The sequence below is a fragment of the Psychroserpens sp. genome, from assembly GCF_034670085.1.
In the GTDB taxonomy this organism is placed as follows: domain Bacteria; phylum Bacteroidota; class Bacteroidia; order Flavobacteriales; family Flavobacteriaceae; genus Psychroserpens.
In genome coordinates this window covers 403,700-485,138 of the sequence record NZ_JAXMOD010000002.1, presented here as the reverse complement: position 1 = coordinate 485,138, position 81,439 = coordinate 403,700, and the positions used below count along the sequence as shown (strand labels likewise).

Here is an 81,439-nt window from a genome sequence, read left to right as displayed (position 1 = left end):
AAGTAATACAGTCTTAGCTGATGGAGATAGTCCAGCAGGTACAAATGTAGATGATGATAGTGATGATCCAAATGATACTGATGATGTAGATCCAGATGGCGATGGCGATCCAGATGATCCAACAGATACAGTTATACCAGAATTACCAATATTAGATGTTGTTAAAATAGCAGATGTTATAGATAATGGAGATAATGTCATTGGTGTAGGAGATGTTATTAATTATACAATCACTGTTACAAATGTTGGTAATGTGACACTTGATAATGTTATGATTGTAAACGATATTTTAACTGACTTAAATGGTTTCACACTAGTTCTTGATTCAGGTCCAACATATGTAGGACCATCAAGTTTAGGCAGTCTTGAAGGGGATTTATTGGTAGGAGAAGTTGCAACTTATACAGCAACTTATACGATCACACAGGATGATGTTGATTCAGGTGGTGTTTCTAACAGTGTTGAAGTTAGTGGAGAAAGTCCAAACGATACTGTTACAAATGATGTTAGTGATGATGGAGATGATACAGACGGAAATGATATAGATGATCCAACAGTTACTCTTACCGATTCGGATTTTGAATTATCGGTAATCAAAGAAGTTGATGTTTTAGAGCCATTAATTGGTGATAATGTAACATTTACAATTACCGTTTCCAATGAAGGGTTTGTAACAGCAACAGGAGTAATTGTGGAAGATGTATTGCCAAGTGGGTATTCCTTTGTTGAAGCAATTACAACGTCAGGAACGTATTCTGATGTTACTGGTGAGTGGATTGTTGGACAGTTAAATCCTGGTCAAGTTGAAATTCTTCAAATTACTGTTGAAGTTCTTGGATTTGGTGATTATCTAAACACTGCTTTAATTTCAGATTTTAATGGTGGAACTGATCAAAATCAAAATAATAATGCAGATACGGCTGAAGTTGATCCAATATGTTTAACCATATACAATGAGTTCTCTCCTAATGGAGATGGCGTAAACGAAGCGTTTGTAATTGATTGTATAGAAACATTCCCTAATAATAAATTAGAAGTCTATAACCGTTGGGGAAATATCGTGTATTCAAAACAAGGATATAGAAACGACTGGAATGGAACTTCTAACGGAAGAGCTGTTATCAATGGATCAGATCAATTACCAGTTGGTACATATTATTATGTTATCGACTTAGGTGATGGTTCAGAACCAAGAGTTGGTTGGTTATACATTAATAGATAAAATTAGGCAAGATTAAAAACAATATTAAAATGATACAAAAATCATCATTAGTAAAAGGATTAATACTGTTAGTGTTTTGTACACTAACGATTAATACTAGTTTTGCACAGCAAGACCCTCAGTATACACAGTATATGTATAACACTATGAGTGTTAATCCTGCATACGCTGGCCAAAGAGAAGTATTGAGTGTAACAGGATTACATCGCACGCAATGGGTTGGAATTGATGGTGCACCAAAAACACAAACTTTAGGCGTTCATGCACCACTTAGAAATGATAAGATTGGTTTAGGACTTTCTATTGTGAATGACGCTTTGGGTCCATCAAACGAAACTTATATAGATGCTAACTTTTCATATACGATTCAGCTTAATGAATCTTTAACAAAGTTATCCTTTGGCGCAAAAGCAGGAGCTCATTTGTTAGATACTGACTGGAGTAAAGGTCGTTTTCAAAATCAAAGTGATATCGCTTTTAGAGATAATATTAGTCTATTTTCACCAACAGTTGGTGCAGGTTTGTATCTACACAACAGAAAATGGTATGTAGGTCTATCGGTTCCTAATTTTCTAACAACGCAACATTACGATGATTTTCAAGAATCTGTAGCCAAGGAAAGAATGCATTATTATTTGATTGCAGGATATGTATTCGATTTAAGCGAAAACACTCAGTTTAAACCAGCTGCTTTAGTAAAAGCAGTTTCAGGTGCACCTTTAATAGCAGATGTGTCTGCAAACTTTCTATTGAATAAGAAGTTTACTTTAGGTGTCGCTTGGCGATGGGACGATTCGTTTAGTGGATTAGCTGGATTTCAGATAACTGATGGTTTATATGTTGGTTATTCTTATGATGCAACAACAACTAATTTGAATAATTATAATAGTGGTTCACATGAAATCATGTTACGTTTTGAAATGCAAAAATTAGGTAGAATATTATCACCTAGATTCTTCTAAAAAAATGATTATGAAAACAAAAAGAATACTCTCTATATTCGCATTTAGTCTTATTGTCACAATAGGATATGCACAAAAAGGAAAAGTAAGACAGGCTAAAAAGGAATACGATAATTTAGCCTACGTTAAGACTAGTGAGATTTTACTAGAAGTCGCTAATAATGGTTTTAAAACTGTTGATTTACTCCAAAAACTAGCCAATTCATTTTATTTCAATAATCAAATGAAAGAAGCAGCTCAATGGTATGGCGAATTAATGGCGATGAATGAAGATGTAGATCCAGAATATTATTTTAGATATGCACAAGCTTTAAAGTCTGTTGAAAATTATACCGAATCTGATAAATGGATGAAAAAATTCCACGAAGCAGATCGTAGTGATCTTAGAGGAAGAGCTTTTGCGTCAACTGTTGATTATTTGTCAATGATTGATGAAGCAAGTCGTGAATTTGAGGTTTACAATATGGACATCAATACCGAGGTTTCAGATTTCGGAACAACGCAGTATCAAAACCAATTAGTTTTCGCTTCAGCTAGAGGAGGTGGAAAAAAATACAAGTGGAATGAACAACCATTCCTAGATTTATTTTCAGCAGATAAACAAGAAGATGGCTCTTATAGTAATGTAACAGCATTTAATGATCAAGTGAATAGTAAATTTCATGAATCAACAGTATCCTTTACGCCAGATGATCAAGTAATGTATTTCACTCGAAATAATTATTACAATAAAAAGTATAAGAATAGTGAAGATGGAACAAATAGACTAAAAATATTTAAAGCAACTTTAGTGGATGATAAATGGACAAATATCGAATCTGTTCATTTTAATAGCGACGAATATAGCGTTGCGCATCCAACAGTAAACCTCACTGGAACTAAAATGTATTTTGCTTCTGACATGACAGGTACTTTAGGTAAATCTGATATTTTTGAAGTTGATATAAATGCCGATGGAACCTTAGGAGAACCTGTTAATTTAGGAGCTTCGATAAATACTGAAGGTCACGAAACCTTTCCTTTCGTAAATTCTGATGGCGATTTATTCTTCTCTTCAAACGGGTTTAGTGGCTTAGGTGGATTAGACGTTTTTGTAATCAGAGAATTTGAAAAACGTAAAGCCTCAAATCAACAATTGATTTTAGAAAATATTGGCCGACCAATAAACAGTCCTATGGACGATTTTGGTTATTACGAAAATGTTGCGACCAAAGAAGCGTTTTTCACATCTAATAGAGAAGGTGGAAAAGGTGATGATGACATCTACAGTTTTACAATTCCAGATTGCGAGCAAATCGTTGAAGGCGTTGTTAAAGATGGTGAAACAGATGCCATAATTGTAGGCGCAAAGGTGACTTTATTAGACGGAGAAGGCGAAGCACTTAGTGCTCAAACAGTAGGAACAGATGGAGCTTATAAATTCGAAAAATTAGAATGTGAAAAGGAATATTTAATCCGAATTGAAGCTGAAGATTACGAAACCGTAGAAGAACGCTTTACCACACCAGATAAAAAACAAGATTTGGTAATCAATCCTAAATTAGAAAAAGACGTTAAAGAAATTGAAGAAGGAACCGATTTAGCTCAAACACTAGGAATTCCTATTATTTACTTCGATTATGATAAGTATAACATTCGTTATGATGCTGAAGTTGAATTGCAAAAAGTATTAGCTGTGATGAAACAATATCCAGAGATGGTTGTTGATATTCGTAGCCATACCGATTGTAGAGCAAAGGCTGATTACAACGAAAAATTATCAGAAAATAGAGCCCAGTCTACTCGTGATTATTTAATTTCAAAAGGAATTGAAGGCTCAAGACTAACGGCAAAAGGATATGGCGAATCTCAATTAGTAAATGATTGTGGTTGTGAACCAACTAACGAATCAGATTGTACAGAAGCGCAACATCAACTCAACAGACGTAGTGAGTTTATTATTGTAAAGATGTAATATCTATTAAATAAAAGTTAAAAGCTGCCTTTTTTAAGGCAGCTTTTTTGTTTCTAGCACATTATTAGAAATTTAGTTGTTATTTTTGTTAGCTATGATAGAAGAACACGTAATTCTTGTCAACGAAAATGATGAGCAAATTGGTACGATGCCTAAAATGGAAGCGCATGAAAAAGCGGTGTTACATCGTGCTTTTTCAGTTTTTGTTTTTAATGATCATAATGAGTTAATGCTGCAACAACGCGCTAAGCATAAATATCATTCACCTCTATTATGGACAAATACGTGTTGTAGTCATCAACGTGATGGCGAAACTAATTTAGAAGCTGGTAAACGTCGTTTGCAAGAAGAAATGGGGTTTGTAACCGAATTAAAAGAAACCATTTCATTTATCTATAAAGCACCTTTTGATAACGGTTTAACTGAACATGAATTTGATCATGTGATGGTTGGTGAATATAATGATGAACCTCAGATAAATTCTGAAGAAGTTGAAAGTTGGAAATGGATGTCTTTAGAAGCCGTAAAGGTAGATATTGAATTGCATCCCGAATTATATACAGCATGGTTCAAAATCATTTTTGATAAGTTTTACGAACACATAAATATCGCTAAATAATGAGAGTAACAGTACATAGAAAAGCTCATTTTAACGCTGCACATCGTTTATATCGTAAAGATTGGAGCTTTGAAAAGAATGATGATATCTTCGGAAAATGCAACAATCCAAATTTTCATGGTCATAACTATGAGCTTGTTGTTAGCGTTACAGGAGATATCGATAAAGAAACGGGCTATGTAATCGACATGAAGGTTTTAAAAGAGATTATTAAATCTGAAGTAGAAGATGCTTTTGATCATAAAAATCTAAATGTAGAAGTTCCCGAATTTAAAGACCTAAATCCTACAGCTGAGAATATTGTCGTTGTGATTTATAATAAAATAAAACCAAAGTTGAATTCAGATTTTGACTTAGAAATCACACTTTATGAAACACCTCGAAATTTTGTAACCTATTCAGGATCATGAACCAAGACTTATACCCAATTAAATTTAAACCCATTTTAAAAGATAAAATTTGGGGAGGCGAAAAGCTAAACAAATTGCTAAATAAAGAAAGCAACCATCCTAATGTTGGTGAAAGTTGGGAAATTAGTGATGTTGAAGGAGACACGTCCATAATTACTAATGGCCATCTAAAAGGACAATCGCTTAAAGATATTTTAGAAACGTATAAAGCCGAATTACTTGGGCATAAGAACTATAAAGCCTTCGGAAATAAATTCCCATTATTGATTAAATTCATTGACGCTAAAGAAGATTTATCTATTCAATTGCATCCAAATGATGAACTCGCAGCTAAACGTCACAACTCCTTTGGTAAAACTGAAATGTGGTATGTCATGCAAGCTGATAAAGATGCTAACTTAATTGTTGGTTTTAATCAAGAGATGACACCTGAAACTTATTTGAAGCATTTAGAAGATAAGACATTGACCCAAATTCTAAATTTTGATAAAGTAAAAACGGGTGATACTTATTTTATAGAAGTCGGTCGAGTTCATGCTATTGGAGCAGGAGTATTGTTGGCTGAAATCCAGCAGACAAGTGATATAACGTATCGAGTTTACGATTGGGATCGTGTAGATGATGAAGGAAATGAACGTGAATTGCATAATGATCTGGCCATTGATGCCTTTAATTTTGAAATGGAAGACAATTTTAGGGTTGATTATGATACGCTTGAAAATACATCTAATAAAATGGTGTCTTGTCCTTATTTCACAACGAGTTTCATGCATGTAACCGACTCAATTTTAAAACTTAATACAAAGGATTCCTTCTTTATTTACATGTGTGTGGAAGGTGAAGCAATGATTGAAACTGAATTTGCTTCAGAATTTATAAAACAAGGTGAAACTATTTTAATTCCAGCAGGAATAGAAACCTATAAAATAACGTCTACGAATGCAAAACTATTAGAAGTTTATGTTTAATTTTGTGGCAAAATAAATTTAAGTATTATGGCAAATGTTAGAGACCTAAAAAAAGACATCAATTTTGTTTTAGGAGATATTATAGAAGCAGTTTATGTTTGGGAATATACAAACACAGATAAAGACACAAAAAAGAGTGAAGCTATCATTGATGAAGCTATTTCTACTTTTGATGAGTTGATTGCTAAAGTTAACGACAGAAGTGTTGAGAACAAAAAAGCACACTTTAAAGCGATTAATAATGAGCTTGAAGCTAAAGGATTAGCGCTAATCGAAAAAGTAAATAAATTATAAACTTTTTTATTGAGCTATTTGCAAATATCATTTTCAAGTTTATATTTGCAGGCTGAAAAGCCGATGTAGCTCAGCTGGCTAGAGCAGCTGATTTGTAATCAGCAGGTCGTGGGTTCGAGTCCCTCCATCGGCTCTAAAAGATACTAAAAACTCCAATCAAATGATTGGAGTTTTTTTATGTTGTTCTAATTCTTGATTTAATTACTTTCTTCTAAAGTTCTTAACTCAATGGTTTCTTTGAGTAGTTTACCATACTTAGACACTTTTATCTTTGGAGTTAATGTTTTGTATATAGTATCTAAATATTGAATTGTAGTATTTGGTATTTCGTAAACAGCTAAATAAGGTGCAACTTCGCTGTTGCTATTGCCTAACGCAAAATTGATTGTATATCTATACTTTTGCTTCAAGAAACTTTCCTGTTGCTCATTAAAAGTGGTGCTGCTATTTGATTCAAAATTAGTTTTTAACTTATCTAAATTTCTATTGTTTAGTTTATTTATAGTAGCTAAATAACCTTCCAGTACTTCTTGTTGCTTAGATCCATTAATCTTGGCATTAAAATTAAATAGTTTTCTTGTTGACCTTATTTCGGTAACACCAGTATCTGCAAAAAACACAACCATTTCTTCTTCTGAAGCATTTTTATCAAGCTTTAGGAAAAGTACTTCAGGTTCATTTAAATCGGTATGTAATTCAAAAGTTGGTTCGCCTTTTATTTCAAGAGAATCTAGGGTTACTAAGACAGAATCATTTTGTTTTTGTAAATAAACGGTTCCTTTTTTTAAACCTTTTACATAGCCTTTAAGCTTGAAGTTGTGCTGTTCTTCTTTTACACAAGAAACCATTAAAATGCTAAGCAATAAGATGCCTAAAATATACTTCATGAATCTTTAAATTTAGTGCACAAATATATCAATCTTTTATTGTTTTGATACTAACTAACAGCTGCTAATTCCATCAAAATTGTACATCCAATTGCAGCTATGGTTCCTATAGCATAACCAAAAACAGCAAGTAAAACACCAACGGTTGCCAATGACGGATGAAAAGCTGAAGCTACTATGGGAGCAGAAGCAGCGCCTCCAACATTTGCTTGACTTCCAACAGCTAAAAAGAAATATGGTGCTCTTATAAGTTTAGCCATTCCTATGAGTAGAAATGCATGAATGGTCATCCAAACCACACCAATTGCGATAAGCCCTAAGTTATCAAAAATGAGCATTAAGTCCATTTTCATACCAATACTTGCAACCAGAATGTAGATAAAAACACTCCCGAATTTACTTGCACCTGCACCTTCATAATTTTTAGCTTTAGTAAATGATAATAAAATTGCGATAAGCGTAGCAATACTAATCATCCAAAAGAATTTAGATCCTATGAATGTAAATATATTTCTTGTAGTTTGAGATTCGATACCAGCTACTAATCCTTCAAAGTAAGGTGCTAGAAAGTTAGAACATAAATGTGCAATACTAACCGCTCCAAAGGCAATGGCTCCAATAATCATGATATCAGTCAATGATGGATTTCGTTTTACACTTTCAGAAAACTCAGACACTTTCTCTTTTAATTCTTCAATTGAAGACGTATCTGCTTTTAGCCATTTATTAATTCGGTCGCGTTTGCCAATTCCTATTAATAAAAGAGCCATCCAAATATTTGCAACGACAATATCAACGAAAACCATTCCGCCATAAAGTTTTTGATTATAACCATAAATTTCGAGCATAGCTGTTTGGTTAGCTCCACCACCAATCCAACTTCCTGCAAGTGTTGAAAGTCCTCTCCAAACGGCATCTGCACCTGCGCCACCAACAGTTTCAGGGGAAACCATCGCAATTAATAATATGGCAATCGGACCTCCAATTACAATACCTACTGTTCCAGTAAAAAACATAACTAGTGCTTTCCAACCTAAATTAAAAACCGCTTTTAAATCGATGCTCAAGGTCATTAAAACTAATGCAGCTGGCAATAAATAGCGACTCGAGACATAATATAAACTTGAGCTATGTTCGGTAATGTCTCCGTTTTCTTCAACGACTTGCCATTCTGGTGAAATCAATCCAACAGTTGTCAAAATTGCTGGAATCATATAAGCCATAAATAAGCCAGGCACAATTTTATAAAACTTTTCCCAGAATCCTCCTTTGAGTGATTCTGTTAGAAATACAAAACCTAATGCAAGCATTAGGAGTCCAAAAACAATAGTGTCATCTGTAAAAAGAGGTGTGGTATCCATAGTTTAAAATTTCTTTAGTGTCTGCAAAATACCAAAATAAAAGCGCATAAAAAAAGCGACTTGTTACGAGTCGCTTTCTTTGTTCTTTTTTGGCTTGGGTTCTCTGTTTTTTTCTTTAAGGTATTGCATAAGCATCCACTCAATTTGACCATTGGTACTTCTGAATTCATCAGCAGCCCATTTCTCAATAGTCTTGAGCATATCTTCATTAATTCTTAATGCAAATGCTTTCTTTTTAGACATTTTATTTTTTTATAAATGTTTCAATTACTTCTACTAATTCTTGAGATAATTTAAAATCTGGAGACATATAAGACGCCATATTATCTTCATCTTTTTCTATGGTCTTCAAAACATGATTCATATTATCTATAATCACCAATTCTGATTTAGGATTTGCTTGATGCAAATTTTCAGCTTCAGTAGTAGCAACTTGAATATCTTTAGAGCCATTTAAAATTAAAATAGGAAGTTTCAATTTCTTAATTTCTTCAGCAGGATTATAAGCCATCCATGACAACATAAAAGGTTGAGTAGGTTTATTAAAAAGCGAAATCAACATAGGATTTACGTTTTCGATACTGCCTTTTTCTGCTAACTCTTTAAAATGTGAATCGACTTTACTAGCTAAGGAGTCTCCATTTTGAAATCTGACTTGCTCGACCATAATCTTATCTATTGAGTTACTAGGTCCAGCAATAGAAATGTATTTATCAATATGAGTATGATCAACTAACATGGCAACCAATGAACCTTGGCTATGACCAATGAGTGAAATGGAAGAGAACCTCTTATCATCTTTAAATCTATTAATGATGTGATTGATGTCTTCTACGAATCGATCAAATATCATATCAGTCATAATGAACTTGATATTAGATTGTGTTGCTGTTCGTTTATCAAATCTATAGAATGCGATGCCTTTTGAGACCAAACTATCATTAAGCATTTTTATATAATTAGCATTTGCATTCATCATGGCTTGATTGCCATTTCGATCAACATTGCCAGAGCCATGAACAAAAATCACAAGTGGCTGCGATTTCAGTTTTGGATTGAACGTCAATGTTCCAGGTAATTGAATACTGTCGTTCATGACTAATAGGTCTTCAGAAGTAAAAGCGTCCTGAGCGAAAGCATTATGTGTAAAGACAATAAATGCTAATATTAATTTGAGTTTTATCATTTGTTTATTCTTTTTTGGTAAATTAAAATTAATACTGGTAAGATGAGACTCGTTCCTATTATAAAAGGTAAAACCCAACTGTCCATTTTACTATTGTTTCCGCTGGCAGAATCAACAATGCTATATGTAATTATTCCGAAGGTAAGCATTAAAAATAGATTTGTAAACCGAACAATTCTTGTACTAAACCTATAATTTTTTAGTGCATTTTCTTCCGTAATATTTACCATATAATTATGCATATGTGGAAACTTGTTTAAAATATATAAACCGACAAATAGAACAAAACCTATAGCAGGAATTAACCATAGCATCGATTTGCCACTGTAGCCATCAACTTCGCCTTTAGCATTAAAATGTGAAGGAATAGTATCTGGTAATTCTGAATAAGATATGACTGTATAAGCAATTAATAAAATTAATAGTGTTGCAGACAACATATCTAAAATAATATCTAAGCCTTCTAAGGGTACATTTATTTTTGGTCTACCGGTTTTCATTATTATCTGTTTTTATCACGCTCTAAAATAATTCTTGTGGTGTTTTCAGCAACCTCAATTACTCTCCAACCTGCTTTGGCATGAAGATTTAATAGGTCTTCTAATCGCTCATTATTATTAGTCAATCCCATTTTCCAATTTACCACTTTATACTCTTTCATAGTTTTTGATTGTTTTCACCATTATCATCTTTAAAAATCACTAACGCAAGTATAACACCAATTATAGTTCCTATTAATGAACCATACACAACTCCCATAGCAACATTTCCTATCACAGCACCAATCGTTGTTCCGAAGCTACTACCTAATGCTACGCCAAGTGCGATGCTATATGTTTGCTTATTATTCATTTTAATGATTTAGAGTACCAGTATTAAGTACAGGAGATGCATCTTTATCACCACATAATACGACCATTAAATTACTGACCATAGCAGCTTTTCGTTCTTCATCTAAATGAACTACTTCCTTTTTGCTTAATTGTTCTATAGCCATTTCTACCATGCTCACGGCACCTTCAACAATTTTATGTCGTGCAGCAACAATGGCAGTAGCCTGCTGACGTTTAAGCATTGCATTTGCGATTTCCTGGGCATAAGCCAAATAGCCAATACGTGCTTCAAGAACTTCAATTCCTGCAATTGATAAACGTTCATCAATTTCTTTTTCAAGTGCAGTACTAACTTCATTTACACTAGAACGCAACGTGATATCTTCATCTACACCTTCATCTGCGAAATTATCATAAGGATACATACTTGCTAATTTTCTAACAGCTGCATCAGTTTGCACACGAACAAAATTTTCATAATTGTCTACATCAAAAGCGGCTTTGTATGTGTTTTCAACTCGCCAAACTAAAATGGTACTAATCATTATAGGATTACCCATTTTGTCATTTACTTTTAAACGCTCACTGTCAAAATTACTTGCTCTTAACGATATTTTCTTTTTAGTATAAAAAGGGTTTACCCAATAGAAACCATTCTTTTTTACAGTACCAACATACTTTCCAAAAAGTAATAGAACTCTTGATCCATTTGGTTGTACCATTATAAATCCTGGCGCAATAAAAATCGCAATAGGTAGTATAAGTAAAAACTCGGGGTTTTGAGTTACAATAGCTGTAGCTATTGATCCAAAGAATAAGATAAGAAACACAAAGAGCATTAGGTAACCATTTGCTGGGACTATTATTTTTTCTTCTTTCATTGTAATAAGTTTAAATTAAATAATTCAATATGATATTATTTTGATATCAAATATACATCAAAAATTTTATATAACCAAATTGAGTTTGGCACACCCTTTGCTATATACCTATTGTAAATGTTTATGTTGATATTAAACGAGGAGTGATTACCTCAAATAAAGGAGTAAATATTTCATTTGGTTGGTTAGTTAGTAAAAAAGCATCTCAAACTTGAGATGCTTTTTTAATGTATACTATGAAGTGCATACATATTAACCCTTCAGAAAAGTCACTACTTCAGTAATGAGTTCACTGGATATTGATCTAAAAGATTCGTTGTATGACTTTGAATTTTCTAATTCTTTTCCTTCTATAATGAATAACACATGATTCATATCTTCAATTATTTTAAAGGTCGCCTCTGGAGAAGCACTTTTTAATAGTTCAGCTTCTGAAACCGGTACTTGTAAATCTTTGCTACCACTAATAATAAGTGTTGGGACTTCTAAATTTTTAATAAGTTCTTGAGGATCGTATTGCATCCAACTCATCATAAAAGCTTGAACATCTAGACTGAAAATTCCACTTAAGGCTTGAGGATAATCTTTTATTATTTTTCCTGCTTTGAGCGATTCAAAGGCACGTTTGGTTTCTTTTACTAGTGCTGGATCCATTTGTGTAATTTGATCGATTATGACATTATCAATAGATTTACCAGAACCAGCCAATGAAATAAATTGGTCAGCCTTATGTTTTGAAACTGCCAAACCAACTAAGCTACCTTGACCATGACCTATGATAACGATTTTAGAATAGCTATTTTGAGTTTTAAAATAATCGATAACCGTCTTAGCATCTTTTATAAAGTCATCAAAAGAAATATTTGGATCTACTAATCCTTTTCTAATTTGTTTAACAATGCGTTTATCATATCTAAATGTTGCGATGTTTTGATTTGCTAAACCTTCAGCAAGTTTTTTCAAGACATTGTTTTTCTGAAAATTTTGATTGCCATTCCGGTCTGTCGGACCAGCATCAGCAATTATAATAGCTAGAGTAGGATTATTAATCTCATTCGGCAATAAAAGTGTGCCATCAATATGTTTGTTAATTGATAAATCCTGGGTCGTGAAATTTAAAGTAGCATCTTGACCAAAACTTAATACAGTAAAAAGTAATAGTATATAATTTAGTAATGACTTCATTTAATTTTTTTGGATTGATATTATTAGAGATATCAAAAATACGTAAACGGATTTTGTAATTAGGTAACGCTTTTTTTTCTAAATTATTTAATATTTGGAAGTAAAAAAGGTCATTATTATGTTTTTTTCAAATTGTATTTCATCGATGAAATGCATGTTTTCATCTTTAAATGTTAAAATTAAGTGTATTTCATCGATTAATTATGTATTTTAACTTGTAAATTGAAATAGAGTTCTATATTTGAAGTGTACTAAAATTTAGTTTTTAGTTCAATGGATTAATTAATTAATATTTGCTTATGTATTGAGTTAGTAACCCTAAATCGACCACATAAATAAACGCAAATTAGAAAAACCGAGATTGAGGGATCTCGGTTTTTTATTTTATACAGGTTGTATACTTCTAAAAGTTAAATTAATTCGTTCTCCAATATCCTTTTTAGTCTTCGCAATTTGATGTAACCAATGATGTTGCATTTGATTTTTCATGATTAATAGGCTTCCATGCTCTAAGAGTATTTTATGACGTTCTTCTTTTATATGTCTATGTTTAAAATGAAATGGTCTAGTTGCTCCTAAACTTAATGATGCTATTGTTGGATTTACACCTAATTCCTTTTCATTATCAGCATGCCAACCATTGCTATCATTTCCGTGTCTATACAAATTAAGTAATGCAGTTGTGAATTTATGTTCTGCTTCTGCTTCAATATTTTGTTTTATAGCTAGTAATTCGGATGTAAATGGTGTTGGATGCATGGTGATATTGGAGTAGGAGTACGAGGCTTTGTTTTCTGCGTAGAGAGCGGTTAGCCTAGGTTGTTTATAGGTTTTTCCGAAAATGGCAATGTCATCGTGTTGCCAGTCAACATTTGATTTTAAATGCTCAAATAAATAATCAGCTTTTTGTCTATTTAAAAAATTAGGAATGTAAATTAACTCTGCATCTGGCAGTTTAAATATCGTTTTTTCTTCAGAAAATAAGTCCATCACTTAATTTTTATCTAAATTAGCTTATATCCTATGAAACTCAAAATTACAATCATATCATTAGTTTTGCTTTTATTTGCTTTCGGTTCTCAAGAATCAAAAGAGCTTCCAAAGGGATTTGTCTATGCGAAAAGTATAATTCCTGACTTAAATGTGGAGTTGAGATATTATACATCAAATAATTTTGTAGGCGATACTATTGAAGGTTATAAGGCAAATAAGCTTATCCTTACTTCAGAAACTGTTCAGGCGCTTAAAAAAGTTCAACACGATTTGCAACAGCAAAATTTATGTTTGAAAGTTTATGATGGTTACAGACCACAACGTGCTGTGAATCATTTTATGCGTTGGGCAAAAGATTTGAATGACACGATAAATAAACAGCAGTTTTACCCAGATGTTGAGAAACGCTATTTATTTAGGGAGGAATATATAGCCACACGTTCAGGTCATAGTAGAGGGAGTACGTTAGATTTGACGATTATTGACGGCATTACGAGTGAACCTTTAGATATGGGAAGTCCTTATGATTTCTTCGGAAAAGAATCTTGGGTCAATCATGCAGATTTAACAGAAGTACAAAGGGCCAACCGAGAACTGTTACAGCAGGTCATGTTGAAACACAACTTTAGGAATTATGCTAAAGAGTGGTGGCATTTTACCTTGCGATGGGAACCATTTCCAAACACTTATTTTGATTTTGAAGTTGAATAGTTGAAGTTTTAATTATCAACACTATTGCTATTTTTCTAACTGTTTATGAGAACCGTCACAATTTGGCATTCGCTTCGATAAGCCACATACACAATCATTTAAACCAAATCCATTGAAAATTCGATCTGTGCAGTTTTCAATTCTAGAAGTTCTGGTTTTGGCTTGTTTAGGCTTCGCAAAAAACAACAAATACCCTCTTTGTCTTCCTTCTGTAAGACGTTTAAAAGCCTTTTTAAAGTCTGGGTTTTCTTTGAATTTTAACTCGAGTTCGGCAGGAACTTCAAAGTCAGAAGTGGTTTTCGTTTTTACATTTAAACCTGCTTTTTCTACTTCAATAGCTTCATAAACATAAGTCTTGATAGTCGATTTGAGTTCTTCAATTTCAGAACTATTCCTAAATCGAATTTGACGCGCAGATTGGGTATGCTCTGTTTGTTGAACTAGTATTTTTTTTGAGTCATTTAGCAATGCGCCTTTATGGAAAAGAATTGCACAATACGCTTTAAATCCATGAATAAGCACAATATTCTTGCCTTTATACGTATAACAAGGATGCATCCATTTAAAGTCTTCAGTTAATCCACAATTTGTGAGAATTTCACGAAGAATTTTTGATTCCTTTTTCCAGGTGGTAAGGTTTTCAAGATAGGTATCAACTTTTGGATTCATTTTTTAATAGCTTCAAATGTTTTCTATACTATAACGTTATAAGGTGTTTCGATATCTCATCATTATTTTATGTGAATTGATAGTTTTTTGATGATAGTACATGATGTTTTTATCCACAGTAAGCGTTGGAGCTTCTATTAAATTTGAAATAGTTTCAGAAAACAAAACTTTTGGTAACGAAAAATTAGAATTAGAATCAGGTCTAACTGCAACACACATTTCAAAAACGGTACCTGTAGTGATTTGACCTTTTAAATATCTTGTGTAATACAATTCAAGATTATCACTACTTATACATGGTGCATAATAAATATAATTTGCATCATTAATGCTTTCTAGTAATGTAGCAGAATTTGAAAGTCTATTAAAAGCTGAAACATTGTCTTTTTGAGCGACTCCTAAATTAGTTTCACAAGGGCCTTGACAATTTGCCTCATCAAATCTTGCATTATTGAAGTATAAATATTGTCCGTCTAAGCTTATGCCATGATCCATGGTTAACCAGCCAGGCGTGTTCATATTAAAGTCTCCTTGAACTCTTTCAATACTGCTCACAATTCCATTATTAAAAGTGCCGTGAAAGAGATTGTTCAATTCTGTTGGATAGTCTCTTGTTGAAGTCCAATAAAAGTTCCCTTCAATATCCATGTCAGCAACAGCATCAAGATGAGGTGTTATGGTTTGATTTGTTCCTGTTAATTCTCCTACATATTCAAAGGTTGCATCATTAACTCTAGTTGCATAATATAGTTTTGTATTTATACCATCATTTAAATTATTGAAGAACAAATAATTCGCATCTGGCGATATAAAAGGTTCCATAGCATCAAAGGATAAACCATTAATGCTGACTTCAAGTTCTGAACCAAATGAAGGATATTCTATCTGTGTATCACCAATATCGTTATTATCATTTGATGAGCAAGAAATCATTATTAGTGATAAACAAGTGATTTTATATAGGGCTTTCATAAATTAAGGATTTGATTTTTCAGCAAATGCTTTAAACTGATTCATCCACTTTTGACTTTGGGCTTTAAATTTACTTGGAAATAGTTTAGCCATCAATTTAATCATAAATCCGTTGAATTTGGTATACTCAACTTCAGATATGTATTGCGTTTTGTTCTGGCCTAATACTTTAAAACGTGTGGTTTGTGTATTGGTCATATGAATATGCTCATACAAGGCAACCTTTTTATTAGGTAAATCAGATAGAATGATGGTTTCCAATAATTCAATCTTTATATTATCTTCAAGACTAATTTTTGATTTTGCACCTTCCGAGTTTGGTACACCACTTATAGGTTCAATACTTTTAAATCCGTCTTGCCATTCTTTGAAATTTGATTCATCTTCCCAAAGCGCAACAGTTTTGTCGATAGGTAAATTTATGTCAACTGTACAAGAGTATTTCATAATCCTAGTTAATTTTAATTAGCTATTTAACACTGTTAGATTGAGTACTGAAATTGTTATCCTAGCTTTAATAATTTTCATTTGAATCACTAATTTTTTTAGCGATTAAATACGAATTTTTGGTTGTAGACTGGAATATGAGATTGTCTTTTTTTAATAAAAGGTACCAAAAGGTATCTCCATTTTCTCCAGGACCATCTATAAATAATTCTTTTTTAGTAGGTTGATAGGTCCACTTTCCAGTTTCAGTTTTATTAATAGTTCCGTTATAACTTTCGAATGTACCATCATCTTTTAGATGCATCCAATTGTCTTTTAAATCGGTTGTTTTATTGTTCTCAACAATACTTAATATTTGCCATTTTCCAATAAAAAATTCTGGTGATTTTGAACAGGAATAAAGTCCAATAAAAAGAACTACTAATAGTTTACTAACGTTTGATTTCATATCATTAAAAGCGAGTTAGTGTTTGCCTTTTTTTTATGTTTATGTGTCGTGTTATCTCGAACTAAATTAATAAAAAAATAGGCTAGAAGGAAATCTCTTGGTTTTTCCGAATGGGAATATTAGAATTATGACTTCTAAAAGTAACTAGTTAATTCTTTTATCTATTAAGTAACTTATCTGAAACTTTATAAGTAGCTGAATATTGAAGGCCTGTTTGATCCTTTTTGAATTCAAAAAATGCTCTTTTATACCATTTTGGATCAGTCGCTTTTTTTCTGTAGTCTTCATTGAGTTTAACACCAAAAACATCGCCTTTCAATCGAGGTTCAATGCCATAGATTCCAATTCCAAATTTTTCGATGCGCTCTAAGACGATTTCAAAATCAGATTCAGAAAAATAGGATATTGAATCTGAGTCAAATCCATCATTAATGTTTTCTAAGTCTAGAAAAATATTCTTTTCAAGAAATTCTGTTTTTTCCATAGTATTGGTAACTGATTTTGTGTGTTCAAATGTAATGCTTTTTGGATGTAGTATTAAGATTTGATATAACTATAGTTAGAATTTACAAATACCACCAAGCCCAGTACATCAATCCAAATTGCAGCGGAATGCGGATAATCAAAATCCATTTTGGTATGCCTGCACTTGCCTTTTCACCTGATAACATATAAAAATGCACTAATAAAAATACAAGTAACATGGCTATTATCCCGTAAACGGCATATACTTCTAATGCAGGAATGCAAAGAGCGATACCTAATACAATTTCTGCGATACCACTTAAGTAGACCAATAATTTAGGATTTGGTAAATAACGTGGCATAATTCGCATGTATGCTTTAGGTTTGATAAAATGCATCGTACCAGCTACAACATACATTAAAGGCATTACATATAACAGCCAAGAACTATTCATCTTTGTAGATATTAAAGGAAATTCCAATACCATAGTTGTTAAGATCAGTTCTAAGTAATCCCGATTCTATCCCATTTCCTTTTTTAAATTGAACCCAATTATTGCCTTGAATAAACACACGTTTAATATAAGTTCGATAATCGGTTATCTCATCTGTAAAAGGAAGTAAAGGTCTAAAATTAGTAGGTATTTTAACACTGCCAGTTTTCGTCTTTATTTCTTTGTATTTTTTATTAGGTAAGAGTTTACCTTTAGCATCAGTATAACCTAATACTTGAAGCGACACAAAAAAGCCTTCTTCTGGTATAATTAAATCATGTTCTGAAACATCAAGTTTAAACTCATCTCCATTTTTTTCAGTTGCTCTAAATACGATATTAGAATAGGTGAGCGCATCTCCAGGAACGCCTTTATTGTTTTTATAAAACTTAACCTTAAACAAGGTCGAAAAAGATCTTTTGTCAGCATTACTGCGATTGCGCTTTTTCCAATCACGAGATTCTAAAGTAATAGGAAATAAAACTGAGGTTATTTTTTTTAATTTATCATCTTCGTTAGGGAAAAACACAGCGATTTCACTTTCTATTGTTGGAAGCCAACATTTGTAGTAATCGTCATCTAAATAGGGTTTTAGAGTTTCGGTTTTAAACTTTCTGTTTACAGTTGTTCGTATTACAACTTCGTCTAAAGTGTTGGTTTCAGTTTCTAAAAAAATGGATTTTGGAAGATTAACTGTAGCAATCACTTTGTCTTTAAAACCTAATGCCGAAACGTATAGCGAATCAACATCAGGATATAATTTTTTTGTAAAATAAAAATAGCCTTCATCGTCGGCAAAAATACCTTGACCATCACCAAAAGAAATGGTAGCGTACGATACAGGATAATCGGTTTCGGTGCTAATTACTTTGGTTTGTGCAAAACCATTAGCAACAATACATAAAATTAGTATTGAGATATATTTAGTTAAAAGTTGCAATCCAATTATCGATTTTAGTTTCTAATAAGGCTAAAGGGATACATCCAGATTCTAACACCTGATTGTGAAATTGTGCAATTTCAAATTTATCGCCTAACTCTTTTTCAGCTTTAGCGCGTAATTCTAATATTTTAAGTTGACCAATTTTATAGGATAACGCTTGTCCAGGCATTGCCATATAACGTTCAATTTCTGAGGTGATGCTAGCTTCACTTTCTGCTTCATTTTTGAGCGAATATTTTATAGCTTTTTCTCTAGACCATCCTTTAGTATGAATTCCTGTATCGACAACCAAACGAATGGCACGATGCATTTCCATACTTAGCATTCCGAAATACTGATAAGGATCTGTGTATAAACCTAGCTCTTTTCCTAGTGATTCACAATACAAAGCCCAGCCTTCACCATAAGAACTATACCACAGTGTTTTTCTGAAGTTTGGTAAGTCTTTATTTTCTTGTTGTAATGATATTTGATAGTGATGTCCTGGAATAGCTTCATGTAAGAATAAGGCTTCATCAGTAAACACATTGTATGTTGTTGCATCAGGAATTGGTGTATAAAAAATACCTGGTCGTGAACCATCTACTGCTCCTGGATTGTATTCTGCACTTGCCGAAGCTTCACGAAATGCTTCTGTACGACGTACCTCAAAAGCTGTTTTGGGTTTTAAATCAAAAAGCTTTGCAATTTGAGGTTTCATGGTGTCATGAATTTCATTGAAATTATGTACAACACTCATTGGGTCGTCAAAAGGCATTAACTCTTTATTATTTCGAACATAATCGAAAAACGCTATTATATCACCTTCAAAACCAACTTGCTTTTTAACGACTTCCATTTCAGAAAGAATACGTGCAACTTCTTTTAAGCCTAACTCATGAATTTCGTCAGCAGTCATGGTAGTTGTAGTGAAAAACTTTATTTGGTGATTGTAATACGCCTCACCATTAGGTATATCTGAAACTCCACTAGTGGTTCGTCCTGCTTCTAAATACGTCGTGCTCATAAACGCATGTAATTTTTTATAAGCTGGAGCAATTTTATTTTTGATTAATGATTTGTAAGCTCTTGTAACTTTTGCTTTATTTTCTTCAGAAAAGCTATCTGGAATATTTTTAATTGGATTGTAAAATAAGTGCTCATCAACATTAGTTGTTGTGAGTGCTTCTAACTGCGGAAGTACTTTTACAATCAACGACTTTGGTAACACATAACCAAGTTCAATACCTTTTTTCATTTTTTCTTCAGCAGAATTCATCCACTCTAAATATCCATCCATTCGCTTTAACCAATTGTTATAGTCTTCCATTGTTTTGAATGGTTGCGAACTTGTTCCACCAGCTAACTGTCCAATATTTAATTGAAGTGACCACATTTGGTTAATTGGCATCAAGTCTTCATTGAAAGCGAAACTTGCAAGGGACATCTCACATTCCCAATTTAAAACTTGCTTACTTAATTGCTGATTTTTGGTAAGTTCGGTATCATCAAAAGAATTAAGTTTAGTTTTATAATTTTGATAATAATCTTTTATTTGTTGCACATATTCATCAGATAAAACATTAGGTAATTGATCATTATATCTATGATCACCTGCTGAAGTAGCATTTAAAGGGTTAAGTTTTAAACCATCTTGATAGTAATTTTCTAATACATCTTCAAAGGCTTTGTTCGTAACAACAGTCATTTCAGTCACAGGAATTTTTTTATCGTCTTTACATGCAGAAAAGCAAATTGTAATTAATATTAGGGCAAATATTTTTTTCATTTTGATACTTTATTTTTCATTTTTAAAGGCTAAAGGTACATAATATTGAAGTTAAAAAAAGCATAAAAAAAACTGCTATCGATTGCATAGCAGTTTTTAAAAATTAGTTGGTTGAAGTCTTTTTACTCCTTGTCTAAATTTTTAGTCATTGTAAAACCAGCGAATAATCCTAATCCAGACATTAAAAATATAGTGCCAGGGAAAGCAACATCTTCTTCTACACCTAAGTTGTAATGTAGTATTGATGCTATAAAGATGCCAATTCCAATACCCATTAATAATAGGGCAAAATTTAGAATTAGCACTTTCCAGATTGGAGCAGTGTGACCTTTTCCTTTCATGAAAATTGTGGCATCTGCGCCCTTTTCAATGAGTGCTAAACGCTCTTTGTTTCTTGTAGATAAGTATAGGTAGATTACTCCAAACAGTGCAAGAAACATGCTAATTGGTATGAGAATTTCTCCGTTCATAATGTTGTTTTTTAATTGATTAAATTTATATGTTCTGAGCTTATGACGACAAATGTTTCTTTTAGGTTACATAATTTTTGAAAAAAGTTTTTTTAATATGTTGTAACCATACAAATATTTGTGTCGTCTTATTATAAAAATGACCACCAACGACCAAACACTCATCAATCAAATTGTTGAAGGCGATACCAATGCATTTGCTGTTTTGGTAGATCGTCATAAAGACTTGGTTTTTACTTTAGCCTTACGCATGCTAAAGAATAGAGAAGAGGCAGAAGAAGTTGCTCAAGACACATTTATAAAAACATATAAATCTCTTGACAAGTTTAAAGGGGATTCAAAACTTTCAACATGGATTTATAGAGTTGCATATAACAGTTGCTTGGATAGAATAAAAAAGAATAAAAAGCATTTGAATACTATTGAAATAAATGAATTTAATACACATCAAGTACTTACAATTGACAATGCATTAGATAAGATGGAAACTAAAGAGCGAAATGTGGCCATACAGAAGTGTATTGATATTTTGCCTAGTGAAGAAAGTTTTCTGTTGACCTTATATTATTTTGATGACTTATCTTTAGATGAAATTTCAAAGATTGTTGGCATTACAGCAAACTCAATAAAAGTGAAATTATTTAGAAGCCGAAAAAAGTTGGCAACCATTTTAAAGTCGCAATTAGAACCAGATATAATTGATTATTATGAAAGAGAACGCAGATAAACATTTAGACGATTTGTCACGAAAAGTAATTGGTAAATCAGCAGTTGAAAGTCCTTCGTTTGATTTTACACAAAGGATAATGACTCAAATAAAAGCTTTAAATACTGCTAAGGCTACAACGTATGTGCCATTAATTTCTAAACGCATTTGGTTGCTTATTGCTCTTGGAGTTGTTGCTATAGTTGGGTATTCTATAGTTAAAGCACCTGATAGTAAGAGTAGTTGGTTAAAAGATCTGAGTTTAAATCAGATGCAATTTCCAAGTATTGAATTCCCAAACCCTTTTGCAGGTCAGGATTTTTCTCAAATAACGGTTTATGCAACTTTATTTATGTTACTCATGCTTTGCATTCAAATTCCTCTATTAAAACAATATTTTAATAAGCGACTTGAATAAAGCTAGTCTTTAAAATACCAAAAAGGGATTTTGCATACAGAATGTCGTACAGTATCTCCATCTTTTATTCGTTTTCTAATAACTTTTAAAAGGTGTTTGCCTTCCTCTAAATCATTAATACCAACAAAGGTTTCAAAGCCTATATCTTTTTGTTTAATTTCAGATAAGATGAATTCTGAGTCGTAATAGGTACTGTCTATTCTTACTTTGTAGATTTGGTTTATGGTATTTAAATAGTCTTTCTGTCGTTTTCTAATTGTAGACCAGTTGATATCACCTGTAACAATCATATTACTTCTCAACCCTCTTTTGTCATTTTCAGGTCTTAAATCTGGATTGTAATTAAATACATTGTTTTCTACATTATCAGTAAGTTCCATAAATATATTTAAGTATGGTGTTGTGACTACCTTTGATGATATAGCAAATTCGTCTACATGCTCGTTCTCATTCAGGACATCAAGATAGTTAATTCGTCTCGCTGTCGTTTCAGAAGAAAAATCGACATTATCAAAATAATTTGAAGATCTATAATGAAAAGACGATAAGACTAAGATGGCTAAGTACACTGGTAATAAGACAAAACTCAGTCGTTTTCCAAATTTATTATCCAAGAAATTATAAACCAAAGGTCGATATAAAAAGGATAAGGTTATAAAGCTAAATACCCAATACACAGGGAAATAAAACTTAGAGATCCATTTTTTCTTTTTGAGCCAACCTTGGGTAATGAAATCTATAAATGTGAGAACCATTCCGAAGATGAAAAAGAGAATAAATACAACACCTACAATTGTTCTTAGTGTTTCTGGTAGAGCATCATTATCAATAATTTGTGTGGCAACCAGAACTATTGAAAGAATGGTAAATGTTAATGCTAAAACATAAAAAATCAAAAGGAATGAAACAGCAAAAATTATACTACAATAATTCTCTAAAGTAGCTACATATTTATCAAAAGAGCCTACTTTTTTCTTGAGATATTTAGTGAATTTTTCACTATAATTTAGGGAGTCATAATCAATATCTCCTGAGACATATCGTAACCCTAAAGTACCAATCCAAAGTCCACGCAATACAACATGGAGTAATAAATTAAAAATGAGAATTGCACAAGAAACAACTGCAATGCCAAGTACGATTGTCAACACTAACTGTTGCTTTGATTGGGCAATATTAGCAGCTTCACTTATTGGTCCAATAGCAGTTATAAGTCCAAAAATGGCAAAACCAGATATAATTAATTCAAGTTGCCAACTTTCCTCTTGAAGTCGCTTTAGTAACTTTTTAAACGCTGGATTATTATAATCTGAACTCATAAAGGTTGGATTTGAGATTAAAGATAATCACTTTTATTGATTAACAGATTAAAAATTTTTCAATTAAAAAACACCTCATGCAAATAACGACCTGGTGTAAATGTAAAAGCACCAGCGATAATAATAGCACCAAAATAAAGTAAAATCATTTTTCGCTTATGAGATTTTACGTCACCTTTTTTAATGGCTAAGTAGGCTGTAGGAACAGTCCAAAGCGTTAAAAAACTGAACAAATGAATCCATCCAAAATGATTTAGAATTCGACCACCAACTGCAGCCGGCATAAAGAGTGTAACAATTGCTGTAAAAAGCATAAGAACCATATACATTCTTCCTAATCGTTTATGAACTAATGTTCCTTTTTTAATTATTAAAAGAAAACCACCAATAAACACACAAGGAATTACTGTATATAAATGCAAAAACATTAAAGTGTCGTAAGTCATATTTTTTTAAATTGCTTACAGTTAATTAGTACCAACGTTTTTTTTTCTTTTTAGAACCTTCTCCCTTCCGACCTTTTTTATATTTGCTTCCTTGTTTTTTATGAACGATGGGTTTCGCTTTTGGATCTAAAGGATAAGGATGATTGTCATCAACCGGAATTTGAACATTTATCAATTGCTGAATGCTCTTAACATAACTTTTTTCATCTGCAGAGCACAGAGAATACGATTTTCCAAAATTACCAGCTCGACCAGTTCTCCCAATTCGATGCACATAGGTTTCAGGAATATTAGGTAAATCAAAATTTATCACTGCATCTAATTCATTAATATCAATACCACGAGCTGCGACATCTGTGGCAATTAAAATATTAACTTCGGCATGCTTAAACTTATTTAATGCCGTTTGTCTTTCGCTTTGAGTTCGGTCACCATGAAGACGCTCTACACTATAACCATTATTACTTAATGTGTTTTCTAGTTTATCCACACCAAATTTTGTGCGTCTAAAAATAAGAATGCGCTTGCCTTTGATGGTATTGCGTAATAAATGTAGACAGAGTTCAACTTTATTTCGCTTCGGAACATAGTATAAAATCTGGCTCACATTATTTGCAGCTGAAGATGTAGGAGTGACTTCAATACGTTCGGGTGCATTTAAAATGGTGTTAGCCAATTGCTCTACTTTAAAGGGCATTGTTGCAGAAAATAAAAGATTTTGTTTGGTTTCAGGACATAAACGTTCGATTTTCTTAACGTCATCAATGAATCCCATATCTAACATTAAATCGGCTTCATCTAAAACTAAAATCTCTATATAATCTAGATTTATTATATCTTGTTTATGTAAATCCAATAAACGTCCAGGAGTCGCTACAACAATGTCGACGCCTTTTTTTAGAACATCAATTTGAGGTTCAATGCTAGTTCCTCCAAAAACTACTGTAGTCCTTAAATTGGTATATTTAGAATAGGTATTAAAGTTTTTGCCAATTTGAGCCGCAAGTTCTCGTGTTGGACTTACGATTAAAGCTCTTATTTTTTTTCCTTTTTTTGGCGCATCTTGTTTGTCGAATAACAATTGCAAAATAGGTAATGCAAAGGCAGCTGTCTTTCCTGTTCCAGTTTGTGCTGAAGCAATGACATCTTTTTTGTCTAATACTAATGGGATAGTTTGCTCTTGAATTAAAGTAGGTTCTGTATAACCTGCTTCATCAATAGCTTTGACAATCGTTTTATTTAGATTAAGTGCTTTGAAAGACATGAATTTACATTTCTCGCAAAGATAGTTGTTTTGTTGAGCTTTAACCTAATTAATACTTAGTACATGCTCTTCACTTTTCTAAGCTTATCTTTCCAAGTTTGAAGATTGTCTTTGTGATTATTTATATTCTTAATCACATCTCTTACCAAAGGATTTGATTCGTCAACATTTGAAAAGAACTGCATGTTGTTTTCGAGCTGATTAATTTCACCTTTAATTTCACCAATTTTCTTTCTGATATAGTTTTGTTCGTTGTCCAATAAACGTGTGTCATTTGGCTTAGACAAGGTTTCCAGTTTGTTTTCAAACTTAATCATCTCAAGCTTCGCCTTATCCATATCTAACTTTCCAAAAAGTGCATCAATTGCTTTATTGAATTTACCATCGATGTAACGTTTGTTTGATGGTATATGTCCTATGGCTTTCCAAGCATGGATTTGCTCTTTTATAGTTTCGATATCTTTCTCTGGCTTTCCAACAAGTTCGATAGCTTTTACAGTCTCTAATAAAGCTGATTTCTGTTCAAAGGCAGCCATTTCTTCTTTACTAGCTGCATTTTTCTCTTCATGCATTCTATCAAAATAATGATTACAAGCTTTTTTAAATTGCTTCCATATTTTATCACTATCCTTTCTTGGTACATGTCCAATGTTTTTCCAATCCGATTGGATTTTCTTCATTAGAGATGTTGTGGTTTCAAAATCGTCACTGTCTTTATTGTCTTCAGCAATTTTGATCAATTCTTGCTTTTTATGAAGATTGTCGTATTGATCTTTTTTAAGCGACTTATAAAAGTTGTTTTTACTTCTATTAAAATTTCTTACAGCTGTTTTAAATTTTGTCCAAGTAGCATCATTTACTTTAATTGGCACTTTACCAGCATTGAAAAAATCTTGACGTAGCGCTTCTATTGCTTTGATTTTATTTTGCCAAGCTTGATGACTTTTAGGCTGATCTTTAGCGATGTCATCAATTTTAGCAATAATTGCTTCTTTTCTAGCCAAATTGCCTTCATGAGCTTTATCTAAATCGGCATAGTAAGCCTGACGCTTATCATGAATTGTTTTAGTAGCATTACTAAATCGTTGCCAAATGTCTTCTCTATGTTCTCTGTCTACAGGACCTAATTCTTCTTTCCATAATTTATGTAAAACTTGCAATTCTCTAAATGACCTGTTAATGTTGTCATCTGCTGCAAGTTCTTCAGCACGTTCAATAATCTTTGTTTTTTGGTCAAGATTATGCTTGAAATCCATATCGCGTAAATCACGATTTAAATGTAAAAAGTCATAGAAAACTTCAACATGATGATGATAAGAATTCCATGCATTATTATAACGATCTCTAGGAATTGGACCAGCATTTCTCCACTGTTCTTGTAAATCTTTAAAATGCTTATACGTTGTATTAATGTTTTCTTCAACATTAATGAGACCTTTGATTTCTTCAATAATAGCAAGCCTGTTTTCTAAGTTTTGCTTTAAATTAGTCTCTAGGTTTTTGTAATAAGCATTTAGTGTATTTCGGTAGGATTTGTAAGCGTCATTAAAACGCTTTTTTACTGGAGTCGTAAAGTAAAAATCAATTTCGTTTCCGCCTTCACTTAAAAATTCTTCTTTCTTTTCATCTAGAAGTTCTCCAAATTTTGAATGAAACTCAGATTTAATCTCATCTACTTGAGATTTAATAGTTTGTATTTTCTTGTCTTGTATAAGTGTCTCAAGTTCAATGGCTAATTGCTCCATTGACATGGCATGGTAGTCTTTTGTCTCGAGCTCATGACGTTCAGCATTGGTTTCATCTTCAGCATCTTCAGCATTTGCTTCTTCAATCTCTTCAACATGTGCATCGGCTTTTTTAGACGTTTCAGAATCAGCACCAGCTTTAGTTTCTGAAACCTCTTCTTCAACTGCAGTATTCTCTACAACCTCTTCTATTGCATCTTCGGAAACAGCTTCAGTTTCAACAGTAGTCTCTTCTGTGGTTTCTGTAATTTCCTCTTTTATGATTTCGGAAGTTGTTTCGACTTCATTCGATGCTTCTTTTTCCGAAGTCTCTTCAGTTGAAGTTTCGACAGTTTCGCTAGCATCTTTTGCTTCTTCTGAAGTTGATTCGTCAGCAGCTTTTGTTTCCTCGTTTTTTTGAGGTGCTTCTGAAGTATTTAATTCAATCTTTCCATCTGCATTAAGCAGGTTATCGTTCTCAGACATTTTTCAATGTTTTTATATTAGAAGGCTAAGATACTAATCGATGACTGATTTACAAAAAAGTAACTCTATTTAGAAGGTTTATACGTTTAAATTCCAAATGCGCCATGACTTTTCAGCCTGAAACTCTAGCATTTTAAGTCCGTTACATATTTGAGCACCTTTGATCTTTCCAGATTTTAGAAACGTTGTTTCTTCAGGATTGTAAATCAAATCGTACAGTAAATGTTTATCGGTGATCCCATCATAAGGGATTTTCGGACAATTAGTTACATCTGGAAACGTTCCAACAGGAGTGCAATTGATGATGATTTTGTAGTTTTTTATATCGTCTATTGTCAAATTATCATAGGTAAACTTGGCGTTTGATTTCGTAGTTCTAGATACATAATCAAAGGTGATGTTTAGTTTTTTAAATGTATATGCTATGGCTTTTGAAGCTCCACCAGTACCTAATATTAATGCTTTTTTATGGTGTTTTTTTAGAAAAGGCTTTATAGATTTTTTAAAACCATAGTAGTCTGTATTATAGCCTTTTAAACGCCCTTGTGAATCAATAGTAATTGTATTTACAGCACCAATTTTTTTAGCTTTTTTATCTAATTTATCCAGATAAGGAATGACCTGCTCTTTATAGGGAATGGTTACATTGAAACCAGAGATATTGGGATTGTCTCGTAAAAGTTTTGGAAACATAGAAATGTCATCAAGATCAAAATTCTCATATGTAAACGGCAAATTCTCTGTTTCAAATTTGATTTTGAAATAGCCTCTAGAGAATGAATATGCAATGTCTTTTCCTAATAATCCTAATCTAGACATGAGTTCGTTTTGTGCGTTGGCCATACCACTCAAGCGCAAGTACGACTAAAATTCCTAATACAATATAACCAAAAGCAAAATAGGTTTCACTATGCAATTCGGGTAAAAAGCGTTCGTAATTGGCTATAATTTTTTCACCTCTAGAGTCGAGGAGAAAACCACCATCATCCTGGGCTTTGAAAATAGTTTTTTTCCAAGGCCAAACGACACCTAAAGAGCCAATAATAAAACCAATTATGGATGCTGTGGTGATGCTTTTGTAGTGTTTAAGCACATAACTTAATACGTGAGAAAATGTGACTAATCCAGCTGCAGAACCTAGTGTGAATACAATTAATACTTTTAGAAGTCGGACTCTAATTTCATTTTGAAGAAAACTAAAATCACCAGTTATGATTTCTGAAAATGTATCAAAAAGAGCATTTACTGAATCTACTAATAAGAGTACATAATTACCAAGAAGAATCAAAATGAAAGACCCAGAAAATCCAGGTAAGGTCATACCGGAAACACTAATTATTCCGCAGAAAAATACAAATATTAAATTATCATTTTCTGTGGCTGGATCTAAAAAACTTATACCTACACCTAGAATAATTCCAATAGTTAAAGCGGTAAGGCTTTTGTAATTCCAATCCTTAAAATCTTTATTGATGTAATAAATAGATCCGATAATCATTCCAAAGAAAAGACTCCAAACATAGAGCTCATAATTTTGAAGGAAGTAGTCTAGAATTTTAGAAACACTAAAATAACTAATGATCATTCCAGAAAACAAAAGGGCTAAAAATCTTCCGTTTATATATTGGTAAAAACTTTTGAATCGTCCATTAAACAATAATTTGAATGCTGTTTTATTGACGCGTTGTAAAGAAAATATAAACTCTTCGTAAAATCCAGCAACAAATGCTACTACGCCTCCAGAAACACCAGGAACCTTGTTAGCCGCTCCCATACCAAGTCCTTTAATGACCAAGAATAGACGATCTTTAAAGGTTCTTGTGTTTTCCATTACGCTTTAGATTTTTTATGACCTAAATTTTCTAGAATTAGGATGGTAGCAAATCCGATAACAACAAAAATCACAGCAAATAAGATTTGTGGATCACCAGTATATGATGAAGGTAGAATACTTTCATCTAAAACAGTAACCTCTATGCCTTCAGAATTGATACGTGTTTTTAATACGTTTTTCCATGGCCAAATCTTATTTAAAGATCCAATCATAAATCCTGTTAGAATGGCTAAAGTTAGATTTTTATGATGTTTAAACATCCAATTAAGGGCTTTTGAAAATACTTTCAAACCAACAACGGCTCCAATAGCTAACAAGAAAAAGTTAAGTAAGGCACCTTTTAAGATATCCCAATTACCAGTTGTGACACCTTCAATGAGATTGTTTACAGTGTTAATTGCAGTTTCATAAGCACCAAGAATTAGTAAAATAAATGCTCCGGAAACGCCTGGTAAAATCATAGCGATTATGGCAATGAAGCCACAAAATAAAAGATAAAAAGGACTGTCTGGTGATGCAAAAGGTTCGGCAAGAGTAATAAAATAGGATAGGATAGAGGTTATAATTATTGCCAATATAATTTTGGGTGACCAAGATTGTATTTGTTTTCCTATATAAAGAATACTTGCTAAAACAAGTCCGAAAAAGAAAGCCCACAACAATATTGGTTCATTATGTAAAAGCCATTTTATCAATTTCGCTAGCGATAAAATACTAATGGCAATTCCCGAAAATAAAGCTAATAAAAAGCTTCCGTTTATTGAGCTCCATGCTGTTTTAAAACCATCTTTTTTCCAAACTTTGAAAACACTAAGGTTTAAGTTGTCGATGCTTTCGATTAGTTCTTCGTAAATACCAGAAATAAATGCTATTGTGCCTCCTGAAACTCCAGGAACTACATCTGCAGCTCCCATGGCAATTCCTTTAAAAGTAATAAATAAGTAATCTTTAAATTGTCTAATCATTTTTGCAAATAAGAGCAGTAAAGGTATGAAATAGGAATGACTATTTTTAAACTAAAAAACGGATTAATAAAAAATGAAAACTTAAAATTGAATTATTTTTTTGATGCTGAAATGAGTTGTTGAACAGACGGTTTCTGTACTACGTTTGGAAACAATTCATCAAGAATGAAATCGTATTCAGGATCTAAAAGCAATGCGTTTTTTAGATGATAATGTCCTTTTCTACTTTCGTGTAATGTAAAGTGTAAACCAGCTAAACGAAATTCTATTTCTGCAGTTTCTGGATAAAATTCTGCGGCTTGAATCAAATTTAAAATAGCAGCTTCGTATTCACCAAGATCAATAAGAATGTCGGTTCTAGATAACCAAGTTTGAAGTTCGTAATTGCCTAAATCTAAAGTTTTCTTATAACCACGTTCGGCTTCTTCTAAAAAGTTAAGTCGATGATTAATTTGTGCATATAATTTCCAATAGATGACATTTTCTCCATCGATATTGATGGCTTTATTGATATAAAACAATGCCTTTTGAAAATTTTGTTTTCTGTTATAGAACTTCGTGATTGCAATCCATCCTTTATCTAATAAAGGATCTTCGTGCACTGTTCTATAAAAATACTGGACAGCCAAATCGTCTTGACCTAGTTTTTCGTGACAATACCCAATTCTGAGTAATGCAAAAGAGGTAGGTTCATCTAGAGCTAGCGTCACTTTATAGTTTTCAATGGCTTCTAAATAATGCTTTTTCTTTTCTAGTACTTTTCCTTTTTCTAAATAGGCACCAACAAATCTATCATCAGAAATAATGGCAAAATCAAAAGCAGCTAAAGCTTTATCGTAATCTTTTACTGTAAAATACTGACGTCCTAATTGATGCCAAGCAACTTCGCAATACGGATTTTTGTCTAAATAAATATTTAAGAAGTCGATAGCTTCATTGTTCTGATCTAGAAAATCATAGCAATAAATAATGTTATATAAGGCAGAATAATCTTCAAGGTCAATAGCTAAACATTTTGAGAAATATTCTCTGGCATTTTCAAATTGGTCTAAGAATAAGTATTCCATTCCAATAAGTGCAAATAAATCGGTTAGACCTTCATCATCTTGATTTAGTTTTAAAGCAATTTTTAAGGTGTCAATTGCTTTTTCGTGCATATCTTGCTTTGAGAATACACTTGCTTTTTGAATATAAATTTCATCGTTAGAAGGCTCAACAATATGGAGCTCATTTAAAACGTCGTCAGCCTCTGTGAATTTGTTTTCTAAGATATAGATTTCTGTTAAAAATAGTTTTAAATTAACAGAAGTAGGATGCTGTTCTAGGCCTAATTTAATAGCTTTTTTAGCCAAGGCAATTTTGCCACTTTCGAGATAGTGATGGATGATATTTTCAAATTCGTTCGAATCAAAGAATAAAACATGATTTGTTTTAAGCATGGATTCGAAGCGTGTAAGCGAAAAATTATTGTTGTCGTCAGGTTGACTAAACTCCATATGCAAATTTGAATTACCGTTATTTAAAATTACTCTTATCAGTTCAAAAACATCATTATTGGTGCCAATCTTTTCAACAAAGTAATCAACAGTTGTAGTTTTGTTTGAAATAAACCAGTTTTAATTATTGGAAATCAAAATGTTGCACTGAATTATTTAATTTATAAATTAGAGTTAATTTCATCTAAAATTTGGGTTATAATAGAACATCCCTTAAGGATTTCATCATTTGAAATGGTCAATGGAGGTGTAATTCTTATTGCTTTTTGTTCAAAAAGTAACCAAAATAAAATCAATCCTTTGTCCTTAGATCTCAAAATTACTTGGTTTGTGATGTCTGCAGAAGGAGTGATTGCTGCCAACATTAATCCTTTTCCTCTAATTTCAGAAATAAGCGGATGAACCAAATGTTTACGAATTAATTGTTCTTTTTCAAGTGCTTGAGACATCAGTTCTGATTCGGTGATTTCCTTCACAGTTGCTAAGGCAGCTGCAGCAATTACTGGATGACCACCAAAGGTTGTGATGTGCCCTAGTTTTGGATGGTCTTGTAGCAAGTCCATCATCGATTTAGACGATGTAAATGCACCAATAGGCATACCGCCTCCAAGTCCCTTACCTGTGACAAGAATATCTGGAATACAATTGTAGTGTTCAAATCCAAATAGTTTTCCAGTTCTACCAAATCCTGGTTGTATTTCATCAAGAATCAGTAATGCTCCAACGTTATCACATTGTTTACGTACTTTTTGTAAGTAATCATTTTGAGGTTCAATAAAACCTCCGCCACCTTGAATGGTTTCCAAAATAACGGCTGCAGTTTTGGTCGTAATGTGTGACAATTCCTCAGCACTATTAAAGGTTATAAATCTAACATCAGGAATAAGAGGTCTGAATGCCGTTTTACGTGCTTCATAACCCATTACGCTTAAAGAACCCATAGTATTTCCATGATAAGCGTGATGAGCAGCTATAATTTCGCTTCTTCCAGTAACACGTCTTGCAAGCTTTAAAGAACCCTCTATAGCTTCAGTACCAGAATTGGTTAGATAGGTCGTTTCTAATGGTTTTGGTAAGTGTTTTGCAAGTGATTTTGCTAATTCTACTGCTGGCTCCTGAATATATTCACCATAAACCATAACGTGTAAATACTTGTCTAGTTGATCTTTTATAGCCTGAACAACCTTAGGATGTTTATGACCTAAACTGCACGCAGATACGCCAGCAACAAAATCTAAATATGCTTTGTTGTTTGTATCGTAGATGTAAGAACCTTCTGCATGAGAAATGGACATGGCTAAAGGATGAGGTGTAGTTTGTGCTTGATATTTAAAAAAATCATCTAGCATTAGTTCTCTTTTTTTACCTTATTAATTAATGGTTTGGGTAAGTTTTGTTGTTGTAAAGAGTCGCGTTTTGATTTGATCGCTTTCGTTGGTTTCGGTAAATTACGTTCCGCTTTATTGATCTCGTCTTTATCTTTTTCTCTTGCTGAATCTATACGTTTAAATAAGGCTTCATCAAAAAACTCCTCTTCAGGAATATAATCGTCAAGTCCTTTTATAATGGGAAGTTCGAAAGGTGCATCTTCACTAAATAAATCTTCAATACTGTTTGGTCGTTCGTCTTCACGCCAATCGAATCCTCTAAATTTACGAGCATTTTTTGGAAATTGTGATTCTGGATAAATTTCACCATCTACTTGATTAAAAAGTGTGACAATTTTATAACCGTCTTCAAATTTCATATTGATTTTTGCAGATTTGGATTTGTTTATTCCTATTAGTGAGTCATTATCATTTCTTGAGTAAAAGATGATTTCAGCATTCTTTATAATATCCACATTATACAATTCATTATTTTCAAATAAACCGATTAATTTCTGACCTTTAATTTGGTTGAAACCCTCACCAATAGAATCTTTACTGATTAGGAACGCATTATTAAATACTTTTAAGGAATCCAATTCTTCTTTTTCTACATTAGAAATCAAATGAATAGAATCTCCAGTCATCTGATTGCCTAAATTCCAAAGAATAGGTCTTCTCTTTTGAGCATAAGCTTCTGTAGATGAAAAACGGTCTAAATTGATGAGCTGAGTTAAGCCAGTCTTGTGATCTGCATGAATAGAATCTGCTTTACCACTCATATCACTCTTATACATTTTTGCGTTGTAAAATGCTCGTGTGATGCGATGTTCTGGTTTACCAGTAATCATTAGTGTATCTGCATGAATGTAGATAGAATCTGTCTCTTGAACAGTAATTGCTAAAGCTCGTTTTGTAATAAATACAGAATCTTTTGCTCGAAATATTTCTGCATAATGACCTTTAATGATGCTTTTATTAATCGTGTCTGTTACGACAATATTATTGCTTGCAGACGCAAAGCTTCGGTTTCTATCAAAGTAAAGACTATCACCAATAACTTCTCTGTTGTTGTAGTTTATTTTTGAATTTTTCAGAAAATAACCAGTATCATTATTGGTGTCGTAAAATCCACGTTCACAATATATTTTACTTGAATCTCCAACTATTGTTGAAGGACCATATAAATATGAATGTCCTGTTTCTGAATAAAAATCTAATTGATTTGTGTTAAGGGTGTACTCTGGATTAACTAATACTACATCCTTTAGAAAGCGATATTTACTGTCATTCATATAATAACGACCAATCTGACTAGTAATCGTTCCTGAAGAATCTCTAACGACTTTGCCGGTAGTTCTATAATATGCTTCTTGTTTTGTTCTGTCAAAATAAAGGGTATCTGTGGTTAAAACAGATTGAGGTTCGGTAAGTACAACATCACCAGCTGCAAAAGCCATTTTTGTAATACCACTATACTCAACATATTTTGAGGTCATGTTAATTGTATCACCTTGTTTTACGATTACATCACTAAAGGCTTCAATAAAATCTTCATTTTGATAATAGATGGCTTTGTCACACCACATGTCAATGTCTTCATGTACGATATGAATTTGTGCTTGATCACTTCTAACAAACGTTGTAATATTTTCTCCTTTGAGAGAATCTTTCACAGTAAAACCAGAATATTCAATCCTAATTTTTTTAGGTTGTTGTGAATAGGTAAGTAATGTTGAAAAACAACAAGCAAGTAAAAGTATGTATCTGAAAACTAGATTCAAGGTGTTATATTTTGCTCCAAAAATAACTATTATCTCTTCGGAATAGTATGCCTTAACAGATTTTTAATAGATACTTTTAAGTTTATCTATTGATTGTTTGTGTTCTATCTGGTCCAACCGAAACTATAGTGATAGGAATTTCTAGCTCTTTTTCAAGGAATTCGATATACTCATTAAGTTCTTTTGGAAACTGAGAGACATCTCTCATTTTAGTTAAATCTTCTTTCCAGCCTTTAAAATCAGTGTAGATCGGTGTTACGTTTTCGGCTTCAATATTAAATGGTAAATGCGAAATCGTTTCCCCTTTATATTTGTAAGCTGTACATACTTTAAGTGTTTTAAAACCTGAGAGCACATCACCTTTCATCATGCTCAATTGTGTCACGCCATTAACCTGACAAGCATATTTTAGTGCTACTAAATCTAACCAACCACAACGACGAGGTCGACCAGTAACAGCACCAAACTCATGACCAATTCGAGCCATATCAGCACCAATTTTGTCAAATAATTCAGTAGGAAATGGTCCAGAGCCTACTCGTGTTGTATAGGCTTTAAAAATTCCGAAGACTTCTCCAATTTTATTTGGAGCTACTCCTAATCCAGTACAAGCACCAGAAGCAGTAGTGTTTGATGACGTTACAAATGGATAGGTTCCAAAATCGATATCCAATAAGGATCCTTGAGCGCCTTCGGCTAAAATGGGTTTACCATTTTTTAAAGCTTGGTTTAAATATTCTTCGCTGTCTATAAATTGTAGTCCTTTTAAGCGTTCAACGGCTGCAAAGAATTCTTCTTCCATTTCTTTTAAATCGTATTGAATATCTACATTATAGAATCCAATCATTGCTTCATGCTTATTAGCTAAAGCTCTATATTTTTCTTTCCAATTGTCTAATTCAAGATCGCCAATTCTAATGCCGTTACGACCAGTTTTATCCATGTATGTTGGACCAATACCTTTAAGCGTAGAGCCAATTTTAGCTTTCCCTTTGGAGGTTTCAGACGCAGCGTCTAACAAACGATGTGTTGGTAGAATCACATGTGCTTTTCTTGAAATAATCAAGTTTGATTTGTAATCTAATTTGAATTGATCTAAACCATCTAATTCTTGTACAAAAACAACAGGATCTATGACAACACCATTACCAATGACATTGATAGATTCTTTATGAAATATGCCTGAAGGAATTGTTCTTAATACATGCTTAATACCGTCAAATTCTAAAGTGTGCCCAGCATTTGGTCCACCTTGAAAACGAGCAATGATATTGTATTTGGAGGTGAGTACATCAACAATTTTACCTTTGCCTTCGTCTCCCCATTGTAGTCCTAGTAGTAAATCTACTGCCATTGTATAATCTAGTTAGTTGGTTTGTTTTTTGTTCCGTAAAAGTAGAGTGAATGATTAGAAATTGAAATATCAAAGACCTCCTCAATCGTCTTTTTTATGGACTGTATTCGAGGATCGCAAAACTCGATAACTTCACCTGTATCAGTTAGGATAACATGATCATGTTGTTTGTCGAAATATGATTTTTCATAATGTGCTTGATTTTGTCCAAACTGATGTTTGCGAACCAAAGCACATTCCAGAAGAATTTCAATTGTATTATAAAGTGTAGCACGACTTACACGATAGTTTTTGTTTTTCATTTTGATGTATAAAGATTCAATATCAAAATGCTCCTCACTATCATAAATCTCTTGAAGTATCGCGTAGCGTTCAGGTGTTTTTCTATGACCTTTTTCTTCAAGGAATTTTGTAAAAACGTTCTTTACAATGTCTTGGTTACTCTGTTCTGTATTTGCACTCATAATTTGTGTTGCGAATTTACACAATTATACTCTTGTCACCTTATCTATTCCATTAATTTTTTTAAGGTTATCCATAAGTTTTTTCAACATTGTATTGTTAGTAACTACAACATTTATCTTTCCAGAAAAAATGCCACCATCCGTATCAAAACTGATACTTTTCATGTTTACGTGCATGTTTGAAGAAATCTCTTTAGTGATATTGTTTACTAAGCCTAAATTATCAATTCCAGATAAGGTTAATTGTGCTGAAAATTCTTGTTGTGACGAATCAATCCATTTGGCTAGCATGATACGATATGCATAATTAGATTGTAAGCTTAATGCATTCGGGCAATTTTTTTTATGAACCTTAATGCCTTCATTAATCGTCAGGAAACCAAACACATTATCACCTGGAATAGGATTACAGCAGGTCGATAATTTATAATCAAGTTTTTCTTCTTCTTTACCAAAAACGAGCATATCATATTTGGCAGTAATTTCATCTTTATCAAGATCTGGAGCTACGGTTGGTTTACGAATCTTACTTTTGATGTAAGACATAAACATATTGCTTCGAGAAGCTGCATACTCCTTGAGCATTTTATTGTCTATGGTTCCGATACCAACTCGGTAAAATAAATCGAGACTTGTTTTTAATTTGAAATGATTGACCATTTCATTAATCGATTTTTCGTCTAAACTAATTTTGAGTTGTTTTAGTTTACGCCTTAAAATCTCTTTCCCGTCTTCTGCAACTTCTTTTTTCTCGTCTTTCAGCGATGATTTTATTTTGCTTCGAGCTCGCGCTGTAGTCGCGTAATCTAGCCAGTTGCTGTTTGGTTTTATGTTTTCAGAAGTTAATATTTCTACTTGATCACCACTATTGAGCTCATGACTTAAAGGGACTAACTTTCCATTTACTTTTGCGCCACGTGTTTTCATGCCAACTTGAGTGTGCACGCTAAAAGCAAAATCTAAGGGAGTTGCACCTTTAGGTAATGATTTTAAATCTCCATTTGGAGTGAATACATAAATCTCTTTAGCGTATAGGTTGAGTTTGAATTGCTCTACAAAATCTACAGCATTAGTTTCGTTACTTTCTAGGGCTTCTTGTAATTTATCAATCCAAGTATCTAATGCATCTTCGGCATTTCCTTGTTTGTATTTGTAGTGAGCTGCATAGCCTTTTTCCGCTATTTCATTCATTCGCTCACTTCGAATTTGGACTTCTACCCAACGCCCTTTCGGTCCCATAACTGTAATATGTAGTGCTTCATATCCAGTTGATTTTGGTGATGAAATCCAATCACGTAATCGAGTTGGATTAGGAGTGAAGTGGTCTGTGACGATTGAATATATTTTCCAAGAGAGAAATTTTTCGTTTTCAAAATCGGATTTATAAATAATTCTAACAGCGAATTTATCGTAAACTTCATCAAAATCAACACCTTGCTTGACCATTTTCCGTCTTATGGAATAAATAGATTTTGGTCGACCTTTAATCTCATAATTTAAACCTTCGCTATCTAAAGAGTCGACAATAACCTTTGAAAACTCTTGGATGTAATTATCTTGTTCTTCTTTGCTCTCTTGAATTTTTTCAAGGATGTCATTATAGACTTCGGGTTCTGTGTATTTTAGTCCTAAGTCTTCTAGTTCTGTTTTAATATTATAAAGACCAATTCTGTGGGCTAAAGGCGCATAAATGTATAAGGTTTCTGAAGCAATTTTTTCTTGTTTATCTGCTCGCATTGAATCCATTGTTTGCATGTTATGGAGTCGGTCTGCGATTTTAATAATAATTACTCGCACGTCATCATTTAGTGTGAGCAACATCTTTCGGAAGTTTTCTGCTTGTGTCGAAACGTCTTTATCCTTATTTAAGGATGAAATTTTTGTTAATCCGTCAACGATACGAGCAATAGTTTCGCCAAACATTTGGCTAATATCTGCGAGTGTATAATTTGGATTATCTTCAACGACATCGTGAAGCAATGCTGCTGCAATACAAGTGGCATCTAAACCAATTTCACCTGCAACGATTTTCGCTACAGCAATTGGGTGAAAGATATAAGCTTCACCAGACTTGCGACGTTGATCTTTATGAGCATCGACAGCTACCTCAAACGCATGACGAATTAATTTCTTATCTGTCGCTGTAAGTGTTTGGTAGCTTACCTTAAGAAGGTCTTTATAAGCTTTTGCAATCTCTGCATTTTCTTTTTCGATGTCTACTTCTGCCATAAAACTAAAGTAGCAATAAGAAATGTAATGTGCAATGTGTTTTTTGGTTTTGTTTTTTATGAAGTTTAATATGAGCTACTAACAGGTCTCAAAACATCATCTTCTCAAATTTCTAATACGTTCTAAAAGTGTGGGATGTGAATAATGCATCCAAACATAAGAAGGGTGAGGTGTGAGATTACTCAAACTGTTTTTTGACAATTTTTTTAAGGAGGTAATTAAGGGTTCAGCTTTATACGTTGTTTTTGCATAATCATCAGCTTGGTACTCAAATTTGCGCGAGATGTAATTCATGGCCAATCCAATAAGTTCTGAAATAGGAGAGTAGAGCATTCCGAAGGCAATTAAACCAACATGAAAACTAGGAATTTCAACACCCAATGCATTTGATAACAATGGATTTGATATGAAAATAGACAAGATAAATAACATAATTCCTGTGAGTAAAATTGAAGTCACCAGATTGAAAATTATATGATTTCGTTTATAATGACCAACTTCATGTGCTAATACAGCAACAATTTCTTCTTCCTCTAAATCATTAACTAAAGTATCGTACAATGTAATGCGCTTTTCGCTGCCGAAACCAGAAAAGTAAGCATTTGCTTTTGTACTTCGTTTTGAACCATCAATTACAAAAATATTCTTTAAACTAAAACCAACCGATTGTGCATATTCTGAAATTTGTTCACGCAAAGTACCATCTTCTAATGGTGTTTGTTTGTTGAATAATGGCACAATTAGTCGCGCATAAAATAGGTTCATAAATACTGTAAAAACCGTAATAATTCCCCAAGTATACAACCAAAACTGTTCTTGTGTTTGTTGGTAAAACCAAATGACAAGCGCTAAAATGCCACCACCTATAATGATAGACATGAGTAGCCCTTTTATTTTGTCTAGAACAAAGGTTTTAACCGTTGTTTTATTGAACCCGAATTTTTCTTCAATCACAAACGTTTTATATATCGAAAAAGGAGTTGAAATAAGATCACTACCAATCATAATAATTCCGAAAAATAGCAAGGCAATTCCTATTGGGTTTTCTGTATAACTTCTTGCAATATGGTCTACATATTCAAAACCATCCAGTAAGAAAAAAGCAAGCGTCAATACAATGGAAAATGTAGAACTTAAGATTCCGAACTTATAATTGGTTTTTTTATAAGCTTGGGACTTTTTATAATCGTCGTCGTCATAAACATCATTTAACTCCTCAGGAATGACATCGTCATAATGTTTAGCATTTAAGGCATTAAGGATTTTATCAATAATAAAGTTGATGATAATAATGCCAATAATAATGTAGAATAACGTAGTTGAGGTCATGTGTTTTTATTTGAAATCTCGTTGCCGTTTTGCTTCAAAAATAAGAATTCCTGCAGCAACAGAAACGTTCATACTATCTATTTCACCTTGCATAGGTATAATAACGTTTTGAGTAGAAGCTTCAAGCCATTCATTTGTTAATCCATCAGCCTCTGTACCAACAACAATTGCAGTGGGTTTGGTGTAATCTTGGGTATGATAATCTGTAGAAGCTTGTAATGCTGCACAATAGGTGTTAATGTTGTTCTGATTTAGAAATTCAATAATTTCAGATGTAGAACCCATAACGATTTGATTAGTAAAAACACAACCTACACTTGAGCGAATAATATTAGGATTGTATACATCGGTTTTTGGATTGGCAATAATCACAGCATCAACTTTTGCAGCATCTGCTGTTCGTAATAATGCTCCAATGTTGCCAGGTTTTTCTGGAGCTTCAGCGATTAAGATTAATGGATTCTTACTTGTAAGCTGTAAATTCTTTAGGAGATGTGATTTGTTTTTTGCAATCGCAATAATGCCTTCTGTTGTATGTCGATGTGCTAATTTTTGAAACACCTCTTTTGAGATTTCAATCGTGTTAAATTGAGATACTTTTAGGTTACTACGTTGTTCCTCCGTAACGAGGTCAGGATAAAACAATAATTTTTCAATTTGATAACCACCTTTTATTGCTAATGAAAGTTCACGCTGACCTTCTATTAAAAATAATCCTGATTTTTTACGTTCACGAGATTTTTCTTTTAAAACAAGTATCTGTTTTACCAGTGGATTTTGCGTGCTAGTAATCTCTTTAAGTTGCATTTATTGATTAATTCTGTATATTTGAATACCCACAAATTTACACTTTTATAGTGCAATAACAATGTCTTCTGTACTTTAGAATTTCCGGATATTTCAAAATTGAAGGTAGGGAAACTCGCAACTTACTTGTTATAGTAATGACGTCAATACTTTAAGGTTTGCACTTTATTTGATTGATAGAAACAACTAATCAAACTCTTTTCACATGAAAGTAAAATTACTATTTCCGCTTTTAGCCCTCTTTTTTTCAATTTCTACATTTTCACAAGTATTAAATCAACCAGCTGATTTGTCTGTTTGTGATGGCAATAATGATGGAATTGCAGAATTTGATCTAGAATCTCAAACGCCTCAAATTTTGGGAGCTATAGATCCTAATGAGTATACAATTACGTATCATGAGTCTGAAGTAGATGCTATTAACCAATTTAATCCGTTATCTTCTCCTTATTCTAATATTACAAACCCACAAACGATTTTTGTAAGTGCTATAAATAATACTACAGGCAATCCAGAAATTTTAACGTTTGAGTTATTTGTTGATACATTACCTATAAACGGATTTGCTCAAGATGTCATTGCATGCGATGAAGGTGGTGGATTTGCAATATTTGATTTAACTCTTTTTGATCTTCAGTTTACTGAAGGAAATCCAAATTTAGTAGTTAGCTATTACGAAACACTTCAGGATGCTGATATAAATGTAAATCAAATTGCAAACCCTGAGTTTTACACAAATATTGTTCAGTATTTTCAAACTGTTTATGTCAGAATTGAAGATAGTAACTCAGGTTGTTACCATGTGAGTGATAATACTGTTTTGTATTTAAATGTAAATCAAGAGATATTTCTAAACGAACCAACACCTTATGTGATTTGTGATGAAGACGATGATGGTGTTTCAGAATTTAATTTAGACTCCAAAACTCCTGAAATTTTAGGTGGAAATCAAAACCCTACACTTCTTGTAACCTATCATACGTCTTTAGCTGATGCTGAAAGTTTTTTCAATGTATTGGATCCTATATTTACAAATACAACGCCTTTTGCGCAAACGCTTTATGTTAGAGTAAGTGATAATACTGGGAACTGTTTTCAAACAACATCTTTAGAGTTAGTTGTAGATACCAGTTGTTTATTTGTCAATCCTGCAGTTACACTTGAGAATTGTTCAGATGGTCCTAATTTTGAAACTACCTTTGATTTGACACAAGCGAATATTTTAATTTTAAACGGTTTAAATACTGCAGGTTTCAACTTTACATATCACTTAAGTGAAGCTGATGCTAATAACCAAACTAATCCTATTCCTAATCCGGATGCTTATGTGATTTTTGGCCAACAAGAAGTTGTTTACGCTCATGTAGAAGAATTAGCTACTGGAAACACAGCGATCTCAACTATTTATTTGACACCAAATATGAGTCCGCAAATATTTTTTAACGGTCCTTATGCAATTTGTAGCGGAAATGAAATTGTCCTATATCCTTTCATAAACAACGACATTGGAACGTTTAGTTTTCTTTGGAGTACAGGAGAAACCGATCAAGAAATTGTAGTGAATACAGGTGGTACTTATACTGTGACTGTTACAGATATGAATACAGGTTGTGTGTCAACTGAAAGTGTACTAGTGACCGAAGGAGGAAATGCTCCTGCTCTTGCAGATATAGATGATTTATTTAGTTGTGTGCCAAACTCATTTTTTGATTTGACGACAACTTTACCTGAAATTTTAAACGGACAAGATGCAAGTCAATTCATTATCAGCTTTTTCGATAATGCTAATTCTGCGTTTTCAAATACAAATGCCATATTTGATCCAACTAATTTCATTGCATTAGAGGCAATTGAAACCATATTTGTTAGAGTTGAAAATAACGATGATGCCTGTTTTTCTATCATAGACTTTAACATTATTACTGAAAACAGCTGTGTTATTCCTTTAGACTGTTCTCAAGGACCAGTAAATGTGACATTTTGTTATGAAAGTAGCCAAGTGACTGAATATTATTACGAAAGCACAGATAACTCAACGTTACAAGTGTTTTTTAACGCAGGACAGGTTGAAGTAAGTTTCGATGCACTGGTTGTTCTAGATTCAGACGGTGTGACTAACTTAAATCCGACCGAAACAACATACGGTAATAATGGAGATCTTACAGGTTTAAGTTTTACCTCTTCTGGAAATAGTATACGAGTGTCAGTTGATGCTGATGATAGTATATCTTGTTTTAATCAAAATTACACACCAATTGATTTTGATGTGAGTTGCGTAGATCCTGACGCACTTCCTGGTTGCAATACTAATTTATTACAACCCTTAGATGGAGCAACTGACGTAAACGAAAATGTTGATTTAACTTGGACTGCAGCTTCAGGAATTGTTACAGGTTATAAATTGTCATTAGGTATAACACCTGGAGGAACTGAAGTTTTAGATAATGAAGATGTAGGCAATGTGTTGAATTACGCTATTGAAACTCTTGAATTTGAAGTGACTTACTATGTGACGATAACACCTTATAACACCAATGGTGATGCCGAAAGTTGCGTTGAGAATAGCTTTACAACAAGAGCAAATCCTAACCAAATTGTGGTTTGTAATTCAGGTGTCGTAAATACAACGTATTGCTACGAAAATAATGACGACAGTGAATTTAATTTTCAAAGTTCAGATGGTTTACCATTAACCCTTTACTTTAATGCAGGTGGAACTGAAGTTAATTTTGATGATATTTTTATTTTAGATTCTGATGGTTCAGTAATGAACCCTAATTTACCGTTTGGTAATGATGGTGATTTTACAGGATTGTCATATACATCAACTGGAAGTTCAATTACAGTACAATTTGCCTCTGATGGAACGATTAGTTGTGCCAACGGAAATAGCTGTTGTACAGAACAGTTTGACTTTGATGTGTACTGTGCATCTTCAATAGGAATTATTGAAGTTAATGCCTTTGTAGATGACAATACAAATAATGTGTTTGATGCCAATGAATTTAGTTTTTCTAATGGGTTTTTTACTTATGAAGTTAATGGCGATGGAAACATAAATACAGTTAATTCATCAACAGGTAGCTTCCAAATCATTAGTGCAAATGATGCAGATGTTTATGAGATTACGTTTAACTTATATGAAGAATCTGCAGGTTGTTATGATATTACTACTGCGAGTTTTGATAATATAAGTGTTGCTCAAGGAAATACAGTTACAATAGACTTCCCTGTCGTTGAAGAACAGAGTTGTGAAGATCTTGCAGTATACTTAATAAACTATTGGACACCACCTAGACCAGGTTTTACGCATGAAAATTACCTAGTCTTAGAAAATTTAGGATTTACCACAATTTCTTCAGGAACTGTAGAGTTTGTTCATGATCCATTATTAGTGTATAATGGTGTGACTAGTGTTAATCCTAACTACACAATTACAAATACTGCAACAGGATTTACAGTTGACTTTGTAAACTTACAGCCAGGAGATTCTGAATATATTGATATTTCATTAACCTGTCCAGTATCTGTTGAGTTAGGAGAAATTGTGACGAATACAGCCACGTATATTACCGATACTAATGATTTAGTTCCGAGTAATAATTACTCAACGTTATCTGAATTAGTTGTAGGTTCTTGGGATCCTAACGATAAAATGGAAGCTCATGGTCCTAGAGTTTTATATGATGAGTTTTCAACGTCAGATGAATGGTTATATTATACAATTCGTTTCCAAAATTTAGGAACTTTTCCAGCTACATTTGTTAGAATTGAAGATGTATTAGATGCAAGTTTAGATGAAACTACATTTCAAATGTTACGCTCTAGTCATGATAATATTGTAACTAGAAATGAGAATAATTTAGAATGGTATTTTGAAGATATCAACTTACCAGCAGAACAAGATGATGCAGCAGGTAGTAACGGATTTGTGTTCTTTAGAATACAACCAAAACCAGGATATGCCCTTGGCGATATTATTCCAAATACTGCAGCTATTTATTTCGATTTTAATGCACCTGTAATTACGAATCGTTTTGAAACAGAATTTGTAGAGGAAGCTCTATCTATATCTGAATTTGATTTCAACGGATTCAATATGTATCCAAATCCAGCAAAAGATATGTTGAATATTAAATTGAATACGATTACAAATGCAACTGTGAGTATTTATGATATTCAAGGTAAATTGGTCTTAGAACATTCAATTTCTGAAGCTCAGAATCTGGAATTTAGTGTGGCAGACTTACAAAGTGGAATGTACTTTGTGAAATTGAATACAGGAAGCAAAGAATTAGTTAAAAAACTAATTATTGAATAATAGCAAGTAAATAATTATCAAAAAGTCTCAGAATTATTCTGAGACTTTTTTTTGACCAAACTATTATTCATTCATTTGATTATCAGTTTGCTAGATTTTTATTTTTCTTCATAGCCGCTTATCATATTGTATTGTTTTGTTGTTGTCGTGTTTTTGTATAGGTCATAAATGAAGCATTTGTAAAGAATATTCATTTTATTGTGATGAATATTAAACTTATACTAATATTATGAAAAATATTACAACTGAAGATCAAATTACAAGAAAGGAAGCTTTATCCAAAATGGGTAAGTATGCTGCTTTAACTGCCATAGGAAGTTTCATTATTTTGAATCCTAAACAGGCACAAGCATCGTCACCTCCAGATCCAGGAGGAAACCCTTTTGATTAATCATATTTAAGTGCATTCTTAAAAGCCTCAGAACTATTCTGAGGCTTTTTTGTAAACAATTCTCTGTATCTTCGTCTAAGCACAAAAACAAACACATTACATTATGAAATTTAAGAGTTTACTGCTATGTACTTTAATCGTGTTTTCATCATGCAAAAACGATAAAAAAAATGAAGCTGTTGAAGCTTTAGATTATTCTGAAACAGAACTCGATGTAACCACAAGTACGTATCCAGAATCTATATCTAAAGTCTTTGATGCTCATGGAGGATTAGATACTTGGGAAGAAATGCAAACCCTAAAGTTTACAATGGCTAAAGACTCTGGTGACGAAATCACAACAACAGATTTATACAATAGAAACTCGTTAATTGAAATGCCAAAACATACCATTGGTTTTGATGGACAAGAGGTTTGGTTACACAAAAAAGATACAACAAACTATAAAGGGAATCCCAAGTTTTATTACAACTTGATGTTCTATTTTTATGCGATGCCTTTTATTTTAGCTGATGATGGAATTGTTTATGAGGACGTACAACCTTTAATTTTTGAAGGAAAAAGTTACCCTGGAATTAAAATTTCTTACGACAGTGGAGTAGGAGAATCACCTGAAGATGAGTACATTTTATATTACGATTCTAAAACTAATAAAATGGCTTGGTTAGGGTATACAGTAACCTATTTTACAAAAGAAAAAGCAAAAGAATTTCATTTTATAAAGTATAGCGAATGGCAAAATTCCAATAATTTACAATTGCCAAAAATTTTAACTTGGTACGATTATGAAAACAATTTACCTACAACGAAGCGGAATGATGTGGAGTTTACCAATGTGATTCTTACTTCTGTAAAAATGAACTCTGAGGTGTTTAGTAAACCTGAAGATGCTAAGGTTGTTGAATAGTCATTTATGTAATTAATAATTCAGCCTTATATCATCACAGTCTTTTTTTATATCATGCTGAGCTTGTTTCAGCATCTTATAACTAAAAATAAAGTCGTAGAACGAGACCGTGAAACAAGTTCAAAGTGAAATTTTATAATTAATTTCAGTCTAATACATGTTTAATTGTCAGGTTGAGCGCAGTCGAAACCTTTTATTTAGTTCTATTCAAATTCTTTTTTGGTTCCATCTTTTGTGCCTCGATAATAAGACCCATGTTCTATAAAGAGGATTTCGCCATATTCACCTTTTTTAATGCTAGAATCTACACCAAATATTTTTCCGTCATAAACACGTATCACTTCATCAAACGAGCAGTGACCAACCACAATATGTTCTGAATTTGTTTTTGATAAAACATCATCAATATCATTATGATCTAAGTCATCATTAAAATAACCTCTATACCAAATTGGACCAGTTTTGCCATAATAATTAGTATAGAATTCTGTAGATTTTAATTCAGATTTGCTGATGTCTATTGAAGCTCGCATAGTTTCATTAATAACGTCTATATCGAAGCTAATTTTTGATAAAAAATCTTGCGAAATTCCACCATGTACAAACACATGATTATTAATTCTTAAAACAGTAGATTTTGATCGTAACCATCGTCCAAGAACAGTATTCTTATCATATAATTCATCATATTCTAAGTTCAGTAGTTGTCCTGCTTTTATATAGCGTTCATGTACATATCTAAGATCTTTACGCATTACCATATACTCATGATTTCCGAGGAGAAAATGTACATGACCACCTTTGTGTTTTGCTTGTTGCTCAAGTTTATAAATAAGCCAAAGCATTTCATTTACTTTTGGTCCTCTATCAAAAATATCGCCTACAATTACAAAATGACCTTTACCAAAATTCCAATTTAACTCCTTGTCTATGATGCCATTATTCATTAGAATTTCGATTGCAAGATCATACTGACCATGAATGTCACTTAATACAGCCATTTTTTTAACACCTGAAAACGTAGACATTTCTGGAGCAAAAGTTTTAGGGTATGCTGAGCGCTTAAGCTTTTTAGTAATAACCTTGCCATCAACAATAGTTTTCTGAATGAGATTCTTATTCTCTATAAAAACATAAGGGCCATCATTTAATTCTTGACAAAAACTAACATAGCCAATAAAAATTAGGACAAGCTTAACAACGAGTTTTAAAGTGTTCAATGCGTCTAATTAATTAGTCTTGGTGTTTAAGTTTTTCAGAATAACGTTTCCAAAGTGTTGTTTGATGTGATTCTAAACTAATAAGTCGTCCATCAATAAAAGCATGAGAAAGAATATTAGTTCGCATATCTAAAGCATCACCTTCACTAATAAATAATGTCGCACTTTTTCCTTCTTCCAAAGAACCATAATCGGCATCAATACCTAATATTTTAGCCGTATTTAGCGTAATAAGTTGTAAAGCCTGTTCTTTAGATAAGCCATGAGCTACAGTTGTTCCTGCATAAAAAGGCAAGTTCCGAGCATTCATACGTTCCATTTGTCCGCTACCTTCAAGAGCAACAACAACACCTTTATCTACTAATAATTTGGCCATTTTAAATGGCAAATCGTAATCGTGATCTTCTTGTCCAGGTCTTGAATGAACACGTTGCAACAATACGGAAATATTATTTTGCTTTAATAAGTCGGCAACCTTATACGCATGATAGCCACCTACGATAGTCATTTCTTTGACACCATTTTCAATTGAAAAGTTTACGGCATCAATAATTCCTTTTTCATCATCAACATTTATGTATAGTTTTTTTGAACCATCAAAAAGACCTTTAGTTGCTTCATAAGGTAAATTGCGTGTTTGATTAGTCCCTTTAGCATACGCTTTAGTCGCATTAAAAAAGTCTGTGATTTCTTTAACTTGCTTTTCATAATCTTTATTCATTTTTAAGGCAGGATCTTCACCTAACCACCAACGTCCTCTACTAAAACTTCTTGGCCAATTCATATGAATACCATCATCTTCTTTTACAACAGCATCTTCCCAATTCCAAGCATCTAATTGTACAACAGAAGACGTACCAGAAATGCGTCCACCACGAGGAGTAGGTTGCGCTAAAAGCACACCATTTGGTCGTAATGATTCTACCACTTTTGATTCTGTATTATAGGCAATCAAACTTCTAATGTGTGGATTCCATGATCCTAATTCTGAATCATCATCAGTAGCACGAACAGCATCTATTTCAACCAATCCTAAGGTTGTATTCGGGATAATAAAGCCTGGATACACATGTTTTCCGATGGCATTTATGACCTCCATTCCTGTTAGGTCCATTTTTGCAACAGTACCATCAACGACAGTGGTTAATTTTCCGTCTTTAAAAATGATTAAACTATTTTCAATTACCTCTCCATTTCCAATGTGCGCAGTAGCTCCAGTGATTGCAATGGTTTTGCTTTGTTTTTTTGCTGGTGTTTGTTGCGCATTTGTAAAACCAAATGTGAGTAGCAACAAAACGATATATAAATTTATTGTTTTCATGTTTGTAAGTTTAGTGTGATTCATGATCGATGTAATCGCAATGCATATGTTCCTTTTTCTTTTTCTTAATAGGTTGCGTTTTCAATCCCTTGTTCTTAGCAAGCATCATTTGATTAATAAGTTCTGCTTTTTCTTTCATAATTTGAGAACGCATCATTTCATCACGTACAATATCAAAATAAGTAACACCTTCAATTATGGTTTTTTCAGCTTTAGCATAAATAGACAACGGATGATCTGACCATAATACCAAATCGGCATCTTTTCCAACTTTAATACTTCCAACTTTATCGTCGATATGAAGTAATTTTGCCGGATTTAAAGTGACAAATTTCCAAGCATCTTCTTCAGAAATACCGCCATATTTTACAGATTTCGCAGCTTCCTGATTTAAACGACGTGCCATTTCACCATCATCACTATTAATCGCTACGACAACACCTGCATTATGCATGATTGCAGCATTGTATGGTATAGCGTCATTAACTTCATACTTGTATGCCCACCAGTCACTGAAGGTTGAACCTCCAACACCATGTTTGGCCATTTTATCGGCTACTTTATAACCTTCCAGAATATGTGTAAACGTGTTGATGTTGAAATTGAATTGCTCAGCAACTTTCATGAGCATGTTAATTTCACTTTGCACATAAGAGTGACAAGAAATAAAACGTTCTTTATTTAAGATTTCTGCCAAAACTTCCATTTCAGTATCTTTTCGATAGGGCTTGCCACTTTTCTTTAATGCGTCATAAGCTTTTGCTCTACTGAAATAATCAATGTAGAGTTGTTCAACTCCCATTCTCGTTTGAGGGAAGCGCTCGTAGCTTGACCAGTTAGATTGTTTTACGTTTTCACCTAAAGCGAATTTGATAAACTTTGGACTGTTTTTATAGATTAAGTCTTGAGCATCTTCTCCCCATTTTAGTTTAATAATTGCTGAACGTCCACCAATTGGATTTGCCGAACCATGTAAAATTTGAATGGTTGTAACACCACCAGCTAGATTTCGGTAGATGTCAATGTCTTCATCATCTATAACATCTTCAATACTTACTTCAGCTGAAGAATTTTGACCACCTTCATTTATTGAAGCTGCAGCAATATGAGAATGTTCATCAATAACGCCAGAGGTTAAATGTTTTCCTGTTGCATCAATAACTTGAGCACTAGAATCGGAAAGGTCTTTTCCGATTTTTACAATTTTACCATTTTTGATTAAAACATCTGATTGTTCTAAAATGCCTTCAGCTTCATTAGTCCAAACCGTAGCATTTTTAAATAATAATGTTTCTTGCTTAGGCAATTCCTTAAAACCATAGGCCATATTTGGGTAGGTTAGAGGAGTCACTTCTTTTACTTTTGAACTATCTGCTTTTTTAGATGCCTCTTCTTTGGTTTCAGAATCTAATTTTTTAGCGTAGAAGGTCAATTCACTCCCATTTGGAAAAAAGGCCTTTCCGTTTAAGTTGTCACTATTTGAAACATTAGTCACCAATCGAATAAATTCTTGTTTTGTTGAATCCTTGGAAGTCATTGCAATTGTTAACCAATTGTCACTGTAACTCACTTTTGAACCACGTTTTTTGTCACCAACAGTGATTTCAGAACTTAACTTACTCAATTCACCACTTAAGGTCATTTTATAAGCTTCACGAGCAAGTAAAAATTCGTAATCACCTCTAATGTCTTTCGTGTTCATGTCATTTACAACAGTTTGAGTTCCTTGAACCCAGTTTTCGTATACCGTTGTTTTCTTGTCAAAAATATCTCCAGATGTAATTAAGAAGTTAGCATAAGCACCTTTGTTAAGGTTACCAATTTCAGTTTGTTTTCCTAGTAATTTGGCTGGAGTTGTCGTTAATGCTTCTAATGCTTTTTCTTTAGATAAACCATATTCAATGGCTTTCATAAGTTTTGCTTTAAACTCTTTAGGCGATTTTAAATCGTGTGTTGTAAACGCAAATGTGATGTTGTTCTCGGCAAGAACTTTCGGGTTTGAAGGTTCTTGATTCCAAGCTCTCATGTCGCTTAGAGCTAAAGATTGCGATAAATACACATTCTCAACATCATACGCATCTTGAAAATTTATAGGAATAATAAAAGCGGCATTCGTAGCTTTAACTTCATTGACACGTTCGTATTCGTCACCACCTCCAAGAATCACATATTGAATTCCAAATTGATCTCCAACTTTATCTGCTCGTAATCCATTTGCTCTACTTTCAGCAGTAAATATTTGAACTAGATTTTTGTTTTTATTTAAAGCTTCTATCGATAAATCTTTCGTTTTACTATTGCCTTTAGCATACCAATCGGCATCCATATATAATTGACGAAGTAAAGCCATACTTCCCATTATTGAACCAGGATACGACTGACGTGAGGTTACACTTTTACTAAATGAAAAATACTGACCAGAATTTTGTTCAAGGATTGTGGTTTCATTGCCACCTTCCGTATTTAAAGCCACTAGAGTTCCTGTGCCTCTCACAATTCCATCTTGAATATGTGTATTTACAACACCAAAACCAGCATTTAAAAGTTCCTTGGCTTTTTTGTTATCAAAATTAAATTTTGATATGGCATTGTTTTCAGGCATGACATGATCATTCCAATAATAACCTGTGCGTGATGGATTGTACTGCGGACTTCTTCCACCACCACTTTCACGTTTTGGTTTTGTAACTCCAAAATCTGAATACATATCAATAAAGGAAGGATAGATACTTTTTCCTTCAATATTAATTACAGTTGAATTTTTTGGAATAGTTACTTGTAAACCAGAAGCTACAACTTTACCATCTTTAATAAGAAGTGTACCATTGTCTATTACTTGGCTAGGAGTGATGTGAATCTTTGCATTTGTAAATGCAGTGTAATTTGAATTAATGGTTTTTACACCATCGTTTTTTGGAAAATACTCTTGTGCTAATAGCGAAAAACTACATAAAAATAGCAAGAGCCTTAGAGGAATTCTTAACATATATAATAGTTGATTATTAATTTGTTTCTAAAGATAAAAATTAAAGGAAAGGTTTTCGGTATATATTCGCTTTTTTAACGTTTAATCTAAAGGATTAGATGTATAGTAATTGACTAATAAGGCAACAACATAACTATAGCTTTCCATTCCAGCAGATTGATTGCTCGCTTTTAGGAAGCTATCGAAAGTTTTTTCGAATATTGGTTCTAACGGGTTTTCATAGGCATTCCAAAAGTTTTGGACTTCTTTATAATTCTTTAAAACACCACTATTAATCTTAGGAAACATAGTTTCATAAATTTCAGGGTCTCTTCGGTAAATTTCATTTAAACAATGTCTTAATGCAAACGCATGTCCAGAATATTGAAAATAGACATCAGGATGTTGCATGGCTGCCATACTACCAATAAAATTAGCTTCGTTTTCTGCAGCATAACCTAATTGATGCGCAACTTCATGACTTCCAGTTGTTGGGAATTTGTATGAAGGAATCAATCCATCAACTTGAGCTTCATTTGTAAACGGATTTAAATATCCTGAAAATCCCATATAGGTCAAAGCAAGACTATAAATCGATTTTTTAATGCTTCGTGGATGGTATTCCAAATAAGGAAATGTTTTAGATAGTTGATGGTAGCCTTCAGGAATCATCTCTAATAATTCAGCTTTCGAATATGGCATATCAACCTTTACAGAATCGTTATGTGTAATGCTCAAATGAATAGTATTAGTCTTCGTGGTTAATTGTTCTGCTAAGGCGACTAGTTCTTCAGTAGTATAGTCTTTATCAATGTTTAAAGATTCATGTAATGGCAAACGATAATAATTGAAAGCCCATAATAAGTGAAAGGCAAAATAACCAATTGATATGGCTGAAAGCACATCTAACAACCAATGTTTGGTGTCTTTAATTATCCGTTTTCTATTTATGATAAGCCATCGAATAATATAAATACTCAAAAGTGTGTACAAAATATCACCAACAGAAATTGGCAACCAACCAAATACATAACGCATGCCTTTTGAAATGTAAATATAAAGGCTAGTACTATAAGCAGATTCTACAAATGCAGGATAATTAGCCAATATTTTCAGAAGTAAAATCTGTGGAATAATAGAAAAGGCAATGAGGCTTTTTTTGTAGTTCTGCATGACTCAAAAATACTAAAAAGATGTACCTTTGCGAAACTAAAAATGAATAACATGAGCGCAGAAATAAGAACACTTGAACCAAAAGCCCTTTGGAATAAATTTGCAGATTTAAATGCTGTACCACGACCTTCAAAAAAAGAAGAACGTGTCATTCAATTTATGAAAGATTTTGGAGCAAGTTTAGGTTTAGAAACCATTGAAGATGAAGTTGGAAATGTCATTATAAAAAAGCCTGCTACCTCAGGTATGGAAGATAGAAAAACCATTGTCATGCAATCACATTTAGATATGGTTCACCAAAAAAATAATGACACTGATTTCGATTTTGATACCCAAGGTATTCAGATGTATGTTGATGGCGATTGGGTTAGAGCAAAAGGGACAACTTTGGGTGCCGATAATGGACTTGGTGTTGCGACGATTATGGCAATTTTAGAAAGTTCAGATATTGAACATCCAGCAATTGAAGCCTTGTTTACCATTGATGAAGAAACAGGAATGACTGGAGCTATGGGATTAAAAGGCGGTTTGCTTTCTGGAGAAATTCTATTGAATCTAGATACTGAAGAGGATGATGAAATAGGTGTAGGTTGTGCAGGTGGAATTGATGTGACAGCTTTAAGAACTTATGAACAAGAGGAAACGCCAGAATTTAAAATTGGTTATAAAGTATCTGTTAAAGGTTTGCAAGGTGGACATTCAGGAATGCAAATTCATGAAGGTTTAGGTAATGCAAATAAAATGATGAATCGTATGTTATTTGACGGTTTTGAAAATTTTGGACTACGTATTTCAGAAATTGATGGTGGAAGTTTACGCAATGCCATTCCAAGAGAAAGTAATGCCATTGTTGCTATTGATGCTATACATGAAGAAGCGTTTGTTTCTGAAATGAATGATTTAGCAAATGAGATAAAAATTGAATATAAAACCATGGAACCAGATTTAGTTATCGAGGTTTCAAAAACAGAAACACCAAAACACATTATGGATTTAGGTGTTCAGGAAGGTTTAACAAGAGCTTTGTACGCAGCATTAAATGGAGTGTTTAGAATGAGTCCTGATATTCCTGATTTGGTGGAAACCTCTAATAATATTGCTAGAGTGATTGTTAAAGATGGCCAGATTAAAGTTGGATGTTTGACTCGGAGTTCTGTTGAAAGTTCGAAATGGGATTTGGCGAATGGCTTAAGATCCACTTTTGAACTCACGGGTTGTGAAGTAGAATTTGGAGGTGATTATCCAGGTTGGAAACCTAATATGGATTCTGATATTTTAAAAGTAATGGTGCCATTATATAAAGAATTAAATAATGGAGAAGAACCACATGTGGCAGCTTGTCATGCAGGTTTAGAATGTGGAATCCTTGGAACAAATTATCCAGACATGGATATGATTAGTTTTGGTCCAAATATCAAAGGCGCACATTCTCCTGATGAACGTGCTCAGATTTCTTCAGCCCAAAAATATTGGAACTTTGTTTTAGAGATTTTAAAACGAATTCCGAAGAAATAATTAAGAGATAATCTATGTCGCTTTGAATCACAATTAATTTAAGTTGAGGTGATATTGCCTAAAAAGATGAATAAAAAAAGCCTTTCAATTTGAAAGGCTTTTTTATAGGAGTTTGATTTGTTTTATTGCGCTAATTCAGTCATTTCTAATATGAACGTTAAATCCGTATTTGGCGGAATTCCTGTTCTACCTCGTTCACCATAAGCTAGATGAAATGGGATATAAAAAAATGCTTTTTCACCAACCTTCATAGTTGAAATGGCTTCTTTAAAACCAGCAATCATTTGAGCGTCTGGGCTAATTTTCATTTTGTTCGCACCATAAGCACCAGCATCTTTACGTCTTTGGTCAAACATTCCATATTTTTCTGCGATGGCTTCCAAATTACTATCAAATAAACGACCATCAACAAAATAACCTTCGTAGGCTATCATGGCAGATTGACCTGTTTTAGGTTTTACACCATTACCTGCTTTGATTATATGTTTTTTTAATCCAGAAGCAAGTGCAGTACTTTTTGACATATAGTCATCAAGTAATGGCTTAGTGATTTTAGAGGCAGAAGCAATTTTAGCTTCACGTTCTTTTCGTTCTTGTTCTGCTTTTCTAAGCTTTTCAGCTTTAATTTCTTCTATTCCTGCTTCTACGTTTGGCAATTCTTCTTCAAAAGTTTTAGCAGCATTAAATGCTTTGGCAGCAGATCCCTTTCTGATGATATTCAGCTTTGTAATCACGACATCTACCTCAGGTTTATTGCCAGCTCCAGTTTTTACATTTGAGATAGAATCTTGTACTTGTATACCTTTTACTAATTCTCCAAAAACTGAATGACAACTTACTCTAGGTTGATCACATGGTTTTAATGAACCGTCAGGATTAAAGGCATCTAGGCTTGGATAAGGCACTTCAGTAATAAAAAACTGACTTCCGTTAGTATTAAATCCACCACCATTAGCCATGGATAGAATACCAGGTTTATCATGTTTTAAGTCAGCACTAAAATCAGCTGTAAAACGATATCCAGGAGTTCCAGAACCTGTTGCTGTATGATCACCACCTTGGATCATAAAGTTATTCATTACTCTATGAAATGTTAATCCGTCGTAATAAGGTTTACCTTTAAATTCTTCATCAACCATAGGATGCGTACCTTCAGCTAAGGCAACAAAATTTGCAACTGTTACAGGTACTTTGTCGTAAAATAATTTAGCAATCATGGTATCTTTAGTTGTAATAAATTCAGCATAAAGTCCGTCATCTAAATCAGGATATTCTTCTTTGCATGAGGTAGCTGTTATAAGTAGAAACAGCACAAAAAGTTGTAGAGTTTTGCTAATCAATTTCATAAGTGTATTATTGGTTTTGTATAATTGTGTTTAAAGTTACTTTGCAAATTAATGGAATATTTGTACCAATACGATTGGTGTCTCCATAATAGCCATAGGCTTTTTGTGAAGGGAATAAAAAAGTGACCACTTCACCAGGTTTCATTAGTTTTAAACCTTCACGTAATCCAGTGAAAATTTCCTCTTTATCCATAACATAGTTTTGAGTTTTTATGTCATCTTCAGAATAGATTGTGTTTTTATTAAAATCTTTAACATCATATTTAAAGTTGACAATATCACCAAATTGAGGTGTGATTGTATCTAATTCAATTTTTGTATTGTAAAAATACCAAAATCCACTAGCAGAGGCAATGTATTCTTGATTTGGATTGTTCTTAATGATTTTTTTTATTAACGCTTGTTCCTTTTGGTTGAGTTTGATATTTCGTTCTGCAGAAGCTTTATAGAAAGAACCTGATTGAACAGATTCTGGTCGACGAGCATCCGGAGATTTACAATTAAAAAGTAAGCTAATTAAAAGTAGAAAGACTATAGGTTTCTTTTGCTTATTGTAGGATAATAATAACGCAAGATGTTTCATTATGGATTCAGGTCTTGTTTATAATTAGGCAAGATACTAATAAATTTTTCAATTGTTTCTTTCATATTTAACTCACTACGTCCTCCAGCAGCATTTGTATGTCCACCACCATTAAAATGTAATCTCGATAATTCATTCACTGAAAAGTCACCTTTGCTTCTTAAAGAAATTTTAATGATTTCATCTTGATGACTTTCGATGAAAATGGCTGCAAAAATGATGCCTTCAAGTGATAATCCGTAGTTTACAAAGCCTTCTGTGTCTCCTTTTTTAAAGTCAAATGTATTTAACTCTTCTTGGGTTAATGTTATGTATGCTGTTCTGTACTCTGGAATTATTTTTAAGTTGCTTAATGCTCTTCCAAGTAATTGTAATCTAGCATAACTATTGGTATCATAAATTTGATTATGAATTTCTGAATTGTTTGCGCCTTTTTGAATTAACTCACCAATAATATGATGCGTAGCACTCGTTGTAGATGGAAATCGAAATGAACCAGTATCTGTCATTATGCCTGTGTAAAGGCATGTAGCAATAGCACTATTAATCTTGTCTACATCACCTAGCATTTCTATAAAATTGTATACCATTTCGCAAGTTGACGACATAGATACATCAGAATACATATAGGTTGCATAATCATCAGGTTGCTGATGATGGTCTATCATTATTTTAATGGCTTTAGCATTTGTAACGCTATCCTCCATGCTTCCTATTCGACTTAAGGCATTGAAGTCTAAAGTGAAAATAAGATCTGCTTTTTGTATTAACGTATCACTGTCTTCTTTTTGAGTGTCGTATTTGATTACTGAGCGTTCTTCAGGCATCCATTTTAAAAAATCTGGATAGTCATTGGGAGCTATAATGGTTGTATTATGACCATATTGTTTTAAGTAATGATACAATCCGAGAGTAGAGCCAATAGCGTCTCCATCTGGATTTTTATGAGGAATAATTACAATTGCTTTAGGTGAGCTTAAAAGCGTTTTAATACTATTAATATCGTTTGTATTCATAGATGACGAAGATACAATTTTTTAATATTGGTTTATACCGAATTATTAAAGAAATATATTACTTTTGCAGCTTAAAATTGCAAACAGAAATTATTCATTTTTTAGCCTAATATGTTTAATTGCAATTTCATGAAGGCTTATCTAAAAAAATAGAAATAAACTGAATAAATTAAAATAAACAAATGGCAACAAATAGAACATTTACAATGCTAAAGCCAGATTCTGTTGAAAAAGGGAATATTGGTGCAATTTTAGAAAAAATTACGGCTTCTGGTTTCAGAATCGTAGCTATGAAATTAACACAAATGACAACTGCTGATGCTCAGGAGTTTTACGCTGTACATAATGAAAGACCTTTCTTTGGAGAATTGGTAGAATATATGACACGTGGACCTATTGTAGCTGCTGTCTTAGAAAAAGATAATGCTGTAGAAGATTTTAGAACCTTAATTGGTGCTACAAATCCTGCTGAAGCTGCTGAAGGAACGATTCGTAAGCTATATGCTGCTTCAATTGGAGAGAATGCAGTTCACGGTAGTGATAGTGATGAAAACGCTGCTATTGAAGGCGCTTTTCATTTCTCAGGTAGAGAGATGTTCTAATTATAGTCAATCTTATAAAATAAGAAAAGCGCAACTCATTGAGTTGCGCTTTTTGTTTAATAAGCTTTTAAAGGTTGTTACTTTATAATTAGTTTTTTTGTAATTGAATTGCTCGTTATTACATCTTTAATATCCATAAAATAAATGCCACTATCTAATTGTGGTAATTTTGTGCGAGTAACTTGACTCCGTGCATCTAAACTAAAGGAAGTAACATTTTGACCAGAGATTGTGTATACTGTAACATCGTAAGTGCTTGGCTTTAGATTTATAAAATTCAATAAATCTTCATTGGAAATAGGATTGGGATACATCGATACCGCATTTAGGTTGCCATCTAGGTCATCAACACTTAAAAGGGCCGAAGTAACGGCTTGAAATGCATTAATTCGTCCATGACCAAAATAATTATCAAAACCGGGAATGTCTTCAGAAATTGGGCCAACTTGATCTTCACTAGTTGCAATTAGTATTGTATTAATTACATCTACAGAAACGTTTGGGTCAATAGAAACCATTAAAGAAATTACACCAGCCACATGAGGAGCAGCTTGAGATGTTCCGCCCCAATAACTGTTGTAATTAGTGTTAGAATTATAACTAAGTCCGTAAATAAAATTACCTGGCGCTACAAAGTCTATTTCTGGACCGAAATTACTTCCACTATTTGGATCCCAAAAAAACGGACTAGTTCTACTATCATCAGGATTTGTAGATCCAACAGCAATAGCGTTCGCATATCTTGAAGGATATTGTAATGCAGTGTCACCATTTCCAGTGGATACAACTAAGGCTACATTATTTGCGTAAGCATAATCTACGGCATCTAAAAGGGTCGTTGAAGGACTATTTCCACCAACAGACATATTCATCACTTTTGCTCCATTGTCGACAGCATAATAAATACCATCTGCCATCCATGAATAAAAGCCAGAATTATTATTGTCTAATATTTTTACAGCCATAATTTGAGAATTCCAATTCACTCCAGCATATCCAATACCATTGTTTCCAGTAGCTAAGGCAATACCACCAACATTGGTTCCATGACCATGATCATCTGTTGGGTCATTATCGCTATTCGCAAAATCCCAACCACCATAAATGTCGTCAATATAATTGTTGTTATCATTATCCATTCCATCAAGGACTTCGGAAGTATTAAACCAAATTCTACCAGCGAATTCTGGATGATTTAACTTCATTCCCGAATCAAGCACAGCGACTATAAGGTTTGGGTCTCCAGTTTCAATATCCCAAGCTAAGTCCATATCAATATCTGCATTTACTGTGGCAGGTGAAAGTGGAAACGTACCATTATTAACCATACTCCATTGTCTCGTTGCAAAATTGGGATCATTAGGTATGCTATTTCCCGAACAAACAAAATTTGGTTCAACATATTCAAACGCATTCGTGTTTTTATATAATTGCACAACATCCTCTACAGAAGTCGTTGCATTGTAATGGATAAGGAAGGTGTTTTGTGTTTTTTTATTGCCAATAATTTTATATTCTGAAACACTAAGTTGATCATTGAGTACTGCAAGTTTTCCTTTACTAAATTCAGTAATATAATCAACACCTTGTGCCAAATCGGTTTTAAATTTAACAATCACTTGAGCTTCGGCATAGTTAAGTGTAGATTGGTTTTGAGCATTTAAACTCAAGCAACATAAAATGCTTAAAATTTGTAGAATTCTTATCATAATGTAAAGGTTAGAGGTTGAAAATTATTCTTAAATGTAATTATAAATTGCCTATAATTAGTTGGTGACATGCATTATTTGTTATTTATATAGACATTTGGCGCTTTATTTAAACATCTTAATTCAAGGATTACAATTCATCCATAAAAAAATACAATTCGGTCATTTGCTTTTTATAAATAGATGCATCTGTTAGATATTTGTCTCATCAAATAAAACATAAGCATCATGAGTACACTAGTTAAAATTATTGTCTTCCTATTATTAAGTCAAACACTTATCAATGCACAGGAAACAAAAGAACAAGAGATTACAGTTAACATAGAAAACCTTAATAGTAATAAAGGACATGTTTACATTTCATTATTTAATACTGAAGCTTCATTTTTAAATAAAGGATTCAAATCAACGATAAGTAAAATAGAAAATAATGCATGTACAATCGTTTTCAAAAACGTTCCTGAAGGTATTTATGCTATCTCCTTTTTTCACGATGAAAATGAAAACAAAATAATGGACTCTAACTTTTTAGGAATTCCAAAAGAAGACTACGGATGCTCAAATAATGCAAGAGGCTTCATGGGACCACCAAAATGGGAAGATGCCAAATTTGAAATTAAAAATGAATCAATAACACAAACTATAACCCTTTAACATCATGAAAAAATTATTAATTATCGCACTCGTATTAGTATCAGGAATAACAACAGCTCAAACTAATTTTGAAAAAGGCATGCAAAAAGCTTTTTCGCTATGGCAGGAAGGCAATACAGACGAGGCTGAAAATATGTTTGAACGTATTTCAAACGCAGAATTAGATCAATGGCTACCTCACTATTATATTGCTCAAATCAATAGCTTGAAGAGTTGGAATGTAAAAGATGAAACTAAATTGAAAGCACAACTAGATAAGGCACAACAACACATTGACTTAGCAATGGCAATTAGTTTAGATAATCCTGAGATTATCGTATTGCAAGCTCATATATTAACTAATTGGGTCGCTTTTGACGGAATGACCTATGGCATGAAGTATTCAGGTAAGATTACCGAATTGTATGCAAAGGCTTCTGCAATGGCACCCGAAAACCCAAGAGTCGTGTTTAGTAAGGCAGAATGGGGAATGGGAAGTGCTAAGTATTTCGGACAAGACACTAAACCGTTTTGTGCTGAGATAGAAAAATCTATAGAACTTTTTGCTAACTTTAAGCCAGAAAGTGAATTACATCCTAATTGGGGAAAACAACGCGCTGAACAAGTTGTACAATCTTGTAACGAATAAACAATTATGTCAAAAACAATTAAAGATATCATTATTACCTTCATTATTGGAAGTATGGTTTTCGTAATCGGAAACGCGCTTTCTGGAGGATTTAATTTTAAATCGGTTAATGAGTTTTTAATTAATTTCGGGTTCTATCAACTGTATTCTTTTGTTTTAGGATATACTAATATGGCTTTCTTTTACTACATGGAAAACCGTAGCTGGAAAAAAGGAGATACCATCAAACGTATTGTAGTAGGCATAATTGGTGCTTTATTAATTACCTTAATAGGTTTATTCTTATTAAGAGTATTTATTTCAGTAGTATTATATGATGTTCCTTTTGATACATTCATTGAAAATGAAACATGGGAAAAAGGCTATGCGTTTGGGTTATGGATTACCTTAACAATCATTTCGGTGTTTCATATTATATTTTTCTATAATCGATATCAAAAGAATAAAATAAAAGAACAAAAGGTAATTGCAGGTACAGCAAGTGCAAAGTTTGATGCTTTAAAAAACCAATTAGATCCGCACTTTTTGTTCAATAGCTTAAATGTTTTAACGAGTTTAATAGAAGAAAACCCAAAAAATGCTCAAAAATTCACAACGTCTTTATCTAAGGTATATCGATATGTATTGGAGCAAAAGAATAAAGATTTAATTACGGTAGATGAAGAATTAGACTTTGCTAGAACCTATATGTCGCTTTTAAAAATGCGATTTGAAGACAGCATTATTTTTGAAATACCTGATAAGGCATTAAATCCTGAAAGTAAAGTTGTTCCCTTATCATTACAATTATTGTTAGAAAACGCAGTAAAACACAATATGGTTACTAGTAGTAAACCATTGCACATTAAAATTTATGAAGCTGACGGAATGCTCATTGTTGAGAACAACCTTCAGCCAAAACAAATAGTTAAAAAGAGTAGTGGAGTTGGTTTAGAAAATATCAAGCAACGCTATAACTTATTATCAAATAAAACAGTATCAATCAATCAAAAAGCAACCAGTTTTGCAGTCGCAATACCAATGCTTACAAAACAAGTATCAATTATGAGAACAATAGAACCAAAAACAAAATTTGACGACAGTTATGTTAGAGCACGTAAGCGTGTTGAAGAGATGAAAGAATTTTATTATAGTTTAATCTCTTACTGTGTCGTCATTCCATTTTTAATATTTATCTGGTTTCGTTACACACCACATACCATTCAATGGTTCTGGTTTCCAATGTTAGGTTGGGGAATGGGATTAGCATTTCACGCCTACAAAGTGTATGTTAATGATGGTGTGCTTGGAAATGGATGGGAGAAACGTAAAATTGAAAAATTTATGCGTGAGGAAGAAGAGCAACAACGTTGGAATTAATTTTTAAGAGGATGGAAGAATTTACAACAGCTTATAAATATAAAAAAGCAAAAAACAAAGTAGACAATCTTAGGGCGTTTTATATACATTTTGCAGGTTATATTATTTTTAATACAACCTTAACGACCATCAAGATCCTTGATGACTTAGATGAAGGGAAGACTTTACAGGAAGCTTTATTTGACTTCGGATCAGTGTTCATGTGGCTCGTATGGGGAATTGGAATCGCATTTCACGCATTTTCAGTTTATGGTTTTGATTATCTTTTAGGTAAAAACTGGGAAAGCAGAAAGCTACAAGAATGTATGGAAGAGGAACTACGTTTGTTACATAAGAAAGACTAAAAAAGAATGGAAAAGAATATAGAACCTTACGGAAACAACAGCTCGCAAAGAGCTTGGGAAAAAGAAGAAGCGTATTTAAGAGCGCAAAAAAGAGTAAAAGCAATTGTTGGATTTTATTGGCACTTGGCCTCTTATGTGATTGTGAATATATTTTTAATTATTTTGATCACTTCTAATGGCGTGCCTTTTTTTAGTATGGGAACATTCTCTACAGCAATTTTTTGGGGAATCGGACTAGCTTTTCATTTCTTGGGCGTTTTTGGACCTAACTTTTTCTTCGGAAAGAATTGGGAAGAACGTAAGATTAAAGAAATCATGGATAAAGATGAAACACATTGGGAATAATGGAAAACAAAAGATTTAATTATAAAGAGCGATACCAGATTGCTGAGAAGAGAGTAAAACGAATTAAAGGATTTTACACACACGCCTTAATTTATACGGTTGTTAATCTAATTTTTGTGTATATAAATTTTCAGAATTTAGAGGAAGGTGAAAGCTATTTTCAATGGCGTAATTTTATTACATTTTCATTTTGGGGAGTTGGTTTGTTAGCGCATGCTGGATCTGTGTTTCTTCCAAGTTTAATTTTTGGTAGAAACTGGGAAAGTAAGAAAATTAAAGAGCTTATGGATAAAGACTCTAATCCTGTCGACCGTTACGAATAATCATAACTGATAATACTAATTAATAATCACCTAAAATTAAATTAAATACATGAGTGTCATTATCATAGAAGACGAAAAACCATCAGCAAGACGACTGCAACGTATGTTAACTGAATTGCAATTGGAAGCTCAAACCATGTTGCATTCTGTTGAAGAATCAATAGAATGGTTTCAAAATAACGAGCATCCCGATTTAATCTTTTTAGATATTCAGCTTAGTGATGGCTTGTCTTTTGAAATTTTTGAAGCTATTGATATTAATTCTGCTGTAATTTTCACAACAGCTTATGATGAATATGCATTGCAAGCCTTCAAATTAAACAGTATTGATTATTTGCTAAAACCAATTGATGAGGATGATCTAGCGAAAGCTGTCTCAAAATATAAAGAGCGTGCACCTAAGCAACAATCGGTTACTTTAGATTTTAACGACATAAAAAAACTTCTAGTGAATCCTATTGAGCGCGAGTATAAAAAGCGTTTTTCAGTTAAAGTAGGTCAACATTTAAAGTTGATAAACATTGATGATATCGAATGCTTCTATAGTGAAAACAAAGGTACTTATGCTTATACTTCTGAAGGACGTAATTATTTACTGGACACAACTTTAGAACAATTAGAAGATGAATTAGAACCTCACAAGTATTTTAGAGTTAGTCGTAAGTTTTTTGTGAATATTAATGCGATAAACGATATGGTAAGTTATACCAACTCTAGGTTACAAATAAAATTAAATTCCTATAAAGAGCAAGATGTTATTGTCGCTAGAGAACGCGTAAAAGAGTTTAAAGATTGGTTGTCTTAAAATATATCGAAGATATCTCCAAGCGAATCTCCCAATCCATCAAGTAAATTATCAGTACCAGAAAACAGACTACTTAAACCAACATCTAGAAATAAATCAAGGACGAGCAAATCAGATAAATCAGATAACCAATAGATTTCCGATTTTTTCTTTGCTTCCTTTTTCCATTCTGTGTATTGTTCTTGCTGTTTTGGTTCAATTCTTACGGGTTTGTTGGTTGCTGAAGTCGATAACATCTCATCATAAGCTTTTCGCTTTTCTGAGTCTGATAACATTTCAAAAGCTTCTACTAGCAAATCAAATTGCACTTTTGCACCTTCAGAAGTATTCTTATCAGGATGATATAATGCTATTTCTCTTCTAAATGCTTTTTTAATCGTATCTAAATCTGCTGAGCTTTCAACGTTTAATAACTCGTAGTAGTTTATCAATTCCATGGTCGTATTATTTTGAAAGGCGCTTTTCAACTTCAGTTTTAAATGATTGATTATTATCAACAAACAATAATAGTTTGGTATAGCTTTTTGGCTTTCCGTAGATAAACTGCAACTGTTGAGGTGTTTTTAAATGCATTACGACATTGCTATTTTCTAATTCGCCAAGTAAGGATAAGGTCTTTGTGGTTTTCTCTTTATCAAAATCTGATGAATTTGCTAAAGCGATAGTTTCAATGGCATCCATCGGGATGATGGTTTCGCTAAGCATTCCGAAGCGCAGAATCAATTCATTATCATTTATGACAAGCGGTCGTTTTGGAACAGATCTAATAATGCCTATGAGTTGCAAAGCAGAATAAATACTTAATCCAGTTAAAATCCATGCCAATATCGTACTCCATTTTGCTGCTAAGAAATGAATCGTTACCATTTCAATTGCCACTACAAAAATCACAGCACCAAGCGTTGATAAAATACCAGAACCTTTATAATTTGTATATTCATTAGGTTGGAGCTCTATTTTTTTAAAATTAAAAAAACCGTAATACAAAAGTGCAATTTCATTGGCTGCAAGTTTTGCTGCTACACCAGGAAATATAGATTTACAGGTGTCTTGAAGAATACTATAAAAATCCTGATGATGATGTGCTGCTTCTTTATAATATTGAATGGCTTTTCGAACCTTCAGAACAACTATAGTAAGAATACTTAATTCTACTATTGGAATTAACCACGTTTTGGCTAAGGTTAAGCTGTCTTGATTTGCTATAGGAATTACATAAGAAGCTATAATAACACACATAATAAGACATGGTGCAATTGTAAGATTTGAAATCTTAGTCTTTCTAATTAATAAGAAATAGACCAGTGGAATGGTGATAATGAAATCAATCGTAATGAATGTCGATAATGTATTTTGATGGGATGTAAAAGCCGTAGAATTTAGCAGAAGGATTAATGCTAAAATTAAGGTCATTGGAATTATGAAAGCTATGCTAGTTGCTTTAAAAAATGAAGTTTTACTTGTCATCCATCACAGGTTTTATGCCATTTACTATTGGACGCAATTTAATGCCTATTGTTACGTGTAGGAGAATTTAATATTGAAATTTACTCTTCAATTCGGTTGTCATCAAATGACGATGGTAATAAATTGGGAATCAGTTTTGCGAATAATGGCAATAAAATGGCTCCTCCTGGAAGCATAAAAATGGCTAAACTAGGAATGGTTTTTAATACATCAATGAGTTGAGATTGTAACTTTTTTTGTTCTTCTTTACTTAATTCTGAATGTGTAGATTTTGTAATGAGTAACATCAATTCTTTACTCTGTCTGACTTCTTTTATAATACGTTTACTATTTCGTCTTATCAGTTTTGTTACAATATAGGATGAGTTTTCATAAAAGTTGGATATCGGATTTTTATGCTGAAATAAGAGCACTTCCTTTTTGTGTGCCGTATGAAAGTTAAACACGCACAAAATAGAATCCTGAATTTCATTAGGCTTAAAATCTAATCGTTTTGCGAGTTGCATTAAAAACTGGTATTCAGATTTCTCAAGAATTTCATCATCCCAAATAGACAAACACATCAAATCAATAAGGTATTTTTTTTCATTGGTATTGATATCATAATCAATGTCATAAATAAGATCTTCTATTTCAACATCTAAATCAGGAAAGGTGGTTGACGCTTCAATCACCTCAATAATCTGCTTATCATAATCTGTAATTTTACTTTTAGAGTTTAAAGACTGATATAAAGTACCAATGATAATACTTTCAAGATGTGCAGCATATGATTTTGGCTCTATCGTTTCAGATAAATAACTATCAAAGGTTAATACATCTACAAACAATAATGAATTGGTAATCGAATTATTAAAATTTCGAGTGATAACATTATCATCAATTTGAACCCTGTCGTGAATTAATCGCTCCAGCATTGAAGGTGAACTTTTTCCAATCACCAATTTATCCCAAAGCGATAAATCAGAAACTTCTAACGATTTGTAAAAATTGAGTAGGGTTTCAATAAAGGCTTTTGGTTTGACCTCACCATGACGGAAATAATAAATGTGATATAATCCTGTGATGAGGTTAACCTTTGCGAGTTCATCTTCAGAATAGGTAAGGGTTTTATCGACCTTATCTGTGATGCTAACGTTAACACCATAAATAAATCCGTAATCTTTCAAACTAGAGTACAAGCTATGGTAATCCTCAAATGGAATTCCTTTTTTAGAAATTTGCGAACAAAATTTTTCTATCCAGCCAGCTGTAGATGGATTCATACGTTAGGTTTAATATCAGTGCAAAGTTAATTTTTTATCTGTTCGTTCAACGGTTTTTATTTGAATTACTAAAATTAAATAAAACCGCAACCTTGATTTCTTCGTAAGTGTTTCCAGAGACAAACAAATAATTAACAAAAATCTCATTATTATGAAAAAATCAAAAATTTTAATTGGAGTTGCAATGATTGCGGTTGCAGGCTTTTTTACAATTGCAGCAGATCACATTGATGCTCCAGCAATTGCAGGTGGTTCAAGTGATATCACAGACATCTACGGATTTCAAGCTCAAGACACAGACAATATTGTATTTGTGGCCAACGTACAAGGACTTATGAGTCCTGCTAATACATCAACAGCAGTGTTTGATGAAAATGTGCTTTACGAATTTAATATTGACAACAATAGTGATGCTATTGAAGACCTAGTAATTCAAGCCATTGCAAGAGATGGGAAAATGTATTTCTTTGGGCCAACGGCTCCTTCACAAGCAGGACTAAATAGTACCATCGTTTCGACAGCCGAAATTAATTCTGTAGATATTACTGAATATGGAAGTAATGCAATTGTTGAAACCAATAACGGAATGCGCTTTTTTGCTGGTCCACGTGATGATCCATTCTTTATGGACTTTGTTCGCTATACTCAAATTGTAACACCTGGTGATGATGATGGAGATGGTATGGAAGAAGGTGCTTTTTTACCAGCTGGAACTGGTGACGGTTTTGCTTCAGATACGTTTGCAGGTACTAATGTACTTTCAATTGTTGTTGAATTGCCAAAAGATATGGTTGGTAGTGGAGACTCAGTAAATATTTGGGTTGAATCAAAAAGAAAACAATAAAAACTTTAATCTTTTAAACACAAAAATTATGAAACTTAACAATATAAAATTAATAGCCATCGCAATGCTTGTATCGTTTACAGCATACAATTGTAGTGATGATGACAATACGATTGCAACAGGACCAACGGCTCCAAATTTTACTGGAACTTATGCGCAAGAAGACCAAATGGGTAGACCAGCGATAAATACAGTATTTGTGAGTGCTGCCGATAAGAGCACGTTTAATGTGACAGTGCCTTCAAGCCAAAATGCGGCTTTTCAAACAAAATTTCAAAATAAGTTAGAAGCTTTAAATCCTGCACATGCAGATCCTGCATATACAAATGCTTTAGGTTTTAATGCCGAACAATTTACAGGTGCTCTAGCTACAGATGTATTAACAGTGTCTTTAGTTGGAACTACAACATTTTTTGATGGTACAAATGTTTTAACTGGTCGTGCATTAGGTGACGACGTAATTACAACAGAATTACTTCTAATATTTGGTGGACCAACAGGTGCTGATAATCCAGGATTAACCAATGATAATGTAAATGCTAACGACAAAGCATTCTCTTCATCTTTTCCTTACTTGGCTTCGCCTTGGTAGACCATTAAGTACTCCAAAACAAGAGCCTAAGGTTCCTGTTTTGGAGTATAATTACAAAAACTCTCACTCAAAACATTTAAATGATGAACTCTAAACACAATCTTATTCTAATACTATTTGCCTTGGTTCTGTTCACAAATTGTAAACAAGAAACTCAAACGCAAATCACAAATGCTAACGATTATAACAGCTACCTAAATGTTTCAGAAAATGAAGCACTGGAACGTGCCAAACAAAACGAAGTATTTTGGTCTGAAAAATTAGCAAAAACACCAAATCAGTTTCCATATATTGGAAAATTAGCATCAACCTATGCCGATTACTTTTCAGCTACAGGTCAAGTTGAATACCTTAAAAAAGCTGAAGATCACTTAGTAGAGGTTAATGAGATCACCAAGTATAATAATGCAGCATATTTAAAAAGCTTAGCTTATAATTATATTTCTCAACATAAATTTAAAGAAGCACTTGAGCATTTAACTAAAGCAGAACTTTTAAGTGAAGACCTTCAAGAAACAAACAAAATGTTATTTGATGTGCACCTAGAACTCGGTAATTATGAGTTGGCACACAACTATTTATTAACCTTTAAAAGTTTTAGTGATTTTGATTATCTCATTCGTTTATCAAAATGGAGTGATCACATTGGAAATTTAGATGCAGCCATTAAATACATGGAAAAGGCAATGGTCATTGCTGAAGCATCTAATATCTCTTCTTTAAAACAATGGTCGTACACCAATATTGCTGACTTTTATGGTCATGCTGGTGATATAGAAAACTCGTACCTACATTATTTAAAGGCCCTAGAATTAGACCCAAATGACGCTTATGCTAAAAAGGGAATTGCTTGGATTGTGTATTCTCATGAAAAAAATCCAGAGGAAGCCTTGCGAATTCTTAATGCAGTCACCGAAACCTATGTGGCTCCAGATTACTTTTTACTAAAGGCTGAAATTGCTGAGTACATGACTAATAACACTTTGGTTGAAGAACAGTTGGTATTATACAAAAATGCCATGAAAAACAAAGCCTATGGTGATATGTATAACAAATATAACGTACTGCTATTTGCAGCATCTAAAACAAAAATAGATTCTGCAATTACCATAGCGAAAATAGAAGTTGAAAACAGACCAACACCACAGTCGTATGACTTATTAGCTTGGTCTTATTTTAATGATGGAAATTTAGAAGAGGCACTTCAAATTGTAGATGCACATATTATTAATAAAACCTTTGAACCAGAGACTTTATATCATGTCGCTGAAATTTATAAAGCCGCAGGAAAACGTAAAGATGTTATGCCGTTGAAGGAAGAATTGCTTGCTAGTATTTATGAATTGGGTCCAACGATGGAAGCTAAAATTTTAAATCTATAACAGGTGAACACAAAAGGTATTACATATCTCTTAATTTGCTTGAGTGTCGGACAACTACTCGCACAAGAGTTACGACCAATGCCCTTAGATTTAGATAACTTGACGTCTAAGGCTATTGATTTTAATTTTGATGAAAGTACACCAACTGATGAATTTTCAGTGCTAAGCATTTGTGATATGTATACGCTTCAATTGGCTAATTATGAGCAAGGAAATTTTGTTGTTGGCATCAATTCTAGGTTGGAAGAGGAGTTGCCTTATGAAAACAATAGTTATGATTTCTCAGGATTTTACTATTTAGATTTGGGTCTAAGTTATGCCGTTGGACAATTAAGTTTAGGCTTGTCAATAGAGAATGTTTTGAATATAGATAATAACAATTTCAGTATAGATCCTATACTAGAAGGGTCGAATGGTATTATTGATCATCTTTATTTTTCACATGAAACGGATACCATTTTGAAATTTATGATTGCTTATAGGTTTTAAAGCACAATTATTTGTTTAGGGAACTAACATTAACCAATCTATAATTTATAAGGGTTACCATATGGAGATATGGTATGTTTAGAGTTTTTGTTAGTGGAAAGCATCTGTTTTTATTTAAGAACAGGTGTTTTTTGTTGTATGATATATAGTTTAAAAATTATCCAGTAATGTGATAGCCTCCATCAACGTGCCTAATCTCTCCTGTAATTGAAAGTCCTGGTCTAAAAAGATGTACAATTTCATGAGCAAGATCCATAGGCTTGGCATTTCCTATTGGACTCATTGAATTGGAAGTCTTAATATCGTCTTCATTTAATGTAGCATTTCCTGCCTTGCTTCCCATATATGGAGAAAATCTTAAGACATTAACTCTAATGTCATGTGATCTTCCGAGTTCGTCTGCAAGTTCCACAGTGATTCTTTCTAAAGCGGCTTTTGCAATACTAATATTTCGGTACGGATGAAACGTAACTTTAGCCGCAGCAATATAACTAAGTGAACAAATAGAAGCTCCAGATTGAAGCACCTTGTATTTCAACAAATAATGGGTTAATCGAATAAGTGAATATGCAGACACATTCATGGTATCACAGAATTCAGTTTTAGTAACGTCTAATAAAGGTTTTACTTCCTTATTACGAATGGTTTTATCCATCGCAATAGCATGAAGGAAACCGTTTAATTTTATGTTTTTTGCTGAAAGTTTAGCAGCGAATGATTCCATATTTTCATCCAAAGTAACATCTAGGATTTCAACTGAAGTATCACCTAGTTCTTCAGTAACTGCTAACTTAAAGTCTTGAAAGTTTTTATTTAAAAATGCTTTCGCTTTTTCAGATAAATTTTCATGATGCGAACTCACTCCAAGTCCAGTACAAATGACTTTACCGCCTTGTTTTATAATCTCTTTAGCCACAAACATTGCAAGAGAATGTTTATCGGCAATTCCAGTAATTAAGAATGTTGTATTTGCAAGCATAGGTCTAGTTTTAGAAAAAATTACGGTTTAAGTTTACCATTTATACAGCGCAGTTCCCCAAGTCCAACCAGCACCAACAGCAGCAAATAATAATAAATCTCCATCTTCAAATTCGTTGCTTTTTAAGGTTTCATCAAGAATTATTGGAATTGTACCTCCCGAAGTATTTGCATATCGATCCATATTGGTTTTTACTTTCTCGAAAGGAAGATGGACTCGTTTTGCAACTTCTTGAAGAATTTTTATACTTGGTTGATGAGGTAATAGGAATTTAACATCGTCTATTGATCGTTTGTTTTTTGAAAGTATTTCGGTTATACATTTTGGAACTACATCAATAGCCGTTTTATAAACTTCCGGACCGTTCATTTGGAAAAAGTGTCCTCCAGTAGTAGTCGTGTCATTTGAAGCTGGTTTTTCAGATCCACCAGCTGGAATGGTAAAATGTTCTTTTCCAGTACCATCAGTATGTAAAACAAAATCGATAAACCCTTTATCTTCAATGGTATCTGAAAGTACAATAGCACCTGCTCCATCGCCAAAAAATACTGCATCTCTGCGTGTCCAGTCGGTTATTGTTGAAAATGTATCTGCACCAATGACAAGCACATTTTTATACATGCCAGATTTTATATATTGAACAGCAGTAGATGTCGCAAATAAAGCACCAGAACAAACAGCCGAAATATCGAAAGCAACTGCATTTGTTGCCTTCAGTTTTTCTTGTACAAAACAAGCGCAAGAAGGCGCAAGTCTGTCTGCTGTTGCTGTTGCAATTATAATAAGGTCAATATCACTTGGTAATAAATTGGCATCTTCAATAGCTAATTCTCCAGCTTTATAGGCTAAATCACTAGTGGTTTCGCCAGTTGAAATGCGTCGTTCTTTAATTCCAAGATTTTCGAAAATCCATTTATCTGAAGAACCAACGGTTTCAAAAAAATCATTTTTAACAATATTCTTAGGAGCATAAGATCCCGTTCCTTTTATATATGCATTAATCATAGGCTAATTTTAGCCATCAAAATTCTATAATTTTTAATAGAATTAGCCTTAAAAATCAATTAGTTGAAGATTATTGTGAGATACATAAAAATGACACACGCAAAACACTGATATGATAAAATCAGCTATAAAAATAACCTGAAATTGCAGTATTCATAATAGAGTTTTATGCCTTTTGATATACTTTGCCCAGTTTTGAGTCAAAAGGATAAGGAAGAAGTTATAGCATTTTCAAGTTACGTACACCAATCTTATTATTTAGATTTCTTTAATCGCTTTGCTGCTTTTTTCTCTTTAGGAGATAGTGTGGCTTCTTTTTTTACGTTCTTTTTTGCGTCTTTACTTTTTGCCATGATCGTTATTTATTATAAAATTTCGTAATCTATATTTAGTTTTCGTAAGGCTCTCAAAGCCGAACCAGAATTTTTATCTGTCACTTCAATAACAACAGCATCGCCTTCTAAGAGTATGTTTGTAAGTTCGGATGCCAAGGATTCATTAATGTTAGATGAAATCTCTGCAATGCATTTGGAAATCCCTCTTTTATCTGGTCGCTGTGCATCACAAGACAATAAATTTATGTTCATGAAAATCTTTTAATGGCGTAAAACATGTTCGTTCATGCTTTGTTTAAAAGTAGTGAAAGAAAATGAGTAAATAGGAAATCCTTAGGATTATTCAAGGACACAGAGATTGAGCAAATGATTATATGCGGTGTTCTGCAACCTTATTATTTAAGATATGGTAATTTTAGAACCATACCTTTTTCTAAAGTTAAACCATCAACATGTCCAGCTAATTTATTGTCTTTTGTTTTAACATGTATGTGCATATTGGTGGTGTGGTGTGTGAAAATTGCGTGATGTGAATCCGAATAGAATCCTAACATTTCAACCTGTTTTTTTTTTAAAGTGCCATTGAGTCCAGAGTTCACGTGTTTTTCATGTGAATGTTCCATATCTCCATCTTTCCAGTTAATGACATGCCAATCTATAAACTTAGGTGTTCCTTCTAATAAAAAAGGAAATGGCTCATCAATGGTTATGAGATGTTTCTTAGCCGTTTGCTCAATGTAGTTTTCTAATTCTTTATAAGTCACAATATGTTCAGGAATATTAAATGATTTCCATTTGTTAACTGTTGCATACACAAGAAGTGTTGCCTTTTTATCAAACGTTGTGTCAAAGCGCAACGTACTGTCAATAACCATGGTGTTAAATGGTTTGCTGTCGAATATTTGAATTTCTCCTTTAAGATTTTCAAGCGCTCCAAGTGCGTAAAAATGGTCTTTATGTGCAAAGGCTTTTAAATCTACTTTAGCAGAAATATCTCCTTTATGCATCATATGTTTTAAAGCACCATTATAGTCTACTTTGAATTTATTTGCTTCCTTATTCTCTGTTTTACAGGATGTCAAGGAAATTACTAGGAGTAGAATTAATACATAGTTGATTATCTTCATTTGTAATGTTGTCAATGTGTTCGTGTGTGGTTGGTTGCATTGACAAGAACTAAGTTAGCAAAAGATAACGAGCCAGTAAGAAAATCTGCAGGATTTTTGAAGCAGGCAAGATCCAAGCAATTAAGTATACACGATGTTGTCGGTAGTTTTAGCGTAGTTACATTCTCATCGGAGTCATTGTTTGTAAATATGCGAGTACGAGCAGTGAATTATGCACGATGTTGTGCAACGATTTTATTTGGTGGCAATTCCGACTTTGTTTAATAAACCACAAAAGTTTTTAAGTTCAGATTCATTATTAAATCTACCCAAATCTCTACTTTTTCCATTATTTAATTCTAAAGTAAAACTCTTTTTTCCTAAAATAGATAATTCTTTGAGACCTTCAATTTCTTCTAGGTTAATTTTTTCCGCTGTGGATTTTTTGAATATTAAGTAATAGAGACCAAATAAGGAACCAATTCCCATTACAAACAAAAAATATTCATACATACCAAATTCAGTTTTATTCCTATCCAGTAATCGAATTATTGAGTTTGCCATATTGGAAATAAACATTAAATTAAATATCAGATATTGAATTTTAAGTCTATCTTTAATTTCTATTGAATTTTCTGATTCGTTAAATTTAATATTCATCTTTTTTTTTCGAAAATGTTCTGCACTAGTAAAATTCAAACAAATCGTTATATTTAAGATTTAAGGCGCAACAACTCCTAAAGTATGCAGTTGCTCCATGGTTGGTGTAGTGCTTCCACCTGACGGTTCTAAAGTAATCCCAAAGGCTTGACTTTCGTTAGCATTGGCAATAGTAAAGATCTTGTTCTCGTCGGTATTAAAGTCTGCAATCGTACCTAAACTCGTTGGCGTTAATGGGTTTAAAGTTAATGACCATACTTGCCAAACTTTACCTTCTGGAGCATCTGGTAAACCTTGAGCATCTAAATAAATGCTATTATTGGCTTTACTCCAATACACTTTAGCGTAGGAGTCGGCAAAATTACCTTGTCCGCCTAATGGCACAGAAATGATATTTCTATCACGTAAGATCGTTAATAAATTATCTTTTGCAGCTAAATTTGTTTTAGCAGCCTCAATTTGTGTTTCTAAATACGCCTTTTCAATATCTGCATCACTCAATTGTACTTCCAATTGTTTGTTTTGGTTGAGTGTCCATAATAAACCTGCTCCAACAAGAATAGCTGCTGCCCAGCCTGTATAGGCTAACCAATTGGTTTTTGGTGGTGTCATTTGTACCACCTTAGGATCAGTACCAAAACGTAATTCGTCTTTAATACGTTGTAGTGTTTGTTCAGTTTTAGGTGGTGCCATTGCTGCAGATAATTTCATGACAGCGGCTTCTATAGCTAATACTTCTTCAAGAATTTCGGGATGTTGACGCATGAGTTCATAAACCTCTTTATTGTCATGATCAGAAAGCTGACCTGCAACATACAGTTCTAATTGTCCAGAGTTTATGTAAGCGTTACTATCCATTTTATGTGCCTAACACCATTTGGCGTAATTCTTTAATACAGTTTCTATTTCGTGTTTTTATAGTGCCTATGGGCATGTCTAAGGTTTCTGAAGCTTCCTTTTGCGTGTATCCTTTAAAGTACAGGAGTTCAATAACTTCAATACATTTTTTTGCCAATTTGCCAACAAAATTCTTAATTCCGATGGCATCGGTTTTATCATTTAAATTGTCGCTTGTTTCTAAGATATCTACGAAAAATTGGGCATCGAGGTTTTTACCAGAATTCTTAAAGGCTTTAGATCGCGTTTTGTCAATAGCTGCATTTCTTGAGATATTGAGAATCCATGTAAAAAAGCGTCCTTTACTTGCATTATAACTGCTTGCATTGTGCCACACTTTTACAAAGACATCTTGCATGACTTCTTCTGCAATGTCATGATCTCTAACAATATTATAAATTACACCATGCATACTTTCACTATACATAGTGTATAGTTGTTCAAATGCTTTCTCGTCTTTCTGTTGAAATTGAGAAATTAGTGTTTCTAGTTGCATGCAGTGTTTTTAATTTAGACTGGTAAATATAATAAGAAAAGAGCTATAATATCACATTAGAGCTCTTTTCAAAATATTATTTTTCTGTGGTTTATTCTATAATACCTCCACAACTAACTCTAGCTCCAGCATTACCAGAAGGTTGCGAAGTGAAATCATCTACACCTTGATGTACAATGATGGCTTTTCCTAAAATATCTTTGGTAGCGTCGCCACAACCAATACACCATTCGCCAGTAACTAGCGTGATGCTTCCATGACCATTAGCATCTGCAGTAAAGTTTCCAATATCACCCTTATGGTATCCCTTAGCATCTTCCCATTTTCCGTGTGGTTGAGCTGTAGGATTCCAATGTCCACCTGATGATTTACCATCATCAGAAGAACAATCTGCTTTTTCATGAATATGAATGGCGTGTTCTCCAGCTGACAATCCGCTTAATATAGCAATCATAGTAACAATACCATCTTCTTGAGTAAACACAATATTACCAGTAGCAGTACTACCACTTTTGGAGTCTAGACTCATGGTTAATTTTCGTTTTTCAGAAAAGTAAGCTGGTTTTTCTTTTATTTCAGTCTCTTTACGAGTTTCAGTTGTAACTTCAGTAGTTGCTTCTGTCGCTTCATTTTCAACAACAGTTTCTGTTTCTTTTTTATCGCTTTTACAGGATACAAACAAGCATAATGTAACTAGTGCAAGTCCTAAAATTTTGTGTTTCATTGTGTAGTGTTTTAGTCATTAATTCAATTTGAAATATAATGAATATTTAATTCGCACTAAAATTAATTAAGGTTTAAATATCTATATGATAAAAGTCATTTTTATTTAAACCCCAAGACAATACCTTTATAGCATAATTAAGGAGTAGGATTTACCGTTATTGCTCATCAACTTAAAATTTAAACCACTAAAACTTTACATTATGAATAAAATTATTGTGCCAATTGATTTTTCTAAACATTCAGAATATGCACTTGAAACTGCTGCAATTTTGGCTAAGAAAAATAATGCCGAAATTATTGCTTTGCATATGTTAGAAATGGCTAATAATGTGCTTATAGATTCAAATGATGAACAACAAATGCAAACTGTGTTTTTTCTGAAACTTGCCGAAAAGCGATTTACAGAGTTTTTAGATAAAGACTATTTAAAAGACTTAATGGTTACACCAGTTGTAAAACATTTTAAAGTATTTAGAGAAGTTAATGATGTTGCCGAAGAACACAATGCTGATTTAATAGTTATGGGTTCTCATGGGTCAAGTGGACTTTCAGAAATTTTTGTTGGTTCCAATACCGAAAAGGTGGTTAGATATTCTAACATTCCTGTCCTTATTGTAAAACAAAAGCCAGTTGATCTTCGATTTGAAACCGTTGTTTTTGCGAGTGATTTTTCAGAAGAAATGATCAAGCCTTATGTTAAAGCTTGTCAGTTTTTTGAAAATTCAAGTTCTAACTTAAAACTCTTATATGTGAACTTACCAGGTGAACGGTTTCAAAGTTCAACAGAAATGGAAGCTACGGTTGCTAACTTTCTAGAAAAGGCAGATGGTAACTTAAATAAGCTCAATGATATTCACTATATATCAGATTATACAGTGGAAGAAGGTGTGCTAAACTTTGCTAATATTATAGGAGGTGATTTAATAGCTGTGCCAACTCATGGCCGTCGAGGAATTGCACACTTTTTTAGCGGAAGTATAGGTGAAGATATTGCTAATCATTCAACCTTGCCAGTAATTACGTTTAAGATCTAAACATCGATATATAAACGCATAAAAAAAGAGTTAGAAAACTAACTCTTTTTTTATGCTTCAATGTTAAGGTTTTAAAATTGTTCAATCAAATAGTTGATTAAATCTGTAGTAGTAACAATACCTACAAGTTCACCATTATCAACTACTGGTAAGGCATGAAACTCATTTTTTGCTAATATTTCAGCAACATCTTTAATCGTCGTTTCTGAATTAACTGTGACGACATTTTTCGACATAACTTGATCTATAGTAAACATATTGTATACGACTGTATCAACTTCTGTATCGTCTTCATTTGTAGCGTCAGCAAAACTAATTCGTAATAAATCGGTAAAACTTAGCATTCCAATAATAACATCGCCTGAAACGACTGGAATGTGTCTTATTTTATTTTGTTTAAATAGTTTTTCTGCAGTTTCCAAATCATCTGTTCTATTCACTGCAATAATATTCTTAGTCATTATTGTTGACACTGGAGTACGTTTTTTCATAATTATTAGGTTTTAAATTCTTTATTAAAGATAGACATATAACATGCTGAATACTATGACAAAAGTCATGAAATCTAGATATTCAATAGATTAAATTTGAGGATATTACGAAAGTATTATGGGATCACAGTCGGTTAAACCAATAACTAATAAAACAGAAAGGAAGGCCTTTATAAATCATTTGCTAAATGATATAGAGGCTTTGGATATGATGATTAAATCTGATGCCTTCGAAAAAGGTATTCAGCGTATTGGTGCCGAACAAGAATTTTGTATCGTTGATAAATACTATAGACCTTCGTTTAATGCCTTAGAAATTTTAGATAAAATTAATGATCCTCACTTTACTACAGAGTTAGGACTTTTTAACGTAGAGGCCAATTTAGATCCTCTAGTACTTAAAAGTAGATGCTTTTCACAATTAGAAACCGATCTTTCTAATTTAGTTGATAAAGCACATAGTGCAGCTCAAGATATAGATGATAACAAAATCATTCTAACTGGAATTTTGCCAACGTTTAAAAGGAAGGATCTTGTGTTTGAAAACATGACACCTCACCAACGCTATAAAGTTCTAAATGATGTCATGAGAAAAGTTAGAGGTGACGATTTTAGGGTTAAAGTTAGAGGTATAGATGAACTTATTTTAGATCATGAATCTATTTTATTTGAAGCTTGTAATACCAGTTTTCAGGTGCATTTACAAATAGACCTAGATAAAATAGTAGATCAGTATAATTGGTCGCAAGCTATTGCAGGACCAATTTTATCTGTGATGACCAATTCGCCAATGTTGTTAGGAAGAGAATTGTGGAGTGAAACGCGAATTGCCTTATTTCAACAAAGTATAGATTTAAGAAATGCATCACAATTACTTAGAGAGCAAAAAGCCAGAGTTAGCTTTGGAAATGATTGGATTCGAAATTCAATCATAGAAGTGTTTACAGATGATGTTGCGCGATATGCACCTTTAGTTACTGCAGATTTAACGGGAAATCCTATTGAAGACTTAAAAAACGGAATTAAACCAGATCTTAAGGCCATTGGATTGCATAATGGAACATTGTATAAATGGAATAGAGTCTGTTATGGCGTTCATCAAAATATAGCACATCTACGAATTGAAAATAGATACATTCCATCAGGACCAAGTATTAAAGATGAAATTGCCAATGCCATGTTTTGGGTTGGTGTCATGTTAGGAATGCCAGACGATTGTAAATCGATTTGGAAACGTATGGCTTTTAAAGATGCCAAAGGGAATTTTATAAAAGCGGCTCGTACTGGGATGGATACCTATTTCAATTGGTTTGGAAAAGGTATTTCAGCAAAAAAATTAGTAAAAAAAATCTTATTGCCAACGGCTCAAGACGGACTTTTAAAAGCGAATGTAGATGCCGCAGATATTGAGTTTTATCTTAATATCATAAAAGAGCGAATTGATAAAAACACTACTGGAAGTAAATGGTTAGTTAGAAGCAGTAGAATGTTACAAGAAAACGTATCTAGAGATGAAGCTAATATATTACTAACCTATCACATGCATAAAAATCAATTGAAAAATGTACCTGTTAGCGAATGGGAATTAGCAAAACCAATGGCACGAAAAGATGCCAGTTCTCATGATAAAGTTCATAAAGTCATGTCTACTCAGATTTTTACTGTCAATGTGAATGATTCAATGAGGCTTATTAAGAATATTATGCAATGGAAGCAAATTCATCATATTCCAGTGATAAACGACAAGAATAAAATTGTTGGAATTATCTCAGCAAGTGACATCTCTGATGTGAATAAATTTGATAATTATTCGGCATCACAAGTCATGCAAAAAGATATAATAGCCGTAAATCCTGATATGGATATTGATGAGGCACGATCTATTATGCTTGAAAATAATATAAGATGCTTACCAATCCTAGATAATAACGAATTAGTAGGCATACTTACCCAAACAGATTTAGAAAAACTTAATCTATAGCAGATGATAAAAGAAGCGACCAAACCTATGATGAAAGCATCAAATAAAGATAGAATTTTCTACAGTCAAGTTAATGATATCAATGCGACCACTCTAATATGTATTGGTGGTATTCATGGTAATGAACCTGCAGGTGTAAATGGATTACAAAAAGTGATCAGCGATATTGTCGTAAATGACATCACCATAAAAGGAAATTTTTATGCCTTATTTGGTAATATGAATGCCCTGAAAACAAATGTTAGATACAAAGATTTTGATTTAAATCGTCTTTGGACAAAAGATGAGGTAGAATCAATGTGTATAGATGATGATGGTAATTATGAATTTGAGGAGAAAAAGGAGCAATGTGAACTTTATAATACCATTAAGGAAATTTGTGATTCTAGTTTTGGAGATTTTGTGTTTGTAGACTTACATACCACATCGTCACCTACAGTGCCATTTATTACGATTAGTGATTCTCTTAATAATAGAAATTTGGCTAGTAAGTTTAATATACCAATTGTTTTAGGGATTGAAGAATATTTAGATGGGCCGTTATTATCCTATATTAATGAATTTGGGCATGTGTCTATTGGTTTTGAAGCAGGACAACATGATGATGAAAATTCTGTATTCTATTGTGAAGCTTTTATATGGATGGTAATGGAAAAATTAGGATTGGTTTCAAAACGTGATTTTGAGTATTTAACCTGTAATAGAATTCTTAATATAGAAAATGGATTTTATGAAATTATGTACAGACATTGTTTATCGGAATCTAATCAGTTTAAAATGAAACCTGGTTTCAAAAATTTTAATCCTGTATTAAAGCATCAGTCGCTAGCTAATGATGGCATTAGTGAAGTTAAAAGTCCATTAAATGGCTTGATCTTTATGCCTTTATATCAAAAACAAGGCGAAGATGGTTTTTTTGTGGTTAGAAAATTGTCGAAATTTTGGTTAGTCATCTCAACAGTTTTAAGAAGTTTGAAATTTCATCAGTTTTTAAGATTGCTTCCAGGAATTAATAGGCATCCAGTAAAC

General features: G+C 32.9%; 83 protein-coding genes and 1 tRNA gene (1 of these 84 only partly in view). 30 read left to right on the top strand and 54 right to left on the bottom strand.

Translation table 11 applies throughout. The annotated features are described in order from the left end of the window. The 8 genes from VOI25_RS06050 to VOI25_RS06015 all read left to right on the top strand — a co-directional run. Positions 1-1,222 (top strand): gliding motility-associated C-terminal domain-containing protein (locus VOI25_RS06050; protein ID WP_323788147.1); only part of this gene is annotated, 1,222 nt, incomplete at its 5' end. A 29-nt stretch (positions 1,223-1,251) separates the two neighbouring features. Beyond that, positions 1,252-2,184 carry a type IX secretion system membrane protein PorP/SprF gene (locus VOI25_RS06045; RefSeq protein ID WP_323788145.1) on the top strand — a complete coding sequence of 311 codons (933 nt, stop codon included), beginning with the start codon at positions 1,252-1,254 and terminating at the stop codon, positions 2,182-2,184. A gap of 10 nt (positions 2,185-2,194) precedes the next feature. After that, positions 2,195-4,138 carry an OmpA family protein gene (locus VOI25_RS06040; RefSeq protein ID WP_323788143.1) on the top strand — a complete coding sequence of 648 codons (1,944 nt, stop codon included), beginning with the start codon at positions 2,195-2,197 and terminating at the stop codon, positions 4,136-4,138. Between the two features lie 94 nt (positions 4,139-4,232). After that, positions 4,233-4,757: an isopentenyl-diphosphate Delta-isomerase gene (gene idi / locus VOI25_RS06035; protein ID WP_323788141.1), complete on the top strand. Its 525-nt coding sequence runs from the start codon at positions 4,233-4,235 to the stop codon at positions 4,755-4,757. Continuing rightward, positions 4,757-5,167, top strand: a complete 411-nt coding sequence (locus VOI25_RS06030; RefSeq protein WP_323788139.1) for a 6-carboxytetrahydropterin synthase — start codon at positions 4,757-4,759, stop codon at positions 5,165-5,167. Before idi ends, VOI25_RS06030 begins: the two co-directional genes overlap by 1 nt. Then, positions 5,164-6,135 (top strand): type I phosphomannose isomerase catalytic subunit, encoded by a 972-nt coding sequence (locus tag VOI25_RS06025; protein ID WP_323788137.1) that lies wholly within the window; start codon positions 5,164-5,166, stop codon positions 6,133-6,135. Before VOI25_RS06030 ends, VOI25_RS06025 begins: the two co-directional genes overlap by 4 nt. Positions 6,136-6,162: 27 nt before the next feature. Next, positions 6,163-6,429: a hypothetical protein gene (locus tag VOI25_RS06020; RefSeq protein WP_323788136.1), complete on the top strand. Its 267-nt coding sequence runs from the start codon at positions 6,163-6,165 to the stop codon at positions 6,427-6,429. 59 nt (positions 6,430-6,488) lie between these two features. Beyond that, a tRNA-Thr gene (locus tag VOI25_RS06015) sits at positions 6,489-6,562 on the top strand. Positions 6,563-6,626: 64 nt separating this feature from the next. On the opposite strand, the gene VOI25_RS06010 is transcribed toward VOI25_RS06015, so the two are convergent. The 10 genes from VOI25_RS06010 to VOI25_RS05965 form a co-directional block, all read right to left on the bottom strand. Continuing rightward, positions 6,627-7,316, bottom strand: coding sequence for a DUF4369 domain-containing protein (locus tag VOI25_RS06010; RefSeq protein ID WP_323788134.1), 690 nt, complete (start codon positions 7,314-7,316; stop codon positions 6,627-6,629). A 50-nt stretch (positions 7,317-7,366) separates the two neighbouring features. Continuing rightward, positions 7,367-8,677 (bottom strand): DUF819 domain-containing protein, encoded by a 1,311-nt coding sequence (locus VOI25_RS06005; protein WP_323788133.1) that lies wholly within the window; start codon positions 8,675-8,677, stop codon positions 7,367-7,369. 63 nt (positions 8,678-8,740) lie between these two features. Further along, the gene (locus VOI25_RS06000; RefSeq protein WP_323788132.1) at positions 8,741-8,920 is read right to left on the bottom strand and encodes an Arc family DNA binding domain-containing protein; all 180 of its coding nucleotides are present in this window, start codon (positions 8,918-8,920) and stop codon (positions 8,741-8,743) included. A gap of 1 nt (position 8,921) precedes the next feature. Continuing rightward, entirely contained in the window at positions 8,922-9,863 is a 942-nt protein-coding gene (locus VOI25_RS05995; RefSeq protein ID WP_323788130.1) for an alpha/beta hydrolase family protein, read from the bottom strand. Then, positions 9,860-10,363, bottom strand: coding sequence for a DUF1648 domain-containing protein (locus VOI25_RS05990; RefSeq protein WP_323788129.1), 504 nt, complete (start codon positions 10,361-10,363; stop codon positions 9,860-9,862). The genes VOI25_RS05995 and VOI25_RS05990 overlap by 4 nt, the downstream gene beginning before the upstream one ends. A gap of 2 nt (positions 10,364-10,365) precedes the next feature. After that, positions 10,366-10,524 carry a DUF4177 domain-containing protein gene (locus VOI25_RS05985; RefSeq protein WP_323788127.1) on the bottom strand — a complete coding sequence of 53 codons (159 nt, stop codon included), beginning with the start codon at positions 10,522-10,524 and terminating at the stop codon, positions 10,366-10,368. After that, positions 10,521-10,715, bottom strand: a complete 195-nt coding sequence (locus VOI25_RS05980; RefSeq protein ID WP_323788125.1) for a hypothetical protein — start codon at positions 10,713-10,715, stop codon at positions 10,521-10,523. The genes VOI25_RS05985 and VOI25_RS05980 overlap by 4 nt, the downstream gene beginning before the upstream one ends. Before the next feature lies 1 nt (position 10,716). Further along, the gene (locus tag VOI25_RS05975) at positions 10,717-11,577 is read right to left on the bottom strand and encodes an SPFH domain-containing protein (RefSeq protein ID WP_323788123.1); all 861 of its coding nucleotides are present in this window, start codon (positions 11,575-11,577) and stop codon (positions 10,717-10,719) included. Positions 11,578-11,829: 252 nt separating this feature from the next. Next, positions 11,830-12,762, bottom strand: a complete 933-nt coding sequence (locus tag VOI25_RS05970; RefSeq protein ID WP_323788121.1) for an alpha/beta hydrolase — start codon at positions 12,760-12,762, stop codon at positions 11,830-11,832. A gap of 384 nt (positions 12,763-13,146) precedes the next feature. Beyond that, complete coding sequence (locus VOI25_RS05965) at positions 13,147-13,752, bottom strand: alpha-ketoglutarate-dependent dioxygenase AlkB (RefSeq protein WP_323788119.1); 606 nt, start codon at positions 13,750-13,752, stop codon at positions 13,147-13,149. Positions 13,753-13,785: 33 nt separating this feature from the next. On the opposite strand from VOI25_RS05965, the gene VOI25_RS05960 reads away from it, so the two are divergent. Beyond that, positions 13,786-14,466, top strand: a complete 681-nt coding sequence (locus VOI25_RS05960; RefSeq protein WP_323788116.1) for a M15 family metallopeptidase — start codon at positions 13,786-13,788, stop codon at positions 14,464-14,466. A 27-nt stretch (positions 14,467-14,493) separates the two neighbouring features. Here the strand turns inward: VOI25_RS05960 and VOI25_RS05955 are convergent, their stop codons facing one another. The 9 genes from VOI25_RS05955 to VOI25_RS05915 form a co-directional block, all read right to left on the bottom strand. Next, on the bottom strand, positions 14,494-15,135 hold the full coding sequence (locus VOI25_RS05955) for a DUF1801 domain-containing protein (RefSeq protein WP_323788114.1): 642 nt from the start codon (positions 15,133-15,135) through the stop codon (positions 14,494-14,496). Positions 15,136-15,171: 36 nt separating this feature from the next. Further along, positions 15,172-16,107, bottom strand: a complete 936-nt coding sequence (locus tag VOI25_RS05950) for a hypothetical protein (RefSeq protein WP_323788113.1) — start codon at positions 16,105-16,107, stop codon at positions 15,172-15,174. Positions 16,108-16,110: 3 nt separating this feature from the next. Next, a complete protein-coding gene (locus VOI25_RS05945; protein ID WP_323788111.1) occupies positions 16,111-16,554 on the bottom strand; it encodes an SRPBCC family protein in 444 nt (147 codons plus the stop codon). Between the two features lie 67 nt (positions 16,555-16,621). Further along, entirely contained in the window at positions 16,622-17,002 is a 381-nt protein-coding gene (locus tag VOI25_RS05940) for a hypothetical protein (RefSeq protein ID WP_323788108.1), read from the bottom strand. A gap of 157 nt (positions 17,003-17,159) precedes the next feature. After that, positions 17,160-17,486 carry a hypothetical protein gene (locus tag VOI25_RS05935; RefSeq protein ID WP_323788107.1) on the bottom strand — a complete coding sequence of 109 codons (327 nt, stop codon included), beginning with the start codon at positions 17,484-17,486 and terminating at the stop codon, positions 17,160-17,162. Positions 17,487-17,568: 82 nt separating this feature from the next. Next, the gene (locus tag VOI25_RS05930; RefSeq protein ID WP_323788106.1) at positions 17,569-17,922 is read right to left on the bottom strand and encodes a MauE/DoxX family redox-associated membrane protein; all 354 of its coding nucleotides are present in this window, start codon (positions 17,920-17,922) and stop codon (positions 17,569-17,571) included. Continuing rightward, entirely contained in the window at positions 17,915-18,901 is a 987-nt protein-coding gene (locus VOI25_RS05925) for a hypothetical protein (RefSeq protein WP_323788104.1), read from the bottom strand. The genes VOI25_RS05930 and VOI25_RS05925 overlap by 8 nt, the downstream gene beginning before the upstream one ends. Beyond that, entirely contained in the window at positions 18,885-20,672 is a 1,788-nt protein-coding gene (locus tag VOI25_RS05920) for a DUF885 domain-containing protein (RefSeq protein ID WP_323788103.1), read from the bottom strand. The genes VOI25_RS05925 and VOI25_RS05920 overlap by 17 nt, the downstream gene beginning before the upstream one ends. A gap of 122 nt (positions 20,673-20,794) precedes the next feature. After that, on the bottom strand, positions 20,795-21,142 hold the full coding sequence (locus VOI25_RS05915; RefSeq protein ID WP_323788102.1) for a DUF6249 domain-containing protein: 348 nt from the start codon (positions 21,140-21,142) through the stop codon (positions 20,795-20,797). Between the two features lie 139 nt (positions 21,143-21,281). Between VOI25_RS05915 and VOI25_RS05910 the strand changes: the two genes are divergently transcribed. Both VOI25_RS05910 and VOI25_RS05905 read left to right on the top strand, forming a co-directional pair. Continuing rightward, positions 21,282-21,869 carry an RNA polymerase sigma factor gene (locus VOI25_RS05910; protein WP_323788100.1) on the top strand — a complete coding sequence of 196 codons (588 nt, stop codon included), beginning with the start codon at positions 21,282-21,284 and terminating at the stop codon, positions 21,867-21,869. After that, positions 21,850-22,266: a hypothetical protein gene (locus tag VOI25_RS05905; protein ID WP_323788098.1), complete on the top strand. Its 417-nt coding sequence runs from the start codon at positions 21,850-21,852 to the stop codon at positions 22,264-22,266. Before VOI25_RS05910 ends, VOI25_RS05905 begins: the two co-directional genes overlap by 20 nt. 2 nt (positions 22,267-22,268) lie before the next feature. On the opposite strand, the gene VOI25_RS05900 is transcribed toward VOI25_RS05905, so the two are convergent. The 15 genes from VOI25_RS05900 to VOI25_RS05830 form a co-directional block, all read right to left on the bottom strand. Beyond that, positions 22,269-23,585, bottom strand: coding sequence for a hypothetical protein (locus VOI25_RS05900; RefSeq protein WP_323788096.1), 1,317 nt, complete (start codon positions 23,583-23,585; stop codon positions 22,269-22,271). Between the two features lie 59 nt (positions 23,586-23,644). Further along, positions 23,645-24,031 carry a DUF2306 domain-containing protein gene (locus tag VOI25_RS05895; RefSeq protein ID WP_323788094.1) on the bottom strand — a complete coding sequence of 129 codons (387 nt, stop codon included), beginning with the start codon at positions 24,029-24,031 and terminating at the stop codon, positions 23,645-23,647. A 25-nt stretch (positions 24,032-24,056) separates the two neighbouring features. After that, positions 24,057-25,295, bottom strand: coding sequence for a DEAD/DEAH box helicase (locus VOI25_RS05890; protein WP_323788092.1), 1,239 nt, complete (start codon positions 25,293-25,295; stop codon positions 24,057-24,059). Between the two features lie 56 nt (positions 25,296-25,351). Beyond that, complete coding sequence (locus VOI25_RS05885; protein ID WP_323788091.1) at positions 25,352-27,505, bottom strand: DUF349 domain-containing protein; 2,154 nt, start codon at positions 27,503-27,505, stop codon at positions 25,352-25,354. Between the two features lie 78 nt (positions 27,506-27,583). Next, complete coding sequence (gene aroE / locus VOI25_RS05880) at positions 27,584-28,324, bottom strand: shikimate dehydrogenase (RefSeq protein ID WP_323788089.1); 741 nt, start codon at positions 28,322-28,324, stop codon at positions 27,584-27,586. Then, positions 28,317-29,336, bottom strand: coding sequence for a DUF368 domain-containing protein (locus VOI25_RS05875; RefSeq protein WP_323788087.1), 1,020 nt, complete (start codon positions 29,334-29,336; stop codon positions 28,317-28,319). Before VOI25_RS05875 ends, aroE begins: the two co-directional genes overlap by 8 nt. After that, positions 29,336-30,304, bottom strand: a complete 969-nt coding sequence (locus VOI25_RS05870) for a DUF368 domain-containing protein (protein ID WP_323788085.1) — start codon at positions 30,302-30,304, stop codon at positions 29,336-29,338. The genes VOI25_RS05875 and VOI25_RS05870 overlap by 1 nt, the downstream gene beginning before the upstream one ends. Before the next feature lie 92 nt (positions 30,305-30,396). After that, positions 30,397-31,800, bottom strand: a complete 1,404-nt coding sequence (locus VOI25_RS05865; protein ID WP_323788084.1) for a tetratricopeptide repeat protein — start codon at positions 31,798-31,800, stop codon at positions 30,397-30,399. 161 nt (positions 31,801-31,961) lie between these two features. Further along, entirely contained in the window at positions 31,962-33,149 is a 1,188-nt protein-coding gene (locus tag VOI25_RS05860; protein WP_323788082.1) for an aspartate aminotransferase family protein, read from the bottom strand. Next, the gene (locus VOI25_RS05855; RefSeq protein WP_323788081.1) at positions 33,149-34,843 is read right to left on the bottom strand and encodes an OstA-like protein; all 1,695 of its coding nucleotides are present in this window, start codon (positions 34,841-34,843) and stop codon (positions 33,149-33,151) included. The genes VOI25_RS05860 and VOI25_RS05855 overlap by 1 nt, the downstream gene beginning before the upstream one ends. A gap of 190 nt (positions 34,844-35,033) precedes the next feature. After that, the gene (locus tag VOI25_RS05850) at positions 35,034-36,305 is read right to left on the bottom strand and encodes an adenylosuccinate synthase (RefSeq protein ID WP_323788080.1); all 1,272 of its coding nucleotides are present in this window, start codon (positions 36,303-36,305) and stop codon (positions 35,034-35,036) included. A gap of 8 nt (positions 36,306-36,313) precedes the next feature. Continuing rightward, the gene (locus VOI25_RS05845) at positions 36,314-36,769 is read right to left on the bottom strand and encodes a transcriptional repressor (RefSeq protein ID WP_323788079.1); all 456 of its coding nucleotides are present in this window, start codon (positions 36,767-36,769) and stop codon (positions 36,314-36,316) included. A 24-nt stretch (positions 36,770-36,793) separates the two neighbouring features. Beyond that, positions 36,794-38,998, bottom strand: coding sequence for a RelA/SpoT family protein (locus VOI25_RS05840; RefSeq protein ID WP_323788078.1), 2,205 nt, complete (start codon positions 38,996-38,998; stop codon positions 36,794-36,796). A 96-nt stretch (positions 38,999-39,094) separates the two neighbouring features. After that, positions 39,095-40,327 (bottom strand): M48 family metallopeptidase, encoded by a 1,233-nt coding sequence (locus VOI25_RS05835; RefSeq protein ID WP_323788077.1) that lies wholly within the window; start codon positions 40,325-40,327, stop codon positions 39,095-39,097. A 6-nt stretch (positions 40,328-40,333) separates the two neighbouring features. Continuing rightward, positions 40,334-41,134 carry an RNA methyltransferase gene (locus VOI25_RS05830; RefSeq protein ID WP_323788076.1) on the bottom strand — a complete coding sequence of 267 codons (801 nt, stop codon included), beginning with the start codon at positions 41,132-41,134 and terminating at the stop codon, positions 40,334-40,336. A gap of 205 nt (positions 41,135-41,339) precedes the next feature. Between VOI25_RS05830 and VOI25_RS05825 the strand changes: the two genes are divergently transcribed. The 3 genes from VOI25_RS05825 (at position 41,340) to VOI25_RS05815 (ending at position 46,753) form a co-directional block, all read left to right on the top strand. Next, positions 41,340-45,455, top strand: coding sequence for a T9SS type A sorting domain-containing protein (locus VOI25_RS05825; protein WP_323788075.1), 4,116 nt, complete (start codon positions 41,340-41,342; stop codon positions 45,453-45,455). A gap of 229 nt (positions 45,456-45,684) precedes the next feature. Next, positions 45,685-45,846 carry a hypothetical protein gene (locus VOI25_RS05820; RefSeq protein WP_323788074.1) on the top strand — a complete coding sequence of 54 codons (162 nt, stop codon included), beginning with the start codon at positions 45,685-45,687 and terminating at the stop codon, positions 45,844-45,846. A gap of 103 nt (positions 45,847-45,949) precedes the next feature. Then, entirely contained in the window at positions 45,950-46,753 is an 804-nt protein-coding gene (locus tag VOI25_RS05815) for a hypothetical protein (RefSeq protein WP_323788073.1), read from the top strand. A gap of 203 nt (positions 46,754-46,956) precedes the next feature. On the opposite strand, the gene VOI25_RS05810 is transcribed toward VOI25_RS05815, so the two are convergent. The 4 genes from VOI25_RS05810 to VOI25_RS05795 form a co-directional block, all read right to left on the bottom strand. Further along, entirely contained in the window at positions 46,957-47,973 is a 1,017-nt protein-coding gene (locus tag VOI25_RS05810; protein ID WP_323788071.1) for a metallophosphoesterase, read from the bottom strand. A 13-nt stretch (positions 47,974-47,986) separates the two neighbouring features. Continuing rightward, complete coding sequence (locus tag VOI25_RS05805) at positions 47,987-49,294, bottom strand: amidohydrolase family protein (RefSeq protein WP_323788070.1); 1,308 nt, start codon at positions 49,292-49,294, stop codon at positions 47,987-47,989. A gap of 10 nt (positions 49,295-49,304) precedes the next feature. After that, positions 49,305-52,280, bottom strand: coding sequence for an amidohydrolase family protein (locus VOI25_RS05800; protein WP_323788069.1), 2,976 nt, complete (start codon positions 52,278-52,280; stop codon positions 49,305-49,307). Positions 52,281-52,361: 81 nt separating this feature from the next. Next, complete coding sequence (locus tag VOI25_RS05795; protein ID WP_323788068.1) at positions 52,362-53,432, bottom strand: DUF3810 domain-containing protein; 1,071 nt, start codon at positions 53,430-53,432, stop codon at positions 52,362-52,364. Positions 53,433-53,483: 51 nt separating this feature from the next. Here VOI25_RS05795 and VOI25_RS05790 point away from each other — a divergent pair, with 51 nt between their 5' ends. Next, positions 53,484-54,947, top strand: coding sequence for an aminoacyl-histidine dipeptidase (locus VOI25_RS05790; RefSeq protein WP_323788067.1), 1,464 nt, complete (start codon positions 53,484-53,486; stop codon positions 54,945-54,947). A 122-nt stretch (positions 54,948-55,069) separates the two neighbouring features. Here VOI25_RS05790 and VOI25_RS05785 read toward each other — a convergent pair whose 3' ends face one another. The 3 genes from VOI25_RS05785 to VOI25_RS05775 are packed head-to-tail and all read right to left on the bottom strand — an operon-like array spanning position 55,070 to position 57,892. Continuing rightward, on the bottom strand, positions 55,070-56,293 hold the full coding sequence (locus VOI25_RS05785) for a peptidylprolyl isomerase (protein WP_323788066.1): 1,224 nt from the start codon (positions 56,291-56,293) through the stop codon (positions 55,070-55,072). A 7-nt stretch (positions 56,294-56,300) separates the two neighbouring features. Continuing rightward, positions 56,301-56,876 (bottom strand): gliding motility-associated peptidyl-prolyl isomerase GldI, encoded by a 576-nt coding sequence (gene gldI / locus VOI25_RS05780; RefSeq protein ID WP_323788065.1) that lies wholly within the window; start codon positions 56,874-56,876, stop codon positions 56,301-56,303. Further along, positions 56,876-57,892 carry a bifunctional oligoribonuclease/PAP phosphatase NrnA gene (locus tag VOI25_RS05775; RefSeq protein ID WP_323788064.1) on the bottom strand — a complete coding sequence of 339 codons (1,017 nt, stop codon included), beginning with the start codon at positions 57,890-57,892 and terminating at the stop codon, positions 56,876-56,878. Before VOI25_RS05775 ends, gldI begins: the two co-directional genes overlap by 1 nt. A gap of 182 nt (positions 57,893-58,074) precedes the next feature. Here VOI25_RS05775 and VOI25_RS05770 point away from each other — a divergent pair, with 182 nt between their 5' ends. Beyond that, positions 58,075-58,494: a nucleoside-diphosphate kinase gene (locus VOI25_RS05770; protein ID WP_323788063.1), complete on the top strand. Its 420-nt coding sequence runs from the start codon at positions 58,075-58,077 to the stop codon at positions 58,492-58,494. Between the two features lie 77 nt (positions 58,495-58,571). Here VOI25_RS05770 and VOI25_RS05765 read toward each other — a convergent pair whose 3' ends face one another. Then, a complete protein-coding gene (locus tag VOI25_RS05765) occupies positions 58,572-60,203 on the bottom strand; it encodes a S8 family peptidase (RefSeq protein WP_323788062.1) in 1,632 nt (543 codons plus the stop codon). Between the two features lie 228 nt (positions 60,204-60,431). Here VOI25_RS05765 and VOI25_RS05760 point away from each other — a divergent pair, with 228 nt between their 5' ends. The 7 genes from VOI25_RS05760 to VOI25_RS05730 are packed head-to-tail and all read left to right on the top strand — an operon-like array spanning position 60,432 to position 64,661. Further along, the gene (locus tag VOI25_RS05760) at positions 60,432-60,857 is read left to right on the top strand and encodes a DUF2141 domain-containing protein (protein ID WP_323788061.1); all 426 of its coding nucleotides are present in this window, start codon (positions 60,432-60,434) and stop codon (positions 60,855-60,857) included. A 4-nt stretch (positions 60,858-60,861) separates the two neighbouring features. Further along, positions 60,862-61,485 carry a hypothetical protein gene (locus VOI25_RS05755; RefSeq protein WP_323788060.1) on the top strand — a complete coding sequence of 208 codons (624 nt, stop codon included), beginning with the start codon at positions 60,862-60,864 and terminating at the stop codon, positions 61,483-61,485. Between the two features lie 6 nt (positions 61,486-61,491). Continuing rightward, complete coding sequence (locus VOI25_RS05750; protein ID WP_323788059.1) at positions 61,492-62,844, top strand: histidine kinase; 1,353 nt, start codon at positions 61,492-61,494, stop codon at positions 62,842-62,844. 11 nt (positions 62,845-62,855) lie between these two features. Beyond that, the gene (locus VOI25_RS05745) at positions 62,856-63,188 is read left to right on the top strand and encodes a 2TM domain-containing protein (RefSeq protein WP_323788058.1); all 333 of its coding nucleotides are present in this window, start codon (positions 62,856-62,858) and stop codon (positions 63,186-63,188) included. A 6-nt stretch (positions 63,189-63,194) separates the two neighbouring features. Beyond that, entirely contained in the window at positions 63,195-63,533 is a 339-nt protein-coding gene (locus VOI25_RS05740) for a 2TM domain-containing protein (RefSeq protein ID WP_323788057.1), read from the top strand. Next, the gene (locus VOI25_RS05735) at positions 63,533-63,856 is read left to right on the top strand and encodes a 2TM domain-containing protein (protein WP_323788056.1); all 324 of its coding nucleotides are present in this window, start codon (positions 63,533-63,535) and stop codon (positions 63,854-63,856) included. The genes VOI25_RS05740 and VOI25_RS05735 overlap by 1 nt, the downstream gene beginning before the upstream one ends. A 49-nt stretch (positions 63,857-63,905) precedes the next feature. After that, positions 63,906-64,661 carry a LytTR family DNA-binding domain-containing protein gene (locus VOI25_RS05730; protein ID WP_323788054.1) on the top strand — a complete coding sequence of 252 codons (756 nt, stop codon included), beginning with the start codon at positions 63,906-63,908 and terminating at the stop codon, positions 64,659-64,661. Here VOI25_RS05730 and VOI25_RS05725 read toward each other — a convergent pair. From VOI25_RS05725 to VOI25_RS05715, 3 genes are all read right to left on the bottom strand, one after another. Continuing rightward, positions 64,658-65,098, bottom strand: coding sequence for a J domain-containing protein (locus VOI25_RS05725; RefSeq protein ID WP_323788053.1), 441 nt, complete (start codon positions 65,096-65,098; stop codon positions 64,658-64,660). The genes VOI25_RS05730 and VOI25_RS05725 overlap by 4 nt on opposite strands. A gap of 7 nt (positions 65,099-65,105) precedes the next feature. Then, positions 65,106-66,128 (bottom strand): hypothetical protein, encoded by a 1,023-nt coding sequence (locus tag VOI25_RS05720; protein ID WP_323788052.1) that lies wholly within the window; start codon positions 66,126-66,128, stop codon positions 65,106-65,108. An 80-nt stretch (positions 66,129-66,208) separates the two neighbouring features. Next, positions 66,209-67,393, bottom strand: a complete 1,185-nt coding sequence (locus VOI25_RS05715; RefSeq protein WP_323788051.1) for an LETM1-related biofilm-associated protein — start codon at positions 67,391-67,393, stop codon at positions 66,209-66,211. A 151-nt stretch (positions 67,394-67,544) separates the two neighbouring features. On the opposite strand from VOI25_RS05715, the gene VOI25_RS05710 reads away from it, so the two are divergent. The 4 genes from VOI25_RS05710 (at position 67,545) to VOI25_RS05695 (ending at position 70,700) form a co-directional block, all read left to right on the top strand. Further along, complete coding sequence (locus VOI25_RS05710) at positions 67,545-68,237, top strand: DUF4331 family protein (protein WP_323788050.1); 693 nt, start codon at positions 67,545-67,547, stop codon at positions 68,235-68,237. A 28-nt stretch (positions 68,238-68,265) separates the two neighbouring features. Beyond that, entirely contained in the window at positions 68,266-68,829 is a 564-nt protein-coding gene (locus tag VOI25_RS05705; protein ID WP_323788049.1) for a DUF4331 family protein, read from the top strand. Positions 68,830-68,912: 83 nt separating this feature from the next. Continuing rightward, positions 68,913-70,211 (top strand): cell surface protein, encoded by a 1,299-nt coding sequence (locus VOI25_RS05700; protein ID WP_323788047.1) that lies wholly within the window; start codon positions 68,913-68,915, stop codon positions 70,209-70,211. Positions 70,212-70,214: 3 nt separating this feature from the next. Beyond that, positions 70,215-70,700, top strand: a complete 486-nt coding sequence (locus VOI25_RS05695) for a hypothetical protein (RefSeq protein WP_323788046.1) — start codon at positions 70,215-70,217, stop codon at positions 70,698-70,700. Between the two features lie 157 nt (positions 70,701-70,857). Here VOI25_RS05695 and VOI25_RS05690 read toward each other — a convergent pair whose 3' ends face one another. The 8 genes from VOI25_RS05690 to VOI25_RS05655 form a co-directional block, all read right to left on the bottom strand. After that, on the bottom strand, positions 70,858-71,679 hold the full coding sequence (locus VOI25_RS05690; RefSeq protein WP_323788045.1) for an SDR family oxidoreductase: 822 nt from the start codon (positions 71,677-71,679) through the stop codon (positions 70,858-70,860). Between the two features lie 33 nt (positions 71,680-71,712). Further along, entirely contained in the window at positions 71,713-72,684 is a 972-nt protein-coding gene (locus VOI25_RS05685; protein ID WP_323788044.1) for a beta-ketoacyl-ACP synthase III, read from the bottom strand. Positions 72,685-73,049: 365 nt separating this feature from the next. Beyond that, positions 73,050-73,271 (bottom strand): hypothetical protein, encoded by a 222-nt coding sequence (locus tag VOI25_RS05680; protein ID WP_323788043.1) that lies wholly within the window; start codon positions 73,269-73,271, stop codon positions 73,050-73,052. A 143-nt stretch (positions 73,272-73,414) separates the two neighbouring features. Then, positions 73,415-74,146, bottom strand: a complete 732-nt coding sequence (locus tag VOI25_RS05675; protein ID WP_323788042.1) for a decarboxylase — start codon at positions 74,144-74,146, stop codon at positions 73,415-73,417. Positions 74,147-74,380: 234 nt separating this feature from the next. Beyond that, a complete protein-coding gene (locus VOI25_RS05670; protein ID WP_323788041.1) occupies positions 74,381-74,785 on the bottom strand; it encodes a hypothetical protein in 405 nt (134 codons plus the stop codon). 60 nt (positions 74,786-74,845) lie between these two features. Further along, positions 74,846-75,643 carry an anti-sigma factor gene (locus tag VOI25_RS05665; RefSeq protein ID WP_323788040.1) on the bottom strand — a complete coding sequence of 266 codons (798 nt, stop codon included), beginning with the start codon at positions 75,641-75,643 and terminating at the stop codon, positions 74,846-74,848. A 1-nt stretch (position 75,644) separates the two neighbouring features. Continuing rightward, positions 75,645-76,178 (bottom strand): RNA polymerase sigma factor, encoded by a 534-nt coding sequence (locus VOI25_RS05660; RefSeq protein WP_323788039.1) that lies wholly within the window; start codon positions 76,176-76,178, stop codon positions 75,645-75,647. Between the two features lie 91 nt (positions 76,179-76,269). Further along, positions 76,270-76,902 carry a superoxide dismutase family protein gene (locus VOI25_RS05655; protein WP_323788038.1) on the bottom strand — a complete coding sequence of 211 codons (633 nt, stop codon included), beginning with the start codon at positions 76,900-76,902 and terminating at the stop codon, positions 76,270-76,272. A gap of 202 nt (positions 76,903-77,104) precedes the next feature. Between VOI25_RS05655 and VOI25_RS05650 the strand changes: the two genes are divergently transcribed. Continuing rightward, positions 77,105-77,938, top strand: coding sequence for a universal stress protein (locus tag VOI25_RS05650; RefSeq protein WP_323788037.1), 834 nt, complete (start codon positions 77,105-77,107; stop codon positions 77,936-77,938). 71 nt (positions 77,939-78,009) lie between these two features. On the opposite strand, the gene VOI25_RS05645 is transcribed toward VOI25_RS05650, so the two are convergent. After that, complete coding sequence (locus tag VOI25_RS05645; protein ID WP_323788036.1) at positions 78,010-78,429, bottom strand: CBS domain-containing protein; 420 nt, start codon at positions 78,427-78,429, stop codon at positions 78,010-78,012. Positions 78,430-78,547: 118 nt separating this feature from the next. Between VOI25_RS05645 and VOI25_RS05640 the strand changes: the two genes are divergently transcribed. Together VOI25_RS05640 and VOI25_RS05635 are read left to right on the top strand one after the other, a co-directional pair. Next, a complete protein-coding gene (locus tag VOI25_RS05640; protein ID WP_323788035.1) occupies positions 78,548-80,410 on the top strand; it encodes a CBS domain-containing protein in 1,863 nt (620 codons plus the stop codon). A gap of 3 nt (positions 80,411-80,413) precedes the next feature. Beyond that, positions 80,414-81,439, top strand: partial view of a succinylglutamate desuccinylase/aspartoacylase domain-containing protein gene (locus VOI25_RS05635; RefSeq protein ID WP_323788034.1) — the 5' portion only. It continues 144 nt past the right edge of the window; only the first 1,026 of its 1,170 coding nucleotides appear in the window; its start codon is at positions 80,414-80,416; its stop codon lies off the right edge, out of view.

Bases quoted from the DNA above. Each gene is read 5' to 3' on its own strand.
- VOI25_RS05705 (WP_323788049.1), top strand. From the start codon at position 68,266: ATGAAACTTAACAATATAAAATTAATAGCCATCGCAATGCTTGTATCG.
- VOI25_RS05790 (WP_323788067.1), top strand. From the start codon at position 53,484: ATGAGCGCAGAAATAAGAACACTTGAACCAAAAGCCCTTTGGAATAAA.
- VOI25_RS05955 (WP_323788114.1), bottom strand. From the start codon at position 15,135: ATGAATCCAAAAGTTGATACCTATCTTGAAAACCTTACCACCTGGAAA.
- VOI25_RS06005 (WP_323788133.1), bottom strand. From the start codon at position 8,677: ATGGATACCACACCTCTTTTTACAGATGACACTATTGTTTTTGGACTC.
- gldI (WP_323788065.1), bottom strand. From the start codon at position 56,876: ATGAAACATCTTGCGTTATTATTATCCTACAATAAGCAAAAGAAACCT.
- VOI25_RS06045 (WP_323788145.1), top strand. From the start codon at position 1,252: ATGATACAAAAATCATCATTAGTAAAAGGATTAATACTGTTAGTGTTT.
- VOI25_RS05800 (WP_323788069.1), bottom strand. From the start codon at position 52,280: ATGTTAAGAATTCCTCTAAGGCTCTTGCTATTTTTATGTAGTTTTTCG.
- VOI25_RS05755 (WP_323788060.1), top strand. From the start codon at position 60,862: ATGAAAAAATTATTAATTATCGCACTCGTATTAGTATCAGGAATAACA.
- VOI25_RS05650 (WP_323788037.1), top strand. From the start codon at position 77,105: ATGAATAAAATTATTGTGCCAATTGATTTTTCTAAACATTCAGAATAT.
- VOI25_RS05670 (WP_323788041.1), bottom strand. From the start codon at position 74,785: ATGAATATTAAATTTAACGAATCAGAAAATTCAATAGAAATTAAAGAT.
- VOI25_RS05725 (WP_323788053.1), bottom strand. From the start codon at position 65,098: ATGGAATTGATAAACTACTACGAGTTATTAAACGTTGAAAGCTCAGCA.
- VOI25_RS05710 (WP_323788050.1), top strand. From the start codon at position 67,545: ATGAAAAAATCAAAAATTTTAATTGGAGTTGCAATGATTGCGGTTGCA.
- VOI25_RS05770 (WP_323788063.1), top strand. From the start codon at position 58,075: ATGGCAACAAATAGAACATTTACAATGCTAAAGCCAGATTCTGTTGAA.
- VOI25_RS05895 (WP_323788094.1), bottom strand. From the start codon at position 24,031: ATGACTTACGACACTTTAATGTTTTTGCATTTATATACAGTAATTCCT.
- VOI25_RS05890 (WP_323788092.1), bottom strand. From the start codon at position 25,295: ATGTCTTTCAAAGCACTTAATCTAAATAAAACGATTGTCAAAGCTATT.
- VOI25_RS05655 (WP_323788038.1), bottom strand. From the start codon at position 76,902: ATGAAACACAAAATTTTAGGACTTGCACTAGTTACATTATGCTTGTTT.
- VOI25_RS06010 (WP_323788134.1), bottom strand. From the start codon at position 7,316: ATGAAGTATATTTTAGGCATCTTATTGCTTAGCATTTTAATGGTTTCT.
- VOI25_RS05820 (WP_323788074.1), top strand. From the start codon at position 45,685: ATGAAAAATATTACAACTGAAGATCAAATTACAAGAAAGGAAGCTTTA.
- VOI25_RS05730 (WP_323788054.1), top strand. From the start codon at position 63,906: ATGAGTGTCATTATCATAGAAGACGAAAAACCATCAGCAAGACGACTG.
- VOI25_RS05685 (WP_323788044.1), bottom strand. From the start codon at position 72,684: ATGATTAATGCATATATAAAAGGAACGGGATCTTATGCTCCTAAGAAT.
- VOI25_RS05870 (WP_323788085.1), bottom strand. From the start codon at position 30,304: ATGATTAGACAATTTAAAGATTACTTATTTATTACTTTTAAAGGAATT.
- VOI25_RS05840 (WP_323788078.1), bottom strand. From the start codon at position 38,998: ATGGCAGAAGTAGACATCGAAAAAGAAAATGCAGAGATTGCAAAAGCT.
- VOI25_RS05735 (WP_323788056.1), top strand. From the start codon at position 63,533: ATGGAAAACAAAAGATTTAATTATAAAGAGCGATACCAGATTGCTGAG.
- VOI25_RS05665 (WP_323788040.1), bottom strand. From the start codon at position 75,643: ATGGATAGTAACGCTTACATAAACTCTGGACAATTAGAACTGTATGTT.
- VOI25_RS06040 (WP_323788143.1), top strand. From the start codon at position 2,195: ATGAAAACAAAAAGAATACTCTCTATATTCGCATTTAGTCTTATTGTC.
- VOI25_RS05875 (WP_323788087.1), bottom strand. From the start codon at position 29,336: ATGGAAAACACAAGAACCTTTAAAGATCGTCTATTCTTGGTCATTAAA.
- VOI25_RS05720 (WP_323788052.1), bottom strand. From the start codon at position 66,128: ATGACAAGTAAAACTTCATTTTTTAAAGCAACTAGCATAGCTTTCATA.
- VOI25_RS05935 (WP_323788107.1), bottom strand. From the start codon at position 17,486: ATGGAAAAAACAGAATTTCTTGAAAAGAATATTTTTCTAGACTTAGAA.
- VOI25_RS06020 (WP_323788136.1), top strand. From the start codon at position 6,163: ATGGCAAATGTTAGAGACCTAAAAAAAGACATCAATTTTGTTTTAGGA.
- VOI25_RS05970 (WP_323788121.1), bottom strand. From the start codon at position 12,762: ATGAAGTCATTACTAAATTATATACTATTACTTTTTACTGTATTAAGT.
- VOI25_RS05965 (WP_323788119.1), bottom strand. From the start codon at position 13,752: ATGGACTTATTTTCTGAAGAAAAAACGATATTTAAACTGCCAGATGCA.
- idi (WP_323788141.1), top strand. From the start codon at position 4,233: ATGATAGAAGAACACGTAATTCTTGTCAACGAAAATGATGAGCAAATT.
- VOI25_RS05920 (WP_323788103.1), bottom strand. From the start codon at position 20,672: ATGAAAAAAATATTTGCCCTAATATTAATTACAATTTGCTTTTCTGCA.
- VOI25_RS05640 (WP_323788035.1), top strand. From the start codon at position 78,548: ATGGGATCACAGTCGGTTAAACCAATAACTAATAAAACAGAAAGGAAG.
- VOI25_RS05905 (WP_323788098.1), top strand. From the start codon at position 21,850: ATGAAAGAGAACGCAGATAAACATTTAGACGATTTGTCACGAAAAGTA.
- VOI25_RS05950 (WP_323788113.1), bottom strand. From the start codon at position 16,107: ATGAAAGCCCTATATAAAATCACTTGTTTATCACTAATAATGATTTCT.
- VOI25_RS05805 (WP_323788070.1), bottom strand. From the start codon at position 49,294: ATGAAAACAATAAATTTATATATCGTTTTGTTGCTACTCACATTTGGT.
- VOI25_RS05745 (WP_323788058.1), top strand. From the start codon at position 62,856: ATGGAAGAATTTACAACAGCTTATAAATATAAAAAAGCAAAAAACAAA.
- VOI25_RS05945 (WP_323788111.1), bottom strand. From the start codon at position 16,554: ATGAAATACTCTTGTACAGTTGACATAAATTTACCTATCGACAAAACT.
- VOI25_RS05740 (WP_323788057.1), top strand. From the start codon at position 63,195: ATGGAAAAGAATATAGAACCTTACGGAAACAACAGCTCGCAAAGAGCT.
- VOI25_RS05835 (WP_323788077.1), bottom strand. From the start codon at position 40,327: ATGACCTCAACTACGTTATTCTACATTATTATTGGCATTATTATCATC.
- VOI25_RS05850 (WP_323788080.1), bottom strand. From the start codon at position 36,305: ATGGCAGTAGATTTACTACTAGGACTACAATGGGGAGACGAAGGCAAA.
- VOI25_RS05785 (WP_323788066.1), bottom strand. From the start codon at position 56,293: ATGAAATTGATTAGCAAAACTCTACAACTTTTTGTGCTGTTTCTACTT.
- VOI25_RS05825 (WP_323788075.1), top strand. From the start codon at position 41,340: ATGAAAGTAAAATTACTATTTCCGCTTTTAGCCCTCTTTTTTTCAATT.
- VOI25_RS05860 (WP_323788082.1), bottom strand. From the start codon at position 33,149: ATGCTAGATGATTTTTTTAAATATCAAGCACAAACTACACCTCATCCT.
- VOI25_RS05765 (WP_323788062.1), bottom strand. From the start codon at position 60,203: ATGATAAGAATTCTACAAATTTTAAGCATTTTATGTTGCTTGAGTTTA.
- VOI25_RS05795 (WP_323788068.1), bottom strand. From the start codon at position 53,432: ATGCAGAACTACAAAAAAAGCCTCATTGCCTTTTCTATTATTCCACAG.
- VOI25_RS05775 (WP_323788064.1), bottom strand. From the start codon at position 57,892: ATGAATACAAACGATATTAATAGTATTAAAACGCTTTTAAGCTCACCT.
- VOI25_RS05930 (WP_323788106.1), bottom strand. From the start codon at position 17,922: ATGAATAGTTCTTGGCTGTTATATGTAATGCCTTTAATGTATGTTGTA.
- VOI25_RS05645 (WP_323788036.1), bottom strand. From the start codon at position 78,429: ATGAAAAAACGTACTCCAGTGTCAACAATAATGACTAAGAATATTATT.
- VOI25_RS06000 (WP_323788132.1), bottom strand. From the start codon at position 8,920: ATGTCTAAAAAGAAAGCATTTGCATTAAGAATTAATGAAGATATGCTC.
- VOI25_RS05750 (WP_323788059.1), top strand. From the start codon at position 61,492: ATGTCAAAAACAATTAAAGATATCATTATTACCTTCATTATTGGAAGT.
- VOI25_RS05995 (WP_323788130.1), bottom strand. From the start codon at position 9,863: ATGATAAAACTCAAATTAATATTAGCATTTATTGTCTTTACACATAAT.
- VOI25_RS05975 (WP_323788123.1), bottom strand. From the start codon at position 11,577: ATGAAAGAAGAAAAAATAATAGTCCCAGCAAATGGTTACCTAATGCTC.
- VOI25_RS05830 (WP_323788076.1), bottom strand. From the start codon at position 41,134: ATGCAACTTAAAGAGATTACTAGCACGCAAAATCCACTGGTAAAACAG.
- VOI25_RS05690 (WP_323788045.1), bottom strand. From the start codon at position 71,679: ATGCTTGCAAATACAACATTCTTAATTACTGGAATTGCCGATAAACAT.
- VOI25_RS05900 (WP_323788096.1), bottom strand. From the start codon at position 23,585: ATGAGTTCAGATTATAATAATCCAGCGTTTAAAAAGTTACTAAAGCGA.
- VOI25_RS05700 (WP_323788047.1), top strand. From the start codon at position 68,913: ATGAACTCTAAACACAATCTTATTCTAATACTATTTGCCTTGGTTCTG.
- VOI25_RS05960 (WP_323788116.1), top strand. From the start codon at position 13,786: ATGAAACTCAAAATTACAATCATATCATTAGTTTTGCTTTTATTTGCT.
- VOI25_RS05940 (WP_323788108.1), bottom strand. From the start codon at position 17,002: ATGAAATCAAACGTTAGTAAACTATTAGTAGTTCTTTTTATTGGACTT.
- VOI25_RS05845 (WP_323788079.1), bottom strand. From the start codon at position 36,769: ATGAGTGCAAATACAGAACAGAGTAACCAAGACATTGTAAAGAACGTT.
- aroE (WP_323788089.1), bottom strand. From the start codon at position 28,324: ATGTCTAGATTAGGATTATTAGGAAAAGACATTGCATATTCATTCTCT.
- VOI25_RS05910 (WP_323788100.1), top strand. From the start codon at position 21,282: ATGACCACCAACGACCAAACACTCATCAATCAAATTGTTGAAGGCGAT.
- VOI25_RS05715 (WP_323788051.1), bottom strand. From the start codon at position 67,393: ATGAATCCATCTACAGCTGGCTGGATAGAAAAATTTTGTTCGCAAATT.
- VOI25_RS05980 (WP_323788125.1), bottom strand. From the start codon at position 10,715: ATGAATAATAAGCAAACATATAGCATCGCACTTGGCGTAGCATTAGGT.
- VOI25_RS05660 (WP_323788039.1), bottom strand. From the start codon at position 76,178: ATGCAACTAGAAACACTAATTTCTCAATTTCAACAGAAAGACGAGAAA.
- VOI25_RS05985 (WP_323788127.1), bottom strand. From the start codon at position 10,524: ATGAAAGAGTATAAAGTGGTAAATTGGAAAATGGGATTGACTAATAAT.
- VOI25_RS05680 (WP_323788043.1), bottom strand. From the start codon at position 73,271: ATGAACATAAATTTATTGTCTTGTGATGCACAGCGACCAGATAAAAGA.
- VOI25_RS05990 (WP_323788129.1), bottom strand. From the start codon at position 10,363: ATGAAAACCGGTAGACCAAAAATAAATGTACCCTTAGAAGGCTTAGAT.
- VOI25_RS05915 (WP_323788102.1), bottom strand. From the start codon at position 21,142: ATGAACGGAGAAATTCTCATACCAATTAGCATGTTTCTTGCACTGTTT.
- VOI25_RS06030 (WP_323788139.1), top strand. From the start codon at position 4,757: ATGAGAGTAACAGTACATAGAAAAGCTCATTTTAACGCTGCACATCGT.
- VOI25_RS05865 (WP_323788084.1), bottom strand. From the start codon at position 31,800: ATGGAGTTTAGTCAACCTGACGACAACAATAATTTTTCGCTTACACGC.
- VOI25_RS06025 (WP_323788137.1), top strand. From the start codon at position 5,164: ATGAACCAAGACTTATACCCAATTAAATTTAAACCCATTTTAAAAGAT.
- VOI25_RS05675 (WP_323788042.1), bottom strand. From the start codon at position 74,146: ATGAAGATAATCAACTATGTATTAATTCTACTCCTAGTAATTTCCTTG.
- VOI25_RS05885 (WP_323788091.1), bottom strand. From the start codon at position 27,505: ATGTCTGAGAACGATAACCTGCTTAATGCAGATGGAAAGATTGAATTA.
- VOI25_RS05815 (WP_323788073.1), top strand. From the start codon at position 45,950: ATGAAATTTAAGAGTTTACTGCTATGTACTTTAATCGTGTTTTCATCA.
- VOI25_RS05760 (WP_323788061.1), top strand. From the start codon at position 60,432: ATGAGTACACTAGTTAAAATTATTGTCTTCCTATTATTAAGTCAAACA.